Genomic DNA, 115,343 nt, shown 5'->3' with positions numbered 1-115,343 from the left:
GGCCCGTCCCAACCTGCGGTACCGGAGCGCATGCCGATGAACCTGGGTCCCCCGACAAGGTTGCCGTCGTCACCGGTGCCGGCAAGGGCATCGGTTCGGCCATCGTCGAAACCCTGGGCCGTGAAGACGCCCGCGTCGCCGCCGGCATCCGTACCCGAACCCCCGAACTCGCTGCACCAAAGCGGCACCGATCTCGGTGCCGAGGTCCAGCAGGTGTGCCGCCGCCGGGCCATCCCCGTTCAGGCCGACGTACTTGCCGGCCTGCGCGGTGGCCATGACCAGGTGTCCCAGCGACTCGACGCGAACACCCACGAGCCGGTCGTCCACCCGGAGGGGCCGGACGGCGTGGGGCGGGGCAGCGCCCGGCTCCCGCTCGGCAGCCGCCTGCATGATGACGTCGGCCACCACCTCCGGGGTAACCAGATGGACGGCTTCCTCCCCGTCCACCCCGGAAATGCGAAAAACCCCAGGTCACGGCGAGTGAGTCCTGAGGTTCTTCAGAGCCGCCTTCGGGATTCGAACCCGAGACCTACGCATTACGAGTGCGTTGCTCTGGCCATCTGAGCTAAGGCGGCGCGCTGCCCGCACCATGGTGGGCTCAGCAGCGACGGTAAGTCTACACAGTTTCCGGGAGTGCTCCGGACCAGCCCCGGGAGCCAGAATCCCGGGTCCCAGAAGCCGGGATCCGGGGCCGGCGGGGCACACCAGCGGCTGCTACGAGCAGCGCTTCCCGTCCCTCGGCGCCGCCCCGCGGAGCAGATAGCTGTTGATCGCGCGGTCGATGCACGCGCTGCCGCGCCCGTACGCCGTGTGGCCGTCGCCGTCGTAGGTGAGGAGGCGGCCGGAGGAGAGCTGGCGGGAGAGGGACTGGGCCCAGCGGTACGGCGTGGCGGGGTCGCGGGTGGTACCGACCACCACGATCGGCGCCGCGCCCTTCGCGGCGATGCGATGCGGCTCGCCGGTCGCGGCCACCGGCCAGTACGCGCAGTTCAGGGCGGACCAGGCGAAGCCCTCGCCGAAGACGGGGGACGCCTTCTCGAAGTCGGGGAGGGCCGCGCGGACCTGGTCAGGGGTGTCGAAGGCGGGCGGCAGGTCCAGGCAGTTCACCGCCGAGTTGGCGAACATCAGGTTGGTGTAGTTGCCGTCCGGCTCACGCTCGTAGTAGCTGTCCGAGAGCATCAGCAGACCGGTGCCGTCGTTGTGCCGCATCGCCGAGGTCAGCGCCTCACGCAGTTGCGGCCAGGCGCCCTCGTCGTACATCGCCGCGATCACACCGGTCGTGGCCAGCGACTCGGTCAGGCGGCGGCCGTCCTCGTCACCGGTCGGGATCGGGCGGGCGTCGACCTTGCCGAAGAAGGACTTGAGGTTGCGGCCGATCTGGCCGGGGGCCGTGCCCTTCTTGCCGAGCGGGCAGCCCGACCGGCTCGCGCAGTCCTTCGCGAACGCCCGGAACGCCGTCTCGAAGCCCGCCGTCTGGTCCAGGTTCAGCCGCCGCGCGGACAGGGACGGGTCCATCGCCCCGTCCAGCACCAGCCGCCCCGTCCGGCCCGGGAAGAGCCCGGCGTACGTCGCCCCGAGGAACGTCCCGTACGACGCCCCCACATAGTTCAGCTTCTTGTCGCCGAGCACCGCCCGCAGCAGGTCCATGTCCCGCGCCGCCTCGACCGTGGAGACATGGCGCAGCAGCCGCGGCGACTGGGCGCCGCAGCCCTCCGCGTACTTCTGGTACGACGCGACCAGCGCATCCCTCTCCTTCTCGCTGTCCGGCGTCACATCCGTCCGCGTGTAACGGTCCATCCCGGGGCCGTCGAGGCACTTCACCGGCTCGCTGCGGGCGACCCCGCGCGGGTCGACCGCCACCATGTCGTAGCGGGCCCGGACCTCCGCCGGGTAGCCGATCCCGGCGTACGACTGCAAGAAGTCGACCGCCGAACCACCCGGCCCGCCCGGGTTCACCAGCAGCGAACCCAGCCGCGTCCCCGGTCCCGTCGCCTTCTTACGGGCGACGGCGAGCCGGACGTCGCCCGCCCCCGGACGCGCGTAGTCCAGCGGCGCGCGCATCGTCGCGCACTGGAAACCGGGGACACCGCACGAGCGCCAGTCCGGCTTCTGCCCGTAGTACGACGTCAGGGCCGACGGCGTGGCCTGCGGCAACGCTGCCAGCTCCGCGTCCGCCACCGCGCTCGCCGACCCCGTCGCGCTCCCCGACGAACACGCCGAGACGAGCAGCGCGGCGGAGGCGACAAGGGTCGCTGCGACGCGGGACGTGCGGTGGGTGCGGTCAGTGCGGCGGTGAGTGTGCCTGGTGTGCATCCCGCGAGGGTAACTGTGCGCGACGAGCTGAGTGCCGTACGCACGCGATGCGCCACGGATGGGTTACGGCGTCAACCCTTGGCCGGGGAAGCAACAGCCGTCCCGGGGCGAGGATCGGGGCAGCGATCCCGGGCGCCGGATCCGAGCCAGGGATCCCGAGGGAGGGAGTCCGAACCAGGGATCCCCAGGGGGGTTCCGAGGGAGGGATGGGGTGCCTCGTCCCTCCCGGCAAGGCGGGCGCCCGCCATCGCCCACCACCCCGCAACTCGGCCCCGTCCAGGCCCCGTCCAGGCCCCGCCTCCGCCGCCTCTCAGCCCGCTCTCAGCGCCAACGTCATCGCCTCCACCGCCAGCAGCGGCGCCACATTGCGGTCCAGCGCGTCCCGGCACGCGCCGATCGCCTCGATACGGCGCAGCGTCGCCTCGGGCGTACCGGCGCGGGACAGCCGGTCCAGGGCGTCCTCCACATCCACGTTGGCGATCGCCACGCGCGAGCCCAGCTGGAGGGCCAGCACATCGCGGTAGAAGCTGGTCAGGTCCGTCAGGGCCACATCCAGGCTGTCCCGCTGCGTCCGGGTTCTGCGGCGCTTCTGCTTGTCCTCCAGCTCCTTCACCACGCCCGCCGTACCGCGCGGCAGCCGTCCGCCCTGGGCCGCGCCCAGCGCCGTCTTCAGCTCCTCGGTCTCCTTGCCGTCCATGTCCTCCGCGAGCTGCTTGGCGTCCTCGGCCGCCGCGTCGACCAGTTCCTGCGCCGCCTTGAGGCAGCCGCCGACATCGTCGATCCGGAGCGGGAGCTTGAGGACGGTGGCCCGGCGCTCGCGCGCGGCCGGGTCGGTGGCCAGCCGCCGGGCCCGGTCGACATGCCCCTGCGTGGCACGGGCCGCCGCCGCTGCCACGCCCGGCTCGACGCCCTCCCGCCGGACCAGCATGTCGGCCACGGCGTCCACCGACGGCGTACTCAGATTCAGGTGACGGCAGCGGGAGCGGATCGTCGGCAGCACGTCCTCCAGCGACGGCGCGCACAGCAGCCAGACCGTACGCGGCGCCGGTTCCTCCACCGCCTTCAGGACCGCGTTCGCCGACTTCTCGTTCAGCCGCTCGGCGTCCTCTACGAGGATGATCTGCCAGCGCCCGTTCGCCGGTGATGTGAACGACTTGCGGACCGTGTCGCGCATGTCGTCGGCCAGGATCTGCGCACCCACGGCCGCGACCGTCGACACATCCGCGTGCGTGCCGATCAGCGCCGTGTGGCAGCCGTCGCAGAAACCACAGCCCGGCGAGCCCCCGAGCGCCCGGTCCGGGCTCACGCACTGCAAGGCCGCCGCGAAAGCCCGCGCCATCTGCACACGCCCGGCCCCCGGCGGGCCCGTGAACAGCCAGGCGTGGGTCATCTTCGACGCCTCCGGCAGGGGCGTGGCCGCGGCCACGGCGGTGACCTGCGCGTCGGCGTCCCGGGCGGCGGCGGCGAGCTGCGCGCTCACCCGCTCCTGCCCCACCAGGTCGTCCCACACGGTCATGGCTCACCCCGTCTTTCCGTCCCACCGGCCGCGCCGCCACACGCCGCGCCGGTCATGTCTCCCATGCCTCATCGCACGGATTCCATTGTGCGGCCCGGCACTGACAACGGGCCCCCACGGACAACGGACCTCGACGCCACCACGGCCCGCGCCACCACAACGACCCCCGACGGGCAACGAGCCCGGGCAGACAGCGGCCCCCACGGACACCGAGCGTCACGGACAACCCGTCCCGCCCCAGGAGCGCGGCACCTCAGCCCCGACGCCCCCGCCCACCGGCCCCGCCACCACGCCCCTGCTCCTCGTCGAACTCATCGTCATCACGCGGCCCGAGCAGTTCGTCCGCCAGCGTCGGCAGATCGTCCAGCGGAGTCTCCTCCGCCCAGTCCGACCGCGGCCGACGCCGAGGCGCCTCCTCGGCCCCGACCTGCGGCATCTCCCGCGTACGCTCCCTGGCATCCTCCGGCCGCGCGTCCTGCTGTCGTCCCTGGTCCCGTCGCACCTCGTCCCGGAAGTATCCCGGCGGCACCCGGTCCGCAAGCTCGTCCTCCCGCACGGGCGGCAGCACAGCCGTCTCGTCTGCGGCACCAGGAACCACCGCCGGCAGCACAGCCGTCTCATCCGCCGCGCCCGACAGAACCGGCGGCAGCACGGCCGTCTCATCCACGGCTCCGTCCGGCACGGGCGGCTGCGGCAGCTCGGCGGTCACTTCACTCTCAGACTCAGAGTCCTCACCGGACCCACGGGATCCACTGAACCCACCCCCGACCGGGCCACCCCCCGCTTCTTCCCCCCGCACAGAAACCACCGGCGTAGACACAGTCGCCGCCTCCGGCCCCCGCACGGGCGGGCTCGGCCGACGCGGCCCCGCCGCTGCCGCCGCCGCGGCCTCCTCCGCCGCCCGGCGAGCCTGCTCGGCCCGCAGCAGCGCCGCCTCGGCCTTCTGCTGCTTCTCCAGGCGCAGGGCCTCGGCCTCCGCGCGCAGGCGGGCCTCTTCCTCGGCCTGCTTGCGGCGGCGGTCCTCCTCGGCCTTGCGGCGCGCCTCCTCCTCGGCGCGGGCCTTCTCCTCGGCGAGCAGCCGGACCCGCTCCTCCTCGGCACGGCGGCGGGCCTCCTCGGCACGCTGCCGGGCCTCCTCCGCCTGCCGTTCGGCCTCGCGCCGCTGCGCCTCCTCCAGCTCACGCTGCTTGCGCTCGGCCTCCTCGGCGCGCAGCCGCTCCAGCAGCTCCTGGCGCTCGCGCTCCAGCCGCTCCTCCTCGGCCTTGCGGGCGGCCTCCTCCTCCGCCTTGCGCCGGGCCTCCTCCTCGGCCTTGCGGCGCGCCTCCTCCTGGGCCCGCACCTCGGCCTCGGACAGCGGCAGCATCTGGTCGAGCCGGGCCCGGATCACCGTGGTGACCCCCTCCGGCTCCCGCCCGGCGTCCACCACCAGGTACCGGCCGGGATCGGCGGCGGCCAGCGTCAGGAAACCGGACCGCACGCGCGTGTGGAACTCCGCCGGCTCCGACTCCAGCCGGTCCGGCGCCTCCGTGAACCGCTCCCGCGCGGTCTCCGGCGAGACATCCAGCAGCACGGTCAGGTGCGGTACGAGCCCGTCGGTCGCCCAGCGTGAGATCCGCGCGATCTCGGTCGGGGACAGGTCGCGCCCGGCGCCCTGGTAGGCCACCGACGAGTCGATGTAGCGGTCCGTGATGACCACCGCGCCGCGCTCCAGCGCGGGCCGGACGACCGTGTCGACATGCTCCGCGCGGTCGGCGGCGTACAGCAGGGCCTCCGCGCGGTGCGACAGCCCCGCGCTCGACACGTCCAGCAGGATCGACCGCAGCCGCTTGCCGACCGGCGTCGCCCCGGGCTCGCGCGTGAGCACGACCTCGTGTCCCTTGGCCCGGATCCACTCGGCGAGGGCCTCCGCCTGGGTCGACTTCCCGGCCCCGTCGCCGCCCTCCAGCGCGATGAAGAAACCGGACGCCGCGGGCGCCTGCGCGGGGTCGTCGCCCCGCAGCACCGCGTCCCGCAGATCGTGCCGCAGCGGCACGCCCGCGCGGTCGTCCAGCTTGGCCAGCACCAGCGCCGCCACCGGCAGCAGCAGCGCGCCGACCAGGATCAGCGTGAAGGCCGCGCCCCCGTGCGCGAAGACGAACTTGCCGCTCTCCAGCCGGTGCGGCCCGATCAGCGCGGCCACCACGGGCGCGAGCACCGCACCGAGCGCCACGGACACACGTACGACCGCGTGCAGGTGCTCGGTCGTGCGCGCGCGGCGGAATTCCTCGGTCTCCTGGTCCAGCAGCGCGTGTCCGGTGTTGGCCGCCACGCCCGCGCCCACGCCCGCGAGGGCGACGATCAGCAGCACGGTGGCGACGTCCGGGACCAGCCCGGCGGCCAGCAGCGCGACGCCGGTGAAGGCGATCGCCAGCGCCAGCAGGCGCCGCCGCGACAGGGCGGGCAGCAGTTTCGGCGCCGTACGCACACCGATCACGACGCCGCCGGTCAGCGCCAGCACCAGCAGGCCGTACGTCACCGGCCCGCCGCCCAGGTCCTTGGCGTGCAGCACGGACACGGCGACCGCGGCGGCGACCGCGCCCGCGACCGACGCGCAGGCGGCCACCAGCAGCGAGATCGCGCCCGTACGGCCCTTGTCGGCGCCCGTGCCGGTCTTCGGGCGGCGCAGTCCCTCCAGCGGCGACCGCGCGCGCGGTGTGCGCGTGCCGGGCACCTCGAGGAACGTCAGCACCGACAGCGACGCGGCGAACAGCCCGGCGGCCACATAGGAGGCCAGCGCCGCCTGGTGCTGGGCGAACCAGTCGATGCCGGCGCCCAGCAGGTTGTTCAGCAGCGAGGCGGCGACCAGCGCGGCACCGGCCAGCGGGACCGCCACGAAGCTCGTCCGCAGCGACAGGCGGCGCAGGGCGTCCATGTGGTCCGGCAGCGGCCGTACCGTCGCGCCCTCCGGCGGTGGCGCGGGCAGCAGCGCGGGCGCGGCGCTCTCCCGGCTCACCGTCCAGAAGCGCTCGGCGACGCCGGTGACGAAGGCCGTGACCAGCAGGACGGCCAGCGCGTTGTCCGGCGTCCAGTCGATCCACAGCGGCGCCACGATCAGCAGCGCCGCGCGCAGGCCGTCCGCGCCGACCATGGTCCAGCGGCGGTCCAGCGGACCGTCCTGGGAGGTGAGCGAGGACAGCGGACCGAGCAGCACCGCCCCGAAGAGCAGTATCGCGAGGATCCGCGCGGCGAAGACGGTCGCGACCGCGAGAGCCACGCCCCGGTATCCGCCGCCGAACGAACCCTCGGTGATCGCCGCCTGGAGCGCCAGTACGACCAGCACCAGCAGCGCCAGCGTGTCGCCGATCCCGCCGACCAGCTGCGCGCTCCACAGCCGCTTCAGCTGGGGTCGGCGCAACAGCGCGCGCACCGCGCGCTCACGGGAGTCCGCCACAAGGGCGTCGTCGGAGGCCGGTTGGTGGGCCGTCGGCTGGTCGGCTCGCGTCATGCGTTCAGCCTATCGGCACCCACCGACACTCCACGGCGCTCACCCGAACACCCGCACGCCCTCCGCCGACGCTCTTCAACCGGCAAGGCCCCCCGGAACCCCCGAGACCCTCGGCAACCTCACGGACCCGGCCGATCCCAGGCGCCCCCGCAATCCCAGGCACCAGGCACTCCCGACGCCTCCCGGCATCCGCCCGGGCCCAGCCAGCCCCGGAACCCTCCGCCCCGCCACATCCCCCGACGACACGACAACGAACGCCCACGCCCCGGCCCCGGTCCCGCCCCCGGCGACGAACGCCTCCTCAATCCCCGACGATCAACGCCTCGTCGAAGATCTCGATGACGACCACGACCAGCAGCCCGTGCGCGACCACGTACTCGATCAGCAGCCCGGGCGCGACCTGCGCCTTCCGGTCGTCCTCGTGCGTGCCGATGTGCGAGCTGGCCTTGTGGTACGGATCCAGCGCCAGCTTCGCCAGCCCGCGCTCCAGCAGCGTGCGCCGCTGCGGTGCCATGGTGTCCGCAGTCGCCTTGGTCTCGACCGTGTACGTCACGCGATACGACACCCTGCCCCCGTCCCGGTACGACACGCCGCCGCCTCGTCCGTCGAGCCGGCCCGGTACCTGCGCGGGGCGCACCGACACCGACGCCTCCCCAGGCACCTTCCCAGCGCCTCGCCAGAACCGACAGCCAGGCCAGGGCTCCCCCGCCCGGACTGTCAGCCCCCGGAACCCGGCCCGTCAGCCCGCTGCCAAGCCCCCAGGCCCGCCGCCCGGCCGGCCCCCTCAGTCCGCCTTCTCCGCAGCCGCCGCCCTCTTCGCGGCCGTGGCCTTCGCCGTGGTCGCCTTCTTGGCGGTGGTCTTCTTCGCCGTGGTCTTCTTGGCGGCCGTCGTCTTGGCTGCCGTCGTCTTGGCTGCCGTCTTCTTGGCCGTCGTCGCCTTCTTCGCCGGGGCCTTCTTCGCGACGGCCTTCTTCGCCGTCTTCTTGGCGGGCGTCTTCGCCCGCTTCTCGGCGAGCAGCTCGAACCCGCGTTCGGACGTGATCGTCTCGACGCTGTCGCCGGAGCGGAGCGTCGCATTGGTCTCGCCGTCGGTGACGTACGGCCCGAAGCGGCCGTCCTTGACCACCACCGGCGCTCCGCTGACCGGGTCCGCGCCCAGTTCCTTGAGCGGCGGCTTGGCCGCCGCGCGGCCCCGCTGCTTGGGCTGGGCGTAGATCGCCAGCGCCTCTTCGAGGGTGATCGTGAAGAGCTGGTCCTCGCTGGTCAGCGACCGCGAGTCGGTGCCCTTCTTCAGATACGGCCCGTAGCGCCCGTTCTGCGCGGTGATCTCCTGGCCCTCGGCGTCCGCGCCGACGACGCGCGGCAGCGACATCAGCTTGAGGGCGTCCTCCAGCGTCACCGTGTCCAGCGCCATCGACTTGAACAGCGACGCCGTGCGCGGCTTGACCGCGTTCTTGCCGGTCTTCGGCGTGCCGTCGGGCAGCACCTCGGTGACGTACGGCCCGTAGCGCCCGTCCTTGGCGACGATCTGGTGCCCGGTCGCCGGGTCCGCGCCCAGCTCGAAGTCGCCGCTCGGCTTGGCCAGCAGTTCCTCGGCCAGCTCCACGGTCAGCTCGTCCGGCGCCAGATCCTCCGGGATGTCGGCGCGCTGGTGCTGCTCGGTGTCCTTCTCGCCCCGCTCGATGTACGGGCCGTAGCGCCCGACGCGCAGCACGATGCCGTCGCCCACCGGGAACGACGACACCTCGCGCGCGTCGATCGCGCCCAGGTCGGTCACCAGCTCCTTGAGGCCGCCCAGGTGGTCGCCGTCGCCGTTGCCGGCCTCGGCGGCGCCGCCGTTGCCCGTGCCCTCGCCGAAGTAGAACCGCTTCAGCCACGGCACCGACTGCGCCTCACCGCGCGCGATGCGGTCGAGATCGTCCTCCATCTTGGCGGTGAAGTCGTAGTCCACGAGCCGCCCGAAGTGCTTCTCCAGGAGGTTGACCACCGCGAACGACAGGAAGGACGGGACGAGTGCCGTGCCCTTCTTGAAGACATAGCCGCGGTCCAGGATCGTGCCGATGATCGACGCGTACGTCGACGGGCGGCCGATCTCGCGCTCCTCCAGCTCCTTGACCAGGCTGGCCTCGGTGTACCGCGCGGGCGGCTTGGTGGCGTGGCCGTCGACCGTGATCTCCTCGGCGGCCAGCGGGTCACCCTCGGTGACCTGCGGCAGCCGGCGCTCGCGGTCGTCCAGCTCGGCGTTGGGGTCGTCGGCACCCTCGACGTACGCCTTCAGGAAGCCGTGGAAGGTGATCGTCTTGCCCGACGCGCTGAACTCGGCGTCCCGTCCGTCGGCCGCCGTACCGGCGATCTTCACGGTGACGCTGTTGCCGATCGCGTCCTTCATCTGGGAGGCGACGGTCCGCTTCCAGATCAGCTCGTAGAGCCTGAACTGGTCACCGGTCAGCCCGGTCTCGGCCGGCGTGCGGAAACGATCACCCGAGGGGCGGATCGCCTCGTGCGCCTCCTGCGCGTTCTTGACCTTTCCGGCGTACGTCCGGGGCCGGTCCGGCAGATAGTCGGCGCCGTACAGCTGGGTGACCTGCGCGCGGGCGGCGGCCACGGCGGTGTCGCTCAGCGTCGTGGAGTCCGTACGCATGTAGGTGATGTAGCCGTTCTCGTACAGCTTCTGGGCGACCTGCATGGTCGCCTTCGCGCCGAAGCCGAGCTTGCGGCTGGCCTCCTGCTGGAGCGTCGTCGTCCGGAACGGGGCGTACGGCGAGCGGCGGTACGGCTTGGACTCGACGGACCGGACCGAGAACCGGGTGTTCTCCAGGGCGGCGGCGAGCGCGCGGGCGCTCGCCTCGTCCAGGTGGAGGATGTTCGCGCTCTTGAGTTGTCCCAGGGAGTCGAAGTCACGGCCCTGCGCGACTCGCCTGCCGTCGACGGCCTGGAGGCGGGCGACCAGCGACGACGGGTCCGACGAATCCCCCGCGCGGCCGGTCGCGAAGGTCCCCGTCAGGTCCCAGTACTCAGCAGAACGGAAGGCGATCCGCTCGCGTTCCCGCTCCACCACGAGCCGGGTGGCCACCGACTGGACCCGGCCCGCCGACAGCCGCGGCATGACCTTCTTCCACAGCACCGGGGAGACCTCGTAGCCATAGAGGCGGTCGAGGATGCGGCGGGTCTCCTGGGCGTCGACCAGCTTCTGGTTGAGCTGGCGCGGGTTGGCCACGGCGGCCTGGATCGCGGCCTTGGTGATCTCGTGGAAGACCATCCGCTTGACCGGGACCTTGGGCTTGAGGACCTCCTGGAGGTGCCATGCGATGGCCTCGCCCTCGCGGTCCTCATCGGTGGCGAGATACAGCTCGTCGGAGTCCTTCAGCAGGTCCTTGAGCTTCTTGACCTGGGCTCGTTTGTCGGCGTTCACGACATAGATCGGCGCGAAGTCGTGTTCGACGTCGACGCCGAGCCGGCGGACCTCACCGGTGTACTTCTCGGGCACCTCCGCGGCGCCGTTGGGGAGGTCGCGGATGTGCCCGACGCTCGCCTCGACGACGTATCCGGGGCCGAGATAGCCCTTGATCGTCTTCGCCTTGGCGGGCGACTCGACGATGACGAGTCGGCGACCGCCCTGCGCGGTCTCGCTGGTCGGGGACAACTTCGCTCTTCTCTCCGGTCGACGCTGGGGCCTCCCCAGGGGCTTCTTCCCGGGTCGGGTGGTGGTGACGCTGCGGAGTGTGACGGTACATCCCGCCCCCGTGTCAAACGGGAAAAGCCCGCAACGGCCACTCGAACGGTAACCCGACTACCGCCTTTCCTGCCGCCCGGAGTGCCCACCAGGCCGTACGGGCCGATCCGGAGCGGGACCTGTCAATTACCGACGATCATGAAAAGCCCAGCGTCTCGGCGTGGCGCGCCGCGCCGGGTCACGCGCCGGAGCGGAGCCGGCGGACGCCTGAGCGGATCTCGGCGGAAGCCCGGGCGCAGTCCCTGCCGGGACCTGCGGCGAAGCCACTGGCGACGCGGTCGGCGCCAGGCGCGTACGGGATCCGACGAGGCGGTGCCGCGCGCCCCGGCCTGGCGGGACGCTCCCACCGCGCGGGAGCACGATTCCCGGCACGCCCCACCGCGCGGGAGCGCATTGTCACGGGCGACTTTCAGCCGCGTACTAAGGCCGAGATTCCGCGCGGCCTCGACCGGGACGGGCGCGGATCGCACATGCGCCAGGCCGGGATTCCGCCTGGCGCTCGTCCTTTCGATTCAAGGTGGTACGAGCCGTACGTCACACGGCCACCGAGCCCCACGCCTCAGAGGCGGGCGAAGCACCACGCGGCGATCACCAGCGCGGCGACGGAGGCGAGCGTGGTGAGGACGGCGGAGGCGCCCGGGCTCACTCCCAGGGCGACGGGTTCCCGGCGTCGTACCCGCACCGCGGTCCACAGCAGCAGACCACCCCCGAACAGTCCGAAGACCACTCCCGCGAAGATCGCCGGCCCGCTCTCCATCTCCCGCCGCGCCCCTCTGTCGTCCCGTCCGCGCGTACTCAGCCCCGGAAGACTGGCACGCGCGCACGGCACCCAGGCGAACCCGAGGTGAACGCAGGGGCGACACGGGAGGGGCGGGTGGGACCAGTGGGACGGAAGGGGCGTACGCGTGGCGCATGCCGGGCGCTCCGGCGGCTCGGGCGCCTGGGCAGCACGGGGGCTCGGGCAGCACGGGGCTCGGGCAGCACGGGCAGCACGAGCAAGGCTTCGGGCATCCGGGGCGCCACAGGATCAGGTTCCGGCGCGTCCAGCGGCACGGGGCCAGATTGCGGAGCAACCGGCGGCAAGGGCAGCGATGGCGGCCCTACGACCCCGGCCCGCGCCCCTCGCATCAGCCCGCACGTCCCCCCGAACTCCCTGGCTCCTCCCCCCTTACCCGCCCTCCCCCCAGCCTCCCCTACCCGGCCGGCTCCAGGAACCCCTGCTCCACCAGCAGCCGGATCTGCGTGGGCGTGCGGTCCCGCAGCAACACCGGGTCCTCGCCGACCAGTTGCGCGATGGCGTCGAGGATCCGTCCGGCGGTCAGGGAGCCGTCGCACACGCCTGCGAAGCCCGCGCCGACGGTGTCCACGCGGGTGGCCCGGCGCATGCCCCGGTTCTGCCGCAGCACGACATGCTCTGGGTCCTCGGCGCCCGGCAGCCCGACCTGCTCCTGGACGACCTCGGCGGCCAGCCGGAACCGCTCCTCCAGCAGCGCGGCGTCGTCGCGCGAGCGGAGGTAGTCGAGCCGGTCGAAGTGCGCGACGACGGTGTCGCCGAGCGGCTGCTCCACCGGGTGCGGCCACTCCTCGACGGTCACCGACGGCACGGCCGTGTCCGTCCGGCGCAGGGTGATCCAGCCGAAGCCGACCGACTTCACCTTGCGCGCCTCGAACTCGTCCAGCCAGGTGTCGTACCGCGCCTCGTACTCGGCCACGTCACCCCGGTGGTCCCCGGCGTCGCGCAGCCACAGTTCGGCGTACTGCGTGATGTCCTGTGCCTCGCGCTGCACGATCCAGGCGTCGCACCCGCGCGGCACCCACGAGCGCAGCCGGTCCTGCCAGTCCTCCCCTTCCACGTGCTGCCAGTTGGCGAGGAACTGCGCGAACCCGCCCCTGTTCAGCCGTTCCCCCGCTCCCTGAACGAGCGAGCGGCACAGATCGTCCCCGCCCATCCCGCCGTCCCGGTACGTCAGCCGCGCGCCGGGCGAGATCACGAACGGCGGGTTGGACACGATGAGGTCGTACGTCTCCCCGTTCCTGAGCGGCTCGAACAGCGAACCCTCGCGCAGTTCCGCGGCCGGAGCGCCGGACAACGCGAGGGTGAGCGCGGCGATGTGCAGCGCGCGCGGGTTCACATCGGTCGCCGTCACGCGCGTGGCGTGCCGCGCGGCGTGCAGTGCCTGGATGCCGGAGCCGGTGCCGAGGTCGAGCGCCGCCGAGACGGGCGTACGGACGGTGATCCCGGCCAGCGTCGTCGACGCGCCGCCGACGCCCAGCACGACGCCCTCCGCGCGGCGCCCGATCCCACCCGCGCCGCCGACCGCGCAGCCCAGGTCGGACACGATGAACCAGTCCTCACCGTCCGGCCCGCCGTAGGGCCGTACGTCGACGGTCGCGGCGACCTCGTCCGCCCCGACGGCCGTCAGCCAGCCGCTCTCCAGACAGTCGGCCACCGGCAGAACGCCCCGCACGCGCGCGTGCGGCACCGGTTGCTGCAACAGGAGCAGCCGTACGAGGGTTTCCAGCGGCGTGTCGCCGCGTGTCGCCCGGAGCGCGGGCACGGTCTCGCTGCGCGCCAGCGCCGCGTACGCGGGGGCGCCGAGCAGTTCGAGCAGCCCGTCGGCGGTGAAGGCGGCCCTCAGGAGGGCCTCCCGCAGCCGGGCGGCGACATCGGGACGATCGGCGGAAGGCAGGGTCGGCAGGCTCGCGTCAATCACGCTTCCATTGTGTCCGCAACGCGCGCCGTAGCCCCACCGCGGCGCTCACACGGCCCCGCGCGGCCCTGGCCCGGCGCTGCCCCGCGCGGCCCGGCACAGACGACCGGGCGCCACCCGAGAGCGCCCGGCCTCGTCTCACGCCAGGCGTACGCCCCCCAGGCCCACCCCGGCGCTCAAAGCCTCACTCAGCCGCAGCACTGGACTCCGCGGAAGCACTCTTGCAGCTCTGCTGCCGCGCCATGGCCTGCCCGACCTCGCCCTCCTCCAGCGTCTTGAGGGCGTCGTTGCCGCTCTGGCCGAGCTTGTCCAGCTCCGTGGCGATGTCCTTGAGGCCGTCGGCGAACTTGGCCTGGTCCTTGGTGTCGAGTTCGTCGACCTGTGTCTTCAGGGACGCATAGGACGTGGCGATGCCGTTCAGCTCCTCGACGGCGTCCTGCTGCTTCTTGTCGCCGTTCTCGATGTCCGGGGCCCCGGCCTTGCTGACGGCGGTGCCGATCGCCTTGTAGGCGTCGGACATGTCCTGGAAGGCCTGCGCGTCGGTCTTCTGGACCTCGTCCGGCGTGCTGTTGTCGGAGGTCTCCTTCTGGATCGCGGCATTGGCGGCCTCGATCTTCTTCGCCTGCGGCTGCACCGCGTCGCACACCTGCTTGGCCCAGGCGTCCAGCTTCTCGTTGCTGTCGTCGTCACCGCTGCACCCGGTCAGCGCCAGTACCAGTACCGCACCGCCGGACAGCGCGGCCCCGAGCTTCTTGTTCACCGGTTTGGTCCCTTCCATGGCTCTCGGCCCCGGAACATACACGGGACACGCGCGGCACAACCGTGGCGTACGTCGGTTAAGCACACTTTTGCCACTGTTCGCACGGGCGAGAGAAGGCTCACGAGAGGGGCGCGAACGGCAGGAGGCGGGCGCAGGGCGCGACAACGCACGCCCTCCGCCCGCCCCAAGGACACGGCACGGCTAAGGCACCACCGCCGGATCCGCCGGTTCCGAGGTCCCCGCGCTGTCCGGGTCCCCGTCGTCGTCCCCCATGACGATCCCGCGCCGCTTGGAGACATACACCGCCACCGCGATCACCAGGAACGCGAGCACGGCGATCAGGATCCGTACCGTGAGGTTCTCGTCGGGTCCGTACGAGAAGTTGATCACCGCCGGAGCGATCAGCAGCGCCACCAGGTTCATCACCTTGAGCAGCGGGTTGATCGCGGGACCCGCGGTGTCCTTGAAGGGGTCGCCGACCGTGTCGCCGATCACGGTCGCGGCATGGGCCTCGCTGCCCTTGCCGCCGTGGTGGCCGTCCTCGACCAGTTTCTTGGCGTTGTCCCAGGCGCCGCCGGAGTTGGCGAGGAACACCGCCATGAGGGTGCCCGCCCCGATCGCGCCCGCCAGAAACGCGCCGAGCGGACCCACGCCGAGCGTGAACCCGATGAAGATCGGCGCCATGACCGCGAGCAGACCCGGCGTGGCCAGCTCCCGCAGCGCGTCCCTCGTACAGATGTCCACGACTTTTCCGTACTCGGGCTGCTCGGTGTAGTTCATGATCCCGGGATGCTCGCGGAACTGCCGCCGGACCTCGTAAACCACCGCCCCCGCGGACCGCGACACCGCGTTGATCGCCAGCCCCGAGAAGAGGAAGACGACCGCGGCGCCGGCGATCAGCCCGACGAGGTTGTTGGGCTGCGAGATGTCCATCATCAGGGTCATCGGGGCGCCGTCGCCGGTGAGTTTCTCCCCGACGTCCTGCGCCCCTGTCGTGATCGCGTCCCGGTACGACCCGAACAGCGCCGCCGCCGCCAGGACGGCGGTGGCGATGGCGATGCCCTTGGTGATCGCCTTGGTGGTGTTGCCGACGGCGTCCAGGTTGGTGAGCACCTGCGCGCCCGCGCCCTCGACGTCGCCGGACATCTCGGCGATGCCCTGGGCGTTGTCGGAGACCGGCCCGAAGGTGTCCATGGCGACGATCACACCGACCGTGGTGAGCAGCCCGGTGCCCGCCAGGGCGACGGCGAACAGCGCCAGCATGATCGACGTACCGCCGAGCAGAAAGGCCCCGTACACGCCGAGCCCGATCAGCAGCGCGGTGTAGACGGCCGATTCCAGGCCCACCGAGATTCCGGCCAGGACGACGGTCGCCGGGCCGGTCAGCGAGCTCTTGCCGATGTCCTTGACCGGGCGTCGGCTGGTCTCGGTGAAGTAGCCGGTCAACTGCTGGATGACGGCGGCGAGCAGAATGCCGATCGCGACCGCGACCAGGGCGAGGATCCGCGGATCGCCGCTCTTGGCCGCGATGGCCGCGTCGGTGACGCCGTCGAGGTCGGCGTACGACGACGGCAGATAGACGTACACGGCGACGGCGACCAGGACCAGTGAGATCACCGCGGAGACGAAGAAACCCCGGTTGATCGCGGTCATGCCACTGCGGTCGCTGCGGCGGGGAGCGACCGCGAAGATCCCGATCATCGCCGTGACGACGCCGATCGCGGGCACCAGCAGCGGGAAGGCGAGGCCCGCGTCACCGAAGGCGACCATGCCGAGGATCAGCGCGGCCACCAGGGTCACGGCGTACGACTCGAAGAGGTCGGCGGCCATGCCGGCGCAGTCGCCGACGTTGTCGCCCACGTTGTCCGCGATGGTCGCGGCATTGCGCGGATCGTCCTCCGGGATGCCCTTCTCGACCTTGCCGACCAGGTCGGCGCCGACATCGGCGGCCTTGGTGAAGATGCCGCCACCGACCCTCATGAACATGGCGATCAGCGCGGCACCGAGGCCGAAACCCTCCAGCACCTTCGGCGCGTCGGCCGCGTACACCAGCACCACGCAGGAGGCGCCGAACAGTCCGAGCCCCACCGTGAACATGCCGACGACACCGCCGGTGCGAAAAGCGATCTTCATCGCCTTGTGCGAGACCTCGGTGAGATCCTTTTCCGGCTCGCCCTCCGCCGGAGTCGCCTCCCGGGCCGCCGCGGCGACCCGCACATTGCTGCGCACGGCGAGCCACATGCCGATATACCCGGTGGCCGCGGAGAACGCGGCGCCGATCAAGAAGAAGACCGATCGTCCGGCCCGCTGATTCCAGTCGTCGGCGGGCAGCAGCATGAGCAGGAAGAACACCACGACGGCGAATACGCTGAGGGTGCGCAACTGCCGGGCCAGATAGGCGTTCGCGCCTTCCTGCACGGCCGCCGCGATCTTCTTCATGCTGTCGGTGCCGTCGCCCGCGGCGAGCACCTGTCGCAGCAGCACACCGGCGACGACGAGCGCGGCCAGCGCGACGGCCGCGATGACCATCACGATGACCCGGTTGTCGTCGGTGAGCACCGCGGCCATGAAGGTTGGGGGATGGTCCAGCTGATGAGGGGTGGAAAGCCCCGCCATTCGTCCTCCTTGACGCTTGGGCTGAGCTCAAGATGTGGACGGAGTGTAGGGATCTGATCCTGATCAAAACAGTGCGCGGTAAGCGGAATTAGCCTTCACATACTCTTCAGCGAATGATCGCGCGAAAACCATGATCCCGATAGTGGTAATGCGCCGAAAGAATTAAGAGCTTGATCGTGAATTCCTTCACGATTTCGACGGCGGGACCGTGCCCGGAAAAAGAATCAAGGACCCCGCTGGGGCGGGGTCCTCGGGTGTGCGGGCCCTGGGTGTGTGGGCCATATGTCAGCCGAACGCGTGCGTACGAGCCTGATACTGACGTACGAGCCGCACTTCGGGTGCTGTGGGCCCTACGAGCCGTGCCTCGGGTGCCGTGAGCCGCGCGAGCCGCACACCGGCCACGAGCCGTACGCCGGTGCCGCGCCATTGAGCCACAGACGGCGCTGTGACCGCGCCTCGACGCCACGAAGCCGCACATCGACCCTATATCGACCCTATGGGCGTATGTCGGCCCTATGAGCCGTACAGCAGATCTACGAGCCGTACATCGGCCCTACGCCCTTGTGGAGCCGTCCACCCGCCCTACGGCAGCGCCGACGCCCCCTGCGGTGCCGTCTCCGGCGGGGTCGTGGGCCAGGTCATCCGGATCAGCCCGCCGTGTTCGTCGGCGGTGACCTCGACGTCGTCCACGAGCCCGCTGATCACCGCGAGGCCCATCTCGTCGTCCTCGGAGTCCGTGTCCGCCTCGCCGGGCGCCGACGCGCCGGGCACCGACTGCGGAGCCTCGTCGCCGACCTCGATGGAGAACTGTTTCTCCTCCTCGATCAGCGCCACTCTCACCGGCGCGGTGATCCCGCCGCTCTGGTGCAGTCCCACGGCCCGGGTGCAGGCCTCGCCCACGGCGAGCCGCACCTCGTCCAGAACCGCCTCGTCCACCCCGGCCCTGCGCGCCACCGCAGCCGCCACCAGCCGGGCGGTGCGAACGTGCTCGGGCAGCGCGCTGAAGCGGAGTTCGACGGTGGCCATGCATCCCCCTCGGAGCTACGGGCGTGCGATCGGGGCCGGGCCGCCGAACGCCCGGTCCCCAGTGAAAAACTCGTCCGGGTCCGGGCCGCGCGGGCGGCCCGGACCGGATGGTCAGTCGGTGGCCGCGACCGCTTCGTCGACCGTGGTGTGGATGGGGAACACCTTGGTGAGGCCGGTGATGCGGAAGATCTTCAGAATGCGCTCCTGGTTGCACACCAGACGCAGGGAGCCCTCATGGGCACGCACCCGCTTCAGGCCGCCGACCAGCACGCCGAGACCGGTGGAGTCGAGGAAGTCCACGCCCTCCATGTCGACGACGAGGTGGAAATTCCCGTCGTTCACCAGCTCGACCAACTGCTCACGCAGCTTGGGCGCGGTATATACGTCGATTTCGCCACCGACCCTGACGATCGTGCGATCGCCGATGGTTTCGGTCGACAGGGACAGGTCCACGGATCCTCCAGCACCTTGCTATCGAGCGGTCGCCCTTGGGCACCTCGGCGGAGCCCCCGGGTCGGTTCGCCAGCCGCGATGGCATTCAATCACTTACCGGCAGGCGTGCACGACGCCTTGGCTCCATTGTCCGTCACTCCAATGACACACTCGGTGCCGATGGCCAAGAATCACCGTTTCGATCGACTCCCGACGGACTCCGCGCCCCGCCCCGCCCCGGGCGCGGTGCTGGACCGGCTCGCCTCGGGCCCGAACCGGGCTTCGCGCATCACTCATACGGAGCACTTGCCCCCGCGCGCGGGCCGCCATGCCGTCTGGCCGGACCGGATCCGTCCCGAAGTGATCGCCGCCGTGCGGGCAGCGGGCATCGAACACCCCTGGGCCCACCAGGCAACGGCCGCCGAGCACGCCCTGGACGGCGACTCGGTGGTCGTCGCCACCGGCACCGCCTCCGGCAAGTCCCTGGCCTATCTCGTCCCCGTGCTCTCCACCCTCCTGGACGGCTCCGAGGCCCCGAACGGCCGTGGCGCCACCGCCCTCTACCTCGCCCCCACCAAGGCCCTGGCAGCCGACCAGTGCCGTTCCGTGAAAGATCTCTCACGCCCCCTGGGCACTGCTGTTCGACCCGCTGTCTACGACGGCGACACGCCGTTCGAGGAACGCGAATGGATCCGCCAGTACGGTACGTACGTCCTGACCAACCCGGACATGCTGCACCGCGGCATCCTGCCCTCCCACCCCCGCTGGTCCGCCTTCCTGAAGGCGCTCAAGTACGTCGTCATCGACGAGTGCCACACCTACCGCGGCGTCTTCGGCTCGCACGTCGCCCAGGTGCTGCGCCGGCTGCGCCGCCTGTGCGCGCGTTACGGCTCGTCCCCGGTCTTCCTGCTGGCCTCCGCGACGGCCGCCGAGCCCGCCGTCGCCGCCCGGCGCCTGACCGGGCTGCCCGTGGTCGAGGTCGCCGACGACGCCTCCCCACGCGGCGAACTGGTCTTCGCCCTGTGGGAGCCGCCGCTGACCGACCTGGAGGGCGAGCGGGGCGCCCCGGTCCGCCGTACGGCCACCGCCGAGACCGCCGACCTGCTCACCGACCTCGCACTCCAGGGTGTGCGCTCGGTCGCCTTCGTCCGCTCCCGGCGCGGCGCCGAGCTGATCTCGGTCATCGCCCAGGAACGCCTCGCGGAGATCGACCGCTCCCTGTCCCGGCGTGTCGCGGCCTACCGGGGCGGTTATCTCCCCGAGGAGCGCCGCGCCCTGGAACAGGCCCTGCACTCCGGCGAACTCCTCGGCCTCGCCGCCACCACCGCCCTCGAACTGGGCATCGACGTCTCCGGCCTGGACGCCGTCGTCATCGCCGGTTACCCGGGCACCCGTGCCTCCCTGTGGCAGCAGGCCGGCCGCGCGGGCCGCGCCGGGCAGGGCGCCCTCGCCGTCCTGGTCGCCCGCGACGACCCGCTCGACACCTTCCTGGTCCACCACCCCGAAGCCCTGTTCGACCAGCCCGTCGAGTCCACCGTCCTCGACCCCGACAACCCCTACGTCCTCGCCCCGCACCTGTGCGCGGCGGCGGCGGAGCTGCCCCTGACCGACGACGACCTCGGCCTCTTCGGCCCCGGCTGCGCGGAGCTGCTGCCGCAGCTGGAGGCCGCGAAGCTGCTGCGCCGCCGGGCCACCGCCTGGCACTGGACCCGCCGGGAGCGGGCCACCGACCTCACCGACATCCGCGGCGGGGGTGGCACCCCCGTACAGATCGTCGAGTCCGGTACGGGGCGGCTGCTCGGCACGGTCGACGCGGGCGCCGCCCACACCACCGTCCACGAGGGCGCGGTCCATCTCCACCAGGGCCGCACCTACCTGGTCCGCTCCCTCGACCTGGACGACAGCGTCGCCCTGGTCGACCGGGCGAGCCCCCCGTACTCCACGGTCGCCCGCGACACCACCTCCATCTCCGTCCTGGACACCGACACCGAGATCCCCTGGGGCGCGGGCCGGCTGTGCTTCGGCTCGGTCGAGGTCACCAACCAGGTCGTCTCCTTCCTGCGCCGCCGTCTGATCACCGGCGAGGTGCTCGGCGAGACCAAGCTCGACCTCCCGCCGCGCACCCTGCGCACGCGCGCGGTGTGGTGGACCGTCACCGAGGACCAGCTCGACGCCGCCCGCATCAACCCGGAGATCCTGGGCGGCGCCCTGCACGCCGCCGAACACGCCTCCATCGGCATGCTGCCGCTCTTCGCCACCTGCGACCGCTGGGACATCGGCGGCGTGTCGGTCCCCCTGCACCCCGACACGCTCCTGCCGACGGTCTTCGTCTACGACGGGCACCCGGGCGGCGCCGGATTCGCCGAGCGCGCCTTCCACACTGCCCACGCCTGGCTCACCGCCACCCGCGAGGCCATCGCCTCCTGCGAGTGCGACGCCGGCTGCCCGTCCTGCATCCAGTCCCCCAAGTGCGGCAACGGCAACGATCCACTGCACAAGAGGGGTGCGGTACGGCTCCTCACCGAGCTGCTGCGCGAGGCACCACCGGGGCCGCCGGAGGCCCTGGCGGAGCCTTCTCACGGAGCTGCCGCGGAAGGCGCCCGCCGCACCGGAGGCGCCGCCGTCTGAGGCAGGGACGGCCCAGGCGGGCTCCGAGGCCACCCCCTGGCCCCGCTCAGGGCACGGTCAGGGCCGCGCTCAGGGCCACGGTCACGGATACGGTCACGGATACGGACCCGGCGGCCCCGCCCGCGCCCTCACCTCCGCCTCGAACGGCCCCCGCCCCGAGGCGGCCGTCACATCCGAGATCTCCCCCACGACGGCACACCGCACCAGCCGGACCCCGTGCGCCCGCGCGACCTCCCCCGCCCGTGCACAGGCCGCCGCGCCCCCCTCGGCCCAGTGATCGGCCGCCGCCAGCGCCGCCAGATCCGCTCCGCCCGCCGCGCGATGCCGGACCACGACAGCCTGTCCGAGGACGAGCACCGTCCCGAAGACGGCACAGAGCACCACGATCACGGCAAGGCTCACGACGGTGGCCGAGCCACGGTCCCCTCCCCGGCCCTCCCTGGCCGCCCACCACGCCCGGAACCGGCAGCCCCTCATGGCCCGGCCTCCACGGTCCCCGAAGCGGCGCCCTTGGGCCCGGCCGCGCCCTCCACGGACGCCACAGCCTCCTCCGTGGACGCCACAGCCTCCTCCGTAGACGCCACAGCCTCCTCCGTGGACGCCACGGCCCCCTCCACCAACGCCACAGCCTCCTCCCGTACGTCGAAGGCGAACCGCCCCAGCACCCAGGGCCGCGCCACGACCAGCACCCGCACGCGGTCCCCCTCCCGAGCGAGGGTGACCTCCGCGCCACGCGGGGCGGCGGCGCGGGTCAGCTCGACGACCGCCCCGTCCGGATCCTGCCGGGCCGCCGCGCGGGCACCCGTCCTGGCCGCGTCCACGCACTGGATCTGCGCGGCGACGACGAAAAGCGCCCACACCAGCGCCATCGAGAACATCACCAGCACCGGCAGCACCACGGACGCCTCCACCGTCGCGGAGCCCCGGTCGGACCTCCACACCCCACCCGCGCGCAGCCGCTCACCCGCTCGCATCGAGGGCCCTCTCCACGATGGCCTGCAACTCCGCGGCGACCGTCCCGCTGGTCAGCACCCGGTAGAGCACGACGGCGAACCCGGCCGCCGTCACCAGGCCGAGCGCATACTCCGAGGTGACCATTCCGGCGTCACCCCGCACCCGTCGCATCCTCCGCACCCGACACACCAGGACGCGCAGCCGCGCCCGTACCAGTCCGTACATCTCAACCCCCGTAGGTCCTTGCCGACTTGTCAGTCACACGTCAGTCACATGCCGGTCGCTCGCCATCGCCGCTCGGCACTCACTGAGCGCCGTTGATCGCAGGCCGTTAGTCGTTGGCCGTTCCGCCGTAGATCGCTGGCGGCCAGCCGCCAACTGTCGGCCGTCGTCCCTTTGGGCATCGGCCGTCAGCCGTCAGCTCGCCGGTCATCGACCGTTGGCCCTCGCCCACGCCTCACCTTGCAGCCACCCCCACGCCCCCTCCCCCGTGTCACCCACCACCCCCTCCCAGCACCTCGTCCGCCAGCCCGATCACCACCGGCAGCACCCCCACCGCGATGAACGCGGGCAGAAAGCACAGCCCCACCGGCGCGCTGACCAGCACGGTCGCCCTCCTGACCCGGGCCGTCGCCTCCCGGGTCCACTCCGCGCGGGCGTCCGCCGCGAGCCGCGCGACCGGCGCTGCGGCGGGGAGCCCGGACACATCGGCCCGTTCCAGCAGCCGCGCGAGCCCCTCCGCGCCCGGCAGCGCGGCCAACGCCCGCCACGCCCCCGCCGGTTCACCGCCGAGCCGGACCTCCGCCGCGCCCCGGGCCAGCGCACCGCCCATCGGCCCGCCGAGCGCCTCGCCCACCGCCTGGGCGGCGATCACCGGACCGGCGCCGGCCGCGATGCAGGCGGCCAGCAGATCGGCGGCGAGCGGCAGTTGCCGCCCGGCCTCGGTCGCGTCGGTCTCCGCCTCCGCCCGACCCGCCCGCTCGGCCAGTTGCCGCCGACGCCACCACCACAGGCCGACGGCCCCGGCGCCCCCGGCCACCAGCCCCGCGACCCCGCCGATCAGCACCCACCCGGCGCCCACCACGCCGCCCCAAGGCGCCCAGCGCCGCACCACCGTCCCGACGGCCCCCACCGTGACCCGTGGGCCCGGCAACGCGGCGTCCAGCGCCAGTAGTTCGGCCACCCGGCGGCGTACTCTCCGCTCCCGTCGGGCGGTCTCCAGGCGCCGCGCCGCCCAGGCGAGCGCCAGCGCCGCCCCTACGGCCATCCCCAGCCTGTGGACAACCTCCCCGCTCACAGCGCCTCCGCCCGCCGTACGATCCGCAGGGCCCACCACAGGCCCACGCCCTCCAGCAGCACGCCGACGGCCAGACAGGCGAGGCCGGGGCCCGTGTGCAGCAGGACGTAGAGCGGGTCCGCGCCGAGAGCGGTGCCGAGCAGCAGGCCCGCCGCCGGCAGCCCGGCCAGCAACAGCGCCGTGGCACGGGCCCCGGCCAGCTGGGCGCGCAGGTCGGCCCGCCGGTCCCGTTGGGCGCGCAGCGCGGCGTCCAGCCGGTCGAGCCCGGCCGCGAGCCCCGCGCCCTGGTCCACCGCCACCTGCCAGCACGCGGCCAGCCCCAGCAGTCCCTCGGCGCCGGGCTCGCGCGCCGCACCGGCCAGGGCGCCCGGTACGTCCCCGCCGAACCGGGCCGCCGCCAGCACCGCCGCCTGTGCCTCACCGAGCCCGCCGGAGTCCCGCGCGGTCCGTAGCAACGCCTCGCCGGGCTGCCGCCCCGCCCGCACCTCCCCGGCCAGTTCCCCGCACAAGGCGATGACCGCGTCTCCCCGGCGCTCCCGGTCCCGCCGCGCCTCCCGCGCGAGCCGCGCCCGCCGCACCAGGGGCACCCCGGCCGCCCCCGCGACGACCGGCAGCACGGAACCCCCAAGGACCCCCAGCACCAGCCCGACGGCCGGCGACCACCACTCGGCCCCCACTCGCCCGCGCCATCCCGCCAGCCACTCCCTCACCCGTGGCCACAGCGGTGGCCCCTGCCCCACACCACCCCCACCGGCGAGCAGCAACTGCGCCCGCCGCGCCCCGGAATGCCCACCACCCGTCAGCCAGACCGCGACCCCGACACACCCCAGAGCCACCCCCACCCAGACCTCGACCTGCTCCATCCCACTCACTCCCACGTCCATCACGCCCCTCACTCACGCAACTTCTCCATCACGAACATCGCGGATACCGCGGCTATCACGAACATCACCGACACTGAAGGCATCACGGGCAACTCAGGCATCACGGGCGACGCAGGCACCACCGCAGGCAGGCCCAACAGCCGTCACAAGACCAAGGCACGTCACACTCGCCCCTCCGACTCCCCCCGCAACAACTCCTCCAGCCGCCCCCACCCCCGCTCCCGCACGAACGCCCCCGGGCCCCATCGCAGCGCGGGCACCGTCCGGACCAGGCCCGTCGGGTCCGCCGGGTCCCGCTCCAGGACCCCGACCTCGGCGATACGCCGCCGTCCGTCCCGGTCACGGACCAGGTGCAGTACGACGGAGAGCGCCGCCGCCAGTTGGCTGTGCAGGGCCGCGCGGTCGAGCCCCGCCGCCGTGCCGAGGGCCTCCAGCCGGGCGGGGACATCGGCGGCGGCGTTGGCATGGACGGTCCCGCAGCCCTCGTGGCCGGTGTTGAGCGCGGCCAGCAGATGCACCACCTCGGGGCCGCGCACCTCGCCGACGACGAGCCGGTCGGGCCGCATCCGCAGTGCCTGGCGGACCAGATCCTCCAGCGTGACCAGTCCGGCGCCCTCCTGGTTGGCGGGTCTGCCCTCCAGCCGTACGACATGGGGGTGGTCGGGGCGCAGTTCCGCCGAGTCCTCGGCCAGCACGATCCGCTCGCCGGGTCCGACGAGGCCGAGCAGGGCGCTGAGCAGGGTGGTCTTGCCGCTGCCGGTGCCGCCGCTGATCAGGAAGGACAGCCTGGCCCGCAGCAGCGCGCGCAGGATCCGGTCGCCGCCGGGCGGGACCGTGCCGGCCGTCACCAGCTCGCCGAGGGTGAACGCGCGCGGGCGCACGACCCGCAGGGACAGACACGTACAGCCGACGGCCACCGGGGGCAGTACCGCGTGCAGCCGGGTGCCGTCGGGCAGGCGGGCGTCGACCCAGGGCCGGGCGTCGTCCAGGCGCCGCCCGGCGACCGCGGCCAGCCGCTGCGCGAGGCGCCGTACCGCCGCCGGGTCGGGGAAGGACACGGGCGTCAGCTCCAGACCGCCGCCGCGGTCCACCCAGACCCGGTCCGGCGCCGACACCAGGACGTCCGTCACCGAGGGGTCGGCGAGCAGCGGTTCCAGTGGGCCGCTGCCGATCAGCTCGGAGCGCAACTGCCGGGCCGCGCCGAGCACTTCGGCGTCGCCGAGCATCCGTCCCTGCTCGCGCAGGGCCTGCGCCACGCGCGCGGGCGTGGGTTCCGCGCCGCTCTCGGCGAGCCACTGCCGCACGCCGTCCAGCAGGGCGGGCCCCGGTCCCGTGCTCATGCCGCGCTCGCCTCGATCAGGGCGCGCTCCCAGAACCCCTTGCAGAAGCGGGCCAGCGGTCCGCGTCCGCCCGCCGCGGGCGGCGTCCTGCTCCCGTCGGGCCGTAGCAGTTGGGCTTCCACGGGCAGTTCCCCGGCGAGCGGCAGTCCGAGCAGCCGGGCCACCTCCCGGTCGTCGAGTCCGGGCGCGTACGGGCCACGGGCGGCGACCCGCAGGTCCCGGAGCATCATTCCCACGGCGGACGCCATTCGCGCGGCGGCGGCGACCGCGCGGAGTTCGCCGGGGACGACGAGCAGGCCGATGTCGACCTGGGCGAGGACCTCGGTGACTCCGGGGTCGATCCGCCGGGGCAGGTCGACGACGACGGTGCCGCCCCGGCGCCGGGCCGCGGCGAGCACCGCGCGGACGGCCTGCGGCGGGACGGCGACGCGGTCGCCGCGGTCCCAGCTGAGCACGCGCAGCGCGTGCAACTCGGGCAGGGACTCCTCCAGCGCGCCGGCCCCGAGCCGTCCGCGCGAGGCGGCGAACGCGGGCCAGCGCAGGCCCTCTGCGGTCTCGCCGCCGAGCAGGACGTCGAGTCCGCCGCCCAGCGGATCGGCGTCCACCAGGAGGGTGCGCAGCCCCTCGTGCGCGGAGGTGACGGCGAGGGCGCAGGCCAGGGTGGACGCGCCGGCCCCGCCCCGGCCGCCCATCACCCCGACGGTCAGGGCGGGCCTTCCGACGCCCTCGACGACGTCGGCGATCCGGTCGATGAGCCACTGCTCGCCGTCGGGCAGCACCAGGACATGGTCGGCGCCGATCCGGACGGCCCGCTCCCACACCCCGGGGTCGTCCTGGTCGCGCCCGACGAGGACGACGCCCCGTCGCCGGGGGGCGCCGCGCACCCGTGCGGCGGCGTCGTCGCCGACCAGGATCAGCGGCGCCGCCTCCCAGCCGTCCCTGCGCTGCGGCACGCCGTGGTGGACCTCGGGTGTGGCCCCGGCCGCGGCGCACAGGCGCAGCAGGTCGTCCAGGAGTTCGGCGTCCTCGGTGAGGATGAGTGGTCCGGCCCGGCGCCCCGGGCCGGGAGGCGGTGGATCGTGGGTGACGGTGGTGGACATGGGTGGGACTCCCCCTTCGCTGCTCGACTCGCGCGGCTCCTGAGGCGCCGCGATTCCCCGTGTGTGAAGAACCGGGGAACCGGGGCCTCCATTTGCGTGGCCGAAGGAAACCGGCCAAACGCGTCCGAGAAACGGATCCGATGGATGCGAACTCGCACCGATCCCGGCGCGTTGGAATGAGCGTGCAGCGATCCGGAAAATGATGTGGATCTTGGTCGAAAACTGTGGACAACTCGATGGTTGTGAATATCGCCGTCACCCATACCAGTGACCCCGTGCCACATCTCGTGGCGACTTCCACAGCGCAGCCTACGCGCTACACACAGTGACGGATCATGGACATGCAAAAGGGGCGGCCTCAGCCGCCCCGACACGGCACCCCGGCCGCGAGAAGAAAGGAAGGAGACGCGAAACGCCGTCTGGACATGCGACGACCCCCGCCGGGGGGGAGAGCGGGGGTCGTCCCCACGGCCGACTCGGGGGGGGAGGAGCCGGACCGGGTTAGCACGGTCGCGAACGATCCGTGACTTCCATGGTGTACCCGAGAGCCTTCTCAGGCAAACCCACGCGCCTCACCTTACGCCGAATGGGCTGCCCCTATGCTCAAGGGCGTGGAAAACCACTCCTTGCCCCGCACAGCGGCCTTCTTTGACCTGGACAAGACGGTCATTGCGAAGTCGAGCACACTCTCCTTCAGCAAGTCGTTCTACCAAGGCGGACTGATCAACCGCCGGGCCGTCTTGCGCACCGCATATGCCCAGTTCGTGCTGCTCGTCGGCGGCATGGACCACGACCAGATGGAACGCACCCGCGCCTACCTCTCCCAGTTGGTCCGCGGCTGGGACGTCCGGCAGGTCAGGGAGATCGTCGCCGAGACCCTGCACGACATCATCGACCCGCTGATCTACGACGAGGCCGCCTCCCTCATCGAGGACCATCACATCGCCGGCCGCGATGTGGTGATCGTGTCCACGTCGGGCGCGGAGGTGGTCGAGCCGATCGGCGAACTGCTCGGCGCGGACCGCGTGGTGGCCACCCGGATGGTGATCGGCGGCGACGGCCGCTTCACCGGCGAGGTCGAGTACTACGCCTACGGCCCCACCAAGGCCGAGGCGATCCGGCAGCTCGCCGCGTCCGAGGGCTACGACCTCTCCCGCTGCTTCGCCTACAGCGACTCGGCGACCGATCTGCCGATGCTGGAGGCGGTCGGTCACCCACATGCCGTGAATCCCGACCGCGCGCTGCGCCGCGAGGCCGTCGCGCGCGAGTGGCCGATTCTCGATTTCCACCGCCCGGTCCGCCTCAAGCAGCGGCTGCCCTCGTTCTCCGTACCGCCGCGCCCCGCCCTGGTGGCCGCGGCTGCCATAGGCGCCGCCGCGGCCACCGCCGGCCTGGTCTGGTACGCCAGCCGCCGCCGCGCGGCGGCCCCCCGATCCGTGGCCTGACCTGCCCTTTTCTCACCCGGCCAGCCATGCACCGGTCAAACAACCGCCCAGCACCGCCCCTGCGTCGGACATGCGCCGACCATGCACACACCATTACCGTCCCTTTGAACCTTTTTGAACCTAAAAGTAAAGAACCACGGCCAGCTCTTCCGCTCGCTGCGGCGCCGGAGTAGAAAGGACTCAACGGCCCGCGAGACCAAGGACATATCCGAGAGGATCGCCTTAATAACGCATTTGGCCCACGGACCGCGCAGGAGCACAGGGCACCCACGCGACGTCGACCCGTCGATTACGGGCCAGCCGCACCAGGTGACGGGCGAAGTACCCGACCTGATGGGCAATACATCGAGGACGCTTGGTAACCAGGTGCGAATGCCAGCGGCGGTACGAGACCTCGTACCGCCGCAACCCTGTACGGCACCCCCGATCGGCCTCCCGCGCGGAGGCCGATCTCATGGGCAGGGCCGTACCGCTTGCATAGGCGGGGTTTTTCCGCCCTCGTCCATAGGACTGCTTTTCACGCCGCCCCACGCTGCAACGCCTCGCACACCGCCGTCGACTCCCGTGCGCCCAGTTCGACCGCCCGCGCGCAGTGTGCGATCCAGGCCGCCATCCCTTCCGCCGTGCCGGACACATAGCCGTCGAGCGCGGCGAGATACGCCGTACGGCCCAACTCCGCGTGCCCGACCTCGGCGGGGCACACCGACTTCGGGTCCAGGCCGCTGCCGACCAGCACGATCCGCTCGGCGGCCCGCGCGATCAGCCCGTTGTACGAGGCGAAGGGCCGCAGGGCCAGCAGCTCACCATGGACGACGGCGGCGGTGACCGGCGCCGGGGCCGACCCGCCCGCGATGACCAGCTCGCTCAGCCCCTCCAGCCGCGCGGAGACCTCGTCGGCACCGGGCAGCGCCAGCTCGACCAGCGGCTCGTCGACGGACTCACCCACCAGGCGCGGGCGCCCCACCTCGTCGCCCTCGGTCGCGGCCGCGACCAGGTGCAGCCGGGCCAGTACCCGCAGCGGTGACTGACGCCAGATGGACAGCAGTTGCCCCGCCTCCGCGGTCAGCCGCAGCGCGGCGCCCATCACCCGCGCCTGACCGTCCACACCGAAATCGCTGCGCCGACGCACCTCTTCGAGCGCCCAGTCGGCACCCGAGAGCGCGGCCGAGCCCCGCGCCCCGCGCAGCGCGGCCTCGGAGGTGATCTCGTTGCTGCGCCGCCGCATCACCCGGTGCCGGTACACCCGGTCCACGGCCTTGCGTACGGACTCGACGGAGTCGGCCACGCCGGGCAGCGAGCCCAGGGCGGCGAGCGGGTCGCCGGTCGCACCAGTCGTACTCATGGGTACGACCCTACGCACCAGGGGCGCGCACCCCACGAAGGAGTGGTCTTCTTCACGTCCCCGGTCCCCGCACCCGCCGGGCACCACTACGCTTACTGAACATGAAAATTGCTTTCGTCGGGAAGGGCGGCAGTGGCAAGACCACCCTGTCGTCCCTGTTCATCCGTCATCTGGCCGCCACCGGCGCCCCTGTGGTCGCCGTCGACGCCGACATCAACCAGCACCTGGGCGCCGCTCTCGGCCTGGACGACGACCAGGCCGCCGCGCTGCCGGCCATGGGCGACCGGCTGCCGCTGATCAAGGACTACCTGCGCGGCAGCAACCCCCGCATCGGCTCCGCCCAGACCATGATCAAGACGACCCCGCCCGGTGAGGGCTCGCGGCTGCTGCGGCTGCGCGAGAACAACCCGGTCTACGACGCCTGTGCCCGGCAGGTGGAACTCGACGGCGGGGCCGTCCGTTTGATGGTCACGGGCCCCTTCACGGAAGCGGATCTGGGGGTCGCGTGCTACCACTCCAAGACGGGAGCGGTGGAGCTGTGCCTGAACCACCTGATCGACGGACGTGACGAGTACGTCGTGGTCGACATGACAGCGGGCTCGGACTCCTTCGCCTCCGGCATGTTCACCCGCTTCGACATCACGTTCCTCGTCGCCGAGCCGACCCGGAAGGGGGTCTCCGTCTATCGCCAGTACAAGGAGTACGCCCGCGACTTCGGCGTCACCCTGAAGGTCGTCGGCAACAAGGTGCAGGGTCAGGACGACCTCGACTTCCTCCGCGCCGAGGTCGGGGACGACCTGCTCGTCACGGTGGGGCACTCGGACTGGGTGCGCTCCATGGAGAAGGGCCACCCGCCCCGGTTCGAACTCCTGGAGGACCCCAACCGCCACGCCCTGGAGCGGCTGCGGACGGCCACCGACGCGACGTACGCGCTGCGCGACTGGGGGAACTACACCCGCCAGATGGTCCACTTCCATCTGAAGAACGCCCAGTCGTGGGGCAACGAACGCACCGGAGCCGACCTGGCGTCCCAGGTCGACCCCGGCTTCGTACTCGGCGAGAGCGTCGTCGCCACGGCCTGACACCGGACTCCGGCGGGACGACCAGCCTGGGGCGTTCCGCGACCGCGGTACACGGTCGCGGGGCGCCGGTGGACGGACGGGAAGGCCCGGCCCCCGGACTGCCCCTGGCCGTGAGGTGGGCTATGTGCGGTCCGCCGGCGCCCCCGGGACACCCTTGGGCGCCGGAGCCGGACCGGCCGAGAGGAAGGGCTCCCAGCCCTTGTCGGGGGCCTGGCCCACCTTCAGGGTGCGCAGTTTGGCGAGGGTCTTGGGGTCCTGGGCGTCGAGCCAGTCGGCGAGCTGACGGAACGACACGCAGCGCACCTCCGGCTTCGTGCACACCGCCTCGACGGTCTCCTCGATGGCCCGCATGTAGGTGCCGCCGTTCCAGGACTCGAAGTGGTTGCCGATGATGAGCGGCGCGCGGTTGCCGTTGTAGGCCCGCTCGAAGCCCTGGATCAGGCCGTCACGCATCTGGTCGCCCCAGTACTCGTACTGGGACGGGTCGCCCTGGGTGGTGGTGCCGGACTGGTTGACCATGAAGTTGTAGTCCATGGTGAGCTGCTCGTAGGTGTGTCCGGGGAAGGGGACGAGCTGCATGGACAGGTCCCACAGGCCCTCCTTCCTGCCGGGCCAGACCTGGTTGTTGACGCCGCTGGTGTCGTAGCGGAAGCCCAGCTCCGCGGCGGCCTTCGTGAAGTTCTTCTGGCCCTCCAGGCAGGGCGTGCGCGCGCCGATCAGCTCCCTGTCGTAGTCGAAGGGCAGCGGCGCGGCCTCGCGCAGCCCGGTGTTGGTCTTCCAGGACTTCACGAACTGCTTGGCCTGGGCGATCTCGTCCTTCCACTCCTCGACCGACCACTCGCCCACGCCGCCGCCCTCGCCGCAGAAGTGGCCGTTGAAGTGGGTGCCGATCTCATTGCCCTCAAGCCAGGCGCCACGCAACTGCTCGACAGTGTCGGCGATGCCTTCCGTGTCGTTGAAGCCGATGTCGGAGCGGCCCGGGGAGTGCTGCGGGGGCCGGTAGAGGTCGCGCTTTTCCTCCGGCAGCAGGTACACGCCGCTGAGGAAGTAGGTCATCGTGGCGTTGTTCTTCCGGGAGACCTCACGAAAGTGCGAGAAGAGCTGCTGGCTGTCCTCGCCGGCGCCGTCCCAGGAGAACACCACGAACTGCGGCGGCTTCTGGCCGGGCCCCAGGCGTTCGGGGCGGGACAGGTGCGGCTGGGCACCGGTGAACGCGGTGGAACCGTCGCCGATGAGCCGGACCGCGCTCTTGGGCGCCGGGGCGGGCTGGGCCTTGTGCGCTCCGGCCGCCCCCTCCCCGGCACCGGTGGAGCCGATGCCGCAGCCGGCGAGCGACGCGGCACAGACCGCGGCGACCACGGCGCCCGCGGCGATCCTCTGGGTGGCGGCCATGTCCGCCCACCTTCTTCCTTCTCTCGGGCCAACGCTGATGAGGGCGCCGTCAAGCTCGCATGGAACCGAGAAGGAATTAGTACGACAAGCCGACTGAATTATTGATTAGCTCATATAGGTGATGCGTTAGCCCATTTACCCCTTAAGTCCATGCTTGACCTTTACTCTGGATTACGATCCGTTTACCGAGCGTTGATTTCATCCCGCCGCTGCAAAGCCGTGCCTCACGGCCGCGACCCGACCCCCGCCCGAGCGGGGACCCCCTGTTCCGCGACCGCGCCGCCCCGGAGGAGACGGGACCGATGTCAGCCTTCCGTACACTTCCCCAGGCCCTGGAGACCGCACGGGTCAAGGGCACCCGCCTCGTCGACACCCACCGCTCGCGGCCGGTCCCGTCGCACAGCCCGCCCCCCGCCAAGGGCCGCCGCTTCCGCATCGCCGGCGCCGATGTGTCGGCCTCCCTGGCGGTGTTCCTGATCGCCCTGCCGCTGTCCCTGGGCATCGCCCTCGCCACCGGCGCCCCGCTCCAGGCCGGTCTGGTCGCCGCCGCCGTGGGCGGCCTGGTCGCCGGCCGGCTCGGCGGCTCCGCGCTCCAGGTCAGCGGCCCCGCCGCCGGGCTGACGGTGGTCACCGCCGAGCTGATCCACCGCTACGGATGGCGGACGACGTGCGCCATCACCGTCCTCGCCGGACTCGCCCAACTGGGCCTCGGCTGCCTGCGGGTGGCGCGCTCGGCGCTCGCCGTCAGCCCCGCGATCGTGCACGGCATGCTCGCCGGGATCGGCGTCACCATCGCCGTCGCCCAACTGCACATCGTCCTCGGCGGCACCCCGCAGAGCGCCGTCCTGGACAATCTGGCCGCCCTGCCCGCACAGCTCGCCCACCTGCACCCGGCCGCCGTCTCGATGAGCGCGCTCACCCTCGCCCTGCTGCTGCTCTGGCCCCGCGTCCCCGGTCCCACCGGACGGCTGCTGCGCAGAATCCCGGCCCCGCTCATCGCCGTCGCCGGGGCCACCGCGACGGCCTCGCTCGCCGGGATCGCCCTGCCCAAGGTGGAGCTGCCGTCCTGGCACAGCCACGCGCTGGCCGGGCTGCCCGAGGGCCCGGCGCTCGGTATCGCCACCGCGGTGCTCACCACCACGCTGGTGTGCAGCGTGCAGTCACTGCTCGGCGCGGTCGCCGTGGACAAGCTGGCCGCCGCCCGCCCCGGCCTGGCCGCCAAGGTCGGCCGCTCCAGCCTGGACCGTGAACTGCTCGGCCAGGGCGCCGCCAACATCGCCTCCGGGGCACTCGGCGGACTGCCCGTCGCCGGGGTCGCCGTGCGCAGTTCGGCGAATGTGAACGCGGGTGCCGTCAGCAGGAACTCCACGATGCTGCACGGCGTTCTCGTAGTAGTCGCCGCGCTGCTGATGGTCCCCATGCTGGAGCTGATCCCGCTCGCCTCGCTCGCCGCCCTGGTGATGGCGGTCGGCATCCAGATGGTGTCCCTGAACCACATCCGTACGGTGACCCGACACCGAGAAGTGCTGGTCTACGCGGTCACCACCCTCGGCGTGGTGCTCCTCGGCGTCCTGGAGGGCGTGACCCTGGGGATCGCCGTCGCCGTGGCCGTCGCCCTCAACCGCCTGGCCCGCACCCGCATCACCCACGACGACGCACCGGAAGGAGTCCATCGCATCCATGTCAGAGGCCAGTTGACGTTCCTCGCCGTGCCCCGGCTCAGCCGCGCCCTGCACCAGGTGCCGCACGGGGCCCATGTCGTCGTCGAGTTGGACGGCTCCTTCATGGACCACGCGGCGTTCGAGACCCTCCAGGACTGGCGCAACACCCACACCGCACAGGGCGGCACCGTCGAACTGTCCGGCCGCCGCGGCGGCACCCGCTTCACCGAACCCACCGTCACCCCACGGCTCGACCTGGACCAGCCCTCGTTCACACCGACCTCGTCGGGGGCGGAGTGCGGGGAGTGCGGGGAGGTCGGGGGTACGGGGGGCGCCTCGGGCGGCGGAGGGATCACGGGGGCGGGAGCGGTCATGGGAGCGACAGGGTTCGCCGGCAGGGGAATCGGGGTCGGCCGGGGAGGCGTGGCCGACGCGGTGGGGGTAGGGGGCTTGGCGGGATTCGCGGGGGCCAACGGTTCTGCCGGGGTCGATGGTTCTACGGGGATCTCGGGGGCCAACGGTTCTGCCAGGGCCGACGGTTCTACGGGGATCTCGGGGGCCACGGCGGTTACGGGGGCCGCCAGCCCCACGGGCCCCACAGGCCCCGCGGACGCGCCCATTACCGACTGCCGCTGCCGTCCGTGGACGCCATGGCGCAACCACCAGTGCGAGCCGTCGGAGTCACCGAAGGCACTGGAGGCGTTGGAAGCACTGGAGGCGTTGGAGCCCCCCATGCCGGACGCCCGGCCAGGGCACCCCACACCCAGGCACCCCATCCCCGAACCCGCCCTACCCGACGGCACCCCACCCGACCCCACCGCACCCAACTCCACCATCCCCCAAGCCACCGCACCGACCCTCACCTCCCCAGACCTCACCCCTCCGCACCCGACCAACCCCACCCCGACCACGCCCCCGCCCGGGCTGGGCGGCACCGGAGCGAGGCCGGACGGCACGGGAGCCAGGACAGACGCCACCCCAGCCGGGACCAACGGCACCGGACCCGGGACGGGCACCGGCACCGGGACGGACAAAGGGCCTGGCACCTGGACGAGCCACAGCACCGACGCCAAGACAGGCACCGGCACCGCCACCCGCGCCGTCAACGCCCGCGCGGCGAGCGGGCATCAGCTGGCCCGGGGGATCAGTGCGTTCCAGCGGAACACCGCGCCGCTGGTGCGGAGCGAGCTGGCCCGGTTGGCGCGGGAGGGGCAACGGCCGTCCCAGCTGTTCCTCACCTGCACCGACTCCCGGGTCGTCACCTCGATGATCACGTCCAGTGGTCCGGGTGATCTGTTCGTGGTGCGCAACATGGGCAATCTGGTGCCGCTGCCCGGCGCGGAGAGCGGGGACGACTCGGTGGCGGCGGCGATCGAGTACGGGGTGGATGTGCTGAAGGTGCGGTCGATCACGGTGTGCGGGCACTCGGGGTGCAGTGCGATGCAGGCGCTGTTCCACACCGAGCCCGGCGGGGCGCGGACGCCGTTCAGGCGGTGGCTGCGGCACGGGCTGCCCAGCCTGGAGCGGATGGCCGACGCGGATCGCCCCTGGCCGAGGCTGGCCGGGCGCCGCCCCGTGGACTCGATCGAGCAACTGAGCCTGACCAATGTGGTGCAGCAGCTGGAGCATCTGCGCGCCCACGAGTCGGTGGCCCAGGCCCTGCGCGAGGGGGCGCTGGAGCTGCACGGCATGTACTTCCACGTGGGCGAGGCGCAGGCGTATCTGCTCACCGAGCAGGGCGAGGACCGGGTGTTCGACGACGTACAAGGGGCGGAGGAACTGCCCAGCCGGGCGTGAGGGGCGCGGGGGCCGGCCGGGCGCGGTGCCGTCGTTCCCACGCGACACCCCGCCCGACCCAACGCCCTCACCCCTCACCCCTCACCCGCCTCCCGCCTCCCGCCTCCCGCCTCCCGCACCAGCAACGGCCCCCCTCCCCACCACCGGCACCGGCACCGGCACTCACCCCCACGCCCGCAGCGCCCAGCCCCAGCCCCAGCCCCCAATGGCGTGTGACATGGAAGACACGGCCTGAACCTGGCGAGGATGGTGTCCGTGGGAAGGATGGGAGCCGTGAACTCTTAGTACGACGTGTCCCATGCCGACGGGAAAGGCCGGGAGGGACCGGTTCGGGTGACCCCGGAGCGCCCCCTCCTCACAGGTCTAAACCAATTTCCCGTCGGCCCTTGTCATCGGCCCCCCGCTTCTGGTGAGCTGTGGCCTGGGACACAACGGACACCCTTGGAAAGGGAGATGTCGTGAGCAACGAAAGCCTGGCCAACCTGCTCAAGGAAGAACGCAGGTTCGCACCCCCCGCCGACCTGGCTGCCAACGCCAACGTCACGGCGGAGGCGTATGAGCAGGCCAAGGCTGACAGGCTCGGCTTCTGGGCCGCGCAGGCCCGCCGGCTGACCTGGGCCAAGGAGCCGACCGAGACGCTGGACTGGTCGAACCCGCCGTTCGCCAAATGGTTCAAGGACGGCACGCTCAATGTGGCGTACAACTGTGTGGACCGGCATGTGGAGGCCGGGCTCGGCGAGCGGGTCGCCATCCACTTCGAGGGCGAGCCCGGAGACAGCCGCGCGATCACCTACGCGCAGCTCAAGGACGAGGTGTCCAAGGCCGCGAACGCGCTGCTGGAGCTGGGCGTCGCCAAGGGCGACCGGGTCGCGATCTACATGCCGATGATTCCCGAGACGGCGGTCGCGATGCTCGCGTGCGCCCGGATCGGCGCCGCGCACTCCGTGGTGTTCGGCGGTTTCTCCGCCGACGCGCTGGCGACCCGGATCCAGGACGCCGACGCCAAGGTGGTCATCACCTCCGACGGCGGCTACCGCCGGGGCAAGCCGTCCGCGCTGAAGCCGGCCGTGGACGACGCGGTCGTCAAGGCGGGCAATGTCGAGCATGTGCTCGTCGTGCGCCGCACCGGGCAGGACATCGCCTGGGACGACACGCGGGACACCTGGTGGCACGAGATCGTCGAGCGGCAGCCGGCCGAGCACACGCCCGAGGCGTTCGAGGCCGAGCACCCGCTGTTCATCCTCTACACCTCGGGTACGACGGGTAAGCCCAAGGGCATCCTGCACACCTCCGGCGGCTATCTCACCCAGGCGTCGTACACCCACCACGCGGTGTTCGACCTCAAGCCGGAGACCGACGTCTACTGGTGCACGGCCGACGTCGGCTGGGTCACCGGGCACTCGTACATCGTCTACGGGCCGCTCTCCAACGGCGCCACGCAGGTGATGTACGAAGGCACGCCCGACACGCCGCACCAGGGGCGATTCTGGGAGATCGTGCAGAAGTACGGGGTGACGATCCTGTACACGGCGCCGACGGCGATCCGTACGTTCATGAAGTGGGGCGACGACATCCCCGCGAAGTTCGATCTGAGCAGCCTGCGGGTGCTGGGCTCGGTCGGCGAACCGATCAACCCCGAGGCGTGGATCTGGTACCGCAAGCACATCGGCGGCGACCGCACGCCGATCGTGGACACCTGGTGGCAGACCGAGACCGGCGCGATGATGATCTCCCCGCTGCCGGGCGTCACCGAGACCAAGCCGGGCTCCGCGCAGCGCGCGCTGCCCGGAATCTCCGCGACGGTCGTCGACGACGAGGCGGGCGAGGTGCCGAACGGCGGTGGCGGCTATCTGGTCCTGACCGAGCCGTGGCCGTCGATGCTGCGCACCATCTGGGGCGACGACCAGCGGTTCCTCGACACGTACTGGTCGCGCTTCGAGGGCAAGTACTTCGCCGGTGACGGGGCGAAGAAGGACGACGACGGGGACATCTGGCTGCTCGGCCGGGTCGACGACGTGATGCTGGTGTCCGGCCACAACATCTCCACCACGGAGGTGGAGTCGGCGCTCGTCTCGCACCCCTCGGTCGCCGAGGCGGCGGTCGTCGGCGCGACGGACGAGACGACCGGTCAGGCGATCGTCGCGTTCGTCATCCTGCGCGGCACGGCCTCCGAGGACGAGGGCCTGGTCAGCGACTTGCGCAACCACGTGGGTGCCACGCTCGGCCCGATCGCCAAGCCGAAGCGGATCCTGCCCGTGGCCGAGCTGCCCAAGACCCGCTCCGGCAAGATCATGCGCCGGCTGCTGCGCGATGTGGCCGAGAACCGGCAGATCGGCGATGTCACCACGCTCGCCGACTCCGCGGTCATGAACCTCATCCAGGCCCAGCTCCCGGCGGCGCCGAGCGAGGACTGACCAGCGGCGACCCGCCCGGCAGCGCGAAGGGGCACCCCGTACGGGGTGCCCCTTTCCCGTTTCCGCGCCCCCCACCCCGTACGGTTAAAATAAGAATCGCGTCAACATCGCGACAAGATCGCGGATGCGTGACGTGAAGAACCGCGTGAAGATCGACAAAAGGTGTGCCGGGAAGTCTGGTCGGCAAGTGTCCCGTGCTGCTCACCGACCGGAGGTCTCACCGTGTCCGCGCCCTCGCGCCGCAAGGAAAACGCCCAGCAGAACGCCGGCCCCCGCAAGGTGCTGGGACGGCTGTCGCTGCCCGAGCGGAACTTCGTCGCCGAGGCCCTGCGCACCGAGACCGTCGGCGGGGTGCTGCTGCTGATCGCCGCCGTGGTCGCGCTGATCTGGGCGAATGTGCCCGCGTTCGGCGACAGCTACGCGAGCGTCTCGGACTTCCACCTCGGCCCGGCCGCCCTCGGCCTCGATCTCTCCCTCGCGCACTGGGCCGCCGACGGGCTGCTCGCGATCTTCTTCTTCGTGGCCGGTATCGAACTCAAGCGCGAACTCGTCGCCGGTGATCTCCGCGACCCCAAGGCCGCCGCGCTGCCCGTGGTCGCCGCCCTGTGCGGCATGGCCGTACCGGCGCTGGTCTACACGCTCACCAATGTGGCCGGCGGCGGCGCGCTCTCGGGCTGGGCCGTGCCCACCGCCACCGACATCGCGTTCGCGCTCGCCGTGCTCGCGGTCATCGGTACGTCGCTGCCCAGCGCCCTGCGCGCGTTCCTGCTGACCCTCGCCGTGGTGGACGACCTGTTCGCCATCCTGATCATCGCGGTCTTCTTCACCGACCAACTGAACTTCGCCGCCCTCGGCGGTGCCGTGGCCGGCTTGGTCGTCTTCTGGGTGCTGCTGCGCAAGGGCGTACGCGGCTGGTACGTCTACGTGCCGCTCGCACTGGTGATCTGGGCGCTGATGTACAACAGCGGCATCCACGCCACCATCGCGGGTGTCGCCATGGGCCTGATGCTGCGCTGCACCACCCACGACGACGAGCAGCACTCCCCCGGCGAGCACATCGAACATCTCGTACGACCGCTGTCGGCGGGCTTCGCGGTGCCGATGTTCGCCCTGTTCAGCGCGGGCGTGGTGGTGTCCGGCGGCGCGCTGCGCGATGTCTTCACCCAGCCCGAGACGCTCGGCGTGGTCCTCGGTCTGGTGGTCGGCAAGACGGTCGGCATCTTCGGCGGCACCTGGCTGACCGCCCGCTTCACCCGCGCCTCGCTCAGCGACGACCTGGCCTGGGCGGATGTCTTCGCGGTCGCCTCCCTCGCCGGTATCGGCTTCACCGTCTCGCTGCTGATCGGCGAACTCGCGTTCGACGGCGATGCCGCCCTGACCGGCGGGATCAAGGCCGCGGTGCTCATCGGCTCGCTCATCGCCGCCGTCCTCGCGACCGTGCTGCTGAAGATACGGAACGCCAAGTACCGGCGGATGGTCGAGGCCGAGGACCGCGACGACGACCTCGACGGCATCCCCGACATCTATGAGGAGCACGACCCGGCGTACCACTTGCGGATGGCGCGGATCTACGAGCGCAAGGCCGCCGAACACCGCCGGATCGCCGAGGAACGGGCCGCCGAGGCGCGCCACGCGCTCGCCGAAGTGCCGGGCGGGGCGGGCGAGGAGAACGACGGTCCGGCATGATCTGACGAGACGGTACAAAAGAGCGGGACCGTATGCGCCGAAATCTACGCGGAGCCGTAGCCACCAGGACGCGCGGAACGGGACCGTACGCACACGAGGGAGACCGCGATGAGCGCACCCGACGGCAGCCCGGTCGGCGCGGAACGCAGCGTCGGACAGCTGTTCGCCTCGGCGACCAGCGACATGTCGGCGCTGGTGCACGACGAGATCGCGCTGGCCAAGGCGCAGCTCAAGCAGGATGTCAAGCGGGGCGCGATGAGCGGGGGCGCGTTCAGCGTGGCCGCCGTGGTGCTGCTGTTCTCCCTGCCGATGCTGAACTTCGCCCTGGCGTACGGCATCCGCACCTGGACCGGCTGGAACCTGGCGATCTGCTTCGTGCTGTCCTTCGCGGCGAATGTCCTGGTCGCGCTGATCCTGGCCCTGATCGGCCTGTTCTTCGCGAACAAGGCCAAGAAGGGCAGGGGCCCGCAGAAGGTCGCCGCGTCGGTGAAGGAGAGCGCGGGCGTGCTCCAGAACGCCAAGCCGCACCCGCGGCCCGAGCTGGTGGAGGACCGGCCCGTCCTGCCCGGGGAGCGGGTCCCCGAGGCCATCGAGGCCGGGGCGCGTACGTCATCATGACGGACCCCGCCACTCCATCGGCGCATCCCGCCTCGGTCGTACGGCTCCCCCTGCCCGGCGGGCAGGCGGTGACGCACCGTGATGTGGCTGCCAATGGCGCCCGTTTCCACATCGCGGAACTCGGCGAGGGGCCGCTGGTCATGCTGGTGCACGGCTTCCCCCAGTTCTGGTGGACCTGGCGGCATCAGCTGGTCACGCTCGCCGACGCCGGTTTCCGGGCCGTCGCCATGGATCTGCGCGGTGTCGGTGGCAGCGACCGCACCCCGCGCGGCTACGACCCGGCCAACCTCGCCCTCGACATCACCGGTGTGATCCGCTCCCTCGGTGAGCCGGACGCCGCGCTGGTCGGCCATGACCTGGGCGGCTATCTGGCGTGGACGGCCGCGGTGATGCGCCCGAAGCTGGTACGGCGGCTGGTGGTCTCCTCGATGCCGCACCCCCGGCGCTGGCGTTCGGCGATGCTCTCCGACGCCCGGCAGACCGCCGCCAGCTCCTTCATCTGGGGGTTCCAGCGGCCCTGGATCCCCGAGCGGCAACTGGTCGCGGACGACGCCGCGCTGGTGGGGCGGCTGATCCGGGACTGGTCCGGGCCGCGGCTGCCGGACGACGAGGCGGTGGAGTCGTACCGGCGGGCGATGTGCATCCCGTCCACCGCGCACTGCTCGATCGAGCCGTACCGCTGGATGGTGCGCTCGCTGGCCCGGCCCGACGGCATCCAGTTCAACCGGCGGATGAAGCGGCCGGTGCGGGTGCCGACGCTGCATCTGCACGGCTCGCTGGACCCCGTGACGCGTACGCGCAGCGCCGCCGGGTCCGGACAGTACGTGGAAGCGCCGTACCGGTGGCGGCTGTTCGACGGTCTGGGGCACTTCCCGCACGAGGAGGACCCGGCGGCGTTCTCGGGTGAGCTGGTGAACTGGCTGCGGGATCCGGAGCCGGATCGGTGACGGCGGCTCCGCCGGTTGGGGGGATTTCGAGCCAGCCGGGGGCTTGTCGGACCGGCCGGGGCTTCGCGGACCGGGGGCTTGTGGACTGGCTGGGGCCTCACGGACCAGGGGCCTGTGGACTGGCCGGGGCTTCGCAGACCGAGGCTCGCGGACTCGCCCGGGGTCCCCTGGAGTGAGCCCTCGGCAGCCGAAGGCTCTGGCGGCTGCGGGCTTCGCGGACTCCGGGCTTCGCCCGGCCGAAGGCTCCGGCAGCCGAGGCTGTGACGTCGACCTCGGCGGCTGACCTGTGACGCCCGCTTGGGCTTCGCCGGCCGAAGGCTCCTGTGGCTGGGCGCGTCGCCCGCCGGGAGGGGCGATGCCGGGCGGCCTGTCCGGCGGGACCGGTCGGCGTGACCGGTCGATGTGAGTGACCGGTGGTCAATCCTGGCCGTCTGGCCGAATGACCGCGACCCCGCTCGGTGAGCGAGCCCTCGCGCCCGGTATCCGGACTTGAACACCTGTACTACGAACGGCCACTTGCCCGACGCATAGGCCAATTGAGGGGCCTTGGCGGGGTTATCGACCTTGGGGCAGGGGCACACGTCCCGGTATGGGCTGGACGCACGATTACAGTGACGCCGCACGTGACCGCCGTTCATCGGGCGGTCCGACTTCCCACCAGCGGAGTGCTCCGCAACTCCAGGGCACGGACCCGCGGGTGGGCATTCCACGCATCCTGCGCCGCCGGGCCCGCTGGGTCTCCGTACGGCTGCGTCACCCACGCGGCTGACGCACCGCCGCACCCTTCACCTCACAGCGCGCAGCTGTCGCTGTCCACCTGCTGGTTCGCGGTGCGTCCCTTGGCGATGTCCTCGCTGATCTCGTCCACGGTGAGCGCGTACCCCGTCTCGGCGTCGTCCAGCGACTTGGCGAAGACCACGCCGTAGACCTCGCCCTCGGGGGTGAGCAGCGGACCGCCGGAGTTGCCCTGGCGGACGGTCGCGTACAGCGAGTACACGTCACGGTGGACGGTGCCACGGTGGTAGATGTCCGGGCCGTTGGCCGGGATCCGGCCGCGCACCCGGGCCGCGCGCACGTCGTACGCCCCGTTCTCCGGGAACCCGGCGACGATCGCGCCGTCGCCGCTCTCGGCGTCGGTGGACGTGAACTTCAGGGCGGGCGCGTCGAGGTCGGGGACGTCGAGGACGGCGATGTCGCGCTGCCAGTCGTAGAGCACGACCGTCGCGTCGTAGCGCCGGCCCTCGCCGCCTATCTGGACGGTGGGCTCGTCGACGCCGCCGACGACATGCGCGTTGGTCATCACGCGGCGGTCGGCGAAGACGAAGCCGGTGCCCTCCAGGACCTTGCCGCAGCTCTGCGCGGTGCCCATCACCTTGACGATGGACTGCTTCGCGCGCGTGGCGACCTCGCTGCTGGCCAGCGCCGGGTCGGGCGGCTGGACGTCGGTGATCGGCTCGTTGGAGAACGGACTGAAGACCTGCGGGAAGCCGTTCTGCGCGAGGACGGAGGAGAAATCGGCGAACCAGGTGTCGGCCTGCTGGGGCAGCGCGCGCGAGACCCCGAGCAGCACCTTGGAGCTGCGCACCTCCTTGCCCAGCGTGGGCAGGGTGGTACCGGCCAGCGCGGAGCCGATCAGCCAGGCCACCAGCAGCATCGCCACGACATTGACCAGGGCGCCGCCAGTGGCGTCCAGCGCGCGGGCCGGGGACCAGGTGATGTACCGGCGCAGCTTGTTGCCGAGATGGGTGGTCAGGGCCTGTCCGATCGAGGCACAGACGATCACCACGATGACCGCGACCACGGCGGCGGTCGTACTCACCTGCGTGTTGTCGGTGAGCGCGTCCCAGATCACCGGGAGGGCGTAGACAGCGACGAGACCGCCACCGAGGAAGCCGATCACCGACAGGATGCCGACGACGAAGCCCTGTCGATAGCCGACGATCGCGAACCAGACGGCAGCGACCAGCAACAGGATGTCCAGCACATTCACCGTTTTCGGCCTCGCCTCGTCATTCTCCGGTCACGGGGACCCGCCACAGGGCCGGACCCCGCCCGGCGCGCGAGGGCGCGCGGACATGGCCTTTCCCGGCGGAACACAGCACGGCGACCACCCTGTCATGACCGCCAGTCGAGCGGGACCTGCTTGTCCTGGTCCCAGGGCCGCTCCCAGCCCGAGTAGTGGAGCAGGCGGTCGATGATGCCCGCCGTAAAGCCCCACACGAGGGCGGAGTTGACCAGAAATGCCGGGCCCTTGTGGCCTCTGGGGTGGATGGCCATGGCGCGGTTCGCGGGGTCCGTGAGATCCGCCACGGGCACGGTGAAGACCCGCGCGGTCTCGTTCGGATCCACCACGCCGACCGGTGTCGGCTCGCGCCACCAGCCGAGCACCGGGCTGACGACGAACCCGCTGACCGGGATGTACAGCCTGGGCAGCACGCCGAAGAGCTGGACCCCGGCCGGATCGAGCCCGGTCTCCTCCTCGGCCTCCCGCAGCGCCGCCCGCAGCGGCCCGTCACCCTGCGGATCGCCGTCCTCCGGATCCAGGGATCCGCCGGGGAAGGCCGGCTGCCCCGCGTGCTCGCGCAGGGAGGTGGCCCGCTCCATCAGCAGCAGCTCGGGCCCCCGCCGCCCGTCCCCGAAGAGGATGAGCACGGCGGACTGCCGCCCGCCCCCGTCCTCCGGCGGCAGAAACCGGCTGAGCTGCGGCGGCTCGACCGTCTCCGCGGCATGCACCACCGGATCCAGCCACCCTGGCAGCCCGTCCTTGCTGACCATCACCGGCCCGCCCTGCGTGTCGCTGGCGCGCATCATCACCACCCCCGTCGTTCTGTGAGATCCAACGCCCCGGGCTTCCGAGATCGTTCCGGACGGGGTGGGGGCGTAGGGGGTGGAGTGAGGCGCGAGGTGTCACCGGGACGGCGCGCGCGGTGGGCCATGTGCGCCGGCGTGAGGAGCGGGAGGGAGTGCGCGGGCGCGCGGAGGCGATGGGCGCGCTCCGGGGTGGGCGCGGCCCGGTCCGGGTACCGCCCCCGCGCCCGGTGTCCGTCCGGCGGGCGGTGACCGGTCATCCCGCCCCCAGCGGCGGGGCGGGCCTGCCGCCCGCGTCCAGGTAGGACTGCGGCGGATTGAGGCGCTGGCCGGGGAAGCCGCCCTTCTCGTACTTGAGGAGCTTCTGGGCCTTCTCCGGGTCCGTCTCGCCCTCGCCGTACGCCGGGCAGAGCGGGGCGATGGGGCAGGCGCCGCAGGCGGGCTTGCGGGCGTGGCAGATGCGGCGGCCGTGGAAGATCACGTGATGCGAGAGCATCGTCCACTCGCTCTTGGGGAACAGCGCCCCGACCGCCGCCTCGATCTTGTCGGGGTCGGTCTCCTCGGTCCACCGCCAGCGCCGTACCAGCCGCTGGAAGTGTGTGTCGACGGTGATGCCGGGGCGGCCGAAGGCGTTGCCGAGCACCACGAACGCCGTTTTGCGGCCCACGCCGGGCAGGGTGACCAGGTCTTCCAGCCGGCCGGGCACCTCGCCGCCGAACTTCTCGGTCAGGCCCTTCGACAGCCCTATCACCGACTTGGTCTTGGCCCGGAAGAAGCCGGTCGGGCGGAGGATCTCCTCGACCTCCTCCGGGTTGGCGGCGGAGAGGTCCTCGGGCGTGGGGTACTTGGCGAAGAGCGCCGGAGTCGTCTGGTTGACGCGCAGGTCGGTGGTCTGGGCGGAGAGCACCGTGGCGACGAGGAGCTGGAAGGGGTTCTCGAAGTCCAGCTCGGGGTGGGCGTACGGATAGACCTCGGCCAGCTCCCGGTCGATCCGGCGGGCGCGGCGGACCAGCGCGGTGCGCGATTCGGACTTTGTGGTGGCTGGTTTCTTGGCCGGGGGTGGGGTGGTGGTTTCTTTGGCGGCGGCGACCGCGGTGGTCTTGGCGGCGGCTTTCTTCCCGACGGCTGGTTTCCGGGCGGCTGTCTTCCCAGGGGCTGTCTTTCCGCGCGCCGTCTTTCCGGCGGCCTTCTCGGCGACCGCCGCTTTCGCCGCCGTGGTCTTCGCCGGGGGCGGCGTCTTCGCTGAGGCCGTGGCCTTCGCCGGTGCCGTCACCTTCCTCACCACCGGTTTCTTCACGGGTGGTGACTCTTTCCCGCCAGCCTCTTTCGCCCCTTTGTCCGTTTTCACTCCACCCTCGGACTCCTGTTCGCCCACAGCGGAATCACGCCCTGCTGCCACTCGTCCAGCCCCCTCGGCCTGCGCTCTCACCGGCGATTTGGACACCCGGCCAGCCTACGACCCGGCACCGACATCCGCCCCGGACCTCAAAGATCGGCCCCCAATTGGACCCCTGCCGCTTACCAGGGCACACCAGTACGGCATCCTTGTGACAGATCACACTGTTTGGACCGTCCGGCAAAATGGGGACCACGGACCCCTGATACACGGGGAAAGATCCCCTGAGCAGGTCGACAAGGAGACAACTCGTGGACGACGTTCTGCGGCGCAATCCGCTCTTCGCGGCTCTTGACGACGAGCAGGCCGCTGAGCTGCGTGCCTCCATGAGCGAGGTGACCCTCGCGCGGGGCGACTCGCTGTTCCACGAGGGCGACCCCGGCGACCGGCTGTACGTGGTCACCGAGGGCAAGGTCAAGCTGCACCGCACCTCCCCCGACGGCCGGGAGAACATGCTCGCCGTCGTCGGCCCCGGCGAGCTGATCGGCGAGCTGTCGCTGTTCGACCCGGGCCCGCGCACGGCAACCGCCACCGCGCTGACCGAGGTCAAGCTGCTCGGTCTGGGCCACGGCGACCTCCAGCCCTGGCTCAACGCGCGTCCCGAGGTCGCCGCCGCACTGCTGCGGGCCGTCGCCCGCCGACTGCGCAAGACCAACGACGCCATGTCCGACCTGGTCTTCTCGGACGTCCCGGGCCGGGTCGCGCGCGCCCTGCTGGACCTCTCCCGCCGCTTCGGCGTGCAGTCCGAGGAAGGCATCCATGTCGTCCACGACCTCACACAGGAGGAGCTGGCCCAGCTGGTCGGCGCGTCCCGCGAGACGGTCAACAAGGCCCTCGCCGACTTCGCCCAGCGCGGGTGGCTCCGCCTGGAGGCGCGTGCGGTGATCCTGCTGGACGTCGAGCGCCTCGCGAAGCGCTCACGCTGACGCCCCGGACGCCCTGAAGGCACCCAGCTCCCCGAGGACCTCTCTCGGGGAGCGCGCACCGGAGACCTCCGGTGGGGCTCCTGAGGGGATCCCTGAGGGCTCCCGAAAATGACGGGCCCCATGCGGGCGTCTCCGCCACAGTGGCCACATGCCCGGACACTCACCCCCGCCCCCGCCCGGCCCCAGAGGACTCGACCCGCAGGGCTACATCGCCCCTGAGGGCTCCCTCGCGCGCGTAGCGCCCCCTTTCCGTCCCGTTGTCGCCGCCGCGCGCGAGCGGCTCCCGCTCGTCCTCGGCGAGCGGCTCAGCAGCGCGTACGTGTACGGATCGCTTCCGCGCGGCACCGCGCGGGTCGGCCACAGCGATCTCGACCTGCTGATCGCCCTGCGCGCGGAGCCCACCGACGCCGACCGCGCGGACGCACGTGCGCTGGACGAGGCGCTCGACAGGGAGTTCCCGCAGATCGACGGCGCCGCGACCCTCGTGGTCGGCCGGGAGCAGGTGCTGAGCGAGCTGGAGCGGCACGACCTGGGATGGTTCATCGCGTGTCTGTGCACGCACCTGCTCGGCGAGGATCTCGCCGCCCGGCTGCCGCGCTACCGGCCCGACTCGCTGCTCGCCCGTGAGACCAACGGCGATCTCGCCCTGCTGCTGCCCCGCTGGCGAGAGCGGATCGCCGCCGCGGACGGCTCGGAGAGGGCTTTGCGGCCCCTCGTGCGGTACATGTCCCGGCATCTGGTGCGCACCGGCTTCACGCTCGTCATGCCCCGCTGGCACGGCTGGACCAGCGATCTGCGCGAGATGGCCGACGCCTTCGGCGCCTACTACCCCTCCCGCGCGCGGCAGATGCGGACGGCGGCCCTGCTGGGCCACGCCCCGCGCGGGGACGCGGCCGTACTGCGCGCCTATGCCGACGACCTCGGACCGTGGCTCGCCGACGAGTACGCGCGCGTGCACGGCGTCAAGGCGCCCAGGCCCGCCTAGGCACGCGCCGGGCCACGCCGCATGGGCCTTGCCGCCTGCCGTCAGATGAGCCCGTGCTCCGTCAGATACTCCAGCTGCGCCCGTACGGACAGCTCCGCCGCGGGCCACAAGGAGCGGTCCACGTCGGCGTACACATGGGCGACGATCTCGGGGACGCCGCGATAGCCGTCCTCCACGGCCGTCTCGACCTGGGCGAGGCGGTGGGCTCGGTGGGCGAGGTAGTACTCCACGGCGCCCTGCGCGTCCTCCAGGACCGGTCCGTGGCCCGGCAGGACGGTGTGGACGCCGTCGTCCACGGTGAGGGACCGCAGCCGCCGCAGCGAGTCCAGATAGTCGCCCAGGCGGCCGTCGGGGTGCGCCACGACCGTCGTACCGCGCCCCAGGATGGTGTCTCCCGTGAGGACCGCCCGGTCGGCGGGGAGATGGAAGCTCAGGGAGTCCGCGGTGTGGCCGGGGGTCGGTACGACCCGCAGCTCCAGGCCGCCGACGGCGACCACGTCCCCGGCGCCCAGGCCCTCGTCGCCCAGGCGCAGGGCCGGGTCCAGCGCGCGTACCGGGCTCGACGTCAGCTCGGCGAAGCGCGCGGCGCCCTCGGCGTGGTCGGGGTGGCCGTGGGTGAGGAGGGTGAGCGCGACACGCCGGCCCGTCTGCTCGGCGGTGGCGATGACGTGGCGCAGGTGGGCGTCGTCCAGGGGGCCCGGGTCGATCACGACCGCCAGGTCCGAGTCCGGCTCGGCGAGGATCCAGGTGTTGGTGCCGTCCAGGGTCATCGCGGACGCGTTGGGCGCGAGGACATTGACGGCCCGCGCGGTGGCCGGTCCGGAGAGGACCCCTCCGCGCGGCTGGCCGGGAAGGGCGCCGGCGTCCGTCATGCGGGGGCTCCACCGGTCGGGATGTGCAGGGTGAACTCGGTGTGTCCGGGCCAGGACAGCACGATCTCGCCGCCCACCAGACGGCCCTTGGCCAGCACAGGCGTCAGGTCCCGGCCGGGCGCGGCGGCCAGCACGTCGGCGGCCGAGCCGTACACGGCCAGCCGGCGCAGTGCCGCGATGGTGGGCGGCATCATCAGCAGTTCGCCCTTGTCGTACCCGGCGGCGGCCTCCGCGGGCCGGATCCACACCGTGCGGTCGGCCTCGGTGGAGGCGTTGCGGGTGCGCTGCCCGGCGGGCAGGGCGGCGACGAAGAACCAGGTGTCGTACCGGCGGGTCTCGAACTCGGGCGTGATCCAGCGCGCCCACGCGGACAGCAGGTCGGAGCGGAGCACCAGGCCGCGGCGGTCCAGGAACTGGGCGAAGGACTCCTCACGCGCGACGAGCGCCGCGCGGTCCGCCTCCCAGGCGTCGCCCGTGGTGTCGCCCACGACCGACTGGGGGTCCTGCCCGGCGAGGAGCACGCCCGCCTCCTCGTACGTCTCCCGTACGGCCGCGCAGACGATCGCCTGGGCCTGCCGCTCGTCGACACCGAGGCGTTGGGCCCACCACGCGCGCGTGGGGCCCGCCCAGCGGATGTGGTGGTCGTCGTCGCGCGGGTCGACGCCGCCGCCCGGATACGCGTACGCGCCTCCGGCGAAGGCCATGGAGGCGCGTCTGCGCAGCATGTGGACGACGGGGCCGGCGGCGGTGTCCTTCAGGAGCATCACCGTGGCCGCCGCCCTGGGGACGACCGGGGTGAGAGCGCCCTCGGTGAGGGCGCGGATCCGGGCCGGCCAGTCCGCTGGGTACCACTGCCCTTGAGCCATGGGCGGAGGCTATCCGGTGGGGCGCGGATGTTCGAGAGGCGGCGATCACCCGCGCGGGGTCCTCCCGGAGGGGAGGGGGTCCCCGCAGCGGGGCGGAACGGTTCAGTCCGCGGTCAGCTCGACCTGCACCTCGACCTCGACCGGCGCGTCCAGCGGCAGCACCGCCACGCCCACGGCACTGCGCGCGTGCACGCCCTTGTCGCCGAGCACCGCGCCGAGCAGTTCGCTGGCGCCGTTGAGCACAGCGGGCTGGCCGGTGAAGTCGGACGCCGAGGCGACGTACCCGACGACCTTCACCACGCGCGCGATGCGGTCCAGATCACCGGCGACGGACTTCACGGCCGCGAGCGCGTTCAGCGCGCAGATGCGGGCCAGCTCCTTGGCCTCCTCCGGGGTGACCTCCGCGCCCACCTTGCCGGTGACCGGCAGCTTGCCGTCCACCATGGGCAGCTGGCCCGCCGTGTGGACGTACGGTCCCGTCCGCACGGCCGGCTGGTACGCGGCCAGCGGCGGCACCACCTGCGGCAGCGTCAGGCCCAGCTCGGCGAGTCGCGCCTCGACCGCGCTCACACCTGCGTCCGCGCTCACGCCTGCCTCTCCCGCTTCAGGTAGGCCACCAGCTGCTCGGGGTTGGGGCCGGGCACCACCTGCACCAGCTCCCAGCCGTCCTCGCCCCAGGTGTCGAGGATCTGCTTGGTGGCATGGACGAGCAGCGGCACGGTTGCGTATTCCCACTTGGTCATGGGGCGACTGTAGCCGCTGGGGACGGGGGCGTTTCGGGGGCCGGGGAGGGGAGGCTTCAGCGGCCGGGGGCGGGTCGGCCGCTCCAAGGGGCGGGTCGCTTCAGGGGGCAGGTCGCTTCAGGGGGCCGAGGGCGGGTGGCGTCAGAGGCCGGGGGCGGATCGCTCCGGAGGGCAGGTCGCTTCAGCGGCCGGAGCGGCGGCCCCTCCGACCGGGACCCGGCCGTGGACCTGGGTGTGGACCTGGATGTGGACCCGGGTGCGCGCCCGGCTGTGCGCCCGGCAGCGGAGCCCACCCCTCCCGCCCCGCGGCGTTCCGAAGCGTGGGCCATGGCTTATCCACAGGCCCCGGTTGTCCACAGCCTCCGAGCCTCCCGGTTGCACCGGGCGCGGACTGGTTACGCTCGAATACGTGAGCAGGCTCCAGGTCGTCAGCGGCAAGGGCGGGACCGGAAAGACGACGGTCGCCGCCGCACTCGCGCTCGCCCTCGCGACGGAGGGGAAGCGGACCCTTCTGGTCGAGGTCGAGGGCCGGCAGGGCATCGCCCAGCTCTTCGAGACGGAGGCGTTGCCCTACGAGGAACGGAAGATCGCCGTCGCCCGAGGCGGCGGCGCGGTGTACGCGCTGGCCATCGACCCCGAACTGGCCCTTCTGGACTACCTCCAGATGTTCTACAAGATGGGCAGCGCGGGCCGGGCCCTGCGCAAGCTCGGCGCGATCGACTTCGCCACCACCATCGCCCCGGGCGTCCGGGACGTCCTGCTGACCGGCAAGGCGTGCGAGGCGGTCCGCCGCAAGGACAAGAACGGCCGGTTCGTCTACGACTACGTCGTCATGGACGCCCCGCCCACGGGCCGCATCACGCGCTTTCTGAACGTGAACGACGAGGTGGCCGGGCTGGCGAAGATCGGCCCGATACACAATCAGGCGCAGGCCGTGATGCGGGTGCTGAAGTCGCCGGAGACGGCCGTTCATCTGGTGACGCTGCTGGAGGAGATGCCGGTCCAGGAGACCGCGGACGGCATCGCCGAACTGCGCACCGCGCGGCTGCCGGTGGGCCGGATCATCGTCAACATGGTCCGCCCGGAGCTGCTGGACGAGGCCGGACTGGACCTCGTACGGAACACCGGGCGGGCGGACTTCGCGCGGTCGCTGTCGGCGGCGGGGCTCGGCGGGGCCCGGCGCGGGCAGAACGCCGAGCGGCTCGTGGACCCGCTGCTGGCCCAGGCCGAGGAGTACGCCGAGCGGTACGCGCTGGAGCACGAGCAGCGGGCCCAGCTGGCCGAGCTGGGCCTGCCGTTGCACGAACTGCCGTTGCTCGCCGAGGGCCTGGACCTGGCGGGCCTGTACGAACTCGCCTCGGAGCTGCGGAAGCAGGGGATCTCATGACACCGGACCCGGCCGCCCACACACAGGACGGCGCCCGTCGGCTGGCGCCCGCGCGCGTGCTCGACGTCGACCCCCTGCTGGACGACCCGGGGACCCGGATCGTGGTGTGCTGCGGCTCGGGCGGGGTCGGCAAGACGACCACGGCGGCGGCCCTCGGCCTGCGCGCCGCCGAGCGCGGCCGGAAGGTGGTAGTGCTCACCATCGACCCGGCACGCCGCCTCGCCCAGTCGATGGGCATCGACTCGCTCGACAACACCCCGCGCCGGGTCAAGGGCGTGGACGGCGGGGGCGAGCTGCACGCGATGATGCTCGACATGAAGCGCACCTTCGACGAGATCGTCGAGGCGCACGCGGATCCCGCGCGGGCGGCGGCGATCCTGTCGAACCCCTTCTACCAGTCGCTGTCCGCGGGCTTCGCCGGCACGCAGGAGTACATGGCGATGGAGAAGCTGGGCCAGCTGCGCGCGCGGGACGAGTGGGACCTGATCGTGGTCGACACACCGCCGTCACGCTCGGCGCTGGACTTCCTGGACGCGCCGAAGCGGCTGGGTTCCTTCCTCGACGGCAAGCTGATCCGGGTGCTGCTGGCCCCGGCCAAGGTCGGCGGACGCGCGGGGATGAAGTTTCTGAACGTCGGGATGTCGATGATGACCGGCGCGTTGGGCAAGGTGCTCGGGGGGCAGCTGCTCAGGGACGTGCAGACGTTCGTGGCGGCCATGGACTCGATGTTCGGCGGTTTCCGCACCCGCGCGGACGCCACGTACAAGCTGCTCCAGGCGCCCGGCACGGCGTTCCTGGTGGTGGCGGCGCCGGAGCGGGACGCGTTGCGGGAGGCGGCGTATTTCGTGGAGCGGCTGGCCGCGGAGGACATGCCGTTCGCGGGGCTGGTGCTCAACCGGGTGCATGGCAGCGGCGCCGACCGGCTGTCGGCCGAGCGGGCGCTCGCCGCCGCGGAAAATCTTGAGGAGTCCCGCATTGTGGATCAGGGGGGCGGGAAAGCTGGACTTCGTAACTCTCCTGACATCTACGGCAGTTCAGCACCCGCCGGTTCCCGGACCGCCGACTCCCAGACCACCGGTCTCGAAACCACCGGCCCCGAAACCACCGGTTCCGAGATCACTGATTCCGAGCCCATGGATTCCGAGCCCACGGATTCCCAGACCTCCGGCGCGGAGAGCATCGGCCCGGACGCCACCGGCACCCCACTCCCCGGCTCCGAGACCGCCACGCCCGACGCAGGCTCCCCCGCCACGCCGGACCAGCACCCCGCGGTGACCTCGGACGCCGATCCGGATTCAAGCCCTGAGACGACTCCGGACACGGTGGGGAACGCCGAGCGCGCGGTCGAGCTGCTCACCGCGAGCCTGCTGCGCCTGCACGCCGAGCGGATGCATCTGCTGGCCCGTGAGCAGCGCACGCGTGACCGTTTCACCGCGCGTCACCCCGAGGTCGCGGTGGCCGAGGTAGCCGCGCTGCCCGGCGACGTACACGATCTCGCGGGACTGCGGGACATCGGCGACCGGATGGCGGCGAACGCCGGGCGCGGGGAGGGGTCTGAGGGCGCGTCTGAGCAGCCTGAAGGCGCGTCTGAAGGAGTGACAGGGGGCGAGTGATCGAGTGAATCGAGTGGTAGGAGCGCGGAGGGGGGCAGCGCGAGTGATGGTGAGTGGCGAAAGTCACCCCCAGCTGCACAGCAGCCAGTAGCGAGCCGACCGGCCGCAGGAGCAGGCACTGGGCAGCGGGCAGCGGGAACGGACGAGCTGGCCGACCGGCCGAGCCGACAACCGCCGCACGGCCGAGACCCGGAGCAGGTGAACCGGAACCTGGACAGATGAACCGGAGCCCGGTCAGACGAACCGAGACCCGGACAGACGAGCCGAGGAACCGAGGAACCGAGACCCGGACAGGTGAACCGGGGCGCCCCGCAGGGCGCGTGCCCTCAGCCCACCGCCGCGTAGTTCTCGTACACCTCGTCGTCATCGAGCGGCAGCAGTCCGGCCCCCCGCTCGTACTCCGTCCGCGCCGTCTCCAGGAGCCGGCGCCAAGAGGTGACGGTGGGCCGCCTGCGCAGCAGCGCGCGGCGCTCCCGCTCGGTCATCCCTCCCCACACGCCGAACTCGACGCGGTTGTCCAGCGCATCGGCCAGGCACTCCGTGCGCACCGGGCAGCCGGTGCACACCGCCTTGGCTCTGTTCTGCGCTGCTCCTTGAACAAACAGTTCATCCGGATCGGTAGTGCGGCAGGCCGCCTGCGCACTCCAGTCGGTTACCCAGCCCATACCGGCGCCGTCCTCTCCCGAATCGAGGCTCCCCCACGGCGGCAGCGGCATATTCACCGCCGCCAGTTGAGGACGTTACGGAAGGTGGGCACAGCGCAACACCCCCTTCGGGCCCAATCTTGAATGGCCCGAACGGACTATGCGTAAGCGGCAGATCACCCGGGGGAGTGAGCGGGCGACATGCGTGACCATCCCGGCAAACCGGGGCACTTCTACTGAGCCACAACGGACGCCATATGACACACAAGGCGGTTTCGGACACGCCCCTCGCAAAAAAATTCGGGGAACGTCCGGAACGTTTCGGGGTCGCCGGACGTATTGATACGTAGCCCTACTGCTGTGACAGTTGAGAGCAGCTTAGGCCAAGGCATATACGCGTGTCCGGCGAATGAGAACGTAGGCTGCCCCCATGCCAAAGAACCGCTCGGGCGGTGGTCTGTCCCCGATGCAGCAGGCCGCCAAGTTCCTCGGTGTCAGTGTGCTCGCGGGTGCCGTCATGGCCGGGATCGCGCTGCCCGCCGTCGGTGCCATCGGACTCGCGGCGAAGGGATCGGTGGAGAGCTTCGACGAGCTGCCCGCCAATCTGAAGACCCCGCCGCTGAGCCAGCGCACCACGATCCTCGACGCCGAAGGCGGCCTGATCGCCTCGGTCTATTCACGCGACCGCACCGTGGTCGACCTGACGGACGTCTCCCCGTACATGCAGAAGGCGATCGTCGCCATCGAGGACGCGCGCTTCTACGAGCACGGCGCGGTGGACCTCAAGGGTGTACTGCGCGCCCTGAACGCGAACGCGCAGAGCGGCGGGGTCGCCGAGGGCGCGTCCACGCTCACCCAGCAGTATGTGAAGAACGTCTTCGTGGAGGAGGCCGGCGACGACCCGACGAAGGTCGCCGAGGCCACCCAGCAGACCCTCGGCCGCAAGATCAAGGAGCTGAAGTACGCGATCCAGGTCGAGGAGGAGCTGGGCAAGAAGAAGATCCTTGAGAACTACCTGAACATCACCTTCTTCGGCCAGCAGGCGTACGGCGTCGAGGCCGCGGCCCAGCGCTACTTCTCCAAGTCCGCGAAGGATCTGAACCTCCAGGAGTCGGCGCTGCTGGCCGGCATCGTCCAGTCGCCGAGCCGGTACGACCCGATCAACGACGAGGCGGAAGCCACCAAGCGCCGTAACACCGTGCTCCAGCGGATGGCCGAGGTCGGCGACATCTCGGAGGCGGAGTCCGCCAAGGCGCAGGCGACGCCGCTCGGGCTGAAGGTCAGCCAGCCGAAGAACGGCTGCATCACCGCCGCCGACGGCGCCGGTTTCTTCTGTGACTACGTCCGCGAGGTGTTCCTGAGCGACCCGGCCTTCGGCGAGACCGAGGAGGAGCGGGCGCAGGTCTGGAACCAGGGCGGCCTGACGATCCGTACGACGCTCGACCCCACAGCCCAGGAGTCGGTCCAGGAGTCGGTCAAGGACCACGTGTACCAGAGCGACGAGGTGGCCACCGCGGCCACCATCGTCGAGCCGGGCACGGGCAAGATCCTGGCGATGGGCCAGTCACGGCCGTACGGCTTCGGGGAGAACGAGACACAGATCAATCTGTCGGTGGACCAGGCGATGGGCGGCGGCGTCGGCTATCAGGCCGGGTCCACGTTCAAGCCGGTCGTCGCCGCGGCTGCCCTGGAGGGCGGGATGCCGGCGACCAAGACGTACTCATCACCGTACGAGATGGACTATCCGACCCCGGTCGCGCTGTGCGACGGCAAGAGCTGGAGCGAAGAGGGCGTCGAACTCACCAACGAGAACGAGTCCGAGGTCGGCCCGTACGACATGAAGGAAGCGACCGCCAAGTCGGTCAACACCTACTACGTGCAGATGATCAGCGAGATCGGCGTCTGCCCGGTGATCGAGATGGCCGACAAGATGGGCCTTGACGGGGCGGACGGGAAACCGCTGGAGCAGCTTCCGTCGATCGCCCTCGGTGTCGAGGAGATGTCCCCGCTGACCATGGCCGCCGGGTACGCCACCTTCGCCTCGCGCGGGATGTACTGCACGCCGGTCGCCATCGAGTCCATCAGCCAGACCATCGGTGACGAGACCAAGTCGCTGGCGGTCCCGAAGTCGACCTGCTCGCGCGCGATGTCCGAGACCACCGCCGACACCATCAACACCCTGCTGCGCGGTGTGGTCGAGGACGGTACGGGTACGGAGGCGGGCCTCGGCAGCCGTCCCAGCGCCGGTAAGACCGGTACGACGGACGATCGGTACGCTGCCTGGTTCGTGGGCTACACCCCGAACATGGCCGGCGCCGTCTGGGTCGGCGACCCGGCGCACGACCGCCAGATGTCCGACATCACCATCGGCGGCGTCTGGCACGACAAGGTGTTCGGTGGCCAGGTCCCCGGCCCCATCTGGCGCGACATGATGACCGGCGCCCTCGCCGACAAGCCGGCCCCCGACTTCACCCTCGTCAACATCCCGGACAGCGCGGAGCGGGACAGCGGCGGTGGCAACGGTGCCGGTAACGGTGGCGGTGGCGATGGCACCACGGACGGGAACAACGGTGACGGCGGTGGCGATCAGGGCGACCTCGGCGGACTGATCGGCGGGCTGTCCACCAATGGCGGTACGGATGCTGGGGGCGGGGGTGGCGGTACGTTGCCTTCGCCGTCGTTCTCGATCCCTGAGGGGTGGATTCAGGGGACGGAGAATGGGGGGCGGAGTGGGGATCCGGGGAATGGCGGGGAGTGGCCCTAGGGGCGCTGGGGCCCCTGGCTAGGGGGCGGCTTCCTCTCCACCTCCCTCCCAGGCTCGCCTCCGGCTTCGGCTTTCCTTCGGTCTCGGCTTCGGCTGGATTGCCGTGAAGCTGGACTGCTGGGGGGGGCGGCTTGACCGCCGTAGGAATGTGCGGGTTTTGACTGACGGGGCGCTCCTCTGGCGAGGGGCGCCCCGTTTTGTCGGTGCGGGATGGTGCCGTGGGTGGGATGGGTGGGGCTGAGGGTGGGTGGGGCTCAGCTCGTGAGGTGCTTCTTGACCGTGGCGGCGACCCGGCCGCCCTCGGCCAGGCCGGCGACCTTGGGGTTGACGATCTTCATGACCGCGCCCATGGCGCGCGGGCCCTCGGCGCCGCCGGCCTTGGCCTCCTCGACGGCCTGGACGACGATCCGCTCCAGCTCGGCGTCGGAGAGCTGCTTGGGGAGGTAGTCGGCGAGCACCTCGCCCTCCGCCTTCTCCCGCTCGGACTGCTCGGCACGACCGCCCTGGGCGAAGGCTTCCGCGGCCTCGCGGCGCTTCTTCGCCTCGCGGGTGATCACCTTGAGGACCTCGTCGTCGGACAGCTCGCGCTTCGTCCTGCCCGCGACCTCCTCCTTGGTGATCGCGGCGAGCGTCAGCCGGAGGGTGGAGGAGCGCAGCTCGTCGCGCTCCTTGATCGCAACGTTGAGGTCTTCGTGGAGCTTCGACTTGAGGGTGGTCATGGGTTGATTGTCGCAGGTGCGGTGGGTGGGGGGATGGGGATTTCGGGGGTGGTCCGCAGGGGGGCACCCCTACGGGGTTTGGTCAAGCTGAGGGGGCGGGCATGGGGAGCCTCTGTGCCCTCCGGGGGGCGTGGGCCGGGCGGGCGACGGTACGGGGCCGTTGCGGGGGCCGGTACGGGGGCCGCCGGTACGGGGGCCGGTTCTGACACGATGGTCGTATGCGCGCTCGATATGGAGTACCCCTGGGAATCACGGCGGCTGGGGCCGCCGGACTGATCTACGCGGCGGGTTTCGAGGCCCGCTCCTTCCGTCTGCGACGGGTGACGGTCCCCGTCCTGCCCTCAGGGATGCGTCCGCTGCGGGTGCTCCATGTGTCCGACATCCACATGGTGAGCGGTCAGCGCAAGAAGCAGCGGTGGCTGCGGGCGCTGGCCGGGCTGCGGCCGGACTTCGTGATCAACACCGGGGACAATCTGTCCGACCCGGAGGGCGTCCCGGAGGTCCTGGACGCGCTGGGTCCGCTGATGGAGTTCCCGGGGGCGTACGTCTTCGGCTCGAACGACTATTACGGGCCCAAGCTGCGCAACCCGGCCCGCTATCTCTTCGAGAGGGCGCAGGGACGGTACGGACTGAACGGCAACGCGCCTGCCGTGGGCGCCATTCACAATCCTTGGCAGCAGCTCCGGGACGGTTTCGACGACGCGGGCTGGCTGAATCTGACCAACACGCGGGGTGTGCTGAAGGCCGCGGGGGTGTCGGTCGAGCTGACGGGCGTGGACGATCCGCACATCAGGCGGGACCGGTACGAGCAGGTGGCGGGCGGGCCCTCCGGAGCCGGGGACTTCTCCATCGGCGTGGTGCATGCCCCGTACCTCCGCAGCCTGGACGCCTTCACGGCGGACGGCTACCCGCTGATCCTGGCCGGGCACACGCACGGGGGGCAGCTGTGTCTGCCTTTCTACGGTGCGTTCGTCACCAACTGCGATCTGGATACGGGGCGGGTGAAGGGGCTGTCCACGCATGTGGCCGAGGGGCGGACGGCGTACATGCATGTGTCGGCGGGGTGCGGGACGAATCGGTATACGCCGGTGCGGGTGGCTTGTCCGCCGGAGGTTACGTTGTTGACGTTGGTGGGGCGGGGGTAGGGCGGTCTTTGCGGGTCGGGGGGACTCTGCTGCGCAGGTGGGGGGCTGCTGGGCGGGCGGGGGGCTGCTGGGCGGGCGGGGGGCTGCTGGGCGGGCGCCTGGGAATGTGGCGGTTGTCGGGGGGACGGTGTGGGTGTCGGAGGCTGTGCGGGTCGGGAGACCTGGCAGGTCGGAACGGGGCGCGGGTCGGGGACCGAGCTGGTCGGGAGACCTGGCTGGTCGGGGGACCGGCCAGGTAGGGAGACCGGGGCTAGTCGGGAGAGGTACAGGTCGGGGGACCTGGCAGGCTCGCCGGGAGGCGCGGGTACCCCACACAGCCCACCCATATCGCCCCATATACCCCATTTGCCTAGCCTGGAGGTATGACCGCCCCGATACCTAGGGACATGCCTGACCTCCCCGCGGTCCCGGGCATTGCCTCGTTCCTCCCGTCGTCTCCGGTGCCGGCCGCGGCCGTGGTCGCTCCGGTACGCCACCCCATGGCCGCCGCGTTCCGCGTACTGATCGCCCTCGCCTCGGTCACCGGCATCACCGTCTGCCTGCTCCTGGGCAGCCCGCTGCGGGTCCTGAGCTACTTCACGATCCAGGCGAACATCCTGCTGGCGCTGACCATGCTGGTCTCGGCCCGCCGCGCGTGGACGGCCCGCCGCCCGCTGCCGGGCGGAGTGTCGGGGGCGGCGCTCCTCTACATCCTGGCGACATCGCTCGTCTACCACTTGCTGCTGGTGAACGAATCGAGCCCGTTCTCGATGGCGGGCACCTCGGGAGCGGCGGGCCAGCCGCAGCCGACGGGCTGGGCGACGGCGGCGAACATCCTCCTGCACACGGTCGCGCCCGCGGCGGCGGTCCTGGACTGGCTCCTGCTCACCGCCCCCGGCCGCCTGCACCTCCGCCAGGCCGGGCCGTGGCTCCTCTACCCCCTCGCCTACCTGGCCTTCTCCCTGGGCCGCGGCGAACTGCTGCTGCCGGGCACGCCCGGCCGCTACCTCTACCCCTTCCTCGACGTCGACCAGCACGGCTATCGCGGCGTCCTCGCCAACGCCCTCCTCCTGGGGCTCGCCTTCTGCGCCGCCGCCGTCGTCATGATCGCCCTCGACCACATCCGCCCGAACCCCGTCCGCCACCGCGCCAAAACCGGATTTCGTCTCCGGCCACCGGTGGGCTAAAGTAATCGTCGTCGCCACGGCGCGTGGGGACATCGGGGTGTAGCGCAGCTTGGCAGCGCGCTTCGTTCGGGACGAAGAGGTCGTGGGTTCAAATCCCGCCACCCCGACAGCTGAAATACCAGGTCAGGGGCCTGACCCGCGAGAGCGGGTCGGGCCCCTGAGTGGTTTCTAGGGTTCCCTTGGGAGCCGCTGGGGGAGTCGGCCTGGGGATCCCCGGCTCCCCGAGCGGGTCAGGAGCCGTCGGCAGCCCGGGGCCTGCGTTCGGCTTCGAGGGCCTCCTTGCTGGGCCCGCTCCACCGCCTCGTAGAGCGCGCGACCGATTTCTGCATTCCCCCCGGGAACAAACCGAGAGAAGATCCCGATCAGCTTTCTGCCAAAGGGGATCAGTGGACATGACCGACCAGCACCACCGGACCTGCGGGCGACCGACCCGTTCGGGGAGTCCCTGCAAGATCCGGATATCGAGGTCAACGGCTGTCAGGTCGTAGACGTTGGCGGTACGCCTACCGCTGGCGTGGGAGCAAGCCGCTCGAAGTCGGCGACGGGGTACTGCTGCCCGAGAACTACGTGAGCCATATGAAGAACGGTCCCGGCCCAACTTTGGGCGTAGTGAGCAAGCTTGACACCACCTACCGGGGGTCACTATCGGACATCGTCGGACGAGCTGCGGCCACTGGCGAGTAGGCCAAGGGCTGCCGGTCTGCCCTGGGACGGACGCGCGGCGCACGCTTCGGACAGAGTTCTTCATCCATCTGTTCCGCGCTCCGGCAGGGTGTGCAGGGTCCCGCGTTCTGGAGAGCCGTGACCAGATCCGGCAGCAACGTCCATTTCTGCCAGGCTGTCCGCCGCAGCGCAAAGAGAGTTCGACCGCGGCTGGGACCTCCTATGCGACTCGGAGTTTAGGGGACTGAAGTCATCCCGGTTCTCCAGCAGGCAGCTGAAGAGACACTCGCCGCCCGAGCTCTCACTCAAGAACGGCAGGCCATCCGACACGAGTTCCGCGCTGCCCTTGGCATTGACGACCGCAACGTGGCGGCTCTCGGTGCCGAGGTCCTCCACCATCGTCCGGTAGGTATGGCGTAGGCATCAGGCAACCGCTCGTCTCTCTTGACTCAGATGCGCCGGAGCACCGCGGCCCGCTGCTACGGTCCCCGCATGACGCATTCGGTCTCCGCTGTTCGCGCTGTCGACCTCCGCGTCGAGCCGGTCGACAAGGTTCTTGGCTGCGTCGAGCGGTCCCTTCAGACCCGAGTGGACCCGGGCACGACGGTGCGCAAGCGCCGGTCCGTGGGGGCCCGGACGGATCGGGACACCTGGGTACGAGTGGAGCGGCGCCCGCTCGGCAAGATCACCGACCAGGGGTGGAACGGCACGGAGAGCGCCGCCCGTCTGGAAGGTGTCGCCCAGCCCACGTGGCGGGGGTGTGTGGTCTGGCGGGACGCGGACGACTCGGTGATGTGGCGGGCCGACGAGACGGATCTCCTTCCGGGTGCGCCGATCGGGACCGCCGTCCTGAGTGAAGAGCCAGCACTCCCCGTGGAGTGGTGGCGAGCCTTCGGGGATTCTCTGGACGCATTGACGCGGCACACGACTCGTCGCGTGGCCACCCCGGACACCGTGACGATGACGCAGGATCTGGTCACCGAGTCGATCCGTAGCGCATTCCCCGAGGTGATCGACACGGCCATCGAGCGATGGGTTCCGGCCCACGCCGACCTGAACTGGGCCAATATGAGCGCGTCGGCCTTCTCCCTTTTCGACTGGGAGGACTGGGGGAATGCCCCCGGAGGGCTCGACGCGGCGACGCTCTGGGCCGCCTCGCTCGCCGTCCCTGCTCTGGCCGACCGTGTACGGCGCGAGCGACGGCACGACTTCGAGAGCCGGGACGGCAAGCTGATGACGCTCTTCGTGTGCTCGAAGATCCTCGGGCCGGACGCCCACCCGGAAGACCCCAGGATCGAACCCGCCCGGTACAGGGCACGACAGATCATCGCGGAGCTTCAGACGGACTGACCCATCGACCGCTCTCGAAGAAGGGTGCGGTACTCGTGGATCGTCCGCTCATCAGGCTCGGCGTCCAGGGCGTCGAGCAGTTCACCCAGATGAGCCGGATCGTCCGTGCCCACGGCCAGGGTCCCGGCACCGGGGAGGCAGTACGAGGCCCGAAAGGCCGCCTGGACACGGGAGAATCCGTCACCACTCCGGAGGAAGATCCGGGGGTCGATCCGATCCCATACCGGGTCCCCCGTGCTTCCGCCGAAGGGGCTCATGCCCCACAACCGACTGCGGTCGAGGTCCCAGGCCGCCGTGAGGGCTTCGGCGGCGTCGAGCGTTCTGGTACCGACCAGCAGACCGGCTCGTGCCATGAGGACCGACGGTTTCGGCGTGGTCGGATCGACCACGCCGACCAGCGGGGACGGGTCCCATGAGGCGACGCCCCAGGCGCCGCACAGCCCTTTCGATGTGGCGTAGTCCAGCGCGGCGCACGCCTGGGCCAGTGCGTCCCGGCCGTGCTCGACGGCACCACCGAGGGAGTGTTCCGGGTTGTGCGCGTGAGCTTGTTCCGCTTTGACGGACACCATCGGTGTGGTGGTCAGGCTGCGAGTGCGGTCTCGTAGTCGGCGGGACTGCGGTAGCCGAGGCTGCTGTGCAACCGGTGCAAGTTGTACCAGCTCTCGATGAAGTCGAAAATTGCGGTGCGTGCGGCGGCCCGAGTGGGCCAGGTGGTCGGGTCGAGCAGTTCGCATTTGATGGTGGCGAAGAACGATTCGGCCAGTGCGTTGTCCCAGCACTGCCCGGTGCGGCCGACCGACAGCCGGACTCCGAACTCCTCCGCGACGGACGCGAATTGCTGGCTGGTGTATTGACTTCCACGGTCCGAGTGAAAGATCACCGGACGCATCGGACGACGCTGCCGGCAGGCCACGGTCAGGGCGTCGGCGACCAGATCGGTGCGCATGTGGTCGGCGGTCGCCCAGCCGACCACACGGCGTGAGGCGATGTCGATGACGGTGTGGCCAGGTAGAGCCAGCCCTCGTCGGTCGGGATGTAGGTGATGTCGCCGCACCAGCGAGTGTCCAGTGCGGTGTCGGGCTGGAAGTCCCGGCCGATGAAATCGGGACGGGTAGCGGCCCGGGGATCGGGAACGGTGGTCAGGTGCCGTCGTCGGCGATACACCCCTGCCAGCCCGGACGCACGCATCAGACGGGCGACCCGTCGGCGGCCGCACGCGGCGCCGTCGTGCTGGAGAGCGGCGTGGACGCGTGGGGCACCGTAGGTTCCCCGCGACCTGGCGTGGACGGTAGTGATCTGCTCGGTCAGCTCTGCGTCGCGCACAGCACGGGGACCGGGAGTTGCGGTGCGTCGGGCGTAATAGGCGGCTCGGGAGACCTTCAGCAGCTCACACGCCCGTTTGACGCTGTGACCTGTGCGTTTCTCCGCCTCGATGAACGGGTGCACCGTCACCGGGTCTCCTTCGCGAAGAAAGCTGTGACCCGCTTGAGGATGTCGACGTCCTCGCGCAGTCGGCGGTTCTCCCGCCGCAGCGCGGCCAGTTCCTCGCGTTCGCTGCTGGTCAGGCCGTCGCGCTCGCCGGCGTCGACCTCGGCCTGCTTGACCCAGTCGCGCACCGCGGTCTCGGTCAGGTCGAAGTCTTTGGCGATCTGACCCATCGATCGGTCACCGCGTCGGCACAGCTCGACGATCTCGGCCTTGAACTCCGGCGTGAACGAGCGGCGAGGGCGAGGCTTCTTCTTCCCCATGCTCTCCATGATGGACATCCTCGCGGGGCAGAACCCCTGATCTCGAATGTCCGTCAAGGCGAATCAAGCCCAGTGAAGTCGGCCACCTACCTGAGGAGATCTCCGGGGTCGTGATCGCGGCGCGTGCCTGGAGCATGATGCGTACGAGGTCGGCAGCTTGCCAATGGGAGACCTAACCCAATCAGGACCGGCGCGGGACGGATCAAGACGCGACGTGTGCGACACCGGATCCGCGTGGAGAACAGGCGCCGATATGTGTTCAAGTGTCTTCTGGATCACTCGGTGACATCGACGCCGTAGCCGCGGGCCAGGTCGGCCAGGGCATGGTCATAGCCCTGGCCGACGGCTCGAAACCGCCAGCCGTCGCCTCGGCGGTAGATCTCGGCGAGGATCATGGCGCGTTCGGTGGTGGCGGCGTCGAGGGTGGCTTGGACGGTTGGTGCCACGCCGATTCCGCAGGCGGCGGTGATCTCGATGGCGCCGACGTCGGAGAACGTCGCGTTGCCGTCGATCGCGGCAGCGATGACGACTCTGCTGACCTCCAGGGGCAGCCGCTCAAGGTCGGCGGTGACAGCCTGCTCCGTCGGGCCGTCCGTGGCGAACCGTACGGTGCCGTCAGGGTGCTCTGGCGCGTTGTAGAAGACGAAGTCCTCGTCTCCCGCCACCTGCTCGTGCGCGTCGAGGGCGAAGGCGACGACATCCACGTCGCAGGCTGTCTGCTGAGCCCACGTGGCGGACACCGTCCAGGTCCCGTCGAGGTCGGGCAGATCGATGACGGCGCCTCGGACCAGTACCTCTGTTGTTTCTGGTTGGTCCCCTGCCGCGCTCTGCCCCGACAGGGGGATACCTGCTGGCGAGGATGCGTCGAGCCAGCCGGCGTCGTGCACGCGCAGGCCGAGAGAGACGATGCGGTTCATGCGCCGGTCTGCTTCGCCGCCGGGCAGCACCACGACGTCGGTCACTCTGGCGGAGAGATTGACCGCTGCGGAGGCACCGAGGTCGACAACGCGGGAACGTCCTGCGGCGGCCTCCTCGTGGGTGCCGCCCAGAATCAAGACCCGACGCCCCGCCAGTGGCTGGTCCGGGTCGGCGGTGGGTGTGGTCGGCGCGGTAGTGCGCTGCGCCGGGATGCTTGGTGTCCTGGCGGGCTGCGCGGTCGTTGCGCTCCCGGGCGGCTCGGCCTCACGGTGTCGCACGGCAGTGCTGGGGCGGGCGGTGCCTTTGGCCTGGCCGGGCTGCACGTTCAGCAGTAGACGCAGGTAGGTTGGCTCGTCCACGAGGGGGATGCCCTCGGCTGCTGCACGACGCAGTTTGGCCGACGCCATGCCGGCATCGTTGGTGACGACGACGCTGGTCTGCCGACTGACCGCGGTCATCATGTTCAGCCCGGCCGTTACCGAGCGGGCGACCAGTTCCTCGCGGGAGACCTGCGTATCCCCGGTGATGGCGACCTTCATTCCCTGCACGAGTGGTCCGTCCGCGCCCAGACGGCCCGGATTACGGTAGACACAGGGGGTCTTGGGGACGTAGGGCTTGAATTCCTGGCGGGGCGGGCAGGTCAGGAGCGGCAACGGCAGGCCCAGCCGCTCGGCGGCGCCCAGCGAGCCGCGAAGGACGCCGGACAGTACCCGTACGTCGTCCCGGGCGTCGTGGGCCCTCTCTTGGCGTACGCCGTAGTGCGCGGCGAGGGTGCCCAGCTTGAAGTCTGGCGTCGCAGGGCCGACGAGGCGGTTGAGTGCCATTGTGCACAGTCGTCTGCTGACCGGAACCCAGGAGCGGACGCGAGCGAATTCATGGGCGAGGAAGTCGTAGTCGAATTGCGCGTTGTGGGCGACAAGGACGCGGCTGCTGAGCAGTGCCCCCACTTGCGGCGCTATCTCCTCGAAGGTGGGCGCGCCCGCAAGACGTGCTGAGGTAAGGCCATGAATGTGCACCGGACCCGGGTCGCAACCCGGATCGAGGAGTGTGGAGAATTCTCCGGTCTGCCGACCGTTTCCGTCCAACGTAATGACGGCGAGTGACAGGACACGGTCCTGACCGGGCCTCAGCCCGGAGGTCTCCACATCCACCAGCGCCCAGTCGTGGAAATAGTCGGGCCCGGTGGGCCACTTCGGACTCGACGACAGCACGGCCATGCTGGGCTCCCCTCCCGGGGTGGCAGGCAGCACGAAGCCAGCCCGCGTTATCGGTTGACCGAGTGGGATTCTTGCACGCGCCGGACGCTGTTCGTGGTGGAACCATCACGCAGGGCCAGCCTCGAACGGCCTACCGCGATCAGTGGCCCCTCGTCGCCAGGCGGGTGAGTGCCGCGTGGAGCCCATTGACCGCAACTCGCCACTGTGGAACAGCAAGACCGAGCCGCTGAGGCGACCCGGCAGGCAGAAAAGCAATGTTGCACGGCACACAGACCAGGAACTCACGCCAGATCGCCAGACGCCGCTCGTAAGGGGCCTTACTGGCACGATAGCGCCGCGTCTCAGAGGGCGACGCCCCCTGGAACCAGCACTGCTACCCCAGCCACGGGCATGCCGTTGCTGTAGGCCCAGCCGTAGATCACAGTGGCGATCCCGAACAGGGCCCACCCAACCGGCCCTGGACTGGTCCGCGAATAGCTGCGGTGACGTGGTGGGGAGACGAAGCGGCCCAGCACTGTGTGCAGTTGCCCGGAAGACCGCATGCTCGTGCTGAGGCCTGGTTCACTCGCTTTGTCACACGTCGCAGATCCGGTCGAGCGTATGGCGATTGCTTCGGTGGTCTGCATCAACGACGTTCACAGCAGCCTGATCACAACCCTGGATGGCCGAAAGTGAGCTTCTGGCCGGTCTGTTGGGCTCAGTGATCGACTCCGCCGGACACTCACCGCCAGACTCGCCGCCTTCCGGGCAGGAAGCGGCCGTAATCAGCCGATTGCGGCCGCCCGCAGCATCGTGGCCGTCTCTGACGGTGACGATAGGTGGCGCATGGGCACCTTCGGCCGGACAGGAGGAGGACGTATGGGGAAGCAGGTCAGGTGTGGGTCGACCGATACCAAGACAGGCAAGCGGTGCCGGAATCCGGCGATGATCGGTTACTCCCGCTGCCAGTTGCACCGGGGCCCGTGGACCCCGCCCCAGACGAAGAAGACCAAGAAGCGCTGACCCGCGTACCGACTGAAGACGTGGACCGTGCCCGTCAGACCAGCCGCCTGCGCCCCCACGTGAAGAGGAACACCGTGATGGCCGCCGTCAGGGCGAAGAGGATCGACGCGCCGAGCCACTGCATGGTGGGCATCTGGGTGATCGGTACGTAGTCCACGGACCAGCCGATGACGTCGGCCTGGTTCAGGCAGGTCTCGCGGGTCTGTTCCGAGGGTTCGTTGGCGCAGGTGCTCCAGCCGAGGAGGTCGCCGGCGCCGGTGAGGTACGACTCGTCGGTGACGTGTGCGGAATCGGGGAGTGTGGGGAACGAGTCCTCCGCGATGACGCCCTTGTCGGTCGTGAGGGTGACCGGGTCGCCGAGGCTGATCCGGAGGGAGTCCCAGACGTACAGGACGGCGACCGCGAAGGTCATGGTGAACGCCATCGCCGCGAGCGTGCGGCGGAGCACCAAGCCGATCGCCGCACCGCCGACGACGGTGAGCAGGGTGAGCGCGACCAGCATGGGTCCCGTCGTGTCGAACGCGAAGCCGGTGCTCCAGGACAGGACGCTGACCTGGTCCTTGACCGGGTTCCACCACCAGCCGTACGTGACCGACAGCGGCACCGTGACCACCATGACGACCAGCGCGGTCACGCCGAGTTTGGTGGCCAGCCAGCGGCGCCTGCTCGCGGACTGGGTGGCGACGAGCCCGGCGGTGCCGTGTTCCAGGTCCTGTGCGAGCAGCGGGGCGCCGACGAAGACGCCCAGGAGGAGGGGGATCGCGCTCAGCAGGAAACCGACCGAGTCGAGCGCCTCGGTGTACTTCACGAACGCCGCGCCCATGCTCTCCGCGCCCTCACGGGGCAAGCCGTTGTCGGCGAGGAAGTCCGTCATCCGGGCGCGCTGGTAGATCATCCACCCCAGCAGCAACGCGGTGGCGCCCAGCATCGTCCAGTAGGCCGACCGGTGCTGGCGCCAGACCAGCCAGGTCATGCCGCTCAGGCGGGGGCGGCCGGAGGATGAGGAGGGGGATCCGGGGTTGGGGTCGGTCTTGTTCGGGGTGCCGGTCACGGTGGTCATGCCGCCGCCTCCCTCGTGCTGGTCCGGACCTCGGCAGTGGGGGTGATCAGCGGTGGCGCCCCGGTCGAGCGCAGGTAGGCCAGCAGGAGTTCCTCCATCGTCGGAGTGTCCGTGTCCCACGGGCCGGTGACCGGCCCATCCGGTCGTACCAGGGCGATGAACTGCCGTCCACTGCCCCGGGATTCGACCACCGTGTGCCGCGTCAGCGGCTCCGGCAGCGCCTCGCCCTCGCGCGCACCCGTCACCCGGGTGTGCGCGTACAGCAGCTCGTCCACGTCACCGGCGAGGCGTACCCCGCCCTCCGCGACGACCACTAGGTAGTCGCAGACGTTCTCCAGTTCCGCCAGCACATGCGTGGACATCAGCACCGTGGTGCCGCGCTCGGCGGCCTCCGCCATCAACGTGCCCATGAGTTCATGGCGGACCACCGGGTCCAGGTCGCTCATCGGCTCGTCCAGCAGCAGCAGATCCGGGCGCTTGCCGAAAGCCAGCGCGAAGGCCACGCGGGTGCGCTGTCCGCCGGACAGCGTGGCGACCTTGGCGTCCAGCGGCACCTTTCCCGCCCGCACGATGTCCTCCGCGGCCCGCTGATCCCATGTCCCGGGGTTCAGCTCCCGGCCCACCCGCAGCGTCTCGGCCACACTGAAGCGGCGGAACAGCGGCTTCTCCTGCGCCAGGTACGCCGTACGCCGTCCCGCCTCCGCCGTGTCCGGGGCCCCGCCGAACACGCTCAGCGTGCCCCGCGTCGGCTCCAGCACGTTCGCCGCGATGCGCAGCAGCGTGGTCTTGCCCGCGCCGTTCGGGCCGACCAGCCCGCAGATCCGCCCGGTCGGCAGCCGGAACGAGCAGTCCCGCAGGGCCCAGCCCCGCCGGTACCGCCTGCCCAGCCCTACCGCCTCGATCGCCGTTCCCCCGGCGTACGTACCGTCACTCACCCGAATTCCCCGTTCCGTTCGTCGTTCCGCCGTACTGCTTCTCCAGCGCCGACGCGACCAGCGCGGCCACGTCCTCCCGCTCCAGCCCCGCCTCCCGCGCCCGCGCCATCCACGTCACCAACTCCCCGTGCAGCGGCGAGTCCGCGCCGCTCTCCGGGCGGGCCAGTGTCCGGGTGACGAACGTGCCCTGGCCCGGACGTGGCTCGACCAGACCCTCCCGTTCCAGCTCCCGGTACGCCTTGAGCGTGGTGTTCGGGTTGACCGCACTGACCTCGGAGACCTCCTTGGCGGTCGGCAGCCGGTCCCCCGGCACCAGAACGCCCAGCCGCAGAGCCTGCTTGGCCTGCTGGACGATCTGCTGGAAGGCGGGGACCCCGCTCCGTCTGTCGATACGGAACTCCAAGATCACCACCCCCTTCATCATCATTCCACTAATCAAGTAGTGGAATGATGATGAAGGGGGTCGGGGGATCTTGTCAACGCTCTCGTCAACGGGTGCTGACGTCTGGGGCCAGGCCCGCCCACGGGGGCCTCGGCGGCTCGATGCCCAGCTCCGCCCACACCGTCTTCCCCACCGGGTCGCGCGGCTCCCACCCCCAGCGCACCGCCAGTACGTCCACCATCAGCAGACCCCGGCCCGACTCGCCCTCCGGATACGACGTCGGCGCGCCCGTCGGCAACCGCCTCTCGGCGGCGGCGTCCGCGACCTCCACCCGCACCACGCCCGCCGCCGCGTCAAGGGTGAGCCGGAGGCCGCACTCCCGTCCCGGGACGCGGCCATGCTGTACGGCGTTCGCCGCGAGTTCGCCTACCACCAGCGCGACCGCGCACGTCACGTCCGACGCCACCGGGTAGCCCCGCTCCTCCAGCCACCTCACCGCCAGCCGCCGGGCGAGCTGCGCGCCTCGCGGCGCAGCGGCGAACTGTGTCTTGAACGTCAGGAGTGAGGGGGGTGCGGGGAGTTCTCGCTCCTCCCCTTCCGGGGTGGTCGTTTCCGCTTCTGTCAGCACGGGGGGGGGTCCGTCCCTTTCCGTCGAGCCGGTGCATGTCGTGACGTACATGAGTCGTCACGTTCCGTGCTTAAGAGTCGTCCGATCCCTCTACGCTCTACAGGGGAAACTCCATTACCTTCTCGTCCGTAAGGAACGGAAGTGACGTTATGGCCAAAGCAATTGACCCCAGTGAGTCGATGGCCGCGCTGTTCGGTGCGCGAGTGCGCAGGCTTCGCGAGGCAGCGGGATTGACTCAGGCCGAACTCGGCGACCTCGTCCATGTGGTGGCCACGCGGATCACCCAGATCGAGCGCGCGTCCGGATCCAAGCCCACCCTGGAACTGGCGCGGGCGCTGGACGCGGCCCTCGGTGCGGACAACTTGCTGATCGACTTGTGGACGTACGTGTATCGGGAGATGTTTCCCGACTGGTCACGGAAGTTCATCCAGGAGTCTGAGCGTGCGGTGGCCATCCAGCAGTACGCAGCTCACGTCGTGCCGGGGCTGTTGCAGACGGAGGAGTACGCGCGGGCTGTTCTGAGTCTGGATGCCCTACTGGACGGCGAGGAGCAGTTGGAGGAGCGCCTCACCGCTCGTATGGGACGACAGGAGCGACTGAGTTCACCCGACCGTCCAGAGCTATGGGTCATCCTGGATGAGGCCGTGCTACGGCGTCCGATCGGCGGAAATGCCGTGATGCGCAAGCAGTTGGCTCGCCTGCTCGACGCAGCGATGGAGCAGCACATCACCGTGCAGGTGCTGCCGTTCGACCAAGGCGGGCACGAGGCTATGGGCGGCTCGCTGACGATTCTGACCCTGCCGGACGGCTCGGAGATGGCCTACACCGAGGGTGCGGACTACGGACAGCTGATCGAGGAACCGGCCGATGTCGCTCGCTACAAGGTGATTTACGATCGGCTGCGGGCGGCAGCCCTGCCCCCGCTCATGTCACTCGACGTGATCCGGTCCACGATGGAGGGCAACTACCGTGGCGCGAATCTCCCGTCCCGATCTGAACGTCGCCGCTTGGCGCAAGAGCAGCTACAGCAATCAGGCGGGCGGCGACTGCGTGGAGGTGGCCGAGAACTACCCGACCGCCGTCCCCGTCCGTGACAGCAAGGCCCCGCACGGCCCCGCGCTGTGCTTCGAGACAACCTCCTGGGTGGCCTTCATAAGTCAGTTGAAAGCCAGTCACCACCGGCCCTGAGCCAGCCACCCCCCGGCCCTCACCCACCTGCCGGACCCACCGTCCCCTTGTCCACGAGGGTCCGGTGAGCCGCTGACCTCCCTAAAGAACCGGGGGAAAGAACTTCCCGCCCGCCCACCCTCCCGCGCCCAGAGGCGACCGTCACCCGTCCGAGTGACCAGCTTGCCGGGGCGGAAGACGGGCGGTTACGTTCGCCGCAACAACCCCAAACAAAGAGACGGCCCCCGGCCGGGACTGGCATCCCGAACGAGGGCCTCACCGCTCAGGAAGTGAACCCTTCCCAATGGTTGAAACGCAGTCTAACGCTCCCCTGCGCGCCAGCGCCGGAGCTTCGACCTCCGGCGTGATCCACGTCCGCACCCGCCTCACCGCCGACTTCACCGTCATCTCCAACGCCCTCGCCCAGCGGCGCGGCAGCGCGGTCACGGTCGGCGTCGCGGCGTACATCCTCTCCCTGCCCGACGGCTCCCCGGTGACCATCACGGCCCTGTGCGAGCACTTCAGCGAGGGCGAGATCCTGATCTCGCGGGCGCTGCGGGAGCTTGAAGACGCCGGTTACCTCGAACGCCGTCGTGAGCGCCTGTCCACGGGGCGGATCCGCACCCGTACGTACTTCTACGACGTACCCGGCGGCGGCCCGGATCAGGACGGGCCCCACCCAGAACCCCCCGAGCCCCCAACACCGCCGAAGCCACCCCGGCCGCAGAAGCGGAGCGCCCCCGCCCCGCAGACTCCCGCCTCCGACGCGCCTCCCCGTGAGGCGACCGAGGAACCGGCGATCCCGCTCGCCGACGCCGACCCGGAAGCCGTCGCCGTACTGGCCAGCCTGCGTCGCGTCGATCCCCGTCTGATCCTGTCCGAGCGGGAAGCCGTACGGCTCGCGCCCGCCATCACCTCATGGCTCGCGGCCGGGGTCGCGCCGCACCAGGTCACCGAGATGCTGACCGCGCGTCTTCCCGACCACTTCCTGAGCCGCCCGGCCGCCATCCTCGCCTACCGTCTCCGCGAGACCCCCCTCCCCGCCCCGCCGCCGGGGCCACCCACCGAACGCCCTGCGGCTGTGCTGCCCCTGCGGAACTGCGACGGCTGTGAGCGCGCCTTCCGGGCTGCTGAGCCAGGACGCTGCCGTAGCTGCCGGGAGCGCGCTGCCGGGGAACGTCTGCGGGCGGCCGGCTGAGCCGGTCAGGGGCTGAGGTCCAGGGTGCGTACCGGCAGTTCCTTCCAGAGTTGCGGCTCGGTGGTCGCGATCAACGCGCCGTTCGGCCGGTACGGGCTGGGCTGGGCGGCGTAGAGGGTGTGCGCGGCGGACCACGTGGTCTCACGGGCCACGGCCAGCGCGGCCGGTAGATCCAGTTCGAGCAGCACCAGGCCGGGCAGGGCCGCGATGTGCTCCGCTGTGCCCTGTCGGCTGCGGTCGGCCTCGATCAGGGCACACACGGTGGCGTACAGGAACCAGCCCGGTTCATCGTGGGCACGGTGGATCAGCCGGGACGCCAGGACGTTGCCCCGCCCGGCGGCGACCATCGCGCTCTCGTCGAGAATCACATGCACGTCACGCGTCATGGGGTGCCCGCCTCCGCCAGGCGGCGGTCCAGCTCGACGTCCAGCTCGGCCTGCTGCCGCTCGGTGACGTCGTAGCCGTTCCACTCCCGCAACACCGCCCGCGCCTTCTCCGCCCGCTCGGCCCGCTCGGCCGGGGTGAGCAGGGTCTCGGCCATCCGAGCCAGGTACGCACGCAGGGACATCCCCTCCCCAGCCGCTATCTGCGCGAGCCGGTCGCGGGCCTCGGTGGGGATACGGATGTTGGCGTCGGACATGGCGCGGGCTCCCTTTCACTCACCCCACGAGGGGTGCGGGTACGTACCCGTACCCTACCCACGTCCACGCCGCCATGGCTCCAGCCACCGGTCACCTCCCTTGGCACGCTTGATGTGCGACGATGCGAAACCGGGTGCCGGGCGCGACGGCAGGAGGAGGCGGGAGGCGCGGGACATGGGCGACAGATTCAGGGACGGACTCCTGACCCCCACGGAAACGGCCTCCTACCTGGAGATTCCACAGTCGACGCTGGCCACCTGGCTGAAGGGCAGAGCCGCTGGGGCGCCTCTGGTTCATCAGGTCGAGCCGGTCCGCAAGGGGCAGCCCTCCGTGCCGTTCATCGCGGTGGCCGAGGCGCACGTCCTCCATTCCCTGCGCTCCCTGGGGCTGCGGATGAGCGAGATCCGGGAAGCCGCCGCCGCCGTACGGGATGCCTTCGCCACCCCCTACGGGCTCGTGTCCCAGCGGATCGCGACGGACGGCGTGGACATCTTCATCGAGCACGGCCTCGGGGACCTCCGCAGGGCCCGGGACGGTCAGGCGCCGATCCACGAGGTGGTCTCCGACTGTCTCCGCTACCTGAACTGGGAACCCGACGACGACTTTCCCTCCAGCCTGCGGCTCAGGCCGTACCCGGAGTCCGTGCCCGTCGTGATCGATCCGAGGTTCGGGCAGGGGAGGCCGGTCGTGGCCGCCCATCGTGTCGCCGTCAAGGCCATCACGGACCTGTGGGAGGCCGGGGAGAGCGTCGAGGACATCGCGTACGACTTCGACATGACGCCCGACCAGGTCGACGCGCTGTGCCGGGCAGTGGTGCGCCTTGCCGCCTGATTTCTCCCTCGGCCGCAATCCCGGTCGTCGGTCTCAGTCCTCCAACCCCGCCTCGATCAACCCCTTGAACTCGTCATACGACCCCGGGCTCGCCACCATCTCCCCGTCGAAGAAGAACGTCGGCGTTCCCGTCACGCCCAGTCCCACCCCGTCCCGCTGGTCGGCGATGACGCGGCCCGCTGTTTCCGGGTCGGCCAGGTCCGTGTCGAACTGGGGCATGTTCAGGCCGAGTTCGCGGGCGTAGTCGCGGAAGACGTCCTCCTTCCAGTCCTGGGACTCCCCCCACTCCTTCTGTGTGGTGAAGAGCTGGTCGTACATCTCCTCGAACTTGCCCTGCATCGCCGCCGCCTCTACCGTCCGGGCGGCGAGTTCCGCGTTGCGGTGGCCCGGCATGGGGAAGTAGCGGGCCACGAAGGTCACGCGGTCGCCGTACTCCTCGCGGAGCCGCTCGACCACCGGGTAGTACGCGGCGCACGCCTCGCACTCGAAGTCCAGGAACTCCACGACGGTCAGCTCACTGCGCTCCGGCGAGGTCAGGCGGTGGCTGGAGGCGCGGACGGGCTGGGCGTCCGCCGCCGGTTCGACGTCCAGGCTCGCGCTGCCGGAGCGGCCCTCCGGGGACAGGAGGAGATACGAGCCGTAGGCCGTGGCGAAGCCCACTACCAGGACGGCGGCGGCGATCAGGTTCTTCTTCAGCTTGGTCATGGCTTCTCGTTCCGTGCGGTGATGGCCCGGTCCCGGGCGTGCAGGCTCGCCAGGTATGCGTTGTACGTGGTCAAGGGGTCGTTGCCGTCGGCTTTGTCGATGCGGCGGTCTATGCGGCGGGCCTCGCGGCGATCCGCCCGGATCCACTGGGCGGCCAGGACGATCGTGGTGAGGAGGACCGGGATGTCCCCCGTCGCCCAGGCGATCGCGCCCGCGTCGTACTGGTCCGCCATCGGGTCGGTGACCCAGGGGCGGTCCAGCGAGGTCCACCAGCCCTCACCGATCAGCGCGCTGGAACTCATCAGCGAGATGCTGAACCACGAGTGGAACGGCATCGTGAGGATGAGGGCGAAGAGGCGGCCCAGATATGGGGGGCGGCGGGGGCCCGGGTCCACGCCGATGATCACCCAGAAGAACAGCAGCCCCACCGCCAGGAAGTGCACCAGCATGAGGACATGGCCCAGGTGGCTGCCCATCAGCGTCTCGAAGAGCGAGGTGTAGTAGACGGCGAAGGCGCTGCCGACGAACAGCACACTCGCCACCACCGGGTGCGAGATGACCCGTACCCAGCGGCTGTGGAGGAGGGCGAGGAGGAGTTCGCGCGGGCCCGGCGGCGCGTTCTTCGGGGACGGCGGGAGCGCGCGCAGGGCCAGGGTCGCCGGGGCGCCCAGCACCAGCAGCAGCGGCACCGTCATCGCCAGGATCATGTGCTGGCCCATGTGGACGCTGAACAGCACCTTCCCGTACGTCGCCAGGCCGCTCATGCTCGCCAGCACGGCCACCGCGAGGCCCGCCAGCCAGGCGATCGTCCGCCCCGGCGGCCAACTGTCCCCGCGTCTGCGCAACTTCCGTACGCCCGCCAGATAGAGCGCGCCCGCCGCCCCCGTACCGAAGGCGAAGAGCGGGTCGAAGTGCCATTCGGTCAGGAGGGGGGTCCAGGGGAAGTCGCCCAGGGGTGGGGGCATGCGGAAGCCGAGGAGTTGTTCCGTGGGGGTGAGGGTGGACGGCTCCTCGGTGAGGGGTGGTGGGGTGCGGGACAGGGCCACCGCCACGCCCGTCGTCGCCGCCATCAGGAGGAGTTCTGTGGCGGCCAGGCGGAGGAAGGGGACCCGGGCGCCCTTGGTCAGCGACGGGAGAGTTCGGGCGCGGTGGCGGTGGCCGATCGCCGCCAGCGCGGCCAGCGCCGCCGTCTTCGCCAGGATCATCAGGCCGTACGACGTCGTCACCAGGTCCGTGAGCGACGGGAGCCGGACGACCGCGTTCACCACTCCGCTCGCCGCCACCGTCAGCAGCGCCCCCGCCGCCAGCGGGCTGAAGCGGCGTACCGCGTCCGCCGTGCCCTGCTCTCCCCTCGCCGCCACCACCAGCACGAACAGCAGCCCGCCCACCCAGATCGCCGCGCCGACCAGGTGCAGCGCGAGGGCGGCCACCGCCGCGTCATGGTTGCCGGACGCCGAGGAGTGGCCGGTGAACGCCGGTGGGAGCAGGCCCGCCACCGCCAGGACCAGAGCCGGCCGGGCCCAGCGGGCCGTCCCCAGACCCACGCACAGGGTGGCCACCGTCGCCGCCACGGCCGCCGTCACCGCGTACGCCCGGCCCTGCGCGTCGGTGGTGACGAAGTCCGCCACCACCTCGGGCCGGGCTATCTCGGCGAGCGGGCGGGCGAAGAGGTCCGAGAGGGTGAGGAGGAGGGTCGCCACGGACGCGGCTGTCCATACCGTCGCCGACACCATCGCCCAGTTGAGATAGCGGAGCTGGGTGCCGTCCAGGCGGCGGCCACCCGGCAGCAAGACCGCCACCAGCAGCAGGGCCCCTGTCGTCGCCACCGCCGCCGCGTCCGTGAGCGCCCGCGCCACGGGCAACGCCCACGCGGTCAGCGGGCCCGCGTCCTCGATCCCCGGCACCGCCACGACTCCTGCGGTCCCGCCCCCGGCCCATAGGGCGATCAGGGCTACGGCGAGTGTGGTGAGCAGGGCCGTCCCGAGGATTCTGCGGAGGGGGAACGCCTGTCGTCCATCGCCGGTACGTCCCTCCCCGGTACGTCCCTCCCCGGTATGTCCCTCGCCGGTATGTCCCTCGCCGGTACGTCCATCGCCGGTGCTACGCATCTGCGGACTGCCTCCGCCGTCGTACCGCAACCGCATAAGCGACCGCCCCGCCGATCACCGCCAGCGAAGCCGCCACCGCCCCGGCCAGCAGGCCCCCGCCCGCGTCCGCGTCCGTGTCCGTGTCCGTGTCCGCGTCCGGAGACTCAGCGGTCCTCGCCAGAGCCGAAGGCGTCGGCGTCGGCGTCGGCGTCGGCGTCGGCGTCGGCGTCGGCGTCGGCGTCGGCTCCGGGACATCCGCCTCCCCGGTCTCCGTCACCTCAAAGACGTACGACCCCGCCACCGGATGGCCGTCCGCCGACACCACCCGGTACCCCACCGTGTACCGGCCCGCAGGCGCTCCGCCCCCGCCCGCGAGATCCAGCCGCACGGTCTTCCCCGTCACCCTCGGCTCGCCGTCCCCCACCGGCGTCCCGTCCGCGCCGGTCACGGCCAACTGGGCGTAGCGCTCGGTCATGGTGTCGCTGAAGGTCAGGGTGATGTCCGGGGGCAGGGCGGTGAGGGTGGCGTCGGCGGGCGGGGTGCGGGTGACCAGTTCGGTGTGGGCCGTGGCCGGTGGGGCGGCGGTGGCGAGGGCCGCGAGCGTGGCGGCGGGTACGGCCAGGACGCGTACGGCCAAGACGCGTACCGCCAGGACGCGTGCCGCCGTACGGACGGCACGCCTGTCTGTGATCGGCATGATCGGGCGCTTTCTACGGTCCCCGGCGGCGCGCGCGGGCCGCCGGAGCAGGCGGGACCGGCCCGCCGGAACGGCCCGCGCGCCGTGCCCGTCAGGGCAGGCGCGGACCGCCCATCGACAGCGGCCGGAAGGGGGCGAGGTCAACGCACCCGAACCTCGGCGGCGCCCGCCCCGACGCCCGCCGCACCGGCGACGCCGACCGCAACGGCGTCGTGTCCTCGCTGATCGCCACCCTCGGCCCGGTGCCGTACCCCGGCCCCAGCCGCGGCCACACGAACACCAGCAGCCGGTGCACGGCGGCCAGCACCGGCCCGCCGCTCTGCCACTGCCACAGCAGCCGTTCGCTCACGCCGAGCAGGCGCGCCGCGATCACGACGCCCACGAGATGCCCGGCGAGCAGCACCCCGGCCGGTGGCCCGGCATCGGCACCGTGCTCGACCAGCACACCGCCCGACGTGACCGTCCCCTCGGCCGCCGCCAGCGCGTACGCCACGTGGGACGCGAGCTGCGCGGCCACCAGCACGCCGATCACCTGCGCGTCCGTCAGCCGCCGCCGGGTCAGCAGTACCGCGCCGGGCACCGCCACGACCGCGACCGCCCCGACGATGACCCACCCGGGCGCGTGACACCGGGCCAGCACATGCCCCACCAACGGCAGCAGCACGCACAGCGTCGCCAGCACCCCGGCCCGCAGTCCCCGCAGCACCCCGGACGCCGGGGAGGCGTCGGCGGTGGGGCGGGGGAGGGGGCTCATGGGGCGGCTCTGGCCTTCGGCGAGGGATCGCGATGGGTGCGCTTGCGTACGTCCCGGGCAGCGTATCCAGCCGGGCTTCCGGCGGCTCCCGGCGGGTGCCCCGTCGCTCGGCTCCGGTCCCTCCCCACGTGGAGACCGGTGCCGAGCGACGCGTTTCGGTGGACCCGGAGGGAGGGTCGGCGGGTCCAGGAGGGGTGGGGGGTGGCGGAGGCCGGGGGCCGGGGGCCGCTGGGGTCAGGGTGCTGTCGTCGGGCCGGTGCTGCGGGCTCGTAACGTTGGCTGAAGTTGACCCAGAACGTGCGGCGTCATCAGATGCCTTTCCCAGCGCTGTGCTGGTGACCTGCCCTGGCTCCGCACGGTGAGTGCGTCGGTGCGTCGTGATCCTGCCAGTCGGGGCCGCCCGCGGAGGAGACTCCGGGACGCGCGGATCGGCTCCGCCGCAGGTCAGCCATATAAGGTGAGTTTTCCGGTCCGGACGTACCGGGGAGATCGAGCTAGTCGTGGCCGACGGCGATCCGTGATGGCAGCCGTGGGTGACAGGCGAAGGGGTGGAGGCGTTGGGGTCCGAGTCTGGGCCGCGTGCGGCCTTCGCCGAGCGGCTCGCGCTGCTCTACAAGGAGGCGGGCAACCCGCCCCTGAAGAGCGTCGCCGAAGCCGTCGTACGACTTCAGCGGGTCGATGAGCGCGGGCGGCCGATACGGGTCTCCGCGCAGCGGATCAGTGACTGGCGGCGGGCCAAGAACGTGCCCGCCCAGTTCGCCGCCCTCGCCGCCGTCCTGCATGTGCTCATACCGGCCGCCCGGCGGGCCCGGGCCCAGCCCGTCTCCGGCGGGCTCTACGACCTGCCCCAGTGGCAGCGGCTGTGGGAACTCGCCCTCGCCGACCCGCTCGGCACCCGGCCCCCGCCCGACACCGACACCGCCCCCGTACCGAGCGCCCTGTGTCCCTACCGGGGGCTCGCCTCCTACCGGCAGCAGGACGCCGGCTGGTTCTTCGGGCGGCGGCGCAGTACCGACGCCCTGGTCGACCAGCTCCGTGACGCCGAGCGGACCGGCGGGATCGTGATGCTCGTCGGCGCCTCCGGTGCCGGGAAGTCCTCCCTCCTCAACGCCGGGCTGCTGCCCGCCCTGGAGAGCGGGGTGCTGGGGGAGGAACGCGCGGCCGTGGCGCGGCTCGTGCCGGGGAGCGATCCGGTGACGGAGCTGGTGCGGCGAATACCAGGGCTGGCGCCGTTCGCCGCGCGGCGGCACGGGGGCAGCAGCAGCGATGAGATCGACCCCGCGACGCCCCCCACCACTCCCCCCACCCCACCCGTCCTCATAGTCGACCAGTTCGAAGAGGTCTTCACCCTCTGTCCGGACGACGACACCCGCCGTACGTTCATCCGGCTGCTGCACGCCGCCGCCTCCCCTCCCCCGGGTCCCCCCGGCGGGACGCCCCCCGTGCTCGTCGTGCTCGGGATACGGGCCGACTTCTTCGAGAAGTGTCTGGTCCATCCCGAGCTGGCGGACGCGCTTCAGCACCGGCACATGGTGCTGGGGCCGTTGACCGCCGGGGAGCTGCGGGACGCGGTCGCCGGGCCGGCGAAGGCGGTGGGGCTGGAGCTGGAGCCGGGGCTCGCGGAGCTGATCGTGCGGGAGGTGAGCGCCGACGGACCGCGCGGGGCGCATGACGCCGGGGTGCTGCCGCTGCTGTCGCACGCGCTGCTGGCCACCTGGCAGCGGCGCAAGGGCGGGCGGCTGACGCTGGCGGGGTTCCGGGCCGCCGGGGGGATCCAGGGGGCGGTGGCCGCGACCGCCGAGCAGGCGTGGGCGGGGCTGGACCCGGCCGCCCGGACCGCCGCCCGCCTGCTGCTGCTGCGGCTGGTGCGGATCGGCGAGGACACGGCGGCCACCCGGCGGCGCGGCACCCGGCGGCAACTGGCCGAGGAGTCCGCCGATCCGGGCAAGACGGAGGAGTCGCTGGAGGCGCTGGTCAGGGCCCGGCTGGTGACGCTCGACGCCGACACCGTGGAGATCACCCACGAGGCCCTGCTGCACGCCTGGCCCCGGCTGCGCGACTGGATCGACGAGGACCGGGGCGGCAATCTGCTGCGCCAGCGGCTGGAGGAGGACGGCCGGGCCTGGGAGACCAGCGGACGCGACACCGCGCTGCTGTACCGGGGGTCCCGGCTGGACCAGGCCCACACCTGGGCCGAGTCGGCCGGGGACACGTTCCTCAACCGGGGCGCGGTGGAGTTCCTGGCCGCGTCGGTGCGGCTGCGCCGCCGTACCGTCTGGCTCAGCCGGGGCGCGATCGCCGCGCTGATGGTGCTGTCGATCGTCGCGGTCGGCTCCGCCGTCGTCGCCTGGCAGCAGCGCGACGACGCCGTGTTCGCGCAGGTCATCGCCGAGGCCGACCGGGTCCGTGACTCCGACCCGTCGCTGTCCGCCCAGATCGACCTGGTCGCCCATCAGCTGCGCCCGGACGACAAGGACACCTGGAACCGGCTGATCTCCATCGTCAACGCCCCGCTGGCCACCCCCCTGACCGGCCACACCGGCGCCGTCTACCTCACCAGCTTCAGCCCGGACGGCGACACCCTGGCCACCGCCGGTTACGACCGCACCGTACGGCTGTGGGACGTGTCCGACCGGTCCCGCCCCACCGCGCTCGGCGAGCCGCTGACCGGGCACACCAGCTGGGTCTCCACCGCCGTCTTCAGCCCCGACGGCACCCTGCTCGCCACCGCCTCCGACGACGGCACCATGCGGCTGTGGGACGTCACCGACCCGGCCGACCCGCGCCCGCTCGGGGCGCCCTGGACCGGGCAGGACGGCACGGTCTATCTGCTCGCCTTCAGCCCGGACGGCCGTACCGTCGCCGCCGCCACCGAGGACCACGTCGTACGGCTCTGGAATCTCGACGACCCCGCCCGGCCGACCGCGCTGGCCACCCTCGAAGGGCACACCGCCGCCGTGCGCTCGGTCGCCTTCAGCCCGGACGGGCGCACCCTCGCCTCCGCCGGGGACGACTTCTCCGTACGGCTGTGGGACGTCGCCGACCGGGAGCGGCCGAAAGCGCTCGGCGAGCCCCGTACGGCCCACCGCGCCCTGGTGCACTCCGTCGCCTTCAGCCCCGACGGGCGCACCCTGGCCAGCGGCGGCGCCGACGACACCGTGCAGCTGTGGGACGTCTTTGACCCGGCGAAGGCGGTGCCGATCGGCATGCCGATCGTCGGGCACACCGGCCCCATCTGGTCGGTGGCGTTCAGCCCGGACGGCGCGCTGCTCGCCATCGCCAGCGCGGACAGCACGGCCACCCTGTGGAACGTGACCAATCCGGCCTATCCCTCCCAGGTCGGCGAACCCCTCGCGGGCAGCAGCGGCGAGATGTACGCCCTCGGCTTCAGCCCGGACGGGGCCTCTCTCGCCACCGGCACCGGCGACGGCCGGGTGCGGCTGTGGTCGCTGCCCACCTCCGACATGGTGGGCCGGGTCGGCGCCTTCCGCCCGGACGGCCGGGTGCTGGCCACGGCCGCCCGCGACCAGAGCGTCCGGCTGTGGGACGTACGGCGGCCCGAGGGGCCGGTGCGGCTCAGCGAACCGTTCCGCCCGGCGGGCGGCGAGGTGAAGTCCGTGGTCTTCTCCCCCGACGGCACCACCCTCGCGGTGCTGGTCGGCAGCGACGCGGTCCAGCTGTGGGACGTCGCCGACCCGGCCCGTCCGGTCCCGCACGGCCCGCCGCTCCTGCTCCACACCCGTTACGCCGGTCCCGACGCCCTCGCCTACAGCCCCGACGGGCGCACTCTCGCCACCGCCTACGACGACCGCACCATCCGGCTCTGGGACGTCACCGACCCCGCCGCGCCTCGCTCCCTCGGACCGGCCCTCACCGGGCACTCCGGCTATGTCAACGCGCTCGTCTTCAGCCCCGACGGCCGCACCCTGGCCAGCGGCAGCGCGGACACCACCATCCGGCTCTGGGACGTGCGGGACCCGGCGAAGCCCGTCGCCCACCGCACCCCGCTCACCGGCCATCTCGGCGCGGTCAACGCCCTCGCCTTCCGCCCCGACGGGCTGACCCTGGCCAGCGGCAGCGACGACAACACCGTACGGCTGTGGACCACCGGCGATCCGGCGGCGGCGAAACCGCTGGGTGCCGGGCTGCCCGGGCACACCGAGGCCATCGTCTCGCTGACCTTCGGCCACGACGGGCGCACCCTCGCCTCCGGCGGCAACGACGACACGGTCCGGCTGTGGAACGTGGCCAGCCCCTCCGCCGCCGTCCCCATCGGCAAGTCGATGAGCCCCAACGCCAAGACCGGCAGCTTTCTCTCCTTCAGCCCCAACAGCCAGATGCTGGGCGTGTCCAGCGGCTCCGGCACGGTCCGGCTCTGGGACCTCGACGTCGAGAGCGCCGAGCGGCGCATCTGCGCGGCCACCCGCTCCGTACTGACCCGGGAGAAGTGGAATGAATATCTGCCCCGGCTGTCCTACGAGCCCCCGTGCGGCGAATAACTCCCCCCGGCCGCCGCCCAGGGGGCCGCTCCCGACCGTTACCCCGCCATTCCCCGGATCCTCACCCGATCCTCACCCGACCCGCACTTCACACGTGATCCCGGTCACAGAGTCTCGTCGTGGTCGCGCAGTCGGCTCCCACGGGGCCAACCACCTTGTTACGCTTGCCCACAGCCCGATCGCTGGTGCATCCCCCGTCGCCAGCGGTCGGGCCTTGTCTTTGACCGAAGTCTTTGACGGAGGTCATTGACGGAGGTCTTCGACGGAAGCCTTCGACGGAAGCAGGGCCTTGGCAGAGTTACGGAAGCGTCCCCCACCGCTCCCCGGAGGTACCGCGTGACCGGGCGGGTCATCGTCGTCACGGCCGTCCACGCCCCCTCGGCGGCCCATCTGCCCGACGCCCACAAGTCCCTGCGCGAGCAGGAACTCCCGCCCGGCTGGGAGTGGCACTGGCTGATCCAGGAGGACGGCCGGACCGACGCCGTACGGCCCTACGTCCCCGACGACGAGCGGGTCTCCTTCCACCAGGGCCGCCCCGGCGGCCCCGGCGTCGCCCGCACCATGGCCCTCGCCCACGCCGACGGCCCGTACGTGAAGGTCCTGGACGCCGATGATCTGCTCGCGCCGGGCGCGCTGGCCCGCGATCTCGCCGCGCTGGAGGCCGACCGGACCCTCGGCTGGGCCACCTCCCGGGTCCTGGACCTGCTGCCCGACGGCACGACCACCGGCTTCCCCGGCGACCCCGAGGCCGGGCCGATAGAGCGCGGCGCGTTGCTCGGCCCCTGGAAGGCCAACGGCCACCGCACCCCGGTCCACCCCGCGAGCCTCTTCGTCCGGCGGGGCCTGCTGCTCGCCGTCGGCGGCTGGATGGCGCTGCCCGCCTCCGAGGACACGGGCCTGCTGATGGCGCTGAACGCGGTCAGCCGCGGCTGGTTCACCGCCGACACCGGCCTGTACTACCGCAAGTGGGACGGTCAGGTCACCGGACAGGCCGCCCATGCCGACCCGGTCGAGCGGGAGGCGCGGATGGCGGTGGTGGAGGGCCGGGCGCGGGCGCTGGCGGAGCAGGACTGGGAGCGGCCGTCCTAGCGCGTCCTCGGGGCACGCCTGGGCACGCCTGGGCACGCCTGGGCGCTCCTGGGGCACGCCTAGGGCACTTCTAGGGCCGGCGTGCGGTGTGGAGGGTCATGTGGCGGCGCCACCTGGCCCTTCGCGCCGTGCGGCTGGGGGTCGGCGTGCGGTTGGGGGTCCCCCAGGCCCGCGCCGTGCGGCCGGGGCCGGCGGGCGGTTGGGGGTCCCCCAGGCCCGTTCACGGCAGCCGGGGAGCGGGCCGGGCGGGCGAAGGCCGCGGGGGTCCATCAGAGGGGCCCTAGCCCCCGCTCCCCTCGCTCGGGGCCGCGCCCACTCTCTCGTCCATGGTGTGCGGGGCCCCGGGGGCCTGATCCGGCGTCACCGCCAGGCGCAGCGCCGCCACCATGTCGCGGTAGAGATCGTCGGTGGCGAGCAGGTGGGTGTGGGTGCCCATCGCGCGCACCCGGCCCTGTTCCAGGACGATGATCCGGTCCGCCTCCACGACCGTGGAGAGCCGGTGCGCGATGGTCACCACCGCCGCCCGCGACGCCCGCTCCCGTATGAACGTCTGCACGGCCGCCTCGGTCAGCCCGTCGAGCTGGGCCGTCGCCTCGTCCAGGAGCAGGATCTCCGGGTCGGCGACGAACGCGCGGGCGAGCGCGACGCGCTGGCGCTCACCGCCGGAGACGGTGGCCCCGGCGAGGACCGTGTCCAGCCCCTCGGGGAGTTCCTTGGCCCTGCGGGTCAGGCCGACCGCGTCCAGCGCGGTCCACAGTTCGGTGTCGGTCGCCGCCGGGCGCAGATAGCGCAGGTTGTCGGCGAGGGTGCCGGGCAGCAGCGGGGTGTCCTGCTCGACGTACGCGATCCGGCGGCGGGTCTCGTAGGCGGGCCAGTCGTCCAGCGGGCGGCCGTCCAGGACCAGCCGGCCGGTGTCGGGGCGCAGGAACTCCAGCATCAGGGAGAACGCGGTGGTCTTGCCCGCGCCGGAGGGTCCGACGATCGCGGTGTGCCCGTGCCGGGGCACGGCGAAGGAGACGGCGTCCAGGACCGGGGGGCCGTCGGGGGCGTAGCGGGCGGTGACGTCGTGGAAGGCCAGGACGTGGGGGGTGGTGGGGGTGGGGCGGGGGGTGGCCGGACGGGGTACGGCGGCGGCGCGGGCGTGGCCCTCCTCCACCTCCAGCTTCTGGATCTCCGCGATCCGGGCCGCCGCGGCGATGCCGGACTGCAACTGGGAGAACTCCTGGGCCAGTTCGGTGGCCGGGCCGAGCAACTGGAAGGCGTACAGCAGGAAGGCGATCAGGCTGGAGACCGCCAGGGCGCCCGAGTCCACCCGGAACGCCCCGATCGCCAGGATCAGCAGGATCGCCAGCTGGACCCCGGCCAGGGTGACCGACCAGACGGTGGCGTCGATGCGGACCGCCTTGATGCTGTGGCGCGCGGACGCGTCCGCCTCGGCCACGATCCGCTCCGACTCCCGCTCCTCGGCGCGCGCGGACTTGACCGTACGGATCGCCCGCAGCGCCCCGTCGAGCGCCGCGCCCAGCTTGCCCACCGACTCCTGCGCGGCGCGCTGTGTCCTGGCGAGCCGTGGCATCAGCAGGGCGACCAGCACACCCACGACGGCGAGGCTACCGAAGGTGACGGCGAACAGCACCAGGTCGAGCAGCGCCATCATGACGAGCGCCCCGACCAGCCCGATCGCGCCGTTGACCAGCTGGGTCAGGCTGGAGGCGGCGGCCTCGCGCATCAGTACGGTGTCGGAGGTGACGCGGGTGACCAGCTCCCCGCTGGACCGGCCGCCCAGGGCGCCGATCTTCAGCCGCAGCAGGCGCCGGACCATGGAGCGGCGGGCGTCGCGCACCACGTACTCGCCCATCCGCCCGAGCAGGATCCACTGGGCGAACTGGGTCACCGAGCCCACGACGATCAGCGTGGACAGCGTGATCACCGCCGGGGCGATCGAGCGCGACTCGGCGAGCCCGTCCAGCACCCACTTGGTGGCGAGCGGGGTCGCGAGGGTGGTGGCGGTGACGAAGAGCCCGAGGAACAGCCCGGCGGCGAGCGCACGGCGGTGGGGGCGGACGAAGGACCAGAGCAGCCGCAGGTTGGGCAGGGTCGGGGCCGCCTTCTCCGCCATCTGCGACTTCTCCGGCTCGACGGTTTCGATGTTTGGCACAGCGGACTCTCCCCCTGGGATTACACACCTTATTTTTGGGACTCTGCTGTCCCATTTTCGAGTATGCACGGTTCACTGTGAAGAGTCCACCGCTATATTTGGCACATGAGCACGACGTCCCCCACCGAGTCCGGAACCCGCAACCGGACCCGCCGCGCGATCCTCGACGCCGCCGTGGCGGTGCTGGCCCGGGACCGCCGGGCGACCCTCGCGGAGATCGCCAAGGCCGCCGACGTGGGCCGCAGCACGCTGCACCGCTACTTCCCGGACCGCGATCAGCTGATCCACGCGGCGATGGTGGACTCCCTGGAAATGATCGACAGGGCCGTGCACGACGCCGCGACCGAGCAGGGGCCCCCGGCGGAGGCGATGCGGCGGCTGGTCACCTCGATCGTCGGCATGGGCCACCGGATGCTGTTCGCCTTCGGGGAGACCCAGCTCTTCGAGGAGGTCAGCGCGACCTTCTACGAGGGCGCGGCGGGCGAGGACGACACCGGACGGCTGATCCTCGCCCTCATCGAACGCGGCCAGAAGGACGGCGTCCTCGACACCGGGGTGTCGGCCACCTGGATCATGCAGGTGATGTGGTCCCTGGTGTACGCGGGCGCGGAGGCTGCCCAGCAGGGCACGCTCCCGCCCCCCGGAGTGACGGCCCATGTCATCCGGACCCTGGAGGGCGGGGTGCTGGCCCGGGGCGAGTGACGCAGGACACGTTCCGGGGGCGATGAGCCGACGCCGGTTCGGCCGTCTACAAAAGCGACATACATCGCCGTACGAGACCCGAGGAGCCCGCCATGGCCGACGCCCCCGTCAAACGTCCCGCCAGCTACTTCCCCGCCATCGAGAAGAAGTACGGCCGTCCGGTCGAGGAGTGGAAGCAGCTGGTCCGGGACGCGCTGCCCGCCAAGCACATGGAGCTGGTGAAGCTGCTGAAGGAGGAGCACGGGATGGGCCACGGCCATGCCGGCGCAGTGGTGGCCCACACCCTCGCGGAGACCGGCGAGCGCTCCTGAACACCCCCGTGCGCGTCAGCCGGTCAGCGGCGTCCGTCGCCGACCCGGCTCGGCTCGGCTCGGCGACGTGTTCGGGCAACGTCAGCGGCGGCGGGGCGGTGTTCGGCCGATCCGTGGCCGGCCGCTGGAACCGGCGATCTCGCTACGGCAGTCTGTGCCCTTGTGGCGAGCGTTCCGGGGCAGAGTGCGGGTGCGGTATCAGGTGCGGGTGCGTTTTCCGGTACGGACGGGGCGTCGGTGGCCGGGCCCATGGTGGTCTGCGGCGACGACGGACTGGCCCATCGGCTGGCGGCCGAACTGCGCGGGGTGTACGGCGAGCAGGTGACGCTGGTCGTCCCGCCGACCGTCAGCCGGGTGCGCCGGCCGGTGGTGGGCCGGGCCCGGGCCGCGTCGGCGGCGCTGCTCGACCGGGTGGGCCGGGTCGGCCGGGTGGGGACATCGGTGGCCCGGTTCCCGGTGACGCCGGCCGGCGGCCCGCCGGGTGAGGGCACCGACGAGCGGATCGTGGAGGCCGCCGAGCCGAACGAGGCGGCGCTGGCGGAGGCGGGCGTGGACCGGGCGACGGCCCTGGCGCTGGTCTATGACGACGACGAGACCAACATCCGGGCCGCCCTGACCGCCCGCCGCCTCAACCCCCGGCTGCGGCTGGTCGTACGGCTCTACAACCGCCGCCTCGGCCAGCACATCGAGGAACTCCTGGACCAGGCGGCGGCACTGGCGACCGGCGCGGACGGGGTGGGCGGGGGTGACACCTCGACGGTGGTCCTCTCGGACGCCGACACGGCGGCACCCGCGCTGGCGGCGACCGCGCTCACCGGCACCAGCAAGGTCGTCCAGACGGACGGGCTGATGCTGCGGGCGGTGGAGCGCGTGCCGCCCCTGCCGGGGCAGGTGGCCGACCCCGGGCTCGCCACGCTGGCGCTGCTGTCCGCGACGAGCAACGACCCGGCGGGAACGGACGGTTCGGAGGCCAGCGGCGAACAGGGGCCGCATCTGCTGCCCGACGCGGCGGCCGTGCGGTCGGCGACCGGCCGGGCCACGATCGTCCTGGAACAGGTGTCGTACTCGGGCCCGACCCTGTCCACGGCCCGCACGGGCGTCCCCCTCGCCTCGCTCTTCTCCCGCCGGCTGCGCTGGATCCTGGCGGGCCTGGCCGTCTGTGTGATCGCCCTTGCGGTGGCGCTGATGCTGGTGACGGACGACCATCCGCTGCACGCCACGTACATCACGCTGCTCGACCTCTTCGCGATCAACGAACCGGCCACGGAGGAGCCCGTGGGCCGGCAGATCCTCCAACTCCTGTCCGGGCTGGTGGGGTTGCTGCTGCTGCCGGTCCTGCTGGCCGCCGTCCTGGAGGGGCTCGGCACCTTCCGGACCGCCTCCGCGCTGCGCAAACCGCCCCGGGGCCTGAGCGGCCATGTCGTCCTGCTGGGCCTGGGCAAGATCGGCACCCGGGTGCTGACCCGGCTGCGCGAACTGCACATCCCCGTCGTCTGCGTGGAGTCCGACCCCGAGGCGCGGGGCATGGCGACGGCCCGGCGGCTGCGGGTCCCGGTGGTCCTCGGGGATGTCACCCAGGAGGGCGTCCTGGAGGCGGCGAAGATCCATCGGGCGTCCGCCCTGCTGGCCCTGACCAGCGTCGACACCACCAATCTGGAAGCGGCCCTGTACGCCCGCTCGCTGCGCTCCGAACTGCGGGTGGTGCTGCGGCTGTACGACGACGACTTCGCCACCGCCGTGTACCGCACCCTGCGCGCCGCCCACCCGGACGCCCTCACCCGCAGCCGCAGCGTCTCCCACCTCGCGGCTCCCGCCTTCGCCTCGGCGATGTTCGGCCGCCAGATCCTCGGCGCGATCCCGGTGGAACGCCGGGTCCTGCTCTTCGCCGCCCTGGAGGTGGCCGGGCAGCCGCAGTTGGAGGGCCGCACGATCGCCGAGGCGTTCCGCCCGGGGGCCTGGCGGGTCCTCGCCCTGGACACGGACGCGTCCCGGCGGGCCCGCTCCGGCGACGCCACGTCTCCGACCGGCGCCGCCCACCCCTCCGGCCTGATCTGGGACCTGCCCGACACCCTCGTCCTGAACTCCGGCGACCGCGTCGTCCTGGCGGCGACCCGCCAGGGCCTCGCGGAGCTGCTGGGCCGACGGCGACCGGCGGGGGCGGGGGCGGGCACCTGAGATCTGCGAACACTTGACCGGGAAGGGCTTTCTGGGCGCACACTGACCCCATGGAGTTCGCCGTCTTCGTCACGCTCCCCGGGCTGGTCATTCTGCTCACGGCCATCGCCTTCGTCGATCAGCTGCTGCTCAGAATGGGCCGGGCCGGGCTGCTGCCCTGGCGCAACGGCGCCCGCGCCGGGCAGGTGTCGGCCACCGGGTTCGAGCAACTGCACGGCGCGCTCTCGCCGGGCAAGTCCCACGAACTGAAGGAACGTCAGTCGTCCCTGCTGATGCGGGACGACGAAGAGGACGGCGCCCCGCCGAACCGCACCCGCGTCGACCTGGAGAACGGCGTGGCGGTGGTCCGCCTGCCCCAGCCGCCCTCGGGCCCGAGCTGACCCCTCCGGGGCCGGACCAAGCCGACCCCTCGGGGACCGACCCGACCCCTCGGGGGACTTGGGTCGAGCCGACCCTCCCGGGGGCCCTGCGCCGAGCCGCCCCTCCGGGGGCCGAGCTGGCCGGGGGCCCACCCCCGTCCCCTCACTCTCACTGAGCCGCCCTCCCCCGGGCCCCAGGACCGCCGACCCCTCCGAGCCGACCCCTCCAGGCCGAGCCGACCCCGTAGCCCCCGCCAGTCCCGAACCGCACTCGCGTCGACCTGAGAACGGCGTGCAGGTGGTACGCCTGCCCCCACCGCCCTCCGGACCGAGCCGACCCCTCGCGCGCCCCGGACCGAGCCGACCCACAGGGTCCACCGCCGCCCCTCGGGCCGAGCCGACCCCGCCGAGCCCCCCACACCGAGCCAACCCGCAGAGCCCCCCGCCATCCTCCGGCCCGAGCCGACCCGCAGCCCCCGCCACCCCCGGTCCAGGCGGACGGACCCCCCAGGGTGAAGGCGGACGGACCCCAGGGTGACCCTGTCCGGACAACAGGAGCCCCCTCAAGCCCCCGGCGTCAGCCGACCGTCACCGCGTCCGGTACCCCCTCCAGGTGGCGGCGGACGAAGTCCAGCTCCAGGCGGACCTGCTTGATCCGCTCGTCCACCACCAGCGAGCCGTGCCCCGCGTCGTAGCGGTACACCTCGTGGGTGGCGCCCCTGGCCTCCAGGCGCTTGACGTAGTTGTCGATCTGGCGGATCGGGCAGCGCGGGTCGTTGACCCCCGCCGAGATGTAGACCGGGGCCTTGACCTCCTCCACGTAGGTGAGCGGGGAGGACGCCTCGAAGCGGTCCGGGACCTCCTCGGGGGTGCCGCCCAGCAGCGTGCGGTCCATGGCCTTGAGGGCTTCCATCTCGTCGTAGTACGCCGTGACGTAGTCCGCGACCGGGACCGCCGCGATCCCCAGCGTCCAGGACTGCGGCTGGGTGCCCAGGCCGAGCAGGGTGAGATAGCCGCCCCACGAGCCGCCGGTGAGGATCAGCCGGGTCGGGTCGGCCAGACCGGAGGTCACCGCCCATTCCCGCACCGCCTCGATGTCCTCCAGCTCGATCAGGCCCACCCGGTGCTTCAGGGCGTCCGTCCAGGCGCGGCCGTAGCCCGTGGAACCCCGGTAGTTGACCCGGATCACCGCGTAGCCGTGGTCCAGCCAGGCCGCCGGGCCCGCCGCGAAGGCGTCGCTGTCGTGCCAGGTCGGGCCGCCGTGGATCTCGAAGACCGTGGGCAGCGGGCCGCTCGCCCCCGGCGGCTTCTGCACCAGCGCGTGGATCCGGCCCCCCGGACCGTCCACCCACACGTCCTCCACCGGCACCGAACCCGGCGACTTCATCCCGGGCGGGTCCAGGACCACCTCGCCCGTCGTGGACCGCACCGCCGGCGGCTGGGCGGCCGACGACCACAGGTACTCCACCGAGCCGTCGGGGCGGGCCGTCGCACCCGACACCGTGCCCGGCGGGGTCGGTACGCGCTCCAGCGCGGCCGAAGCGAGGTCGTAGCGGAACAGCTCGCTGCGGGCTTCGAAACTGTGCACGATCAGCAGACCCGTGCCGTCCGGATACCACTCCGCGCCGACGTCGCCCGGCAGCTCCAGGGAGAGATCGGTCTCCTCGCCCGTCACCACGTCCCACACCAGCGGCTCCCAGCGGCCACGGCGCTGATGCCCGATGAGCAGCCGGGGATCGCCGTCCACCGGGGCGAAGCCCAGCACCTCCAGGCCCAGCTCGATCGTGCCGCCCCCGGTGTCGTCCAGCTCGGCGACCGTGGTGCCGTCGGGGCGCACCACGCGCAGCGCGGAGTGCATCGCGTCGCCGTGCTCGGTGTGCTCGATGGCGATCAGCGAGCCGTCGTGCGCGAGATCGCCGACGCCCGCCGACTCACGGTGGCGGTAGATCAGCACCGGGTCCTGGCCCACCCGCGCCACATGGATGCTCGTCCCCTCCTCGTCCGTGGAACGGCCCACCACCGCCGTACGCCCGTCGCGGCCCAGGGCCAGGCCCGCCGGGTAGGAGGGGTCGAGGCCAGGGGTCGCGGGCTCATCGGGACCGCCCTCGAAGGGCTGGCGGCGCCATACCCCGAACTCGTCGCCGTCCTTGTCGTCGAACCACCAGATCCAGGCGCCGTCCGGGGAGAGCACACCGTCCGTCGTGCCGTTCGGCCGGTCGGTCACCTGGCGCTGGGCGCCGGTCGAACGGTCCCACGCGTACAGCTCGTACGTCCCTGTCGCATTCGAGACGAACAAGGAGCGGTCAGGCGCGTCCTCCGCCCAGTCGGGCAGTGACACCCGCGGCGCCCGAAAGCGCTTCTCCCATTCCGGCATGGACGCACGCTGCTGCTGATCCGGCGAGACGGACCCGTTGCTCTCAGTCATGGCCCCATACTGCCCGTCCGAACCGACATCGCGCGCCCGAGCCCCTCAGCCTGTGGATAACTTTGCCCAACCACTCACCCCCCTCATACCGAAATCGGCCCTCCCGGCCCCGCTCCGACCCCGCTCCGGCCCCCCGGACCCCCGCCCCGTACCGTGGGGGCGTGTACCGGTTTCTGCTGACTCCCCGCTGGTGGGGGATCAACGTCTTCGTACTGCTCGCGATCCCCTTCTGCGTCTTCATGGGGTCCTGGCAGCTGGACCGGTTCGAGGCGCGGATGGACAGTCATCGCGACGCCACCGAACAGGTCACGACCGAGGAAGGCGGCCCGGCCCGGCCGCTGGCGGAGCTGCTGCCCGTGGACAAGGCCACCTCGGGCGAGCAGGCCACGGTCAGCGGGCGCTACGCCGACCAGTTCCTGGTCCCCGACCGCACTCTGGACGACGTCCAGGGCTACTACGTGATGACCCTGCTGCGCACCGACACCGGCCAGGCCCTCCCGGTGGTCCGCGGCTGGCTGCCCGGCACCGCCGACGCCGCGCGGGCGCCCGCCCCGCCGTCCGGCGAGGTCACCGTCACCGGCACGCTCCAGGCGTCCGAGACACCGGGCAGCAACGGCGTCGTCGCCCGGAGCGGACTGCCGCCCGGCCAGACCGGCGCGATCAGCGCGGCCTCGCTGGTCAACCTGGTGCCGTACGACGTCTACGACGCGTGGATCACCCTCGGCGAGGGCGACTCGGGGATGCGCGCGGTGCCCGCGACCGCCGCGGCCGACACCGGGCTCGACCTGAAGGCGTTCCAGAACCTCGGCTACACGGGCGAGTGGTTCGTCTTCGCGGGCTTCGTGGTCTTCATGTGGTTCCGGCTGCTGCGCCGCGAGGTGGACTTCGTACGGGACGCACGGATGGGGCTCGTACCGGAGGACCCGCAGGACCCGCAGGACCCGCAGGACCCGCAGGATCCGGAAGACCCGCAGGACCCGCACGACCCTGACGCCACGCCGGACGCGGAGCGCAAGGACCCGGCCGCCGCCGGTGCCCCGGGCGTCTGACCCACCCGTTCACCCGCCCGTCCACCCGTCCTTCCACCCGTCCTGCCGGGGCCCGCTACGACCCCGCCAGCACCCCGGTCCAGTACACCGTCCCGGCGCACGCGTCCGGCACCACGACCGTCACCGGCGCCGAACCGGCCTCCGGGGTGTACGACACCTGCACGCTGCCGTCGGCCGTGCCCGTCGGCCCGTCCGTGCCGTCCTGCGACATCAGCTGGGTGCCGGTGCCGGTGTCGCCGCCCGTGGACGTACCGGCACTCGCGCCGGGGTCCTCGCTGGGCGACGGGTCGGGGGACGGTCCGCCCGTGCCCCCGTTGGTGCCGCCCTCGACGGGACAGGTCTCGGCGGGCACCCAGGCGAACTTCACCTCGTACGCGGCCCCGGGCAGCAGGGCCAGCTGGCCCGCCTCCAGGGACGGGTCGGGCAGCGCGGCGGCCACATCGCCGGAGGTGTGCTCGGTGACGCCGATCCTGGCCGGGTCGGCGGCGCCCTGGGCGACCGGGGTCAGGGTGCCGGGGCCCTTGACCGTGCAGCTCTCCCCGGAGACATTGCTGACCCGGAAGGTGCCGTACACCGTCCCGCCCGCGTCGGGGACCTCGACGCCCGCGGTGCCGTCGCCGAGCTGGGCCGCGGTGCAGCCGGGCGCGGAGGCCGGGGTGGAGGGCGAGGGTCCGCCCGGGGGGACGCCGGGCGAGGCGCCGGGACTGGCCCCGTCGACCGGGTCGTCCGTCGCGGAGCTGTCCGGCCCCGGTTCCTGGCCGCCGCCGGTCGAGCCGCCCGTCGTACCGGAGCCGCCGTCGGGGCCCTTGCCCTGGGTGGAGCCGCCCTGGGTCTCCTGGCCGAGGCCCGCGATCGAGGGGTTGGCGTCGGGGCCGCCGGAGCTGGAGACATGCAGCAGGGCCGGGACGGCGGTGCCGACGAACAGGGCCGCGGCGGCCATCCCGACGGCGGCCTGCCGTTTACGGGCGCGGCGCGCGGGCACGGCCCGGCGCAGTTCGTCCAGAGTGCCCTCGCGCGGCTCGATGTCCTGCACCACGTGGTGCAGCATCCGGCGCAGCGCCTGCTCGTCCGCGTCGAGCCCGTCGGGGCCCTGGTCGTCCAGGCGGTCGTTCACGGTTCCGTTCGTTCCGTTCCCAGGGTGCGATTGCTTCAGATCGTGCCAGGGTCCCGCCGACGGCTCCCGCGGTGCGCCCTCAGGGGCATCCGTTCCTGCCGCCGGCTCCGGCGGCTTCGGCACATGGAGGTGGCGCCGGTCCCTGGCGTCGTCGTCGGGCTCGCTCATGCGGATGCCTCCATCGCGAGCCGCAGGGCGGCGATACCGCGGGAGCCGTACGCCTTGACCGAGCCCAGCGATATGCCGAGCGACTCGGCGACCTGGGCCTCGGTCATATCGGCGAAGTAGCGCAGCACCAGGACCTCGCGCTGGCGGCGCTGGAGGCCCTTCATGGCCTTGATCAGGGAGTCCCGCTCCAGCTGGTCGTAGGCGCCCTCCTCCGCGCTCGCCATGTCCGGCATCGGCTTGGAGAGCAGCTTCAGGCCGAGGATGCGGCGGCGCAGCGCGGAGCGGGAGAGGTTGACGACGGTCTGGCGCAGATAGGCAAGCGTCTTCTCGGGGTCGCGGACGCGTTTGCGGGCCGAGTGGACGCGGATGAACGCCTCCTGGACGACGTCCTCGCAGGAGGCGGTGTCGTCGAGCAGGAGGGCGGCGAGGCCGAGCAGCGAGCGGTAGTGGGTGCGGTAGGTCTCGGTGAGGTGGTCGACCGTGGTACCGGCGACGACGTCCTCGGTGCCGCCGCGCTGGCCGGGAAGGGGGCTGGGCTGTACCGCGGGCATCGGCGCGATCACCGGCATGCCACCGGGCCCGCCGGCCGCTCCGGGCAGCCGGCGGCGCGGACCGGGCGGGCGCAGCGCGGTGCCGCGCGCAGCCGCTGTGAAGTCGAGTACCTCTGCCACGCCAGTTGGACACGCCTGCCCCCGTGAGGGTTGTACGTGCCGGACGTCACTTTTGCGCCGCTGCGTGCGGCCGGCAGCGTTCTCCCGCCGGACAGCACCGCCGACGGTGCCTCAGTTGACCACATGCGTCCCGCTCTTCCCCTATGTCCCACAACGGAACGGGCGTCCCCACGCCCGCCGCACGGCGTCCCCACGCCGGCTTCCACGCGTCTGCACGCCCGGAAGGGCGACCGCAGAGACGCTCCCCGCCCGGCGCGCGGTTGCGCGGGGTTGGGGGAAATCTTCGGACGCCGTGTGACCCGGTTCAAGTTGTCAGGACCATTACTCGGCTCACACCTGGAACACAGATCCTACAAACTGATCCGCCGGAAACCAGGGGGGCGGTACGCCGTCCAGCAGCGGTTCGCCTTCCGGACCTCGGCAATCAGCCGCCGCGGAGGCCCGTCAGGCGGACCCTGAGGGGGCCATCCGGAGAGCCATCGGGAGGGCCATCGGGAGGGCCATCAGCTGGACCCTCGTTCCTCCGCGGCCACCAGCTCGGCGATCTGCGCGGTGTTCAGGGCCGCGCCCTTGCGCAAGTTGTCCCCGCAGACGAACAACTCCAGCGCGGTCGGGTCGTCCAGCGCCCGGCGCACCCGCCCGACCCAGGTGGGATCGGTGCCGACCGCGTCGGCCGGGGTCGGGAACTCCCCGGCGGCCGGATTGTCCACCAGCACCACACCGGGCGCGGTGGCGAGGATCTCCCGCGCCCCGGCGACGGTGACCTCGCGCTGGAAACGGGCGTGGACGGTGAGCGAGTGCGTGGTGACCACCGGCACCCGCACACAGGTCACGGCGATCGGCAGCCGCGGCAGTCCGAGGATCTTGCGGGACTCGTCCCGCACCTTCATCTCCTCCGACGACCAGCCGTCCTCCCGCAGCGACCCGGCCCACGGTACGACGTTCAGCGCGACCGGCTCCGGGAACGGTCCCGTCCCGTCCCCCACCGCCCGGCGCAGATCGCCCGGCGCGGTCCCCAGCTCCGTACCGGCGACCAGGGAGAGCTGCTTGCGCAGGGTCTCCACCCCGGCCCGCCCGGCCCCGCTGACCGCCTGGTACGAGGAGACCACCAGCTCGCGCAGGCCGAACTCGGCGTGCAGCGCGCCCAGCGCGACGATCATGGAGAGGGTGGTGCAGTTGGGGTTGGCGACGATGCCGCGCGGGCGCATCCGGGCCGCGTGCGGATTGACCTCGGGGACCACCAGCGGGACGTCCGGGTCCATCCGGAAGGCGCCGGAGTTGTCCACGACCACCACGCCCTTGGCGGCGGCGATCGGCGCCCACTGGGCGGACACCTCGTCGGGGACGTCGAACATGGCGATGTCGACGCCGTCGAACGCCTGCTCGCTCAGGGCGATGACCTCGACCTCCTCGCCGCGCACGGCCAGCTTGCGGCCGGCCGAGCGCGGGGAGGCGATCAGTCGGATCTCGCCCCAGATGTCCGCGTGCTGGGACAGGATCTGGAGCATGACCGTGCCGACGGCTCCGGTCGCCCCCACGACCGCGAGCGTCGGTCGGGCGGTCATCGGCCGGTGCCCCCATAGACGACGGCCTCGTCGCTGTCGGAGTCCAGTCCGAAGGCGCTGTGCACCGCGCGGACGGCCTCCGGCACATCGTCGGCCCGGGTGACCACCGAGATGCGGATCTCGGATGTCGAGATCAGCTCGATGTTCACGCCCGCGTCGGACAGCGCGGTGAAGAAGTCGGCGGTGACCCCGGGGTTGGTCTTCATCCCGGCGCCGACCAGCGAGATCTTGCCGATCTGGTCGTCGTAGCGCAGCGAGTCGTAGCCGATGACCGGCTTGGCCTTCTCCAGCGCGTCGAGGGCGCTGCGGCCCTCGCTCTTGGGCAGTGTGAAGGAGATGTCCGTCAGACCGGTGGAGGCCGCGGACACGTTCTGCACGATCATGTCGATGTTGATCTCGGCATCCGAGATGGTGCGGAAGATCGAGGCGGCCTCGCCCGGCTTGTCCGGCACACCGACGACGGTGATCTTGGCCTCCGAGGTGTCGTGCGCGACACCGGAGATGATGGCCTGCTCCACCTTCTGGTCCCCTTGATCGATCGGCTCGCTGCTGACCCAGGTGCCCTGCCGTCCGCTGAAGCTGGACCGGACATGGATCGGGATGTTGTAGCGGCGGGCGTACTCCACACAGCGGTGGAGCAGCACCTTGGAGCCGGACGAGGCCAGCTCCAGCATGTCCTCGAAGGAGATCCAGTCGATCTTCTTCGCCTTCTTCACCACCCGCGGGTCGGCGGTGAACACGCCGTCCACGTCGGTGTAGATCTCGCAGACCTCGGCGTCCAGCGCGGCGGCGAGCGCCACGGCCGTGGTGTCGGACCCGCCGCGCCCGAGCGTGGTGATGTCCTTCTTGTCCTGGCTGACGCCCTGGAACCCGGCGACGATGGCGATGTTGCCCTCGTCCAGCGCGGTGCGGATCCGTCCCGGGGTGACGTCGATGATGCGGGCTTTGTTGTGGACCGAGTCGGTGATGACCCCTGCCTGGCTGCCCGTGAACGACTGGGCCTTGCGGCCCAGGTTTTTGATCGCCATGGCCAGCAGCGCCATGGAGATCCGCTCTCCGGCCGTCAGCAGCATGTCGAGCTCACGCCCGGCAGGCATCGGGGAAACCTGCTCGGCGAGATCGATCAGCTCGTCCGTCGTGTCGCCCATCGCCGAGACGACGACCACCACCTGGTGGCCGTTCTTCACTGTCTCGACGATCCGCTTGGCGACGCGCTTGATGCCCTCGGCATCGGCTACGGAGGAGCCTCCGTACTTCTGCACGACAAGGCCCACGTGCGCTCCTCGCTCAGTCCGTTGTGTCGGCTCAGTCTAACGAGCGGCCGAAAACGACCTTCCGGATATCGCATGGTGAGATACGCCGTCCGGCCCTGTCGCCCGCCCGTTCCGGAAGGCACATGCCCGCAGCTCACGGCCGTCACTCGGAAAAGTGCCGGGCATCACAGAGACCACTCGCGACGCGGGCGGTCACATGACCGGGCCGCTGCCGCTTGGCCTGCCGGGTGTCACATGGCCGAACGGCTGTCACGTGGCCGGACGGCCGCCGCTCGACCGGACGGCCGTCACTTGCCCGGACAGCCGCCACTTGCCCGAACGGCCGTCACTTGGCCGAACGGCCGTCACTTGGCCGAGCGCAGTCCCAGGGGGCCCGCGATCTCCTCCGCCATCACCTGGCCCGCCTCGAACTCCAGGGTCTCGTCGCCCATCAGCGGCTCGTCGGTGTCCAGGCCGTCCAGTTCCTTGAGCGGCTGGTCGAGGCGGATGTGCGCGAGCACCGAGTGCAGGGCGCGCAGGGTGGCGGACGCGGTGGAGCCCCAGTTGGAGAAGTACGAGAACTGCCACCACCACAGCGCCTCGCTGATCCGGCCGGCCCGGTAGTGGGCCATGCCGTGCCGCAGATCGGTGATGACATCGGCGAGATCGTCGGAGATCCGGGCCGGGACCGGGGCGGTGCGCGGTTCGTAGGGGTCGAAGACCTCCGAGTAGACGTCGACCGGCTCCAGCAGCCGGGCGAGGTTCTCGCGCAGATGGTCCACATCGGGCTCGGGGCCCAGGTCGGGCTCGTAGCGCTCGTCCGGGACGATGTCCTCGTGTGCGCCGAGCCGGCCGCCCGCCAGCATCAGCTGGGAGACCTCCAGCAGCAGGAACGGGACCGCCGAGTTCGGCTCGTCGCCCTTGGCGACCTCGGTGACGGCGACCAGGAAGCTCTCCATCTGGTCCGCGATCTGCACCGCGAAGTCGTCGGGGTCCTGGGCCGTGGCGTGCAGCGTGGCGTCAGACATCTAGGAGTCGTCTCCCCTCGAAGGCGCGGCCGAGGGTCACCTCGTCCGCGTATTCCAGGTCGCCACCCACCGGGAGGCCGCTGGCCAGGCGGGTGACCTTGAGGCCCATGGGCTTGATCATGCGAGCGAGGTACGTCGCCGTCGCCTCGCCCTCCAGATTCGGATCGGTGGCCAGGATCAGCTCGGTGACCGAACCGTCGGCCAACCGCGCGAGAAGTTCCCGTATCCGCAGATCGTCGGGTCCGACGCCCTCGATCGGGCTGATCGCGCCGCCCAGCACGTGGTACCGGCCGCGGAACTCACGGGTGCGCTCGACGGCGACCACGTCCTTGGGCTCCTCCACCACACAGATGACGGAGGGGTCGCGCCGGGTGTCCCGGCAGATCCCGCACCGCTCCTCCTGGGCGACATTGCCGCAGACCGCGCAGAACCGGACCTTCGCCTTGACCTCCATCAGGGCCTGCGCGAGCCGCCGTACGTCGGCCGGCTCGGCCTGGAGGATGTGGAAGGCGATCCGCTGCGCGCTCTTGGGACCGACGCCGGGCAGCCGCCCCAGTTCGTCGATGAGGTCCTGGACCACGCCTTCGTACAACGGACTGCCGTCCTTCCTTGGATGCCCTTGGATAACTCCGGAGTGCCTTGGTCAGTGTGTACGGCCCTGTACGTACGTACCGTAGAGGGCCGCCGCCCGCTTTAGAAAGGCAGGCCGGGGATGGCGCCGCCGAGGCCCTGGGCCAGCGGGCCGAGCTTCTGCTGCTGGAGCGCCTGCGCGTTGTCGTTGGCCGCGCGGACCGCCGCCACCACCAGGTCGGCGAGGGTCTCCGCGGTCTCCTCGGCGGACTCCGGGTCCACCGCCCTCGGGTCGATCTTCAGCGCGCGCAGCTCGCCCGCGCCGGTCACCGTCGCCGTCACCAGACCGCCACCGGACTGGCCGTCGACCTCGGTCTCGGCGAGTTCCTGCTGCGCCGCCGCCAGGTCCTGCTGCATCTTCTGCGCCTGCTGCAACAGCTGCTGCATGTTGGGCTGGCCACCACCGGGGATCACGATCGGCTCTCCTTATCGGTACGGGTTTTCCCGTTCGGCACGAGCCTACGTGGTCGGCGCGGCCGTCGCCCCGGCACTCTTTCGAGTGAGTGGACCGTGATTCCTATACCTGATCAAGGCCCACTTCTGGGCAGAAAAGCCGTGAAACCGTCACCTTCGCCACCCATTGGGCGGTAGTAAGGATCCCGGCGCAGCAGCATCAGGAGTCACGCACCGTGATCAGTAGTCAGTAGGGAGTGCCGGGTGGGTCAGCCGGAGATGCAGCCCGAGGGGCCGCCGCAGGACGGGCGGGGCGGCGAGGGGGCGGCCGGGCCGGCCGGGCTGCGGCCGGGCGATCTGACCGGGCGGGCGTTGCCGCCCGGCGACTGGGGGGAGCCCGCCGAGCGGCTGGAGGAGCTGTACCGGTGGGTGGAGCGCGGGGCGCTGCGGACGGCGGCCTGGTACCTCACCGACCGGGTGTGGAAGCGGCGGGGCGCGCGGGCGCTGCGGGCCGGGACGGCGGTGGGGGCGGTCGCCGGGACGGCCGTGCCGCTGCTGGATCTGACCGGGTTGCTGCCCGGGGCGACACCCTTCGGATATCTGGCGCTGCTGCTGGCGGTGGCCTGCGCGGGGGTGGACCGGTGTTTCGGGATGACGTCCGGGTGGATGCGGGACGTGGCCACCGCGCAGGCCGTGCAGCGGCGGTTGCAGGCGCTTCAGTTCGAGTGGGCGTCGGAGGGCGTGCGGGAGGTGCTGGGGCCCACGGAGGGGACGGCGGGGGAGGCGGCGGAGCGGTGCCTGGGGCTGCTGCGGAGGTTCTGCGAGGAGGTGACGGAGCTGGTGCGGGTGGAGACGGGGGACTGGATGGTGGAGTTCCGGACGGGGGCCGCGCCACTGGGGATGCAGGGGGGTGTGCCGGGGCCGTGCCGGGAAGGGGGCGGCTCGGCGGTGGGGCGGATCCCGTCGCCCCCGAGCGGGCCGGCCCGACCGAACATGCCACGGCAGAGGCCGCCGGAGGCGCGGTGAGGTTTCGGCGGTGGGCCGGGGGTGGGGGTGGGGGGCTGCTGGGGGGGGGTGGGTGGCTTCCGGGGGGAGGGCCGGTCGCCTCCGGCGGGGGGCGGGTGGCTTCCAGCGGAGGTCCGGTCCCCTCCAGCGGGGGTGGGTCGCTTCCCGCGGGGGGCGGTCGCTTCCCGCGGAGATCCGGTCGCCTCCAGCGGGGGTGGGTCGCTTCCCGCGGAGATCCGGTCGCCTCCAGCGGGGGGGGCAGGTCGCTTCCCTCGGAGGTCCGGTCGCCTCCAGCTGAGGGCCGGTCGCGTCCGGCGGAGGCAGGTCGCTTCCGCGGGGGCTGGAACGGGCGCAGGGGCAGCGCCCTGCTGCTGACGCCCTGCTTTTAGGGGCGCGGGGAACTGCGCGCCCAGCCCCACACAACCGGCAGCCGACCCACAACCCGCCCCGGACCGCAAAGACGCGGGGCCCGGCCAACGCCCGCCTTTCAGGGGCGCGGGGAACTGCGCGACCAGCCACAACCCACCCGCACCCGAAAGCGTCACACGGACGGCGACGGAAAGGTCACCGGACTCCGCAACCCCGCCTCGTTCACCGCTCTCACCCCGAAGAACACATTGTCCTTGGACAGATCCACCTCATGACGAGTCACGTCACCGACCGGAATGACCTCGCCCCAGTCCGGGGACGTCGTCTCCCGCCAGACGATCTCGTAACCCTTGAGGTCGGGCTCGGACCCCCGGCTCCAGGTCAGCTCGGTCGAGTTGGTGAGGACCGACGTGGTGATCCGGGCGTCACGGGGACTGTCGGGGCCCTGGGCGAGGGTCCAGAGCGTCGCGGCATTGACCCGGGCCACCCGGGCGACGTACGGCCAGTCGCAGAACTCCGGCAGGTCCCCGTACTGCTTGCCGGACTCCTCGCGAACGTCCTGGTGCTGATGGGCGTAATCCTCGGCGGGCTCGGTGAAGCGGGCGGCGGGAAAGCCACGTTCCAGGAACGGGATGTGGTCGCCGCCCCGGCGATAGCGGTCGCGGCGATGGATGACGCGGACGCGCATGCCGGTGGCGTCGTTCTCGGCGACGTCCCGGACGAACCGGGCGAGCTGGCGGGTGGCGGAGTCGTTCTCGCCGCCGACCGAGCGCCGTAGGGCCGCCTCCTCCGGGGTCTCGGAGGACGGCACGCCCTCGGCGAAGAGCCGGACCACGTACGGCTCGCGGGTGCCGTCCTCGGCCGTCGGGCTGCCCACGATGTCATTGGTGAACATGCCCCGCACGTCCGTGCCGTCCGCCTCGAACCGTCCCGCCATGTGCGCGGCCCCGTACAGCCCCTGCTCCTCCCCCGCGACCGCCGCGAACACGATGGTGGCCGCCGGGCGGCGGGTGGCCATCACCCGGGCCAGTTCCAGAACCACGGCCACGCCCGACGCGTCGTCGTCGGCGCCCGGGGCGTCGGAGACGGCGTCCATGGCGTCCGAGACCCGGGAGTCGTAGTGGCCGGAGACCACGTACACCCGCTCCGGGGCGACCGAGCCGCGCAGGGTGGCCACGACGTTGGTGATCCGGGTCGGGGCCGGGACCCGGTTGGCGGGTTCCTGGACGTACGACTGGAGGGCGACGGTCATCCGGCCGCCGGAGCCGGTGGCGTACCGGCGGAGTTCGGCGAGCAGCCAGTCGCGGGCGGCGCCGATGCCGCGCCGCGGGTCGTCCTGGCTGGAGAGGGTGTGCCGGGTCCCGAAGGAGACCAGCTTGCGGACGGTCGTCTCGACGCGGTCGGGGTCGATCTCGCCGAGCAGGGTACGGAGTTCGCGGCTCGGGGGCTGGTGGGTGGGGGGATGGTCGGGGGCTTCGGGGTCAGCGGTGGGGGAGGGAGTGGTGGACGAAGAGGGGGACGGGCTGGGGGCCGATGGGGCCTCCGGGCTCGCCGCGCAGGCGCCGGCCGTGGTCGAGGCGGTCACGGCCGCCGTCGCGGTCGCCGTCAGGAGTGTCCTTCGTGTGGGACCCATGGGCCCATGGTCGAACACGCGGGGGTGGCGAGCAAGAGTCACTCACCGGACTCGCGCCGCACCATCAACTCCCCTCACATGCACAGCTGTTGATCCTCCACCCGGCAGGGCAGATGACCGGCCTTACGGATCTCAGCGCGGATGTCCTCCTCGTTCAGATAGGCGAGGAAGCTCCCGGCGAGCGTGTCGGTGGAGGGGGCCCTGCTCCCGTAGGTGTAGGCGTACTCCACGTCCCGATACGGGTAGTTGCTCTCGCCGCTCTCGATCTCGGCCACGGCGGCGGTGTCGCCGTTCAGCGCCACCGGGCGCACGCCGTCGGCACCGGTGGCGAGGGCGAGTTCGCTGTAGCCGAGGGCGCCGGGGTGGGCGGCGACCTCGCTCAGTACGTCCTCGGTGCTGGCGACCTCGCAGCGGGTGACGGGGCCGTCGTCGATGTCGGCGTCGGTGGTGGGCGGGTCGCAGTCCAGGCCGGTGCTGGGCGCCTGCTCCCACTCGCCGAGCACCCGCTGCTGGAGGATCTGCCGGGTGCCGGAGGTGTCGCCCCGGCTGACCAGGACCACCGGGGTGTTCGGGAACTGCGCCTCGCTGGGGTCGCGGCCGGCGTTCAGCTGGCTCCAGCGGGTGATGTCGCCCGCGTACAGCCGGCGCACCTCGGAGGTGGTCAGGCCCTCGGGTCCCGGGTCGATGCCGGAGTGGACGACGAGGGTGAAGACGGAGAGGGCGATCCGTTCGCCGTACAGGTTCCAGCGGTCGCCCATCGGACCGTCGGAGAAGGCGATCACGGAGCGGGCCGCGTCCGCGTCGCGGTCGCCGAGCGTGTCGAGTTCGGCGACCCCGGCCTCGCTGCCACGTGCCTCGACCCGGATCTCGGCGCCTTCGCAGTCTTCCTCGTACCTACGGGCCAGGGGAGCGATCACCGGCTCGAAGGCGGTCGAGCCGGTCAGCGTCAGCTCGCCGCTCTCGCACGTGGTCGGGGTGGGATCGTCATTGACGATGAGTGCCGACAGGGCGACGACGGACAGGACGAGGAGCCCGGTGAGGATCTGGGCGGGACGGCTGAGCAGCGGGACGGCCTCGTCCACCGGCACGGCCCGGTTGGTGTGCACCTCGCCCTCGTTGACGGCGCCGGTCAGACGGATCTCGGCGCCGACATCGCCGCCGGTCAGCAGCACCAGCAGCTTGTAGTGCTCGTGGCGGTTGAGCGGGACGCGCGGGATGCGCAGCCGGTTTCCCTCGTAGCCGAAGGCGCGTCCCGGGGTGAAGTGGTCCATGAGGTGCTCGGCGCCGACCGGATGGGTGACCGAGACCCCGCGGATGGTGCGGCCGGCGAAGACCGCGGTCAGACCCTCCGGTCCGGCGCTGGTGTAGTCCTCCTGGCCGATGCTCTGCGAGCCGTCGTTCTCGATCCGCAGCAGCACCAGGGTGGCGCCCGCCATGTCGGGGCCCTCGTCGAACAGGCCGAGGCGGACATTGGCCCGGCCCGAGCGCACCTCGTCGCCGATCGGGCTGTCCATCTGGACCCGGTAGCCGATCCGCTTGCGGCGCGGCACCCGGCGTTCGAACCAGAGGAGGACGACCGAGGCGATGACGCCGATCGCCGCCGTCGCCACCGCGACGATGTTCTCTTCCTTGAGCAGATCCACGTGGCGCCCCCGCCCACTACCGCTTCCCGAGCCCGGAATGTGGGGTCACCGTACGTCTTTTCGAACAGCCCGGCAGGGGCCGGACGGGGCGTTCGCCATCCGTTCAACTGCCGCTTGCGCCTCGGGAGTTCGGCCGTGATCCGGGGGTGACCCTCACTCCCTGGTGTAGGTCAGTGACTCCCCCGACACGGTGTTGTCGCGGCGCAGCGTGCCGTCCGGGAGGAGGGTGACCTCGGTGGCCTCGCCGGGGGTGCAGGAGGTGGCCGGCTCGCCGGTCGTCACGGTGGACGGGCCGATCCGCAGCGGGCCGTCGGTGCCGGGCTCCTCGGCCAGGGCCGCCGCGAACTCGCAGTGATAGGTGCCGCTGCCCGCCGGGCCCTCGGCCACCAGCGAGAGCACGGTGTCGCCGACCTCGCCCTGCCGGATGGTCAGCCGACGGGTGTTCACGCCGTCCGCGTTGTCGACGGTGGTGGTCCAGGTGCCGAGGTAGGCGGCGGGAACCGCCCCGTCCGAGGAAGCGGAGGACGACGGGGACGGCTGCGGCGAGGTGCCGGTGGCGACGGGCGCGGTGGCCGCGGGCACCTGAGTACCCCCGCCCCCACCACTCGCATCATCCTCACCGCCGCTCATCAGCGCGTACACCGAGCCGCCCGCCCCGACGGCGACCACCAGCGCCACGGCGATCAGCGCGGCGGTGGCCCGCCCGTTGCGGCGCGGCGGTTCGTCGGGGTCACCGGGGTGGGGAAGGTGCGGTATCGGGGGCGGTCCCTGGGGCGGGGTGGAGCCGTAGGGCTGGTACGAGGGGTACGGGGATCCGGGCCCGGCCGGGGTCTGCCAGCCGGAGGGCTGCTGGGGATGGTCGTACCGGGACTGGGGCTGCTGGGGATGCCCGTGCGGCTGGGGCGGGGCGCCGTACGCCGGGTGGGCGGGCGGCAGCGGACGTACCGTCCCTGGGGTCGTGACCGCCGTCGGCCGATGGTCCGGGTGGGCGCCCGTGCCCGGGTCCTCGACGGCGGGGGCGTGCTCGGGGGACGTGCCGGCCCCTTCGGCACCGCCCGACCCCTGTCGTCCCTGGGGTCCCTGGGGTCCCTGGGGTCCCTGAGGTCCCTGAGGTCCCTGAGGTCCCTGAGGGTCCTCCGTCTCCAGCAGCCGCACCGCGTGCCGCCCGAGTTGCGCGACCAGCGCGCCCGGCAGCCAGGGGTCGCGGGAACGGCCGTCGGCGACGGTGTCCTCGGCGCCGGTGCGATCAAGGATGTCGTCGAGGGACGGACGGGCTGCCGGCCCCTTCCGCAGACAGTCACGGACCAGATCGGCGATGCCCTCGGGGACACCGGTGAGGTCCGGTTCCTCCTGGGCGATACGGAACATCAGGGCGTGCGCCCCGCTGTCGGCGCCGCCGAAGGGGAGGTTGCCGGTGGCCGCGTAGGCCAGCACGGAGCCGAGGCAGAAGATGTCGCAGGCCGGGGTGACCCCTTCGCCGCGCACCTGCTCGGGGGCCATGAAGCCGGGCGAGCCGACCAGCGCGCCGGTGCGGGTGACGCCGCCGTCGGTGACCGTTTCGAGCGCCCGCGCGATGCCGAAGTCGATGACGCGGGGGCCGTCGATGGTGACCAGCACGTTGGACGGCTTGAGATCCCGGTGGACCATCCCGGCGGCGTGGATGTCCTTCAGCGCGTGCGCGAGCCCGGCGGCGAGAATCCGCACCGACCGCTCGGGCAACGCCCCGTGCTCCCGCCCGACGACCTGCTGAAGACTGGGTCCGGCGACATACCCGGTGGCCACCCAGGGCACGGCGGCCTCGGTGTCGGCGTCCAGCACGGGCGCGGTCCAGTGGCCGCCGACCCGCCGCGCGGCCTGTACTTCCTGCCGGAAACGGGCCCGGAACTCGTCCTGCGCGGCCAGTTCCGCACGGACGACCTTGACGGCGACGGTCCGGCCGCGCTCCGAACGCGCGAGATACACCTGGCCCATCCCGCCGGCCCCGAGCCGCCCCAGGAGCCGGTAGCCGCCGATCCGCTGTGGTTCCCCCGGCCCGAGCATCTCCATCGACCGTGCCGCTCCCTCAACCGAACCATGCGCCGCGTGCTTTCCGGCGCGTGTGCACTCCTGTGCGATGGCCAGAGAACTCTACCGACCACCCACGGCCGAAAACCAACGGGTCCCGGCGTCCATGAAATCCCGGACAGCGTCCGAAAGTCGACCCCGGGACACATCACGCCCGCCTCGGACCACATCACGCACAGGCAACCCCGCAATCGCCAGTCGCACACACCCACACGGATGCCCTCTCGGGGCCGGGCAGACGACACCAGAGCGCGGTCCCGGCCCGGTGACCCCAGGTCGGCCGGGACCGCGGGCGCCAGCGGCGCGGCGCGCTCCGAGCACTCCTAGACTGGCGTGGGCCGCCACGAACGACAACGAGCGGGGGGCTGGACGTAGTTGTGCGTACTCGCCATCCATTGACCCATCCTGACCTGGGCCTCGGTCCGATCCCGCTGAATGAAGACGGGGCTTCTCCCGGATAGAGGTGCAGGTCGGGAAGGGTCGGCCCCGCGCATGCGGGGGTGTTCCCTTGCCGCTGAGGGTGACCGGCTGCCCGGCCGTGTCCGGCCCCGCGCATGCGGGGGTGTTCCGGTGGAGGTCGACCTCGCAGACCCGAACCCGTGGTCGGCCCCGCGCATGCGGGGGTGTTCCGGCGCGCTTGTGGGTTTCCGAGATCGGCTCGTCGTTGGCCGCGCGCACGCGGGGGTGTTCCATTTGCACAAGGGAGGATGCACGACCAAGGGCGATCAGTCACCTCGCCCGGATGGCTCAGCGTTGCAGGTTCGCAGCAGCTCGGCGAGCAGATCAGGGAGCGTCGGGGTGATCTGCGTGTAGCGCGCAGCCAACCGCCATCCCTCGGCCGCCTCGACTGCCTCATGCAGTGCGGGGGGCGGTTGTACTGGTCCGTCCTTGGGCAGGACGTCTGCGGCGATGGAGGCCGGCAGCGACGGCAGGGCGTGGCGCACCCGGGTCCTCGGCGTCCCGATCCGACAACCGCTCGCTCGGGTCCACTCCGAGCGCGTCGGCAATCGCGTGCAGGGTGTTGGCATGGGGACGCGTTCGCCGCGCTCGATCTTGCGGATCGTGCCGAGCGCGACCCAGGCCGTATCCAAGAGTCGGCGCTGCGTCATCTGCAGGGCGGCTGACGCTGCGGTAGTACGCGATCCGCTCGCCGACCCGACGTGCAGACATGCTGACCCCTTCGTCCGTTCCGGACCACTGGATCGGCGGGACGGGACCCTCCGTAGAGGGTCAGCGGGAGACGATGTCCGTCAGTTCGCCGAGGCTGTTGAAGCGGTAGTCGGCCTCCGCCGCCGCGGGGGTATCGGCCCAGAGATGACCCCAGGGTCCGCGCCGTAGGTGGGCCGTTTGCAGTCCTGCGGCCTTGGCGGGCCCGATGTCGTTGGCGGGGTGGTCGCCGACGTACAAGGCTGTCGCCGCGTCTATATCTGCTGCGGCCAGCAGCCGTTCGAAGAAGTCCGGGGCAGGCTTCGCCGCGCCCAGTTCGCCGGAGGCGACGATGAGGTCGGCGGGGAGGTCCAGCCCGCGGAGGAGTTCAGCCGCCCGGATGGTCTGGTTGCCCGCGATGATGACGCGCGCGCCGAGGCCGCGCAGGGCGGTGAGAGCCGGGCGGACGTCGTCGTACAGGTCGCTCTCATCGAGGTGCTCGCCGCGGCCCGCCGCCTCCCGGGCGGCGTACTCGGCTGCGATGTCGATACCGGGCCGGAGCAGACGCAGCGCCTCGGCGTTGTCGTGGCCTTGGGCGACAACGGCTCCCACAAGCGCGGAGACGGTGTGGCGCGGGATGCCGAGCCAGTCGGCCCAGGTCGCCCAGTAGCGGTCGTCCCGCGTGATCGTCTCGCCGACGTCGAAGATCACAGCGCGAATCATGCGGCGAGCGTACCGGGCGGGCTGCGGCGAAGCGCCTCCTTGCGAGGCCCGCGTGGGGGCTGTGCAGCCAGCCGTCAGTCCGGCTGATCAGTCCCGGTCGGCGCTGGCCGTTGTGACCGAGAGTGCTTCGTGAGGGATGGCGCTCAGGTAGAGCGCCGCCGCCGTGATCGGATCGGGTACGTTGCGCGCGCCTCGTGCAGCACCGGCAGACCAGTCACCACCGCATAGTCGTCCGCCTCGTCGAGGACCTCGTCCACAGCGAGAGAACACCCCCGCGTGCGCGGGGACCACAACGCCGGGACCGGAACCGGGAGCGTCCCCGCGGGACCACCCCCGCGTGCGCGGGGACCACTGCTCTTGCCAGTCGGCGAGCACGAACCGGGTGGGACCACCCCCGCGTGCGCGGGGACCACCTCCTCCCGCCGTGCGCGGAGGAACCTTTCCGGGGACCACCCCCGCGTGCGCGGGGACCACTTGGCGAAGCTGACTCCGTCCGCCCGGGACACGGGACCACCCTCGCGTGCGCGGGGACCACGCCGCCGGTACCGCCGCCGCGACCGTGGGCCTGGGACCACCCTCGCGTGCGCGGGGACCACAGGAGTCGGCCTGGGGCGTTGTCAGTGCTGGGTAGGGATTTTACCCACTTTGCCAAACTCCGACATAACAGGAATTCCGGGCAATTCACTCTCGTTCATTCTCGCTGCCGCAACACCCCACCTCTCCACTGACTGGTCTCATTCTTATGGAGGCGGGCGATGGACATCGTGGTCTTTCGAGCGTCAGGCGTGTTCCTCGCGGGAGAAGGTGCAGACCCATTTCAGTTGGCGGCGGTGTTGGCCGGCATGGCCCCCGGCCACGGTCGCGGTGCGGTACCGCTCGGCCCTCGATGGTTCGCGATCCGCCATCGGCCGATCCTGTCGCTATCCGAAGGGGTTGCCGCCTTGCGCTTGAATTCCGGTGGTGGCTGCGGCGAGGTAGGCGGCGTATGTCTCCCGCTGGTTCCACGTGAACAGCACGGTGCGGGAGTTGTTCGCGATGGCCTTCTCCGCTTGTGCGGTGGTGATGACGAGTTGCCCCCGATCCTGCTCGGTGGCGAGTTGCACGTACCCATTGACGAGCCGGGTGGGTTCCTTGGAGAGCACCTTGATGACGTCGCGGAGCGGAATCACGGAATCCTTGGCGCCGGTCATCTTGCCCATGATCTTGCGCTTGATCTCGGCTCGGTCCGTGCGCAGGGTCACGCTTGCGACGTAGCCCTTGAAGACGCTCGGTCCGGGCTGGGGCGCGGGGGCGTCCTTCGAGAGGTCGTGTGCCATCGGGTCAGTGTGGCGGTTGGGTGATCGACATGTGCGGGAAACGCCGTAGATCGCGTTTGAGATGTCGGTCAACGCAGTAGTCCTTGATCGGCATTTCGAGTGCCGCGTAGCGTCAGGACGATGGAAGCGACGTACCGGCCCGCAGTCCGGGTCATCTGCTTGGACTCCGCCCATCGCCTGCTTCTTCTGCGCTGGCGTGATCCGTTCGACGGGACATGCCTCTGGGAGCCTCCCGGTGGCGGAATTGAGCTGGGCGAGTCGCCGCTGGTGACGGCACGACGCGAGTTGACCGAGGAGACCGGGCTCGACCCGGCCGCGGTGCTGGACCGGTCTGTGCCGGTCGAGCGTGATGTGCGGTGGAACGGCAGGCGGTACGCCGGGACGGAGCACTTCTACCTCGCGCAATTCGCCGACGAGCGACCAGCGCTCGTGCGGACCGGCCTGCTCCCCGAGGAGCAGGTCAGCCTGGACACACACGTGTGGATAGCGTGGTCGGATCTGGGCTCGCTCCCCGACCCGGTTGAACCGCCGCAGTTGCCGGCCGTGCTCGGTGCCCTCGTGCCAGACGGTCCGTGGTGTGATCGTGATCGTGCATGACCGGCGGTCACAGAGTCACAGCGCCTGCCGTACGAGGGTGAGGTGGACGGTGGCCTTCTAGCGGACAGTGCGTCCGTGCTCGCGTGTCGCGACGCCGCGAGCCTGTTGGAGGGGGCCGATCCGGCATTCGCGCTCAGCTCCCCTCGATCGCGGGTGCCAGAAACCTTGATGACGCCAGGAAGCGGCTGTGCGAAGGCACTCAAGGGGTGGGGTGTCGTCGACCCGCGCAAGCGGGGATGTTCCGCAGGTGTGCATGAACTCGCCGCCGTCGGCGTCGTCGGCCCCGCGCACGCGGGGGTGTTCCGGCTGTGGGTCGGGCTCCTGTGGTCCCCTGCGCAGTGATGGTCTCTGTCGGGCGCACCGGGTGCGAGGAGGTCGGATTCGAGTGGCAGGCCGGGCAGCCTGCGCTCCTGGTGCAGCGCGGTGACCGGAGCGACGAGCAGCTCGCCGACCACGAGCAGCGGCTCGGCGTGCTGGAGCGGAGCCGTTGGGCGGGGAGGCCGTCACCGCGCTCACAGCCGTTGGCGCGCTGGGCCTGACCAGCCTGACCGTGTGGCAGGCACTCGCGCGCTGAACCACCACGCCCCTTACGCAGCCCCCACGCGGGCCGTGCAAGGGGGTGCTCCGTCATGCCGGTTCTCGCCGTAGCGCAGTCGAATGCCTCTACCCAGCGCGGCCTCGCACCGCGCCCCGAGGCCACACAACGTCGACGAGTACGCCGACGTCCCGCGCTTCCAGAACGGTGTCGGCGGTACCACCGCCCTTGCCGCTCGGGGGCGTGCCGTCCCAGATGGCAACGAGACGCTCGGCCCGCTGGAGCAGCGCCCGGTTGGCGTCGGCGTAGGCGCCCCGGTTCGCGGTCTCGTGCGGGAGCACGAGCGTCTCGTCGGCTGCGGCGGTGAGGCGGTCGAAGGTTTCAACGTGGCCGGGCTTGACCTTGGTCTGCCGGTAGTCCTGTGAGGGGATGACGGCCACCAGGCGCCCGCCGAGTTCCAGCACAACGTCCGCGAACAGCGAGTCGGCCCCCTTCGCGATGCACGAGATCCCGGTGAGCCCGCCGGCGTAAGGCTTGAGCACTTCGCGCAGCGCGTCACGCACCAGGAGGACGCTGGCGTCGGTGAGATCCATATGCCCCGTCACGGCGATCGTGGTCATGAAACTCCTCAGCTGGAGAGCACTTCACGAATTCGGCTCCGCACGTCGCCGACCGTACGTGATGCCGACCGGCCTACCGAGTGCGGGTAGACCTGGCCGATCCGATTTCGTACGCGGGTGGACCTGGCGAACGTCGATGCGTCGATGCGTCGACAGGCCGAATTCTCAGAGATCGGACGCGTCGAGAGGTGGACTACTCGCGAGGCCGAGCGCCCCGATAACCAGGGCCTGACGGTGTTCTTGTACAACACCGCCCGCCTGTTCATCAGCAAGTTCTGACCCGCCCTCGTCAGCCGTTCCCGGTCCGGGCCGGCCAGCCGCCACTAGCCTGCGCGCCTCACGCGCGGCCCAATCGCCACGCGGTCGGGAAACACGCCCCGCCACCAACGGCCACGGCAGATTCACCAGCCCACTGGCCTTCTCCCATTGCACCCCAAGAAGACCATCGCGACTACTCCCCGACTCAACGCCGTCCCACGGTCACGCCCACCCGCTCCATTCGGTTCAGTAAGGTGACTGGGAAACCCAGAGACAGCAACGGACATCGAGCGGAAGACTGGGCATAGTTGTGCCCACTCGCCATCCATTGACGCATCCTGACCGGGACCTCAGCCCGATCCCACTGAATGAAAACAGGGCTCCTCCCGGATAGAGATGCAGGTCAGAAAGTGTCGGCCCCGCGCATGCGGGGGTGTTCCCCTCGTTCGTGGCCGCCAAGGGGGAGCTGTGACGTCGGCCCCGCGCATGCGGGGGTGTTCCCGCACCAGCCATCTGATCGCCCATGCGTTGGGTGTCGGCCCCGCGCATGCGGGGGTGTTCCCCGGTGCCTCAGACCGAGGCGGATCCGGTCCCGGTCGGCCCCGCGCATGCGGGGGTGTTCCGGCCGTTCCAGAGTTCGGCCGGGGCGTCGCCTTGTCGGCCCCGCGCATGCGGGGGTGTTCCGTTCTGGGTGAGGTCAGTTCAGTGGGGTGCTGAGTCGGCCCCGCGCATGCGGGGGTGGTCCCCGGGCAGGCGGCTGGCGCCACCCCGTCTACGGGTCGGCCCCGCGCATGCGGGGGTGGTCCCTGGCCATCCTCCACGGCCTGATCGCCACCCTGGTCGGCCCCGCGCATGCGGGGGTGGTCCGGCGATGGCTTCCGCCTGGTCGTCGGTGTAGAGGTCGGCCCCGCGCATGCGAGGGTGGTCCGGGCCAGCGGGCGCCCCGGATCGCGGACTTCATGTCGGCCCCGCGCATGCGGGGGTGGTCCCGCGGGGGGGGAGCACCCTCTCGCGCTGACAGGTAGTCGGCCCCGCGCATGCGGGGGTGGTCCGGGGAGCCGGACAGCCCGGTCCCCACCCAGGAGGTCGGCCCCGCGCATGCGGGGGTGGTCCCACGGTCTGGTGTCGCTGGTCCCGCTCCGAGGCGTCGGCCCCGCGCACGCGGGGGTGGTCCCCGGAGCTACTACCAGGAGATCGAGTCCGGGCCGTCGGCCCCGCGCACGCTGGGGTGGTCCTGGATCACCGATAGCCTGTGGCCCCACCAGATCGTCGGCCCCGCGCACGCGGGGGTGTTCCCCGCGCTCCAGACTCTTGCCGCCGTCGCCGCGGGCCACCCCCGCGCACGCGGGGGTGGCCCTATGCGCATCCTGAACAATCAGGGCAACAACGTGTCGGCCCCGCGTATGCGGGGGTTTTCCTGAGCGAGACACTCTTCTCCCGCATCGTGGGTCGTCGGCCCTGCGTACACGGGGGTGTTCCGGGCGCTCGTCGTCGTGGAAAGTTACGGTGGTTGTCGGCCCCGCTCACACGGGGGTGTTCCGTTCGACCACTACGGCCTGGCGGAGCCGCTCCGGTCGGCCCCGCGCACACGGGGGTGTTCCCTATCAAGGAGAGCAGCATGTCGACCACCTACTGTCGGCCCCGCGCACGCTGGGGTGTTCCGGTCGGGCAGGGCACGGGTGCGGGTTCCCTCGCTTCGGCCCCGCGCACGCGGGGGTGTTCCTGGACATCCACCTGGCGGGGGTGACCATGCAGTACGAGGACGAGATGAGCATCGGTGACCGGATCGGTCGGCTGCGAGCCCGACGCAAACTCACGCAGGAGCAGTTGGCAGAGCGCTCGGGCGTGTCCGTGGACACCGTGCGGAAGCTGGAGCAGAACAGGCGGTTGACGGCTCGGCTGTCCACCCTCAACCGGCTTGCCCGCGCGCTCGACGTAGAGACGTCCGCGCTGGTCGGTCAGCCCACCACCTTCGAGGCAAACAGTGAGGGAGACGCCCCGTCGGTTCTCGCGCTGCGGCAGGCGGTTTCCCCGATCGGTGACCTCCTCGGTGAGGAGCCCGACGCCGAGGACCCGCCCACCATGGGGGCGCTGCGCGCCTCCCTCGATTCCACGGAGCGCATCCGCCGCGAGGGCCGCATGGGCGAGATCGGGGCTCTCCTGCCCCAGCTCATCCGTGACGCGAAGGCAGTCGCCCACGCCTACAACGGGGCCTCGCAGGCGGCGGCGTACGCGGTGCTCGCTGAGGCGTATCAAGTCGCTGCCACCACGCTCACCGCGCTGGGCAAGGAGGATGCCGCGTACACCGCGATAGAACGCGGGACGGACGCCGCCCGACGCTCCGACGACCCCCATCTGGAGGCCATCGGCGCATCCACCCTGGCCTGGATCTTCACACGGCAGGGGAGGCTGGAGGACGCCGAGCGGGTCGCCCTGAGCTACGCCGACCGGATCGAGCCCGGTTTCCGCTCCCCGCCGCTCGAACTGTCCCTGTGGGGCATCCTCTTGCTGCGCGCGGCCACGGCCACCGTGCGGCAGGGGGAAGGCAAGTACGACCGCGTCGACGAGTTGCTGCGGATGGCGACGGGCGCTGCGGCCAGCATCGGCACCGACCGGCTCGACTACGCGACCCCTTTCGGCCCCACCAACACGGGAGTGGCCAAGGTCAACTTCCTGGTCGAGATGGAAAGGAGCCAGGACGCAATCACCGCAGCCCGTACGGTGCCGGGCATCGCGTCTCTTCCTCCTACCTGGCGGGCCCGCTTCCACGTCGACCGCGCTTTGGCGTACTCCGACCTTGAGCGTGACGAGCAAGCCACCAAGGCGCTCCTGAAAGCCGAGCAGGACGCCCCGGAGTGGATGCGCTACCACGGGACCGCACGCCGTGTCGTCGCAGAGCTGCGCGACCGCGAGCGGCGGCGCACCTCACCCGTGACCGAACTCGCCGACCGGCTCCGCCTGGACGGGTAGGACGTAGCGCCCTACCTGCGTGTGAGAGTGGTGCGCAGCGTCCCTGTCACGCCGCTGCGCCCAGTTCTACGGTGCGTCCACTGAACGGCGGTGTCGGCCGAACTTCCCCCACCGGGGTTCCGGTCCGGTACCGCTTCGTATCGCATCGAGGGACGCCCATGAGCAGCGCTGTCCACGACATCCCGGCCGAGGCATTCGGCCTCCTCCTCCCACCAGTCGACGCGTTGACCGACGCGCAGACGCGCGGCGCCGTCTGTGTCTGGGACGCCACCGAGACACCGCTGGCCAGCGAGTCCGCCGTCGATCTCGGCGAGCGCCAGGACGAGGGCGGTGGCCACTGGTTCCCGCGCGCTTGCCGCACCCACACCGGACGGCAGGCGTACCGGGCGCTGCTGGACCACGCCCCCCTGTGCGTGCAGTGCACCGGCGACGCCGCCAGTTGCCCCACCGGCATCGGCCTGCGCCGCCTGATGAGGGACGGACGGCAGCTCGTATGAGGACTCAGGGATACCCCGAGCGGACTCCGATCTTGGGGTTGCCCCTGCGGCCCCCGGTGCCGCCCGCCGGGTGCGAGCGGTGCGACGGCTGGGCGCGCGAGCGCGTGAAGGCGGCCGCCGAGGGGGACGGGTCCGGGGTGTCGGACAGGAATGTCCTCATCCGACGCCACCACGCGCCGCCCACCGGCAGCCGGGGGAAGCCATGACCGGCACCGGACAGGACCGCCGCCCCCGCCACGGGCGGGATGGGGCGGTGACGCGGTGAACGTCGGCACCTGGCCCCCACCCGGCACCTCCCGCATGACCATCGAGATGTACCGGGTCGGCCCGGACGGTCAGCGCACCGGCCCCACCGTACGACGCACCTACCGGCCCACTCCGGGCCCCCTCGCCACTGTCTCCCACCGCTGGCCACCGTGCCACTGCCCCCGCCGGACCGGCCAGGAACCACGGACCGACGTTCCCGGCCTCTCTGGGCAGGAGGCGTGAGGCGATGTCCCCGACCGAGCCTCCCCGACGGTGGGTCTGCGGCGCGGTGAGCAGGATGCCGGTGGACCTCGTGGCGCTCATGCCGGCCCGCATCCCGGACACCGCCGACCCCCGCCTCTGGATACGCACCTCGCTGCGCTGCCTCCTGGAGGAACACCCGACCGGCGCCCACCGTGACGTGCCGTGGGCGCTGGACAACCCGACCCGAGGCGAGGAATGGGCGGACGGATGCCTCGCTGAACGGGTACTCGTCCTGCCGGACTGCGACACCAGCACCGGCGCGTCGCGATCCGAGCACTCCTAGACTGGCGCGGCCCGCACCGAAACGACAACGAGCGGCGGACTGGACATAGTTGTGCATACTCGCCATCCATTGACGCATCCCGACCGGGGCCTCAGTCCGATCCCACTGAATGAAAACGGGGCTTCTCCCGGATAGAAGTGCAGGTCAGAAAGTGTCGGCCCCGCGCACGCGGGGGTGGTCCCGGCGGGTCCTCGATGCCGAGCCGCTTCGCCAGGTCGGCCCCGCGCACGCGGGGGTGGTCCGTTGTTCTCCACGACGATGGCGTCTGCTTGTCGGTCGGCCCCGCGCACGCGGGGGTGGTCCCCTCTATCAGGCGAGGTTGGAGTTCGACACGAGGTCGGCCCCGCGCACGCGGGGGTGGTCCCCTCTATCAGGCGAGGTTGGAGTTCG

At 71.6% G+C, this 115,343-nt stretch carries 95 protein-coding genes, 2 tRNA genes, 1 pseudogene and 2 CRISPR repeat arrays (1 of these 100 running past the window's edge); of the genes and pseudogenes, 38 read left to right on the top strand and 60 right to left on the bottom strand.

Translation table 11 applies throughout. The features are described from left to right. Positions 1-278: the 3' portion of an SDR family NAD(P)-dependent oxidoreductase gene (locus ACFRFC_RS12070; protein ID WP_382680947.1), read on the top strand. Its footprint begins 160 nt before the window's first position; 278 of the gene's 438 nt are visible here — the last part of the coding sequence; the start codon falls outside the window, past its left edge; the stop codon is at positions 276-278. A 223-nt stretch (positions 279-501) separates the two neighbouring features. On the opposite strand, the gene ACFRFC_RS12065 is transcribed toward ACFRFC_RS12070, so the two are convergent. From ACFRFC_RS12065 to ACFRFC_RS12010, 12 genes are all read right to left on the bottom strand, one after another. After that, a tRNA-Thr gene (locus ACFRFC_RS12065) sits at positions 502-575 on the bottom strand. Between the two features lie 139 nt (positions 576-714). Next, positions 715-2,313, bottom strand: coding sequence for an alpha/beta hydrolase (locus ACFRFC_RS12060; protein WP_382680946.1), 1,599 nt, complete (start codon positions 2,311-2,313; stop codon positions 715-717). Positions 2,314-2,623: 310 nt separating this feature from the next. After that, positions 2,624-3,829, bottom strand: coding sequence for a DNA polymerase III subunit delta' (locus ACFRFC_RS12055; protein WP_382680945.1), 1,206 nt, complete (start codon positions 3,827-3,829; stop codon positions 2,624-2,626). A 253-nt stretch (positions 3,830-4,082) separates the two neighbouring features. Further along, positions 4,083-7,313: a dTMP kinase gene (tmk, locus tag ACFRFC_RS12050; RefSeq protein WP_382680944.1), complete on the bottom strand. Its 3,231-nt coding sequence runs from the start codon at positions 7,311-7,313 to the stop codon at positions 4,083-4,085. Positions 7,314-7,614: 301 nt separating this feature from the next. Then, complete coding sequence (locus ACFRFC_RS12045) at positions 7,615-7,956, bottom strand: hypothetical protein (protein WP_382680943.1); 342 nt, start codon at positions 7,954-7,956, stop codon at positions 7,615-7,617. A gap of 141 nt (positions 7,957-8,097) precedes the next feature. Next, on the bottom strand, positions 8,098-10,956 hold the full coding sequence (topA, locus tag ACFRFC_RS12040; RefSeq protein WP_382680942.1) for a type I DNA topoisomerase: 2,859 nt from the start codon (positions 10,954-10,956) through the stop codon (positions 8,098-8,100). Between the two features lie 649 nt (positions 10,957-11,605). Next, positions 11,606-11,803 (bottom strand): hypothetical protein, encoded by a 198-nt coding sequence (locus tag ACFRFC_RS12035; protein WP_382680941.1) that lies wholly within the window; start codon positions 11,801-11,803, stop codon positions 11,606-11,608. 436 nt (positions 11,804-12,239) lie between these two features. Beyond that, a complete protein-coding gene (locus tag ACFRFC_RS12030; RefSeq protein WP_382680940.1) occupies positions 12,240-13,760 on the bottom strand; it encodes a methyltransferase in 1,521 nt (506 codons plus the stop codon). A 181-nt stretch (positions 13,761-13,941) separates the two neighbouring features. Continuing rightward, a complete protein-coding gene (locus ACFRFC_RS12025; RefSeq protein ID WP_382680939.1) occupies positions 13,942-14,535 on the bottom strand; it encodes a small secreted protein in 594 nt (197 codons plus the stop codon). A gap of 183 nt (positions 14,536-14,718) precedes the next feature. Next, positions 14,719-17,133 carry a sodium-translocating pyrophosphatase gene (locus ACFRFC_RS12020; protein ID WP_382680938.1) on the bottom strand — a complete coding sequence of 805 codons (2,415 nt, stop codon included), beginning with the start codon at positions 17,131-17,133 and terminating at the stop codon, positions 14,719-14,721. A 582-nt stretch (positions 17,134-17,715) separates the two neighbouring features. Then, complete coding sequence (locus tag ACFRFC_RS12015; RefSeq protein WP_382680937.1) at positions 17,716-18,159, bottom strand: ATP-binding protein; 444 nt, start codon at positions 18,157-18,159, stop codon at positions 17,716-17,718. Between the two features lie 111 nt (positions 18,160-18,270). After that, a complete protein-coding gene (locus tag ACFRFC_RS12010) occupies positions 18,271-18,612 on the bottom strand; it encodes an anti-sigma factor antagonist (protein ID WP_355736290.1) in 342 nt (113 codons plus the stop codon). Positions 18,613-18,690: 78 nt separating this feature from the next. Here ACFRFC_RS12010 and ACFRFC_RS12005 point away from each other — a divergent pair, with 78 nt between their 5' ends. Then, positions 18,691-21,219, top strand: coding sequence for a DEAD/DEAH box helicase (locus tag ACFRFC_RS12005; protein ID WP_382680936.1), 2,529 nt, complete (start codon positions 18,691-18,693; stop codon positions 21,217-21,219). 93 nt (positions 21,220-21,312) lie between these two features. On the opposite strand, the gene ACFRFC_RS12000 is transcribed toward ACFRFC_RS12005, so the two are convergent. The 7 genes and pseudogenes from ACFRFC_RS12000 to ssd all read right to left on the bottom strand — a co-directional run bounded on the left by ACFRFC_RS12000 (position 21,313) and on the right by ssd (position 26,794). Continuing rightward, positions 21,313-21,696 (bottom strand): Rv3654c family TadE-like protein, encoded by a 384-nt coding sequence (locus ACFRFC_RS12000; RefSeq protein ID WP_382680935.1) that lies wholly within the window; start codon positions 21,694-21,696, stop codon positions 21,313-21,315. Positions 21,697-21,821: 125 nt separating this feature from the next. Continuing rightward, positions 21,822-22,193: pseudogene (locus ACFRFC_RS11995) on the bottom strand (TadE family type IV pilus minor pilin); the annotation flags it as partial. Beyond that, entirely contained in the window at positions 22,180-22,398 is a 219-nt protein-coding gene (locus ACFRFC_RS11990) for a DUF4244 domain-containing protein (RefSeq protein ID WP_382680934.1), read from the bottom strand. The pseudogene ACFRFC_RS11995 and the gene ACFRFC_RS11990, both read right to left, overlap by 14 nt. A gap of 268 nt (positions 22,399-22,666) precedes the next feature. After that, entirely contained in the window at positions 22,667-23,470 is an 804-nt protein-coding gene (locus ACFRFC_RS11985) for a type II secretion system F family protein (RefSeq protein WP_382680933.1), read from the bottom strand. Continuing rightward, positions 23,467-24,333: a type II secretion system F family protein gene (locus ACFRFC_RS11980; RefSeq protein WP_382680932.1), complete on the bottom strand. Its 867-nt coding sequence runs from the start codon at positions 24,331-24,333 to the stop codon at positions 23,467-23,469. The genes ACFRFC_RS11985 and ACFRFC_RS11980 overlap by 4 nt, the downstream gene beginning before the upstream one ends. Before the next feature lie 182 nt (positions 24,334-24,515). After that, a complete protein-coding gene (locus ACFRFC_RS11975) occupies positions 24,516-25,694 on the bottom strand; it encodes a TadA family conjugal transfer-associated ATPase (RefSeq protein ID WP_382680931.1) in 1,179 nt (392 codons plus the stop codon). Continuing rightward, positions 25,691-26,794: a septum site-determining protein Ssd gene (ssd, locus tag ACFRFC_RS11970; RefSeq protein ID WP_382680930.1), complete on the bottom strand. Its 1,104-nt coding sequence runs from the start codon at positions 26,792-26,794 to the stop codon at positions 25,691-25,693. Before ssd ends, ACFRFC_RS11975 begins: the two co-directional genes overlap by 4 nt. A gap of 599 nt (positions 26,795-27,393) precedes the next feature. Between ssd and ACFRFC_RS11965 the strand changes: the two genes are divergently transcribed. Then, a complete protein-coding gene (locus ACFRFC_RS11965) occupies positions 27,394-28,239 on the top strand; it encodes an HAD family hydrolase (RefSeq protein WP_382680929.1) in 846 nt (281 codons plus the stop codon). A gap of 517 nt (positions 28,240-28,756) precedes the next feature. On the opposite strand, the gene ACFRFC_RS11960 is transcribed toward ACFRFC_RS11965, so the two are convergent. Then, positions 28,757-29,581 carry an oxidoreductase gene (locus tag ACFRFC_RS11960; protein WP_382680928.1) on the bottom strand — a complete coding sequence of 275 codons (825 nt, stop codon included), beginning with the start codon at positions 29,579-29,581 and terminating at the stop codon, positions 28,757-28,759. A 101-nt stretch (positions 29,582-29,682) separates the two neighbouring features. Between ACFRFC_RS11960 and ACFRFC_RS11955 the strand changes: the two genes are divergently transcribed. Then, complete coding sequence (locus ACFRFC_RS11955; RefSeq protein ID WP_382680927.1) at positions 29,683-30,663, top strand: ATP-binding protein; 981 nt, start codon at positions 29,683-29,685, stop codon at positions 30,661-30,663. 120 nt (positions 30,664-30,783) lie between these two features. On the opposite strand, the gene ACFRFC_RS11950 is transcribed toward ACFRFC_RS11955, so the two are convergent. Beyond that, positions 30,784-32,055 carry a hypothetical protein gene (locus ACFRFC_RS11950; RefSeq protein ID WP_382680926.1) on the bottom strand — a complete coding sequence of 424 codons (1,272 nt, stop codon included), beginning with the start codon at positions 32,053-32,055 and terminating at the stop codon, positions 30,784-30,786. A 302-nt stretch (positions 32,056-32,357) separates the two neighbouring features. On the opposite strand from ACFRFC_RS11950, the gene ACFRFC_RS11945 reads away from it, so the two are divergent. The 6 genes from ACFRFC_RS11945 (at position 32,358) to ACFRFC_RS11920 (ending at position 41,947) form a co-directional block, all read left to right on the top strand. Next, complete coding sequence (locus tag ACFRFC_RS11945; RefSeq protein ID WP_382680925.1) at positions 32,358-35,513, top strand: SulP family inorganic anion transporter; 3,156 nt, start codon at positions 32,358-32,360, stop codon at positions 35,511-35,513. 458 nt (positions 35,514-35,971) lie between these two features. Further along, the gene (gene acs, locus ACFRFC_RS11940) at positions 35,972-37,927 is read left to right on the top strand and encodes an acetate--CoA ligase (RefSeq protein ID WP_382680924.1); all 1,956 of its coding nucleotides are present in this window, start codon (positions 35,972-35,974) and stop codon (positions 37,925-37,927) included. A gap of 222 nt (positions 37,928-38,149) precedes the next feature. Continuing rightward, complete coding sequence (gene nhaA, locus ACFRFC_RS11935; RefSeq protein ID WP_382680923.1) at positions 38,150-39,613, top strand: Na+/H+ antiporter NhaA; 1,464 nt, start codon at positions 38,150-38,152, stop codon at positions 39,611-39,613. A 108-nt stretch (positions 39,614-39,721) separates the two neighbouring features. Further along, complete coding sequence (locus tag ACFRFC_RS11930; RefSeq protein ID WP_382680922.1) at positions 39,722-40,231, top strand: phage holin family protein; 510 nt, start codon at positions 39,722-39,724, stop codon at positions 40,229-40,231. Then, the gene (locus tag ACFRFC_RS11925; RefSeq protein ID WP_382680921.1) at positions 40,228-41,178 is read left to right on the top strand and encodes an alpha/beta fold hydrolase; all 951 of its coding nucleotides are present in this window, start codon (positions 40,228-40,230) and stop codon (positions 41,176-41,178) included. The genes ACFRFC_RS11930 and ACFRFC_RS11925 overlap by 4 nt, the downstream gene beginning before the upstream one ends. Positions 41,179-41,767: 589 nt before the next feature. Next, the gene (locus ACFRFC_RS11920) at positions 41,768-41,947 is read left to right on the top strand and encodes a hypothetical protein (RefSeq protein ID WP_382680920.1); all 180 of its coding nucleotides are present in this window, start codon (positions 41,768-41,770) and stop codon (positions 41,945-41,947) included. A gap of 21 nt (positions 41,948-41,968) precedes the next feature. Here ACFRFC_RS11920 and ACFRFC_RS11915 read toward each other — a convergent pair whose 3' ends face one another. The 3 genes from ACFRFC_RS11915 to nth all read right to left on the bottom strand — a co-directional run bounded on the left by ACFRFC_RS11915 (position 41,969) and on the right by nth (position 45,283). Beyond that, positions 41,969-43,168, bottom strand: coding sequence for a MarP family serine protease (locus ACFRFC_RS11915; protein WP_382680919.1), 1,200 nt, complete (start codon positions 43,166-43,168; stop codon positions 41,969-41,971). 125 nt (positions 43,169-43,293) lie between these two features. After that, entirely contained in the window at positions 43,294-43,989 is a 696-nt protein-coding gene (locus tag ACFRFC_RS11910) for an NUDIX hydrolase (RefSeq protein WP_382680918.1), read from the bottom strand. A gap of 253 nt (positions 43,990-44,242) precedes the next feature. Then, positions 44,243-45,283 (bottom strand): endonuclease III, encoded by a 1,041-nt coding sequence (gene nth / locus ACFRFC_RS11905; RefSeq protein ID WP_383112611.1) that lies wholly within the window; start codon positions 45,281-45,283, stop codon positions 44,243-44,245. Between the two features lie 350 nt (positions 45,284-45,633). On the opposite strand from nth, the gene ACFRFC_RS11900 reads away from it, so the two are divergent. Both ACFRFC_RS11900 and ACFRFC_RS11895 read left to right on the top strand, forming a co-directional pair. Next, complete coding sequence (locus ACFRFC_RS11900) at positions 45,634-46,308, top strand: Crp/Fnr family transcriptional regulator (protein WP_029382547.1); 675 nt, start codon at positions 45,634-45,636, stop codon at positions 46,306-46,308. 148 nt (positions 46,309-46,456) lie between these two features. After that, the gene (locus ACFRFC_RS11895; protein ID WP_382680917.1) at positions 46,457-47,293 is read left to right on the top strand and encodes a nucleotidyltransferase domain-containing protein; all 837 of its coding nucleotides are present in this window, start codon (positions 46,457-46,459) and stop codon (positions 47,291-47,293) included. Positions 47,294-47,334: 41 nt separating this feature from the next. Here ACFRFC_RS11895 and ACFRFC_RS11890 read toward each other — a convergent pair whose 3' ends face one another. From ACFRFC_RS11890 to ACFRFC_RS11875, 4 genes are all read right to left on the bottom strand, one after another. Further along, positions 47,335-48,165, bottom strand: coding sequence for an MBL fold metallo-hydrolase (locus tag ACFRFC_RS11890; RefSeq protein ID WP_382680916.1), 831 nt, complete (start codon positions 48,163-48,165; stop codon positions 47,335-47,337). Beyond that, the gene (locus ACFRFC_RS11885; RefSeq protein ID WP_382680915.1) at positions 48,162-49,031 is read right to left on the bottom strand and encodes an NUDIX hydrolase; all 870 of its coding nucleotides are present in this window, start codon (positions 49,029-49,031) and stop codon (positions 48,162-48,164) included. Before ACFRFC_RS11885 ends, ACFRFC_RS11890 begins: the two co-directional genes overlap by 4 nt. 102 nt (positions 49,032-49,133) lie before the next feature. Then, positions 49,134-49,601, bottom strand: coding sequence for a RidA family protein (locus tag ACFRFC_RS11880; RefSeq protein WP_382681101.1), 468 nt, complete (start codon positions 49,599-49,601; stop codon positions 49,134-49,136). Between the two features lie 14 nt (positions 49,602-49,615). After that, positions 49,616-49,774: a hypothetical protein gene (locus ACFRFC_RS11875; RefSeq protein WP_382680914.1), complete on the bottom strand. Its 159-nt coding sequence runs from the start codon at positions 49,772-49,774 to the stop codon at positions 49,616-49,618. 409 nt (positions 49,775-50,183) lie between these two features. On the opposite strand from ACFRFC_RS11875, the gene ACFRFC_RS11870 reads away from it, so the two are divergent. Together ACFRFC_RS11870 and ACFRFC_RS11865 are read left to right on the top strand one after the other, a co-directional pair. After that, positions 50,184-51,161: an ArsA family ATPase gene (locus ACFRFC_RS11870; protein ID WP_382680913.1), complete on the top strand. Its 978-nt coding sequence runs from the start codon at positions 50,184-50,186 to the stop codon at positions 51,159-51,161. Next, positions 51,158-52,774, top strand: coding sequence for an ArsA-related P-loop ATPase (locus ACFRFC_RS11865; RefSeq protein ID WP_382680912.1), 1,617 nt, complete (start codon positions 51,158-51,160; stop codon positions 52,772-52,774). Before ACFRFC_RS11870 ends, ACFRFC_RS11865 begins: the two co-directional genes overlap by 4 nt. A gap of 326 nt (positions 52,775-53,100) precedes the next feature. Here the strand turns inward: ACFRFC_RS11865 and wblA are convergent, their stop codons facing one another. Further along, positions 53,101-53,439: a transcriptional regulator WblA gene (wblA, locus tag ACFRFC_RS11860; RefSeq protein ID WP_194042842.1), complete on the bottom strand. Its 339-nt coding sequence runs from the start codon at positions 53,437-53,439 to the stop codon at positions 53,101-53,103. Between the two features lie 409 nt (positions 53,440-53,848). Here wblA and ACFRFC_RS11855 point away from each other — a divergent pair, with 409 nt between their 5' ends. Continuing rightward, positions 53,849-56,182 carry a transglycosylase domain-containing protein gene (locus ACFRFC_RS11855; RefSeq protein ID WP_382680911.1) on the top strand — a complete coding sequence of 778 codons (2,334 nt, stop codon included), beginning with the start codon at positions 53,849-53,851 and terminating at the stop codon, positions 56,180-56,182. A gap of 254 nt (positions 56,183-56,436) precedes the next feature. On the opposite strand, the gene ACFRFC_RS11850 is transcribed toward ACFRFC_RS11855, so the two are convergent. Further along, complete coding sequence (locus tag ACFRFC_RS11850) at positions 56,437-56,901, bottom strand: GatB/YqeY domain-containing protein (protein ID WP_382680910.1); 465 nt, start codon at positions 56,899-56,901, stop codon at positions 56,437-56,439. A 218-nt stretch (positions 56,902-57,119) separates the two neighbouring features. On the opposite strand from ACFRFC_RS11850, the gene ACFRFC_RS11845 reads away from it, so the two are divergent. The 4 genes from ACFRFC_RS11845 to ACFRFC_RS11830 all read left to right on the top strand — a co-directional run bounded on the left by ACFRFC_RS11845 (position 57,120) and on the right by ACFRFC_RS11830 (position 61,225). Then, positions 57,120-58,046, top strand: a complete 927-nt coding sequence (locus tag ACFRFC_RS11845) for a metallophosphoesterase (RefSeq protein ID WP_382680909.1) — start codon at positions 57,120-57,122, stop codon at positions 58,044-58,046. Between the two features lie 362 nt (positions 58,047-58,408). Beyond that, positions 58,409-59,212, top strand: a complete 804-nt coding sequence (locus ACFRFC_RS11840) for a Pr6Pr family membrane protein (RefSeq protein ID WP_382680908.1) — start codon at positions 58,409-58,411, stop codon at positions 59,210-59,212. 33 nt (positions 59,213-59,245) lie between these two features. Continuing rightward, positions 59,246-59,319: transfer RNA gene (locus tag ACFRFC_RS11835), tRNA-Pro, on the top strand. 1,048 nt (positions 59,320-60,367) lie between these two features. Then, positions 60,368-61,225, top strand: coding sequence for a hypothetical protein (locus ACFRFC_RS11830; protein WP_382680907.1), 858 nt, complete (start codon positions 60,368-60,370; stop codon positions 61,223-61,225). On the opposite strand, the gene ACFRFC_RS11825 is transcribed toward ACFRFC_RS11830, so the two are convergent. The 9 genes from ACFRFC_RS11825 to ACFRFC_RS11785 form a co-directional block, all read right to left on the bottom strand. Beyond that, entirely contained in the window at positions 61,213-61,794 is a 582-nt protein-coding gene (locus ACFRFC_RS11825) for an aldo/keto reductase (RefSeq protein ID WP_382680906.1), read from the bottom strand. The two genes, ACFRFC_RS11830 and ACFRFC_RS11825, sit on opposite strands and share 13 nt — an antisense overlap. Positions 61,795-61,805: 11 nt before the next feature. Further along, a complete protein-coding gene (locus tag ACFRFC_RS11820) occupies positions 61,806-62,171 on the bottom strand; it encodes a transposase (protein WP_382680905.1) in 366 nt (121 codons plus the stop codon). Beyond that, positions 62,141-62,677 carry an IS3 family transposase gene (locus tag ACFRFC_RS11815; RefSeq protein ID WP_382680904.1) on the bottom strand — a complete coding sequence of 179 codons (537 nt, stop codon included), beginning with the start codon at positions 62,675-62,677 and terminating at the stop codon, positions 62,141-62,143. The genes ACFRFC_RS11820 and ACFRFC_RS11815 overlap by 31 nt, the downstream gene beginning before the upstream one ends. After that, the gene (locus ACFRFC_RS11810) at positions 62,674-62,982 is read right to left on the bottom strand and encodes a transposase (protein ID WP_382680903.1); all 309 of its coding nucleotides are present in this window, start codon (positions 62,980-62,982) and stop codon (positions 62,674-62,676) included. The genes ACFRFC_RS11815 and ACFRFC_RS11810 overlap by 4 nt, the downstream gene beginning before the upstream one ends. 266 nt (positions 62,983-63,248) lie before the next feature. Then, positions 63,249-65,108, bottom strand: coding sequence for a TerD family protein (locus ACFRFC_RS11805; protein WP_382680902.1), 1,860 nt, complete (start codon positions 65,106-65,108; stop codon positions 63,249-63,251). A 1,036-nt stretch (positions 65,109-66,144) separates the two neighbouring features. Further along, positions 66,145-67,170 carry an ABC transporter gene (locus ACFRFC_RS11800; protein WP_382680901.1) on the bottom strand — a complete coding sequence of 342 codons (1,026 nt, stop codon included), beginning with the start codon at positions 67,168-67,170 and terminating at the stop codon, positions 66,145-66,147. Then, positions 67,167-68,105 (bottom strand): ABC transporter ATP-binding protein, encoded by a 939-nt coding sequence (locus ACFRFC_RS11795; protein WP_382680900.1) that lies wholly within the window; start codon positions 68,103-68,105, stop codon positions 67,167-67,169. Before ACFRFC_RS11795 ends, ACFRFC_RS11800 begins: the two co-directional genes overlap by 4 nt. Next, entirely contained in the window at positions 68,098-68,526 is a 429-nt protein-coding gene (locus ACFRFC_RS11790; protein WP_382681098.1) for a GntR family transcriptional regulator, read from the bottom strand. The genes ACFRFC_RS11795 and ACFRFC_RS11790 overlap by 8 nt, the downstream gene beginning before the upstream one ends. Before the next feature lie 67 nt (positions 68,527-68,593). Beyond that, positions 68,594-69,115, bottom strand: coding sequence for an ATP-binding protein (locus ACFRFC_RS11785; protein ID WP_382680899.1), 522 nt, complete (start codon positions 69,113-69,115; stop codon positions 68,594-68,596). A gap of 179 nt (positions 69,116-69,294) precedes the next feature. Here ACFRFC_RS11785 and ACFRFC_RS11780 point away from each other — a divergent pair, with 179 nt between their 5' ends. From ACFRFC_RS11780 to ACFRFC_RS11770, 3 genes are all read left to right on the top strand, one after another. Next, positions 69,295-70,209, top strand: a complete 915-nt coding sequence (locus ACFRFC_RS11780; protein WP_382680898.1) for a Scr1 family TA system antitoxin-like transcriptional regulator — start codon at positions 69,295-69,297, stop codon at positions 70,207-70,209. Then, on the top strand, positions 70,166-70,303 hold the full coding sequence (locus ACFRFC_RS11775) for a DUF397 domain-containing protein (protein ID WP_382680897.1): 138 nt from the start codon (positions 70,166-70,168) through the stop codon (positions 70,301-70,303). Before ACFRFC_RS11780 ends, ACFRFC_RS11775 begins: the two co-directional genes overlap by 44 nt. 283 nt (positions 70,304-70,586) lie before the next feature. Next, entirely contained in the window at positions 70,587-71,480 is an 894-nt protein-coding gene (locus tag ACFRFC_RS11770) for a hypothetical protein (RefSeq protein ID WP_382680896.1), read from the top strand. A 5-nt stretch (positions 71,481-71,485) separates the two neighbouring features. On the opposite strand, the gene ACFRFC_RS11765 is transcribed toward ACFRFC_RS11770, so the two are convergent. After that, positions 71,486-71,866, bottom strand: coding sequence for a hypothetical protein (locus ACFRFC_RS11765; RefSeq protein ID WP_382680895.1), 381 nt, complete (start codon positions 71,864-71,866; stop codon positions 71,486-71,488). Next, entirely contained in the window at positions 71,863-72,120 is a 258-nt protein-coding gene (locus ACFRFC_RS11760; RefSeq protein ID WP_382680894.1) for a hypothetical protein, read from the bottom strand. The genes ACFRFC_RS11765 and ACFRFC_RS11760 overlap by 4 nt, the downstream gene beginning before the upstream one ends. Positions 72,121-72,295: 175 nt before the next feature. Here ACFRFC_RS11760 and ACFRFC_RS11755 point away from each other — a divergent pair, with 175 nt between their 5' ends. Continuing rightward, positions 72,296-72,952, top strand: a complete 657-nt coding sequence (locus ACFRFC_RS11755; protein ID WP_382680893.1) for a DUF433 domain-containing protein — start codon at positions 72,296-72,298, stop codon at positions 72,950-72,952. A gap of 33 nt (positions 72,953-72,985) precedes the next feature. On the opposite strand, the gene ACFRFC_RS11750 is transcribed toward ACFRFC_RS11755, so the two are convergent. The 4 genes from ACFRFC_RS11750 to ACFRFC_RS11735 form a co-directional block, all read right to left on the bottom strand. After that, positions 72,986-73,657: a thioredoxin domain-containing protein gene (locus ACFRFC_RS11750; RefSeq protein WP_382680892.1), complete on the bottom strand. Its 672-nt coding sequence runs from the start codon at positions 73,655-73,657 to the stop codon at positions 72,986-72,988. Beyond that, positions 73,654-75,765: a cytochrome c oxidase assembly protein gene (locus tag ACFRFC_RS11745; protein ID WP_382680891.1), complete on the bottom strand. Its 2,112-nt coding sequence runs from the start codon at positions 75,763-75,765 to the stop codon at positions 73,654-73,656. Before ACFRFC_RS11745 ends, ACFRFC_RS11750 begins: the two co-directional genes overlap by 4 nt. Next, positions 75,758-76,441: a copper resistance protein CopC gene (locus ACFRFC_RS11740; protein ID WP_383112610.1), complete on the bottom strand. Its 684-nt coding sequence runs from the start codon at positions 76,439-76,441 to the stop codon at positions 75,758-75,760. The genes ACFRFC_RS11745 and ACFRFC_RS11740 overlap by 8 nt, the downstream gene beginning before the upstream one ends. 91 nt (positions 76,442-76,532) lie before the next feature. Then, positions 76,533-77,195 carry a hypothetical protein gene (locus tag ACFRFC_RS11735; protein ID WP_382680889.1) on the bottom strand — a complete coding sequence of 221 codons (663 nt, stop codon included), beginning with the start codon at positions 77,193-77,195 and terminating at the stop codon, positions 76,533-76,535. A 548-nt stretch (positions 77,196-77,743) separates the two neighbouring features. Here ACFRFC_RS11735 and ACFRFC_RS11730 point away from each other — a divergent pair. Together ACFRFC_RS11730 and ACFRFC_RS11725 are read left to right on the top strand one after the other, a co-directional pair. Beyond that, the gene (locus ACFRFC_RS11730; protein WP_382681095.1) at positions 77,744-81,694 is read left to right on the top strand and encodes a hypothetical protein; all 3,951 of its coding nucleotides are present in this window, start codon (positions 77,744-77,746) and stop codon (positions 81,692-81,694) included. Between the two features lie 336 nt (positions 81,695-82,030). After that, positions 82,031-82,783, top strand: coding sequence for a glycosyltransferase family 2 protein (locus ACFRFC_RS11725; protein WP_382680888.1), 753 nt, complete (start codon positions 82,031-82,033; stop codon positions 82,781-82,783). A gap of 280 nt (positions 82,784-83,063) precedes the next feature. On the opposite strand, the gene ACFRFC_RS11720 is transcribed toward ACFRFC_RS11725, so the two are convergent. Continuing rightward, positions 83,064-84,941, bottom strand: coding sequence for an ABC transporter ATP-binding protein (locus ACFRFC_RS11720; RefSeq protein ID WP_382680887.1), 1,878 nt, complete (start codon positions 84,939-84,941; stop codon positions 83,064-83,066). Between the two features lie 105 nt (positions 84,942-85,046). Between ACFRFC_RS11720 and ACFRFC_RS11715 the strand changes: the two genes are divergently transcribed. From ACFRFC_RS11715 to ACFRFC_RS11700, 4 genes are all read left to right on the top strand, one after another. After that, positions 85,047-85,643: a TetR/AcrR family transcriptional regulator gene (locus tag ACFRFC_RS11715; protein ID WP_382680886.1), complete on the top strand. Its 597-nt coding sequence runs from the start codon at positions 85,047-85,049 to the stop codon at positions 85,641-85,643. Positions 85,644-85,735: 92 nt separating this feature from the next. Then, on the top strand, positions 85,736-85,954 hold the full coding sequence (locus ACFRFC_RS11710; protein WP_382680885.1) for a DUF4287 domain-containing protein: 219 nt from the start codon (positions 85,736-85,738) through the stop codon (positions 85,952-85,954). A gap of 249 nt (positions 85,955-86,203) precedes the next feature. Then, positions 86,204-88,129, top strand: a complete 1,926-nt coding sequence (locus tag ACFRFC_RS11705) for an NAD-binding protein (protein WP_382681093.1) — start codon at positions 86,204-86,206, stop codon at positions 88,127-88,129. Between the two features lie 50 nt (positions 88,130-88,179). Beyond that, on the top strand, positions 88,180-88,509 hold the full coding sequence (locus ACFRFC_RS11700) for a DUF6191 domain-containing protein (protein WP_382680884.1): 330 nt from the start codon (positions 88,180-88,182) through the stop codon (positions 88,507-88,509). 556 nt (positions 88,510-89,065) lie between these two features. On the opposite strand, the gene ACFRFC_RS11695 is transcribed toward ACFRFC_RS11700, so the two are convergent. Further along, the gene (locus tag ACFRFC_RS11695; RefSeq protein WP_382680883.1) at positions 89,066-90,913 is read right to left on the bottom strand and encodes a prolyl oligopeptidase family serine peptidase; all 1,848 of its coding nucleotides are present in this window, start codon (positions 90,911-90,913) and stop codon (positions 89,066-89,068) included. A gap of 161 nt (positions 90,914-91,074) precedes the next feature. Between ACFRFC_RS11695 and ACFRFC_RS11690 the strand changes: the two genes are divergently transcribed. Beyond that, on the top strand, positions 91,075-91,962 hold the full coding sequence (locus tag ACFRFC_RS11690; protein ID WP_382680882.1) for an SURF1 family protein: 888 nt from the start codon (positions 91,075-91,077) through the stop codon (positions 91,960-91,962). 55 nt (positions 91,963-92,017) lie between these two features. On the opposite strand, the gene ACFRFC_RS11685 is transcribed toward ACFRFC_RS11690, so the two are convergent. The 7 genes from ACFRFC_RS11685 to ACFRFC_RS11655 all read right to left on the bottom strand — a co-directional run bounded on the left by ACFRFC_RS11685 (position 92,018) and on the right by ACFRFC_RS11655 (position 98,805). Beyond that, positions 92,018-93,076 (bottom strand): hypothetical protein, encoded by a 1,059-nt coding sequence (locus tag ACFRFC_RS11685; protein WP_382680881.1) that lies wholly within the window; start codon positions 93,074-93,076, stop codon positions 92,018-92,020. Between the two features lie 164 nt (positions 93,077-93,240). Continuing rightward, a complete protein-coding gene (locus ACFRFC_RS11680) occupies positions 93,241-93,915 on the bottom strand; it encodes a SigE family RNA polymerase sigma factor (protein WP_382680880.1) in 675 nt (224 codons plus the stop codon). Positions 93,916-94,418: 503 nt separating this feature from the next. Continuing rightward, positions 94,419-95,480, bottom strand: a complete 1,062-nt coding sequence (locus tag ACFRFC_RS11675; protein WP_382680879.1) for an aspartate-semialdehyde dehydrogenase — start codon at positions 95,478-95,480, stop codon at positions 94,419-94,421. Then, complete coding sequence (locus ACFRFC_RS11670) at positions 95,477-96,754, bottom strand: aspartate kinase (protein ID WP_382680878.1); 1,278 nt, start codon at positions 96,752-96,754, stop codon at positions 95,477-95,479. The genes ACFRFC_RS11675 and ACFRFC_RS11670 overlap by 4 nt, the downstream gene beginning before the upstream one ends. Positions 96,755-97,098: 344 nt before the next feature. Further along, positions 97,099-97,761, bottom strand: coding sequence for a DUF5063 domain-containing protein (locus ACFRFC_RS11665; RefSeq protein ID WP_382680877.1), 663 nt, complete (start codon positions 97,759-97,761; stop codon positions 97,099-97,101). After that, complete coding sequence (gene recR / locus ACFRFC_RS11660) at positions 97,754-98,353, bottom strand: recombination mediator RecR (RefSeq protein ID WP_382680876.1); 600 nt, start codon at positions 98,351-98,353, stop codon at positions 97,754-97,756. Before recR ends, ACFRFC_RS11665 begins: the two co-directional genes overlap by 8 nt. A gap of 101 nt (positions 98,354-98,454) precedes the next feature. After that, positions 98,455-98,805 (bottom strand): YbaB/EbfC family nucleoid-associated protein, encoded by a 351-nt coding sequence (locus tag ACFRFC_RS11655; RefSeq protein WP_382680875.1) that lies wholly within the window; start codon positions 98,803-98,805, stop codon positions 98,455-98,457. A gap of 243 nt (positions 98,806-99,048) precedes the next feature. Between ACFRFC_RS11655 and ACFRFC_RS11650 the strand changes: the two genes are divergently transcribed. Then, positions 99,049-99,810, top strand: a complete 762-nt coding sequence (locus ACFRFC_RS11650; RefSeq protein WP_382680874.1) for an SLATT domain-containing protein — start codon at positions 99,049-99,051, stop codon at positions 99,808-99,810. A 520-nt stretch (positions 99,811-100,330) separates the two neighbouring features. On the opposite strand, the gene ACFRFC_RS11645 is transcribed toward ACFRFC_RS11650, so the two are convergent. From ACFRFC_RS11645 to ACFRFC_RS11625, 5 genes are all read right to left on the bottom strand, one after another. Next, positions 100,331-101,791 (bottom strand): M28 family metallopeptidase, encoded by a 1,461-nt coding sequence (locus ACFRFC_RS11645; RefSeq protein WP_382680873.1) that lies wholly within the window; start codon positions 101,789-101,791, stop codon positions 100,331-100,333. A gap of 74 nt (positions 101,792-101,865) precedes the next feature. Further along, entirely contained in the window at positions 101,866-103,434 is a 1,569-nt protein-coding gene (locus tag ACFRFC_RS11640) for a PstS family phosphate ABC transporter substrate-binding protein (RefSeq protein ID WP_382680872.1), read from the bottom strand. 153 nt (positions 103,435-103,587) lie between these two features. Continuing rightward, positions 103,588-105,480: a protein kinase gene (locus tag ACFRFC_RS11635; RefSeq protein WP_382680871.1), complete on the bottom strand. Its 1,893-nt coding sequence runs from the start codon at positions 105,478-105,480 to the stop codon at positions 103,588-103,590. Positions 105,481-106,728: 1,248 nt separating this feature from the next. Continuing rightward, on the bottom strand, positions 106,729-107,367 hold the full coding sequence (locus ACFRFC_RS11630; protein WP_382680870.1) for an HAD family hydrolase: 639 nt from the start codon (positions 107,365-107,367) through the stop codon (positions 106,729-106,731). Positions 107,368-107,629: 262 nt separating this feature from the next. After that, positions 107,630-107,963: direct repeats of the CRISPR family, unit length 29 nt; unit sequence GGGACCACCCCCGCGTGCGCGGGGACCAC. Positions 107,964-108,287: 324 nt separating this feature from the next. After that, on the bottom strand, positions 108,288-108,683 hold the full coding sequence (locus tag ACFRFC_RS11625) for a hypothetical protein (protein ID WP_382680869.1): 396 nt from the start codon (positions 108,681-108,683) through the stop codon (positions 108,288-108,290). A gap of 120 nt (positions 108,684-108,803) precedes the next feature. On the opposite strand from ACFRFC_RS11625, the gene ACFRFC_RS11620 reads away from it, so the two are divergent. The 3 genes from ACFRFC_RS11620 to ACFRFC_RS11610 all read left to right on the top strand — a co-directional run bounded on the left by ACFRFC_RS11620 (position 108,804) and on the right by ACFRFC_RS11610 (position 109,819). After that, on the top strand, positions 108,804-109,280 hold the full coding sequence (locus ACFRFC_RS11620) for an NUDIX domain-containing protein (protein ID WP_382680868.1): 477 nt from the start codon (positions 108,804-108,806) through the stop codon (positions 109,278-109,280). 168 nt (positions 109,281-109,448) lie between these two features. Beyond that, positions 109,449-109,622 (top strand): hypothetical protein, encoded by a 174-nt coding sequence (locus ACFRFC_RS11615; protein ID WP_382680867.1) that lies wholly within the window; start codon positions 109,449-109,451, stop codon positions 109,620-109,622. After that, the gene (locus tag ACFRFC_RS11610) at positions 109,622-109,819 is read left to right on the top strand and encodes a hypothetical protein (protein WP_382680866.1); all 198 of its coding nucleotides are present in this window, start codon (positions 109,622-109,624) and stop codon (positions 109,817-109,819) included. The genes ACFRFC_RS11615 and ACFRFC_RS11610 overlap by 1 nt, the downstream gene beginning before the upstream one ends. A 124-nt stretch (positions 109,820-109,943) precedes the next feature. On the opposite strand, the gene ACFRFC_RS11605 is transcribed toward ACFRFC_RS11610, so the two are convergent. After that, positions 109,944-110,435: a hypothetical protein gene (locus ACFRFC_RS11605; protein ID WP_382680865.1), complete on the bottom strand. Its 492-nt coding sequence runs from the start codon at positions 110,433-110,435 to the stop codon at positions 109,944-109,946. A 117-nt stretch (positions 110,436-110,552) separates the two neighbouring features. Here ACFRFC_RS11605 and ACFRFC_RS11600 point away from each other — a divergent pair, with 117 nt between their 5' ends. The 4 genes from ACFRFC_RS11600 to ACFRFC_RS11585 all read left to right on the top strand — a co-directional run bounded on the left by ACFRFC_RS11600 (position 110,553) and on the right by ACFRFC_RS11585 (position 114,953). Continuing rightward, positions 110,553-110,714, top strand: coding sequence for a hypothetical protein (locus ACFRFC_RS11600; RefSeq protein WP_382680864.1), 162 nt, complete (start codon positions 110,553-110,555; stop codon positions 110,712-110,714). Between the two features lie 391 nt (positions 110,715-111,105). After that, a CRISPR array of direct repeats spans positions 111,106-112,416; the repeat unit is 28 nt; unit sequence GTCGGCCCCGCGCATGCGGGGGTGGTCC. Between the two features lie 26 nt (positions 112,417-112,442). Then, on the top strand, positions 112,443-113,663 hold the full coding sequence (locus ACFRFC_RS11595) for a helix-turn-helix domain-containing protein (RefSeq protein WP_382680863.1): 1,221 nt from the start codon (positions 112,443-112,445) through the stop codon (positions 113,661-113,663). Between the two features lie 158 nt (positions 113,664-113,821). Then, positions 113,822-114,160, top strand: a complete 339-nt coding sequence (locus ACFRFC_RS11590; RefSeq protein ID WP_382680862.1) for a hypothetical protein — start codon at positions 113,822-113,824, stop codon at positions 114,158-114,160. A gap of 493 nt (positions 114,161-114,653) precedes the next feature. Next, positions 114,654-114,953 carry a hypothetical protein gene (locus ACFRFC_RS11585; RefSeq protein WP_382680860.1) on the top strand — a complete coding sequence of 100 codons (300 nt, stop codon included), beginning with the start codon at positions 114,654-114,656 and terminating at the stop codon, positions 114,951-114,953. Positions 114,954-115,343 lie beyond the last annotated feature (390 nt).

This window comes from Streptomyces sp. NPDC056734 (genome assembly GCF_042790455.1).
Lineage (GTDB): Bacteria > Actinomycetota > Actinomycetes > Streptomycetales > Streptomycetaceae > Streptomyces.
The sequence above is the reverse complement of the archived record's forward strand: the minus strand, read 5'-3'. Positions and strand labels throughout refer to the sequence as shown.

Excerpts from the sequence above, each read along its gene's own strand:
- ACFRFC_RS12060 (WP_382680946.1), bottom strand. The coding sequence starts at position 2,313 with ATGCACACCAGGCACACTCACCGCCGCACTGACCGCACCCACCGCACG.
- ACFRFC_RS12055 (WP_382680945.1), bottom strand. The coding sequence starts at position 3,829 with ATGACCGTGTGGGACGACCTGGTGGGGCAGGAGCGGGTGAGCGCGCAG.
- tmk (WP_382680944.1), bottom strand. The coding sequence starts at position 7,313 with ATGACGCGAGCCGACCAGCCGACGGCCCACCAACCGGCCTCCGACGAC.
- ACFRFC_RS12035 (WP_382680941.1), bottom strand. The coding sequence starts at position 11,803 with ATGGAGAGCGGGCCGGCGATCTTCGCGGGAGTGGTCTTCGGACTGTTC.
- ACFRFC_RS12025 (WP_382680939.1), bottom strand. The coding sequence starts at position 14,535 with ATGGAAGGGACCAAACCGGTGAACAAGAAGCTCGGGGCCGCGCTGTCC.
- ACFRFC_RS12020 (WP_382680938.1), bottom strand. The coding sequence starts at position 17,133 with ATGGCGGGGCTTTCCACCCCTCATCAGCTGGACCATCCCCCAACCTTC.
- ACFRFC_RS12015 (WP_382680937.1), bottom strand. The coding sequence starts at position 18,159 with ATGGCCACCGTCGAACTCCGCTTCAGCGCGCTGCCCGAGCACGTTCGC.
- ACFRFC_RS12005 (WP_382680936.1), top strand. The coding sequence starts at position 18,691 with ATGGCATTCAATCACTTACCGGCAGGCGTGCACGACGCCTTGGCTCCA.
- ACFRFC_RS12000 (WP_382680935.1), bottom strand. The coding sequence starts at position 21,696 with ATGAGGGGCTGCCGGTTCCGGGCGTGGTGGGCGGCCAGGGAGGGCCGG.
- ACFRFC_RS11990 (WP_382680934.1), bottom strand. The coding sequence starts at position 22,398 with ATGTACGGACTGGTACGGGCGCGGCTGCGCGTCCTGGTGTGTCGGGTG.
- ACFRFC_RS11980 (WP_382680932.1), bottom strand. The coding sequence starts at position 24,333 with ATGGAGCAGGTCGAGGTCTGGGTGGGGGTGGCTCTGGGGTGTGTCGGG.
- ACFRFC_RS11975 (WP_382680931.1), bottom strand. The coding sequence starts at position 25,694 with ATGAGCACGGGACCGGGGCCCGCCCTGCTGGACGGCGTGCGGCAGTGG.
- ssd (WP_382680930.1), bottom strand. The coding sequence starts at position 26,794 with ATGTCCACCACCGTCACCCACGATCCACCGCCTCCCGGCCCGGGGCGC.
- ACFRFC_RS11965 (WP_382680929.1), top strand. The coding sequence starts at position 27,394 with ATGCTCAAGGGCGTGGAAAACCACTCCTTGCCCCGCACAGCGGCCTTC.
- ACFRFC_RS11960 (WP_382680928.1), bottom strand. The coding sequence starts at position 29,581 with ATGAGTACGACTGGTGCGACCGGCGACCCGCTCGCCGCCCTGGGCTCG.
- ACFRFC_RS11955 (WP_382680927.1), top strand. The coding sequence starts at position 29,683 with ATGAAAATTGCTTTCGTCGGGAAGGGCGGCAGTGGCAAGACCACCCTG.
- ACFRFC_RS11950 (WP_382680926.1), bottom strand. The coding sequence starts at position 32,055 with ATGGCCGCCACCCAGAGGATCGCCGCGGGCGCCGTGGTCGCCGCGGTC.
- ACFRFC_RS11945 (WP_382680925.1), top strand. The coding sequence starts at position 32,358 with ATGTCAGCCTTCCGTACACTTCCCCAGGCCCTGGAGACCGCACGGGTC.
- ACFRFC_RS11930 (WP_382680922.1), top strand. The coding sequence starts at position 39,722 with ATGAGCGCACCCGACGGCAGCCCGGTCGGCGCGGAACGCAGCGTCGGA.
- ACFRFC_RS11925 (WP_382680921.1), top strand. The coding sequence starts at position 40,228 with ATGACGGACCCCGCCACTCCATCGGCGCATCCCGCCTCGGTCGTACGG.
- ACFRFC_RS11920 (WP_382680920.1), top strand. The coding sequence starts at position 41,768 with ATGGGCTGGACGCACGATTACAGTGACGCCGCACGTGACCGCCGTTCA.
- ACFRFC_RS11910 (WP_382680918.1), bottom strand. The coding sequence starts at position 43,989 with ATGATGCGCGCCAGCGACACGCAGGGCGGGCCGGTGATGGTCAGCAAG.
- ACFRFC_RS11895 (WP_382680917.1), top strand. The coding sequence starts at position 46,457 with ATGCCCGGACACTCACCCCCGCCCCCGCCCGGCCCCAGAGGACTCGAC.
- ACFRFC_RS11890 (WP_382680916.1), bottom strand. The coding sequence starts at position 48,165 with ATGACGGACGCCGGCGCCCTTCCCGGCCAGCCGCGCGGAGGGGTCCTC.
- ACFRFC_RS11885 (WP_382680915.1), bottom strand. The coding sequence starts at position 49,031 with ATGGCTCAAGGGCAGTGGTACCCAGCGGACTGGCCGGCCCGGATCCGC.
- ACFRFC_RS11875 (WP_382680914.1), bottom strand. The coding sequence starts at position 49,774 with ATGACCAAGTGGGAATACGCAACCGTGCCGCTGCTCGTCCATGCCACC.
- ACFRFC_RS11865 (WP_382680912.1), top strand. The coding sequence starts at position 51,158 with ATGACACCGGACCCGGCCGCCCACACACAGGACGGCGCCCGTCGGCTG.
- wblA (WP_194042842.1), bottom strand. The coding sequence starts at position 53,439 with ATGGGCTGGGTAACCGACTGGAGTGCGCAGGCGGCCTGCCGCACTACC.
- ACFRFC_RS11855 (WP_382680911.1), top strand. The coding sequence starts at position 53,849 with ATGCCAAAGAACCGCTCGGGCGGTGGTCTGTCCCCGATGCAGCAGGCC.
- ACFRFC_RS11850 (WP_382680910.1), bottom strand. The coding sequence starts at position 56,901 with ATGACCACCCTCAAGTCGAAGCTCCACGAAGACCTCAACGTTGCGATC.
- ACFRFC_RS11845 (WP_382680909.1), top strand. The coding sequence starts at position 57,120 with ATGCGCGCTCGATATGGAGTACCCCTGGGAATCACGGCGGCTGGGGCC.
- ACFRFC_RS11840 (WP_382680908.1), top strand. The coding sequence starts at position 58,409 with ATGACCGCCCCGATACCTAGGGACATGCCTGACCTCCCCGCGGTCCCG.
- ACFRFC_RS11830 (WP_382680907.1), top strand. The coding sequence starts at position 60,368 with ATGACGCATTCGGTCTCCGCTGTTCGCGCTGTCGACCTCCGCGTCGAG.
- ACFRFC_RS11825 (WP_382680906.1), bottom strand. The coding sequence starts at position 61,794 with ATGGTGTCCGTCAAAGCGGAACAAGCTCACGCGCACAACCCGGAACAC.
- ACFRFC_RS11820 (WP_382680905.1), bottom strand. The coding sequence starts at position 62,171 with ATGCGCACCGATCTGGTCGCCGACGCCCTGACCGTGGCCTGCCGGCAG.
- ACFRFC_RS11810 (WP_382680903.1), bottom strand. The coding sequence starts at position 62,982 with ATGGAGAGCATGGGGAAGAAGAAGCCTCGCCCTCGCCGCTCGTTCACG.
- ACFRFC_RS11805 (WP_382680902.1), bottom strand. The coding sequence starts at position 65,108 with ATGGCCGTGCTGTCGTCGAGTCCGAAGTGGCCCACCGGGCCCGACTAT.
- ACFRFC_RS11800 (WP_382680901.1), bottom strand. The coding sequence starts at position 67,170 with ATGACCACCGTGACCGGCACCCCGAACAAGACCGACCCCAACCCCGGA.
- ACFRFC_RS11790 (WP_382681098.1), bottom strand. The coding sequence starts at position 68,526 with ATGAAGGGGGTGGTGATCTTGGAGTTCCGTATCGACAGACGGAGCGGG.
- ACFRFC_RS11780 (WP_382680898.1), top strand. The coding sequence starts at position 69,295 with ATGGCCGCGCTGTTCGGTGCGCGAGTGCGCAGGCTTCGCGAGGCAGCG.
- ACFRFC_RS11770 (WP_382680896.1), top strand. The coding sequence starts at position 70,587 with ATGGTTGAAACGCAGTCTAACGCTCCCCTGCGCGCCAGCGCCGGAGCT.
- ACFRFC_RS11765 (WP_382680895.1), bottom strand. The coding sequence starts at position 71,866 with ATGACGCGTGACGTGCATGTGATTCTCGACGAGAGCGCGATGGTCGCC.
- ACFRFC_RS11760 (WP_382680894.1), bottom strand. The coding sequence starts at position 72,120 with ATGTCCGACGCCAACATCCGTATCCCCACCGAGGCCCGCGACCGGCTC.
- ACFRFC_RS11755 (WP_382680893.1), top strand. The coding sequence starts at position 72,296 with ATGGGCGACAGATTCAGGGACGGACTCCTGACCCCCACGGAAACGGCC.
- ACFRFC_RS11750 (WP_382680892.1), bottom strand. The coding sequence starts at position 73,657 with ATGACCAAGCTGAAGAAGAACCTGATCGCCGCCGCCGTCCTGGTAGTG.
- ACFRFC_RS11745 (WP_382680891.1), bottom strand. The coding sequence starts at position 75,765 with ATGCGTAGCACCGGCGATGGACGTACCGGCGAGGGACATACCGGCGAG.
- ACFRFC_RS11740 (WP_383112610.1), bottom strand. The coding sequence starts at position 76,441 with ATGCCGATCACAGACAGGCGTGCCGTCCGTACGGCGGCACGCGTCCTG.
- ACFRFC_RS11735 (WP_382680889.1), bottom strand. The coding sequence starts at position 77,195 with ATGAGCCCCCTCCCCCGCCCCACCGCCGACGCCTCCCCGGCGTCCGGG.
- ACFRFC_RS11715 (WP_382680886.1), top strand. The coding sequence starts at position 85,047 with ATGAGCACGACGTCCCCCACCGAGTCCGGAACCCGCAACCGGACCCGC.
- ACFRFC_RS11710 (WP_382680885.1), top strand. The coding sequence starts at position 85,736 with ATGGCCGACGCCCCCGTCAAACGTCCCGCCAGCTACTTCCCCGCCATC.
- ACFRFC_RS11705 (WP_382681093.1), top strand. The coding sequence starts at position 86,204 with ATGGTGGTCTGCGGCGACGACGGACTGGCCCATCGGCTGGCGGCCGAA.
- ACFRFC_RS11700 (WP_382680884.1), top strand. The coding sequence starts at position 88,180 with ATGGAGTTCGCCGTCTTCGTCACGCTCCCCGGGCTGGTCATTCTGCTC.
- ACFRFC_RS11695 (WP_382680883.1), bottom strand. The coding sequence starts at position 90,913 with ATGACTGAGAGCAACGGGTCCGTCTCGCCGGATCAGCAGCAGCGTGCG.
- ACFRFC_RS11675 (WP_382680879.1), bottom strand. The coding sequence starts at position 95,480 with ATGACCGCCCGACCGACGCTCGCGGTCGTGGGGGCGACCGGAGCCGTC.
- ACFRFC_RS11665 (WP_382680877.1), bottom strand. The coding sequence starts at position 97,761 with ATGTCTGACGCCACGCTGCACGCCACGGCCCAGGACCCCGACGACTTC.
- ACFRFC_RS11645 (WP_382680873.1), bottom strand. The coding sequence starts at position 101,791 with ATGGGTCCCACACGAAGGACACTCCTGACGGCGACCGCGACGGCGGCC.
- ACFRFC_RS11635 (WP_382680871.1), bottom strand. The coding sequence starts at position 105,480 with ATGGAGATGCTCGGGCCGGGGGAACCACAGCGGATCGGCGGCTACCGG.
- ACFRFC_RS11630 (WP_382680870.1), bottom strand. The coding sequence starts at position 107,367 with ATGATTCGCGCTGTGATCTTCGACGTCGGCGAGACGATCACGCGGGAC.
- ACFRFC_RS11625 (WP_382680869.1), bottom strand. The coding sequence starts at position 108,683 with ATGGCACACGACCTCTCGAAGGACGCCCCCGCGCCCCAGCCCGGACCG.
- ACFRFC_RS11620 (WP_382680868.1), top strand. The coding sequence starts at position 108,804 with ATGGAAGCGACGTACCGGCCCGCAGTCCGGGTCATCTGCTTGGACTCC.
- ACFRFC_RS11615 (WP_382680867.1), top strand. The coding sequence starts at position 109,449 with ATGACGCCAGGAAGCGGCTGTGCGAAGGCACTCAAGGGGTGGGGTGTC.
- ACFRFC_RS11610 (WP_382680866.1), top strand. The coding sequence starts at position 109,622 with ATGGTCTCTGTCGGGCGCACCGGGTGCGAGGAGGTCGGATTCGAGTGG.
- ACFRFC_RS11605 (WP_382680865.1), bottom strand. The coding sequence starts at position 110,435 with ATGACCACGATCGCCGTGACGGGGCATATGGATCTCACCGACGCCAGC.
- ACFRFC_RS11595 (WP_382680863.1), top strand. The coding sequence starts at position 112,443 with ATGCAGTACGAGGACGAGATGAGCATCGGTGACCGGATCGGTCGGCTG.
- ACFRFC_RS11590 (WP_382680862.1), top strand. The coding sequence starts at position 113,822 with ATGAGCAGCGCTGTCCACGACATCCCGGCCGAGGCATTCGGCCTCCTC.
- ACFRFC_RS11585 (WP_382680860.1), top strand. The coding sequence starts at position 114,654 with ATGTCCCCGACCGAGCCTCCCCGACGGTGGGTCTGCGGCGCGGTGAGC.